Below are 115,343 nucleotides of genomic sequence, written 5' to 3'. Positions count from 1 at the left end.
TGGAGTGACAGCAGATGCTTAGATGGTAGATACTATCCTCTGTCTGTAGCCTTCTGATCTCGCTTGCCTGATAAATGCGAAAGCTCGTCTTTTCCTCGTTGATGGCCATCAGTACGAATGGATCAAGCTCGGTAAGCTTGGCACCATCGGGCGAGCAGGCAAGGATAAGCAGATGTAGCCCAAAATTATCTCCACTACCATATTCAAATCCATAAATACGTTCTACAGCTATCGCTTGGGCAATACGACCAGCAATAGCAATCTTGTTTTCCTTTTCCATAATTCCTATTTGTCTATCTTTTCGTATGTGATTTTTCTTCCCTCATTAGCTTTATTGCGCAACAGCTTGGGGTAGCTGCGCCTTGAGGTCATTTCCTCGAGTACCTTCATGACATTGCGGGGCTCGATCTCCTGATCCGTCAACAGACAACAATGTTGATAGATCTCAAGCGGTGTCTTCGGGCTAAACCAATTATCGTTTAGCTCGACATCGAGGATTTCCCGTGTCTCCTTTAATCGATGTTCGTCGCTATTTGGGAATTGGAAGTAGCTTGGGTTAAGCTCGAAAAGCTTGAAGACCAATCTTTCAGTTCCAGCGTCATCTACAATGTACAGGGTGTGTTCTATGATTTTAGTTCGCTTAGTACGAACCATGTGGCACAGAAAATCATCTGCCTTGCGGCCTGAGCCGAAAAGGATAAAGCCGCTAACTGATTTTTTGCCAAGGGCAGCAAGTATGTCCATGAGCATGCCCATGGACATTCTCTTTCGGGCAAGCTTTTCGAAGTTGCCGATCGCATCGTTCCCCATTCCCATGAGAAACGATGTCTCCTCTGGGAGATATCCCTTTGATATCCTGAGCAGCATCATACTATACAGAATATTTACGTCCGTTCGGGACATTTTGGCCTTATAGTGGTAGGTACGGAGCACTTTTCCGCCGAGCATGTTGTCATCTTGATTTTCCATTGTCTTTAGGTTTAGGTTATAATCCTAAAGTTCCGCAGGCCATTTGCCGTATCCTACCAATTATATTGGTATCTTACCACAGAACCGTAGTTCCGTACTATTTCAGAATTTATTATATTTGCTTTATGGAAACGCCTACAAAATCTAACAAAGTGCATCTCGGCAGAAAGATCAGCCGCATCAGGGAAATACGTGGTATAAAGCAGGATCATCTTGCCATTGAACTTGGCGTAAGCCAACAGACCATCTCAAAGATTGAGCAGAGTGAAGATGTGGAAGACGCAATGTTAGATAAAATTGCAGGTGTGCTTGGTGTTAGTGTAGAGGCAATTAAAAATTTCAGTGAAGAAGTGCTTATCTTCCATATTCAAAATATGCACGATAATGCTTCGGCATATCAGTATAACTATCAATGTCACTATAATCCGCTTGATAAAGTTGTTGAGTTATATGAGCGTCTGCTAGCAAGTGAACGTGAAAAGCTAGAATTACTAAAAAAAGGAAATCAATAAATTAAGAGAGAGACAGCATTATTAAATGCTGTCTCTTTTGTTTCCGGATATCTTGCCGAGTCAAATAACGTTTCTAAGTACCCGAATGCCGAGCTGCACCTAGAAGAGCGAATTGAAAAATAATGTTTGATTAACATTAAAACCGACTTAGTATGCCAGACAAATCAATGATAGATAAATAAGCTTACAACCCAACTCGCTAAGTGCAGTAGCAAAATAGGAGACCATCGGAGTAAGGTTTGCTTGGTGGAACGTCAGTAATTACTGGTTAAAAAACTATTTTTACTTCTTCTTTATAATTCTGTAAAGTTCCGTTTAAACTCGCTGTCCAACCATCAATAAATACTTTGCCGTTTTTAATTGCATTTGAATAGTCATCGCTTGTGATTTTATTACTGTTCGTTATGTAGTAATGGTTTCCTATTTTGTAAATACAATCTTTCATTATTTCTTCGGGAATTTGTGTAGGCTCATCTAAACCAACGGTGAAAATCATATTATAGATACGACTTAAAGCATCATTCTCATTTTCAGTTATTGAAATTTGTCCTTTGTCGTCAACTTTAAGTTTTGGAGCATCTATACTGTCAAATATTTTAAATCCAATATCAGGAACTTGTTTTTTATCGTACTCAAAAAGTCCTGTCTTGGTGTTCTCTATTTCTATAACGTTTTTAATCTTTTCTCCTGCTCTTTTAATGCGTTCAATCGTTATGCTTGAAATTACAGGTGGCAAATTATTTTCGAGACAAAATTTGTATGCAGACTTGTCTTTCTTGACAGCCTCGTCTACTTGGCACAAAATAAATTTTCGTGTTCCCCCATCATTTGCATTAAGCTTCATGACAGCCTCACCAGTAGTTCCTGATCCAGCAAAAAAATCTAGAAATATTTCATTGTCTTTTTTTTCCTCATTTATTGTAAATGATAACAGGTATTCCAATAGAGCTGTAGGTTTAGGAAAACTGAAAACTCCCTCACCAATCAGATTTTCCACTTCTTCTGTACCTTCTTGATTGAATGGTCCGTTCAAAACTGTAATTGGTTTACCTTTTCTTAAATTACCATTTTCATCTTTTAAATAGACTTTATTCCTGACACTATATTCTCCATTTTTCTTCTTTTTAAAGACAACTTCATTCCTTTCGATTGCTTTCAATAATCTTGTTTCCTCCCAAACCCACTGCTTCCTTGGAACAATTTTATCTCCCTCGTATACTATTGAGTATTTCAGGTTGTCTCTATCATCCATACTCTTAGTCATTAATGGTTGAGTAATATATCCTCCTCTATTTACATAGTTTTCGTCTCTTTTTTTATCGAATACTTTTATTTGCTCATCAGTTAGTTTTGCTTCTATATTAGTGATCTTACCTTTGGAATAACACAAGATGTATTCATGAACTTCAATAAACCCTTTGGTTTTTGCTCCAGCACCATATTTGTTTTTCCATACAAAAGACCCAACTAAATGTTCCTCTCCGAATACGTCATCACATAGTAATTTTAGGTTAGCATATTCATTATCATCAATGCTGATAAAGATTACGCCCTCCTTGTTTAACAAATCTTTTGCTAATAAAAGACGTGGATAAATAAATGACAACCATCCATTATGACTTTTTTTTGTTTTATAGCTGAAGTCCATTCTAGCAAAATCGCTTTCACTTAAGTTTCCTAATCCTAAAACTTCCGCTTCTTCTTTGTCGAATTTATCAGGATAAACAAATTCATCGCCCGTGGTATTGTATGGGGGGTCTATGTATATGCATTTAATTTTTCCAGTATAATAGTTTTTTAGAATTTTCAGACTGTCAAGATTGTCCCCTTTTAATACTAAATTGCCAGTTGTGTCAAAATTCTTACTAAGTATCGCGTTGACACGCAATTCCTTTTCTGTTTTCTGAGCATATTTAGCCCTGGCAAAGTTTCTTCCTACAAAGTTTAAACCGTAACCGTTTACTTTTTCATCAATGGGCAAGCCCAAAACAGCTTTCAGTTCTTCAATATTTATCTCGGTATCTCTAACTATATTAGGGTAGTTTTCTTTTAGAAAACTCAACAATTTGTTTTCGCTGGCCTCTGTACCAACTACTGTAAATCCTGCTTTTGTAAAATCTTGTTCTGCCATTGTCTTAAGCGTTGTTGATCAATGCCGCCAATTGCGTTTTATTGATGCGTTCTTTAAATGAAATTTTAATATTGTGATCCTTGTAGTGTTCGCCTAATGCCTCAAAATACTTTTTTGCAAAGTCAATTTTTCCTTTTTCATCTACGGGTATTGCTGATGATAACTTGTAACCTTTAGCTTCCACTATAAGAAATATTTTGTTGCCTTCGATGTTTTTGATAGCATAGCAAAAGTCGGGATTGTAATCTCCTAATGGCGTTTTGATTTTTAGACGGGGTAGCTTGCCGAAAATTTCAATACTGTCAATGTCGGGATCTTGCTCCACAATTTCTAATTCAAAATCGCTATCATATTCAATCACTTCTTCAAATACCCACTTGTTTTTTAAATTGAAATTGCCTGCAATGTCTTTTTGAAATTTACCAACGCTTCCTGTATCTAAATACGGTTTTCCTTTTTCGGTTTTGAAGACGTTGGGCAAACCCGTGCCGTTAATTCCGTCATACTTAATGTTCGTTTTAAGCATTGCAATTAAATTCTTGTTGATTATTTCGGAAATTTCTCTTTGTGCCTGGTCAGGATTATTGCAGAGCATTTTCGTTTTGAAATCATCACTCAAAGCATTGAAAACTTTAACCACAAACGAAATAGGCGTTTTGGTGTTGTTTGACAAAGTGCGAACCAATTCCAAATAATCAACTTTGCTTCTGTATGAAACGGTGTCAGTCAGTTTTTCTGTGATTGCTCCTTGTTCGCCAATCTTATTCACGTTTAGTTCAGCACGAATGGTTTGCAATAAAATTTCCTCAATGTTTACGGCTTCAATTTGTGATTTTATGTTTTGTATCAGTTGGCTTTCCTGTTCTGTGGTCAAAGATTCTAATACATAGAAAGCATTTTTATTGATAGCGTTCCAAAGATTTTGAAACTCTTGCAAATGCGTTGCCTTTATGAAGACTTTCTTTTTCTCTTTTTTCTTCTCGGCTTTCTGAACATATGTGTTTGTATCGGTTGCGAACAAGCTTTCAATTGCTTTATGTTGTTCTTCGGGCAAGTTTTGTTCTATTAGAATAGCGGAAAAGTCGGGCGATTTTTCGTAAATCTTTTGACCGTCAACAATTGCCTTGCGAACAATCATTTTCTTGTCTTTCAAAATATCATCTACTAAAGTAACTACGGTATCATCATCAAAGCCCGATTTTTCTTTGAGTGTCTTAATGAGTTCCTGTTCTGTAAATATTTCAGAAATAAGGAATGAGTTACTTAAAATTTCATGTTGAATTGCTTCAACAAAACCGTGTTCCTTGCTTGAAACAACTACATCAAGGTTATTGATTTTCCAAAATGCTTCTTGGTCGTCATTCAGATTTTTCAGTGTGTTACGTTGTAAGTTTTGATTAACGCAAATGCGTAAGCCTCTACCAATCTGTTGCAATTTCGATATTTCGCTTCCTTGATTGGAAAGTTTACAGATTGTAAAAACATTCGGATTGTCCCAACCTTCTTGTAACGCCCAAATGGAGAAAATGAAACGAGTGGGACTTTCAAACGAAAGCAATTTCTTTTTGTCTTTTAGAATTTCGTCAACTCCTGCTTTTACTTTTTCGTCTGCGTTTCCTTTGTCGCCTGAAAAATATCCTTTATGAACTTGCAATGCATTGTCGCTGTCAAAATCATTCTGCAAGAATTTATAATATTCGCTTGATTGGTCAAGTTTGCTTACAATTTCTGTATATTTCTTTTTGTATTCCTCTTCAAAAAAGTTCTTGATTTTTGGATTGCTTCCACGAAATAAACTGGTGTCGCTTTCCATAAAAAACAAGGTCAAAGCTTTTATACCTTGCTCAAACAACTCTTTTTCTTTTTCAAAATGAATTTTGATTGTTTCTTTAATCATTGCCCGAAATGATTCGTCCGACAAAGAATAATCAACCTTTTCAATCGTATCGTCTGCTAAAACAATAGTGTCTTTGTTAATTTTCTTAATGCTTTTACCGTTAAAAACTGCACCAACTCCTAATTCTCGTCTGGCAGTAATTCCATTGGTTAAGGTGCTTACAAAGGCTTTATTAACCGTACCAACTTTTTCAATGCCAATGAGTGTGTCTGTATTTTCAATTACGTCTTGCGTGTAAACCACAATTTTCTTTACCAAACTTTGTCGGAACGAAGAAATGCTGTCTAATACATACGCTACATTGGATAAAGGCAAGCTGTCCTTCTTTTTTGGGAATGTTGCTCCAAAACGTAGGTAGAAATTGTCAAAACCTTCGAAATAAGTTTTAAAGGCATTCCCTTCAAAACGGTGAGGTTCGTCCATTATCACGATTGGATTTAAGCGTTTCAAACATTCCAAATAGGATTTTGGCGGTTCTTGGTTATTTACAAATAATTCAGGTGAATTTATTTCACGCTCCAAAGGTCTGTTTAGAATATTGTCCTTGCTGTTAAATGAGCTTGGTGTCATTACTAAAACAGATAAATGGGATGAGCCTATATATTGTTTAACTGCGGATAAATTTCCACCTTCGTAAACAAAAGTCTCAATCTCCTTTTCTTTCTCGTTAGCGTAAAGGCTTTTAAAGTAATCTTTAGTATCTTCTAAATTTGTTTTTGTTCCCTCTCGAATTGGAACTGTCGGAATAAGAATGATAAATTTTTTGTAACCGAAATGCTTACTTAGTTCAAAAATGGTTTTAATAAACGTGAAGGTTTTACCCGTTCCCGTTTCCATCATTATATCAATGTTTTTTGTATTATGAACTGGAAAATTGTAATTGTACTTTTTGTGGTGGGCTGTCAGCACCTCACCAAAATTTAATTTTTGGCGAAGACTTTCAAAAAGACTGGTAATGTTTATAACGCAGTTCTCCTGAAAGCTTTGTATTTCATATTGAAACTGTTTTGTTTCTGTTTTTGTCGTCATTTATTTCCTCAAATTTCCAATCGTCAAAGTTAAATTTTTTAACCTTGTTTCTATTAAAAGTTGTCTCCAAATTATCAACTGGTCCGTATTTGGATGTTGGTGAGACTTCTTCATTGTTTGTCAAAATTAAATGTGGTGGTATCTTTCTGTCGTCTTATTGTCGTGTTGTCCATCGGCTATATTTTTTATAAATTTTATATGTGAGCTAATCTATAACGCCAACCTTTCGAATATATAATATATTGGCGACACTTTACAAAGTAGAGCTTCTATTTTTTCGCGGTAGTCTGAAGTTTGTCTCACGTACCTATTTTTTTTTCTGACAACAAGAAAGCTATCGTACTAATCCTTGATCTATCGAACGCTTTTTTCTTTTACGCTTTTTTGTTTTATTAGGATCTTGCAGAGCTGGTTCGAAAGTAGGTGCTAAGAGCAATTCAAAGATACTTGCATAGCTCGTTTTCGATATCATATCATTAAGGGTTGGGAATTCGCCATTTGTAATCTCATTGACCAAGTTGTTTTTCAAAAGCTTATTGCCAGTTACATTATTTAGAACGTCCAATTGCATTCTCTGTTCCAGACTTCCATTCTTTTGAATATTAGCATAGGCCATTTTATCTCTTAGCTGTCTATCAAAATTAAATGTCCTGTCAAACAGGTCTTCGCCACATTGTTTGAAGGCGACACGATTGAACTGTCCAAGCTTTCTTGAATGTTGCTCATTCCTGCCCCTAGAATTATTCATTGGACTGAGCTTGATACTGTTGGCTACATCCTTTCTACTGACTACGATCTGCACATGCAACTGGTTTCCTTCCTTCAGCTCGCCCCGTTTTTTGTTTCCATTTATGACCTCTTTATCCTTAAATCCGTAGTAGCGATGGTTTTCAACCTTTCCGAACCATAATAGGTCTTTAGCCGAGTTTACACCTTGGCGTTTAAAGTTTCGGGCATACTCATCCATCAAACGCTCGGCATAACATTTCAATTGCTCCCTGATGTCCGTTACTCCATATTTGTCCGCAAGATGCTTCAATTCCTTTTGGCTGGGACTGATATTGATCAGAAAGAATTTCGCATCGGCCTTTCCGAGTTTAGCAACATTTCCGTCTATGGCATGCCGAACCTCGTACCCCTCAAATGACCGCCCCTCATGATTGAACCAACGTTCTTGTTCCAATTTGTTTTCAATCCTGTTCTCCTTTTCCAGATAATGCACCAGTTCCCTGCTGCTACCTTTATTTTTCGCCGTTTTACTATCGGTAATATTGATGTACATATCAGAGCAGTTCTAATTCCTTACGTGCCTTATTTGCCAGTTCTTCCTTTTCCCTTGCGGAACTCATCAGGCCTAAACTTTCCCTATCCTTGATGTAGCGGTTTAGAATATTCATAGATTTTTGTTTTAGCATCGCTTTAGTGTCTGTCTTCTTTTCGATATAGCCAAGGGTTTCGTAAACTGACGAAAGCACTTTCATTTGGTTGACTTGGTTTGAAAGTACCTGTTCATTATAATTGAGCACTTGGTTGTTGAATGACAACACTATCTTCTTCAGTAATTCCACCATAGAAGTAGCATCTCTTTTGATTGGAATCAATAGATCCGCCTCCTGTGTCCTGATAAAACCGATATATTCCTTCTGTCCCTTAAGGATGGTATTTTTTAACAGCTCATCATTAAGATCTGTCGGATCTTTCTTGCTCCTGTAGAAATAATCTATCATCTGTGATAGTACCTGACGCTTAGATCGGCCTAACTTGATCGCTATCTTTCCAAACTTGATATCGTCACTGGTCGAGTACTTAACTGTTCTCAATGTCTCCTGCATATCCATATATCTCTATATCTATCAATCTTTGTTTAATGATATCCAGAACCCCGAGTGGAGTTCCTTTTTCGCACTTGAATGCTCTTTTAGAAAGGAGAAGAACCTTCGGAGGGTTCTTCAAACCCCATTTGCGCAGCAAATGGCAAGCAAACTAGGGCGCAGCCCAAGTTCCGCTTGCTCCTTTTCCGAAAGAAGGAAAAGGACTTTTCTGCAATGTGCATACCCCTCATGCTTCGCCGTTATTGTCTAACAAGGTAACCCGGCTGGCAAAGTTCGGATGGTACGACGGTTCGTATTCGATAAGGCCGTTTGCGATCAGCTCGTTCATGCATTTGTGATAGGTCGCATAAGAACGGATGGCCGAATGTTTCATCAGTTCGCGCCTTGATACCCGAAACGGGTTTTGGCGTGAAGCCCTGTCGTGGTACATGAGTATGGCCGAAAATAGGCTAAGGTGCGATTGACGGAAACGCTTGTTCCCGCTGGCAAGCTTCAGAAAGCTGGCCAGTTGTTCTGCCGTTCCCATTACGAATTTCTGATTTCGCCCAACAACTGTTCGATGTCTCCATGTGCATAGTAGAATATGCCGCCAATCTTTTCATAGGGAAGTATCCCTTTGATGCGCAGGTTCTGCAACGTTCCCGAAGAAATCTTCAATAGCTTCCTTACTTCCGAACTGCGAAGGAATTGCTTGTTAGTTACCGTTTCATTTGTTTTGATGGTCTGTTTAATCTCCTCAATAAGTTCGGACTTGAACCTGTGGAGTTCTTCTCTCGTTAACATCTCGATCTGCATAATGCCTCCGTTTTTAAGTTTACGGAAGCAAATTTGTGGCTGGAAAGGTTGGGGACAATGACCATCCGATCGGTCTGGTCATGTGCAGTAGCTAAATTACCTGCTATTTTTTGGCAAGGTATATTGGGATAACTTTGAAAAGCCGATGCTCTGGCTGGATAGCAGTACCTTTTATCGCAACGTCCCCTTTTTTGTCGACAAAGTAGTTTCGAGCGGTTTCGATGGGAATATCCTTACCGCCGTGTGAGAAATATTTGGCAATCATCTTAGCATACGGGATTTTGTGGTCGCTCTTTATAAGTTTCCTGCCCGAAGGAAGTTGCAGTTCTCGTAGTTGTTGAATAACATCAATGAAAGTTGGCAGATGGCCATCATCGATCAAGATCTTGAGTGAAACTTCGTATTCATTTAGTTCTGCCAGTTTAGCATTTAGTTTTTCAATCTCTTGTTTCTGATTCTGGATGAGTTCGTCTTTTTCGGCGATAACGATATTGGCAGGTCTCGCATTCCACTTATCTATGCTTGCAAGATATTTTTGGAACTGTTGGAGCTTTGCAAGGTTCTGCCTGTGCATGCCGTGGTTACTTGAAAAAGGATCTTGTATTTCAAAATGTTTAATCCTTATCTGGACGACCTGCCATACATGATGGAAAAAATCTTCTTCACTGGCTAAATTGTTGCCCAAAGTATATTTCAAATGGTAATCATAATAATTAGGGAACTCCTTTTCATCAATTCTATAGATTTTTAGAAGGAAATGGTTGTCATCATGGCTATGCCATAAGCCCATATATGTTCCTAGATCATACGGATGAGAGGAAAATGAAAAGGGTTTGCGCGGTTTGAAGTAACTAACTTTCATGAGCTATGAATCTTGAATAAACTAATTTAAGGTTTTTTCAAAAAATGCACATTTAACAAATTGCTGTATGTATCACTTGCTTCTTAGACTAAAGGATTATGAGTCTTCCACTCTATCCACCTGAATTTGGTCAAAAAAATTCGTTTCTGACTTACCAAAACAATTTACTGACTATTTTTAGAACCGCAAAATTTTGCTCCGTTACGTATTTGTTACGGTTTTTATTAAGAAATAAAATGGCACCCAAGATTATTTCAGATAAACCACGATAACTGTCAGTGTGTATTAAAATGTCCATAAGCAAGAAAGAATGCCATTCTCTGAAACTCTGTAACACTGCTCCCAAAGCTTCCATTGTGACTTGAACTTGATCTGAAAATCCTCGGGAAACCATTCTATTGCATCCACCTTTTCAGGCGTATCAGCTGAAGTGCCGTGATAAAAAAGATCTCCCGCTACAGAATATACGGGCACCTTGCTTCCATAAGGCAAATATTCAAATGGAAATCCAGGTGTATGCTGTTTCCATTTCACCAATCCATCTTCAATAAAAACAATCATAACGGGGAAGTCGCCAAGTAATCTGTATCGTAAAAATGTAGTTGTCAACGAAACATTAAAGTATTGTGCAAGGTCTTGAATAAGGCTGATACTTAATCGATGACCTCCTGCCTTTTGCTTGAACAGCGATGAAGGCATCAGTAGTTCAGCAGCAAAATCATTAGCCTGCTGTTCTTGGGAGCCATTCTTATACCAATCGGAAAGCGTTTTCTCGGTATCTGAAAATAATGGGGTCAATCCATTATGGAGACATAGATGACCGATCTCATGTGCTGTAACCCAATTTCGTTTCGCTTCGTAGGAAATATTAGAATCAACCGTAATAATCGCGCTCTCTTTATTCATCAGAATCCGGCCGCTGGAACCGGTTAAAGGGCTGTACTTTATTATACCATCCAATGAAAAAGCTATTTCTTCCAAACTTAAGTCCCCGGGTTGAAGCCATCCGAGATCATTTAATAGTTTTTGTGCTGTTAGAGGGGGACTAATCATCAGATGTAGTTTCGTCAGTGCGTTCTTTCAAAATTGACATAAACTGCAACATTTCCTGATCTTCAAGTATTGCTTCTTCATCTTTTTTAGATAACTCTGTAAATTTGTTAAACATGGGAATCAGGTTAGCTTGTTCATTAATACTGAACATTTTTTTAAATTCCTCAATACCCTGCTCCTTTAGCTTTTTTAGCTGATCAAGCGCATCAGCGTATCTTGCTTTCGTAGCTTCTGCTTTTAATTTAGCAGTAAGCTGCCTGATTTTTACCAAATGATTGTTTATTTGAAGGTCAGGTTTTTGCTCCAGCTCCAAAAGAATCTCTTGATCCTCACGATGATAGTTGATTTCCAACATCAATCCGTAGAGGTTATTCAGTATTTGCTTTGAGTTTGTTGACATCATTTAGGATTGCTGTGATTTTCTCACTTTGTTAATTAGTTTTTCTTTTAGTTTGTCGAATTGCTTAGGTGACTTACCCAACAACTCCGCTATGTCTGCCCTTTTCATGCCCTCACAGACTGCCTCGTAAATAATTTCAAGTTCTGTATCACCCCGTGCTGCATCTTGCAAAGCTTCAGCCTGTTCTTTGAATTTTTGCTCTTCATCTGGTTCAAAGTGGTCATCTTCGATGACGTAGAATTCATCTGTAATATCATCACGGTATGTTATTCTTAACGCCTCCGCTTTTTTGGTAGTATATTTTTCAACCTGCTTGGTGACCGCACTGTCTATCGCCCTTATCATCTGCTCCAATAAACTATATTGCTGTTTCCACTCCCAAGCACCTTCCAGTAATTTTGTATAAGCCATACCTAAATAAAATTCAACAGGATCACTACCGACTGTAGATGCCGCATGCGCTCCGGTCGAAGTCTTTTGCTTTAATCTTATACGGATATGTTTCTTGCATTTATAAAGCACTACTTTCCATTCAGCTTGAGTGACTGATGAGAATCTTTTGTAATTATTACTGTAATAAGGTCCGAGCATCATAAAGGTTATAACCGGTTAATTTAATTTTTACCCCATTGGGGGAGTTTTTAAAATTTCCGGTTATATCAAATACAGAGAGCTTCTAATAAACTGGCTTCTAAAAACATGGTAAGTTAATTATAAAAAATAAGAGAGTAAATATGAATTTAAAAGGTACAATAAGTTTTTTCATTGGAGTCGCTGGTTTTATAGCCTGCCTCTTCCTACTGCCAGGCGATGTACGCTCTACAATTTCAAAAATTGCTTTAGGTTTTGTGCTTGGAGGAGTGATTGATTTTGTAGTGTACCTGGTCGAAAACAGGAAACACTGGAATCTCTTTAAGACGAAAATCTTTAAAGCCTCAAAGCCAGTTAGGGTAACGGTAGCATATCTTTTCAGAATTGAAGTTAATGGCAAATACGTTCTCATAAAGCGGCATAAAAAGGACAAGATAGGATATCAACCAGTTGGAGGGGCATTTAAATATTTCAAAGAGGAAAACAGAGAACTGTTCGATAAACTTGGTGTTGAGCCATGCGACTATGTGCCTCGGGACGAGGATACCGACCAGGATTTACGTATCCGCTTGAAAAAGAGAAAACACCTTATATCATTCATCAAATGGTTTGAGAGCCGAAAAAACAGGGAGATGGACCCGTGGAGAGAATTCTATGAAGAGTTAATAGAACCCGGATTGTTACCCGCATCGGAATTTAAACATGTTAAGTATGTTTTTATTGGTAAGCATACAGAAGGCATTATACAATCGCCCGTATTCCCAATTGATGAATTTAGGTATGCAGAAATTTATGAGCTAAGGCCAGAAACTGATGTCCAAAAGGCTGCAATTGCCAACCTGATTAATAAACATGATGAAATTGTCTTTGTAAGCCCAGACGAAATTAGAAAAGGCTCCACAAATAATGGTTTTAGCATACTTCCTCACACATTTAAAATTTTACCTAAATGCTAAATTTAAACGATAAAAAAGCACAGATAGATGACATTCTGGATAGAATGGCCGAAGGTCTTCAACTTGGTGATGCACGATATGACCGAATGAAGCAGCACTATGAAGCAGTTAAAAACTGGATAGAAAAAGACGAGAAGTTTTTTAAGCCTTTCAACTACGAAGTATATCCACATGGCTCAGTTAGAATTTTAACTACAGTGAAGCCAATTGGAAGTGATGAGTTTGATCTGGACATCGCGCTTCATCTCAAAACAAATCATGCGGCACATACACCACAAAAGATTTATCAGGAACTTAAACGGAGATTAATGGAGCACGAAACCTATAAAGGGATGCTTGAGACAAAGAAGAGGTGTTTAAGGTTAAATTACTCTGGCGATTTCCACATGGATGTATTGCCGGGCATTCAAGAATATGAATGGGATGAAGACCGTCTATGCGTACCTGATAGAGAACTCGGCACTTGGGTAAGTAGTAATCCGAGAGGTTACGCTAAATGGTTTATTGATAGAGCGAACACTGTAAAGGTGAGTTTGCTGGAAAAAGCTATACGTGCCGAAAACCTCCCCGCCGATAATTTTAGGTTTAAAAAGCCCTTGCAGCGTGCGGTTCAACTCATAAAAAGGTACAGAGATATATACTTTCAGGACGATGATACCTATAAGACTTCCAGCATCATACTAACCACAATTGCGGGAATTTACTACACTGGTCAAGAGAGTATTTTTGATACTGTTGAGGGTATCATCAATCAGATTCAAAGTAATGTTTCAAGACTGCCGCATAGAATTAAGATATTAAATCCAGTGAATGCCCAGGAAGACTTTACAGATAAGTGGGACTCAGAGCCTGCATACTATGAAGCATTCAAGGCATTTGCTGTACATCTATACAATGAATGGCAGGAACTGAAACGTGAAAATGGTGTATTAAATGAAGGGCGAATCTTAAAAGGGCTTTTCGGAGAGGATAACTTCATCAATGCACAACGAGCTCAAACTGAACTTTTGGAGAGTTACCGCAATCGTAGGGATTTAGGTGTAAACAGGGAGACTGGAAATTTTGTCAAAGCTAGTACAGCTGCAAGTACCGCGATTAAGACCAATACATTTTATGGTGAAAAGAAAGTTTTTCGGAAATAAACTATTGATTGCCAAATCTCTAAAACAACAGGCCCAGGCCATCCAACGTAGATGGCCTGGGTTTACAGTGACTTTGAATGGTGGAATTTTAACTGCGACTGGTCAGCTACGCCCTACGGCAAGAAGCCGAGCCTATGAAGTGCAAATAAGTTATAAGCTAAAAAAAAATCCTGATATAATACTACTTAACCCGAAAATTGAGTGCAATTTTAAAGGAGAAATGCCTGAACACCTTTACTCGCAGGAAAGGCTGTGCTTATTTCGTCCAATTTATGGAGAGTTTAAGTTCAGTGATTTCCTTAGCGAAACGATCCTGCCTTGGATAGCATTATGGCTATATCATTATGAGGTATGGCACTTGACCGGAGACTGGCTGGGTGGAGGGGAACACCCTAATTAAAGTTTAACGTTTTTTTAAAAAAATATTATGGCATTAGAAGTAACGAAAGTCATTAGCGCAGTTAAAAACCACCTGAATACTTTGATGCATCTTTCCCCTTTACAGTCAAATATTCCGCAATTTTATATCACTTTATTTCATAGGTTGTTGTTTTTCTCGCCTGATAAAAAGTTATTGCAATTTTCCTTCCTAAGTAAACTGCTGAAGCCATTGAGGCGATAAACTAAAATCCAGAGATAGAAAACAGGAATTTATGTCAGTAAACTTCTTGCTGTGTAGGTTTTGATTTGAATAAAACCGTAAAAAGCAAATGAAAATTACGGGAACCCGTAAAGTACTTTGGAAATCAAACATATAAAACTTTAATTCGAAAAGTAATTACTATTATTTGTAGCTAATTAAAAATAAAACTAAATAAAATGGCAGAGTACATTGAAAAATTGAGAGCGAATCTGATAAAAACAAGACACAATGTCATATTAAGAGATAAGTTTATTAACAAAACCCTTTCACAGCATCTTTTACGGTTTATGGCACAATTATGAACGCAGGTAATCTGATTTGTTCTTTAAAACGAGAAGCCCATAAGGAGTAGTGATCCTTATAGGCTTATAGTAAGTCATTAGTTTCAGGAAGCGGCTAATCACCGTTGGCTTACCAATATGACTGTGTTCTTTTATATAAGGCGCAAAAGTATAAAAAGTTTGGTTTTTTCTTAAAAGGAATCAAAAAGTTTAAGGCTTTACATATCATATCTTGAAAAACCTGAAGCCGGAGTAGCACTTCCTGACCCGAAATAGAATGGAAGCAAAGTTGATTTTGCAAAATTAAAACTAGACTATGCAAGAACAATTACTTTCGGATGCGATGCACCGATCAGGAGCGGTTAGACCACCAAACTCCCCAACTCTTATTGCGAAAGCCTGCAATAAGTATGTCCATTATGTGAACCCTTCAGTGAGAAAAGGAGGAAGTAAAAATGGCTAACCAATCTATTAAAGTTTATCCTGTAGGCAATGGAGACACCTCCTTGATTAGCCTTTCTGGAAACCAGAACATGATGATCGATTGCAAAATCGATAACGATGCGCCGACTAACAAAGACAAGTTTGATGTTAAGGCAGATTTAGTGGCCAACCTTCCTAAAGACAGCGAAGGCAGGCACCACTTGGATGTGTTTATCTTAACCCATCCCGACAATGACCACTGTGCTGGGTTTAAAGATACCTTTTTCTGCGATGATCCTGCAAACTACGACAAGGATGCCAAAGACCGCAATGCTATCATAATTGATGAATTGTGGTTCAGCAATACTCTTTTTGACCGTTTTACCGATCCATTGTCCGAAGCAGCAAAAAACTTTAAAAAAGAAGCTAAGCGTAGGAAGGAACTGTTTAAGAATAGTCCTGAAAAAGCTAAGCTTCCTGGCAACAGAATCATCCTTATCGACTTTAAGGATGAATGCAAAGACGATGGCTTTGAGAGCATTATCGTTGAGCCTGGAACATCAACCAATATGTTCAACCAGGTTGAAAAAACTGACTTTTCACTGTTCATCCATGGCCCATTCAAAACGCCGACTGCAGATAGCCAGCCCCGTAATGAAACGAGCGTTATTATGCAGCTTAGGTTCGGATCGGCAAACGATGAAATGGCCGCCCTTGCTTTTTTTGCTGGAGATGCCGACTACAACCGTTTTCAACGTCTTTTGGACGAACGTGATGACGAAAGCATTCAATGGGACCTGTTTTTGGCCCCTCACCACTGCTCTTGGACCTACTTCAATATGACCCCATACGAGGATTTTCCAGAACCACAGGATTCGGCAATAGAATTTCTTCAACGCCAAAGGGGTGCAGGAATGATAGTAGCCTCTTCAAAAGAAATTATTGACGACGAGGATAATCCTCCGCATTACCCTGCCAAACAAGAATATATAGGGCAAATCGACGAGGATGATTTCTATAGTACCGGAGATGATCCGTTGACACCTTTAATTTTCGAAGCCGGAAACAATGGCTTTAGTAAAAAGGATTATGTCGCCAAGGCGAATCTTGTAAGTGCTATTAGTGGCGTAACTGAAAAAGCAAAAACCTATGGGTAATTTTTCCGATGGGCTCAAACTACTTAGTCCTCAGGATGAAGCCAAGCTGCCAGTCGAGATTTTAGGCAGCTTGGCTTTGCTTAGAAAAAATTATCCGGCCTCAAGGGCGAGAGCTTTTGAAGGGTTGGATGAATTTTTCATAGCTATGGACCTTGAAATCAGAAGGCCTAATCGAGCGATTTTGTACCATAAAAAAGAGCCGGTGCTGATCAAGCTCGATATAAAAAGATACCCATTTGTTGCTCCAGCTCCCTATACGGACAGGCTCGACTTTCCTGCGGAGAATACGCCACATATCAACCCGACCAGGCAGGACCGGCCGTATTCACTATGTCTATTTAGGGGGGATTCTTCGGACTGGTTTTCACAACATACTATCCTTGATTTCGTTGAAAGACTTAGGACATGGATGCAGGACGCTGCCGAAGGCAATCTTAACAAACTCGAAGACGACTTCGAGATGACTAGGGTTGATCAAGACCAGCATGTGATATTTTTTCCAGAAAAAGATGCTGTAGATATCATTAACGCAAAGTGGAAAGAAAATAGCGGTTGTCAGGGAATGGTAATCGGAAATTTTGCGATGGCCAAAGAAAATGCACCAGAGGATGCCGGACAGAAAGAAATAGTTTGGCTTGTCAGGCTTTTTCAAGAGGAAGTCGGCGATCTGACAAAGGCGAGCGTGATAACCAAGCCCAACCAAGTAGCTGGCCTAATCGTATTTTCAAATACCGATACGGTAGACAGTCGGTACGTGACTCGGTTACCGCACAACCTGGAATCTCTAATCGTTTGGGCAAACGATCGTGAAATCAACCTGCAAAATATGCTAGCAAAGTTCGCAGCTTCACACCTTGAAATGGGGAGAATGTTTCCAATAGTCTTTGCAATTAAACGCCCAAGAAAGGTAATCAACCATCTGACCGACCTTGAGTTTCTTTCATTTACAGTTATACCTGCCTATGACGAAGATACACAAGTTCTTCTTTTGTCGTCGTCTGTAGTCAGTGCTGCGCTTTATAGAAAGAACAGTATTCCGCTTGCCCAATATCTCTCGGGATATCCATTAGGAGAAAGTTATAGCGAAGTGCATTATATTGGACTTGGCGCGGTTGGTTCAAAGATTGCAATGCATTTCTCCAGAGCCGGCCTGATTCCCAAAACATTGATCGACCCGGATTATTCGCTGCCACACAACAACATACGAAACGCGCTGATCAACTATCCTGGTGGCAAAAAGATAGACAAGCTTGATTTAGATATCAGACAACTTTATTTGAACAATATAGACAACGCATTTGGCATCAAAAAAATCCCAAATACGGTTTTAAATGCACTGATAGAAGACCCAGAATTATTTTCTGATAAGTCAAGGTTGATAATTGACAGCACTGCATCCTATGGAGTCGAGAACCTTTTAACCCATAGGCTTAAAATAGACGGCTCTAGGTATGCAAGGATAGAAATGGCTGACAAGGGCAACATCGGCTTTCTTCGGGTAGAAGGGCTTCAACGAAACCCCCGTATGGATGACCTCATGATCGAGGTCTATTACCTGGCTATCACAGACGAAAAGTTGTCGGCTTGGTTAAAGGAAAATCAGTTGGCCAGGGCAAGTTATTCCTTGATCGATGAGATATATTTGGGTTTAAACTGCAGCTCAGATACCTTGATTATGCCCGACGATAAGGTTTCCCTTCATACAGCCGCAGCCAGCCTGGGACTGAGAAACTTTAATCAGTCTCCACACCACAATGGGCTTCTTCAAATTACGAAGGTCTCAGATGCCCCGCTAGCTTCCATAGGTACAGAGGCCTTGTCTGTCCAACCAGTTGTTATCGTTAAGGCCGATAACCAGCCAGAATGGCAGCTCCGATTGCGCCATTCACTCCACGAACATCTGATCAATGAACTGAACGAAAACCGGCCCAATGAAACAGGAGGTATTTTTATCGGAAGAGTAGATAAAGTCAATAAGATCATCCATGTTGCCGATATTATAAACGCGCCATCTGACAGCACGAAATCGCCGTACATGTTCACTAGGGGCATCGAAGGGCTTAGCGAAAAAGTAAAGGAAATTCGTGAGAAAACTGGCGACATGCTAGAATACGTTGGAGAATGGCATACACATCCAACAGGAAGTGCAAGCCTAAGCGGAACAGACAAACACGCAATTTCAGAAATCCGAAAAATATTGGATCCCATACATTATCCAACCTGCGTCACAGTGATTAACGGAACAAAAATTCACCCATATATCTTTACCAAATATGAGTAACGAACCAGACCTAAAATCTAAGAATACTTTTATACTGTGGGTATTTTTTAGTTTCAATATAGCTATGCTGGCATCGTTTTTCTTTGCAGAAAACATTGATGTCATCCTCTCGGATTTTAAATCCATTTTGACGATAAGAACTTCAGGAGTGCTTATTGCCCCGTTGATACTTTTCATTGTAAATGGTCTGCTCACACCAGAAATCAAAGCCACATTAGTATTTTGGAAAGTAAAAAATGCGCTTCCTGGTTGCAGGTCTTTCAGCGTCTTGGCAAAAAAAGACAATAGGATCGACATGGACCGCCTATCTGAGTTGTATAATCCGCTTCCAACGCTTCCTCAACACCAGAATAAATTATGGTACAAAATATACAAGCTAAACAGAGGTGATCAGGCAATCCAGTCAAGTCATCGTAGGTTCCTACTTGGCAGGGATTTAACTGCAATGGCCTTCCTGTTCCTTGTATGTAGTGGCCTGCCCTTTCTGGTGCTCGGCGATAGCAATATCAGTTTATTTTACATTTTATGTTTAGTCTTTTTATACATGTTGCTGGTTTTAGCGACGAGAAATTACGGAAACCGTTTTGTAACCAACGTACTTGCGATAGAATCGATAAAATAGCGGCGCTGCGAGCGTTCACACTTGCGCAATTTGAAAACTTCAACTATGATGTGTGAAAGCTTCTATATTGTCATCGACTAAAAGATACTAAGTCTTTTAGCCGTTATATAGTTCCTCTAAAATCATGATTAAATTCTTTCGAATGGTTGTTTGTTTTTTTTTCAAAAAAACGTATATTTAAACAATAGCAATTGCAACTAAAAAATACACAAAAAAAGGTGAGCGATTCGGTGAGTTAGAAATCAAAACCTTTACAGATAGTCATAAAACGCAGGAAATAGGGCAAGGTTCCTATCCCAGCGGGATCACAAGCAGCCTTACAGAAATGTGAGGCTTTTTTGTTTTATTATCTTCTGTAAATGTTTGAACAGATTTTTTAATAAATCAAGGAATTAAATAGTCCATTTTGAAACATTTCAATAAGGCATCATAGAAGAACTTGCCATTACCATTATTATTAATCGGTATTACCTATCGCAAAAGTACCGAAAAACCTAATACGGGAACCTACTGACCAATGAAATATAGGTAAATATGGTTTGTAAAAGGATAAAATAGATTAATTCAATCCCAATTATTTGATCGATTTTGGGCAAAAGTTTAAACTAGCTCACTATGAAAAATTTTATATAATCCATTTAGCAAATTATTACTTTGCGCAAATGATTATACAACAGCCAACTTTCTTTGATACATTCTTAGTAAAGAAGATATTATTATTTTAAGTTGAATAAAATTGAAAAAAATATACGCTAAATTATTGAATGAACGTCAATGAAATCTATAAAAATGCTTTTTATTCTGCTTCTTAATTCTTTCATCAGTTTACTTCATGCCCATGAAGCAAAATTTAATGTTGTTGACCTAAGAACAGAATATGCAACCAGTTCTTTAGGTATCGATGTAAGTAAACCCCGCTTTAGCTGGAGAATGGAAACTAAAGAAAAAAACTACAGACAGTCTGCTTATCTCATTGAAGTCAGTTCAGAAAAAGGAAATTCTGTTTGGAGGTCCGGAATCATTAAAAGTGGCAATTCGATCAATATCGACTATGAAGGCATTCCACTGAAAGCCCGTACCCGTTACTATTGGCGTGTAATGGTATGGGATCAAAATAAAATTAGCAGCACAGCAAAATCCTGGTTCGAAACAGGTTTAATGAACCCTAAAATTTCGGCATGGAACAACGCTAAATGGATTGGTGGCGGTAGTGATGACCTGGTACTTTATCCACAATATTTGCCTGTTTTTAAGTTAAGTTGCACCATACAGCTTGATCAGTTATCAAATACAACGCATGCCGGGTTGATTTTTGGGGCGAATGACCAGCGCTTAATGGACAGAAACAAAAATCAATTTAATCTGACTTCAGATAAAGATAGTTCATATATAAAGCTGGAACTTGATGTATCGGCACTTCAACAGGAAAATTCAGCAGTCATTCATGTATTCCGTGCAGGCTACAATCCCGGAGAAAGCACTATCCAACCTTTGCACACTTTTAAAATACCATTATCGCTAATCAATTCAACAAATGCCTACCAAACGCACAGGCTATACATCTCTTCAGTTTTAGGCGCAACAAAAATTTATTTAGATGATGAAAAGGAAGAGCACCTCATCGGTCAAATTGGATTAAATCCTTTAGGACAGGGTGGCGACTTTATCAGTTATCCCGTAGTGGCCGATATTGGATTTGCAGTACGTGAAAACGAAACGGCTCAGTTCTCCAACTTACAGATAAGTAACTATAGAAGCCCCTCAAATACACTCTATAAAGGCTACGAAAAGCCATTTGTGCTAAAAAGTAGCGGAAAACCAACTTTTCATATTATAAATCCCGCTAAAAACTCAATGCCTATGTTTAGGACTACATTTAAGCTTCAATCGGGCAAGATTGCAAAAGCTCGTTTATACATCACTTCGCGGGGTATTTATGATGCATACATCAATGGAAAACGTATCGGGGAAGATTATTTTAACCCTGGATTAACACAATATACCAAAAGTCAGATGTATCAAACCTTTGATGTAACTAAACTGATGATTTCTGGCAAGAATGCTATAGGTGTTATTCTTGGCGAAGGATGGTGGAGCGGCGGAAGTACTTATATGGGGGATTTCTGGAATTTCTTTGGAGACCGACAATCGTTTTTGTCAAAATTGGTGATTACTTATGCCAATGGCCATGAAAAAATAATAGTTAGTCAACCAAAAACCTGGAAATGCTTTACCAAAGGACCTTGGATATACGGAAGTATGTTTCAGGGCGAAGTATATGATGCTACGAAAGAAAAAGCGATTCTAAATTGGAGTAGTTCCTCCTACCTGGATACCGCCTGGAAGAATGTAGAAGAAGTACAGCTCAAAAACACGATCAGCCTGGATGCTAAAAACAGGATGAATGGCATGCCCGATGTTGATGATTATCGGGAGCTTTCTATCATAAGCCAGCTAGGGGAAACAATTCGGAAGGTAAACCGTATAAGGGCAAAATCAATGGAAGAAGTAAGACCAGGCGTATTTGTTTATGATATGGGGCAAAATTTGGCCGGTGTACCGCATATACAATTACATGGAATTACATCAGGAACAACCATTAAGCTACGTTATGCCGAAGTAAAGTATCCGAATGCAAAGCAATATGAAAAACATGCCGGCATGATTATGTTGGAAAACATACGGGCAGCAATGGCACAAGACATCTACATTACCCATGGCGGTGAGGAAACAATTGCTCCCAGATTTACCTATCACGGATTTAGATACATCGAAATCACCGGAATAAAAAAGCCTTTAGCCTTATCAGATGTATGTGCTGATGTATTAAGTTCCGTACATCAAATTAATTCCTCCTTTGAAACTTCCAATCCACTGGTAAACCGGTTGTGGCAAAATATCAAATGGTCTATGATGGCCAATTTTATGTCTATACCAACAGATTGTCCGCAACGAAATGAACGCTTGGGTTGGAGCGGAGACATCTCGGTTTTTAGCCCTACGGCAACTTATTTGTCAAATATGCCTCAGTTTTTTAGAAAACATATGCTAGCCATGAGAGATGTACAACGTGCCGACGGAAGATTTGCTGATGTTGCACCCTTGGGTGGCGGATTTGGCGACGTACTTTGGGGCAGCGCAGGTATTACGGTTGCATGGGAAAGTTATCAGCAATATGCAGATAAAAGCATGATAGAAGAACACTACCCTGCAATGAAAAATTATATTGATTTCTTGCTTCAACAGATTGATTCTAAAAGCAATGTTTTAGATGAGAAGAATAGAAACAATTGGTCTAGCCTTGGCGATTGGCTAAGTCCACAGTATGACCAGACCGAAAAAACTTTATTATGGGAAGCCTATCTAATTTATGACCTTGATAAACTAATCAGAATGGCTACCGTGCTACAGAAATACAATGATGCAGCCAGGCTCCAACAACTATATAATGATCGAAAGTCCCATTTTAATAAAACTTATGTAGAAGTTGGAACAGGCATTACCCGGTTTAGTGGAAAAAAAATAGATACCCAAAGTTCTTATGCCGTTCCATTAGCCTTAGGAATTATTGATGACGACAAAAAAGAACTTGTGGCACGAAACCTGAATAACACCGTAACCAGGAAAAACATTGGCGATGATGGTAAAATTTATCCTGAATATTCATTGATGACAGGGTTTATTGGTACAGCCTGGATTTTAAAGGCGCTTTCTGAGGGTGGAAACAACGAAAGTGCTTATCTGCAGCTGCAACAAACAGCCTACCCCTCCTGGCTTTATCCGGTTAACCAGGGGGCAACCACGATATGGGAACGCTTAAATTCGTATACACATGATCAGGGATTTGGAGGAAATAACAACATGAACTCCTTCAATCATTACTCATTTGGTGCAGTTGGTGCATGGATGTACGAAAATGTTTTGGGCATACAACATGATGAAAACAATCCAGGCTTTAAACATTTTATTATCGCCCCAAAACCAGATCCTTCCGGAAAAATGAAATCTGCGAAAGGACACTACGAATCTTTATATGGACAGATTGCAGTTAGCTGGGCAATCGCGAATAACAGATGCAACTATTCCATCCAGATACCACCTAATACTACAGCATCAGTTTTTATCATCGCCACTACAGCAGATCAATTTTCTAGTGATCCGGATGGTTCGCCAAATGAGATAATGAAATATTTTATTAAAAACACCAACAATTGTTTACAACTTGAATTGCCGTCCGGAAACTACAGTTTTACTACAATCAAGAACCATTAATAAAAATGAAAAAGCATCAGATTACGTTAAGCATGACTAATTTTAAACTAAAACAATATATCTGTTATATTTCAATTTGTTTCCTAATTTTTATTAAAGCTCAACCCTCTTTTGCTCAGGATAAATCAATGGTCGGTTATTGGATTTCTACCCCCTTAAAAGAGGCAAACAAGGCTAATTGCTGGATAGCATTTCGCCGGGACTTAACCCTTAAAGAAAAACCCGAACAGGCATTGACCACCATTGCCGCAGATACCAAATACTGGCTTTGGATAAATGGTAAACTAGTCATATTTGAAGGAGGGTTAAAACGCGGACCTAATCCGAAGGATACTTATGCAGATAAGATTAATCTTGCTCCATATTTAAAAAAGGGTAAAAATAAGATTGCCATTTTACTTTGGTATTTTGGTAAAAATGGCTTTTCGCACGTAGGCAGTGGTGTTGCTGGCCTTTATTTTAATATGAATGCAGGAAATACCATGATCAATAGCGACATGAGCTGGTCTTGCCGTATACATCCGGCTTATGGCGATACGGAAGCTCCATTTCCGAACTACCGCCTGCCAGAATCAAATATCCGTTTTGATGCCAGAAAAGATATCACCAAATGGCAAACCGCGCCAGCAACTGCGCTTGCTGGTTTTAGCAATGCATCGATCATCGGGCAGCCTGGTGATGCTCCATTGAACAAACTGCTAGAACGCCCTATCCCCCAATGGAAAAACTTTGGGATAAAGACAGCAAAATTTTATCGCCTTAGAGGCAATATTAACGATACGATCGTTGCACAGCTTCCATATAATATGCAGCTTACCCCCATTATTTCAGTAAAGGACGATATGGGTGGCCAGCTGATCAAAATCAATACCGACCATAGCAACGCTGGAGGAACCGACAACTTGCGGGCAGAATATATCACAAAAAAAGGTTTTCAGGAATATGAATCTTATGGATGGTTGAATGGCGAAAAAATAATACTTGTTGTGCCCAAGGCCATTAAAGTAAGCGCAATTAAATATCGCGAAACGGGTTACGATGCCGAACCAGAGGGTGTTTTTGCCAGTAGTGATGCGTTTTACAACCGATTTTGGAAAAAGGCCCAGCGCACTTTATATGTTAACATGCGTGATAACTATTTTGATTGCCCTGACAGGGAACGGGCGCAATGGTGGGGAGATGCCGTACTGCTCATGGGCGAAAGTTTCTACACCTACTCTACTTCCACACATGCTTTAATGCGGAAAGCAATAAGCGAGCTTGCAGCCTGGCAACGCCCCACAGGCGAATTGTTTGCGCCAATTCCTGGCAACTTTAATCAGGAACTTCCCGATCAGATGCTGACCAGCATTGGCTATTACGGTTTTTGGAATTACTATATCAATACCGGCGACCGTAAAACGATTGAAGAGGTTTATCCAGCTGTAAAAAGATACCTGGCAATATGGAAAACTGACGAAAGCGGGCTGACTACATTGCGGAAGGGCAACTGGCTTTGGGGCGACTGGGGTGATAACATTGATGTAAGGCTTATCATGGCGGGTTGGCATTATCTTGCTTTAGATGGCGCTTCGAGAATGGCTGATATGCTTGGATATCCCAAAGATGCTGCCATGTACCGCCAGATAATGAATAATGTAAAAAGTGGTTATAATAAATGCTGGGACGGACATGCGTACCGCCATCCTTCATACACAAAACAAACCGATGACCGTGTACAGGCCCTTGCTGTGATTTCCGGAATTGCTGATCCATCAAAATACAAAGCTATTTCCCAGGTACTGCATACGCAGAGGCATGCAAGCCCTTATATGGAAAAATATGTGATGGAAGCACTTTTTAAGATGGGAGAAGGAAAATATGCGATGGAGCGAACAAAGCAACGATTCGCTGAAATGGTTAACAATCCATATTACACTACATTATTCGAAGGTTGGGGTATAGGTGAAAATGGATTTGGTGGCGGCACCACCAATCATGCCTGGAGTGGTGGTGCCCAGATCGTGATCTCACAATACCTGTTTGGAATCAGACCTATTGAAGCTGGATACAAAACCTTTCTGATTGAGCCTGACCCTGCAAATCTAAGCAAAGGAACCCTTAATGTACCCACTGTAAAAGGAATGGTTAACACCTCATTCGAAAATAATACCAACGGGTTTAAGTTACAGCTTACTGTTCCACTGGGTACAACAGCTGTTATACGCCTGCCTGCAGGCTCAAAGGTTTTTGTCAATAAAAATCTACTCGAAACAAAAGAATTGGAGGTAGCAGGATTAACAAAGAAAACGAATACCATCACTTTTAAGCTTAGCCCGGGAAAATACAAGATTAAGCGGCAACAGCCTTTGTAGAACTAATCAAAACTGTTTCGAAATCTCACGAACCTGTCTGGTCAAGACTCATTGATATGAATCAGTTGAGTTAAAACATGATGTAATTTTCTTTTATAAATAATTATATTGGCACTTACACACATAATAAATGAGGATAAAGATCATCAGCGACTTGCATCAGGAATTTGGAATTTCTGATATGGACTTTGGCAATGCTGATTTGGTGATCCTGGCTGGCGATACAAACTTAGGTACAAAGGGTATTGATTGGGTAAAAGATAATGTCAGGGATAAGCCGGTAATCTATATATTGGGGAATCATGAATATTACAAGGGTGCCTATCCTAAAACCCTCGATCAAATCATAAAAGCATCTCTTCATTCAAATATTATCGTTCTTGAAGATAAAATGGTTGAATTTGAAGGCATCAGATTTCATGGTGCAACCTTATGGACTGACTTTTCTCTTTTTGGCAGCCCGGTTGAGTACGGTATAATATGTCAGGCACAAATGAACGACTATAGACAGATTCGCAAAACCCCATCCTATTCGAAGCTCAGAAGCATAGATACCTATAAAATCCACCAGGCATCAAAGCGATGGCTACAACAAAGCCTTGAAGAATCTAATGGATATAAAAATATTGTAATCACTCATCATGCTCCTAGTATAAAATCGATACCTGAAGAATATAAAAATGAGCCGATATCTTCAGCTTATGCTTCGAATCTGGAAGATGTGATCTTAAAATACCAGCCTGATTATTGGGTCCATGGCCATATCCATACACCTGTGAGGTACCACATTGGCAAAACTGAAATTATATGCAATCCACATGGCTATATAAACGAGGAGTATAATGGATATGACATCGATTTAATCATCGAGATTTAGAAGATACGCAATATGAAAGTGCTTCACCAAACTTGTATAACGTGGGGTTAGTACACGGGGCTCAATGACTAACCTGACTTAAGCTTAGTAAAAGCGATATTTATCCAGAACTACCCTTTTTTCTGGTTTGTGGTCACATTCATCCGCTAGGCCCAACTCGTAGAGGCGTTTTAATATTTCCTCATTTCGACCTCCATACCTGAGACCTGAAATACATGAAACCTGCATAGCGCTTATGGTCCTGCTAAGTTCATCGGGAGTTTGTGGTTGCTTTTTAAAATAGCAATGGCCATATTCAATTTTAGAATGATCAATGAGGTCTGGCGCTTCGGCTTGAGGCGCACCGCAGGAAGTGCATACCTGATCTTCCACATAGAAATCTCCCTGGGTATTTTCAGGATATCTTTCAGGTAGTCTTTTACCAAAAAAGGTTTCAAATATTTTCATTACAGGCCAGTATAGTGAAAATCTAGTTTGTAGAAGATAACGACATGGATAATTTACCTTCAGGCGCTTTGCCAAAGTGGTTCGTATACCATTCAATTAGTTTATCAGATTTAAACTGGCTATTTCCATTTATTCCCCTAATGAATCTTTTGGCAGATTTGGTACCATCTTCGCCATTCATGGCCTGGTAAAGCACATAGTCGACTATAATTTTGTCTTCAGGTTTTGGTCCTTTGTAAGATAAGATTGCGCCGTCTTTTCCAATAATAAATGGTGCAGGATCACTAATATTTAAAATATTTCTGAAATCAGCTGATGAAGCATTATTAACCAGCCTGTTGGTATTTGAAGTGCTATCTGAACCGATGCAAAGTTTGGTAAAAACCACATCAGGGTACTTAGCAAAACGTTCCTTTAATAACAGGTAAGCTTTTTCTTGCTGCTCAGAAAGTTTTTTATCCTTCCAAACATATAGGTAGACCGTTTTTCCATTGTATGAGCTACCAAAAGTTTGATGTTTTCCGTTCAGGTCTTCAATTTGTATGTCAGAAATATGCGTACTGGTATAGTCATTATAATTTTTAACCACAAGTTTAGCAATTCCCTTAACCATCATGGTACAAGAGCTGGCGAGAATACAAATGGAGAAAATAAGAAAGTAAAATGATTTTTTCATGTTCAGATTGGTTTGAGGCTGTAAGTATAGTTAATTAATTATTATAGCAAAGACGATCAGGATCTAATTTAGGTTGCATCCTTATTTCTTTTTTTATGGTTTTTACGGAGCATATCCCAATGGTTGTGTTTCACCGACAGTAATAAATAATTTAATGTAGAAAATGATCGACCGGTAGTTCTTGGCGGTCTGCAGTCCCGCCATTCGCTATAGCTCCGATAGAGAATCTTGGTAACACTATAAACCATTGCTTAAATCGGAGGCTGCCGCTTCTGTCTGGTTTAGGAACAAGGTTTTATGCACCCTGCAACCGTTAATATGAAATGCTGCCAAAGCCACCTAGCCCCGGCTGAAGCATTACCCTGCAGCAACGAGGTACGAGGCAGCGAAGCGTAAAAGCAAAAGACGGGAGGAGATTTCTGCTCAGCACAGGCCTTGCGCTCCAAACAAAGATTACCAATGGTATTTTACAATTACGCCACCTTCTATATGGACCTCAAACTTTTATCCTATTTGTTAGCGTCCCCAACGAACGTAATAAATTATCTATTTAAGAAAATGATCGACCGGTAGTTCTTGGCGGTCTGCAGTCCCGCCATTCGCTATAGCTCCGATAGAAAATCCTATTAACACTATAAACCATTGTTGAAATCGGAGGCTGCCGCTTCTGTCTGGTTTAGAAACAAAGGTTTCTGACCCCTGCAACCTTCAATATGAAATGCTGCCAAAGCCACCTAGCCCCGGCTGAAGCGTTACCCTGCAGCAACGAGGTAGGAGGCAGCGAAGCGTAAAAGCAAAAGACGGGAGGAGATTTCCTGCTCAGCAAAGGCCTTGCGCTCCAAACAAAGATTACCAATGGCATTTTACAATTACGCCACCTTCTATAAGGACCTCAAACTTTTATCCTATTTGTTAGCGTCCCCAACGAACGTAATAAATTATCTATGTAAGAAAATGATCGACCGGTAGTTCTTGGCGGTCTGCAGTCCCGCCATTCGCTATAGCTCCGATAGAGAATCTTGGTAACACTATAAACCATTGCTTGAATCGGAGGCTGCCGCTTCTGTCGGGTTTAGGAGCAAGGGTTTATGCCCCTCGGCAACCGTTAATATGAAATGCTGCCAAAGCTACCTGGCCCCGGCTGAAGCATTACCCTGCAGCAACGAGGTACGAGGCAGCGAAGCGTAAAAGCAAAAGACGGGAGGAGATTTCCTGCTCAGCACAGGCCTTGCGCTCCAAACAAAGGTTAATCATTAGCATTTTACAATTACTCCCCCTTTTATATGGACCTCAAACTTTTATTTAGTACCAATCTCTACCTGACCTCCTTTTTTAAACAAGTCATGAGAAATAAAATACCCCGGTATCGCTTTTCCATTAACTTTGATATTATTAATCCCTCTTCCTTGGCCTGGTTTGGAAATCGTTAACATTTTTCCTGTATTGGTTTTCCATTTTACCTCATCAAAAAGAGGAGCGGTAACGATATAAGTTGGATCAGTAGCCGAGAATGGATATAAACCCAGTGCACTAAACACATACCAGGCCGACATTTCGCCGGCATCGTCCATTCCGGAGAGCGCCAAACCATCATCGCCTATACCATATAGTTCGTTTAAAATCTTATCAATAATTTTCTGCGATTTTTCCGGCTTGCCGATAAAGGTATAAGCAAAAGGTGCTTCATGGTCAGGCTGGTTGCCCTGGCAATATTGCCCGATCATGGTTTCTACATTGCGGGCAATGTATTTCGGGTTCCAGGGTAAGGTAAATAGCGAATCCAGTTTGGATTCGAAGCCTTTTGCACCACCATACAGCTCTATTAAACCTTTCATATCATGTGGCGCATAAAACGAAACCTGCCAGGCATTCGCTTCTCTGTACATATATTCGTAGTATGGATACTGAGGGTTGAAAGGTTTGATCCAGTCACCATTTGCTAACCTGCCCCTCATAAAACGTGTAGCCGGATCGAACATGTTTTTATAATTTTTCGACCGGGCCATCAGTGCGTGGTAATTACTGCTATCGCCGAGTTTTTTAGCAATTTGAGCAAGCGAATAATCGTCATAGGCATACTCGAGAGTTTTGGAAACACCTGCCTTCGCTTTGGTTTCTACATGTGGATTTTTAACATCAGGGTCTGAAATATATCCCTTCTCGATATATTCTTTCACAAACGGACGGGCACCGCCATCCACATTGGCATTACGTAACAAAATCTGGTAGGTACCTTTGATGTCGAAACCATCAATCCCCCTCAAATAAGCCCCGGCAATGGATGAAGCACCATGATCGCCATGAAAAAAGGTAGGAATAAAACCCGTTTTATCGCCCACATCCTTCATCGATTTAATTACATCCAAAGTAACCTGAGGTGTAATCAGACCTAAAAGCACGTCTTTATTGCGGTAAGTGTCCCAAAGTGATGGTTCTGTATAATAATTGAAATTTCCTTTTACCACATTGCGTTTTGCATCTCTAAACTCACCGTTGACATCACTACGCAAAGCCGGCCATAAGAAAGATCTGTACAGGCAGGAATACAACATCTGTTTTTGCTTCTGCGTTCCGCCCTTTACCTGAATGTTTGATAATAGTGCCTCCCACTTTTCGGTTGCTTCCCGGCGGATCTGTGCAAATGTGTTATTTCCGATTTCTTTCTCCAGGTTTTCTTTGGCATTGGCTATACTCACAAAAGATAACCCGATTTTAAGTTCGACCGGGGCTTTACTCCCATCAGCCAAATTCACGATTGCATAACCAGAACGTTTGCCGGCATCAACAATCTCAAGTTTATCAATCGTTCCATTTACTACCGCATAAAAATACACATTTTCACCTCCCTGAAAACCTTGTATGGCGGATGACCCGTCCTGCGCAAGATTCCAGGTATTAACACTGCTGTTGGCTTTTCCCATGCTGAACAGGATTTGCCTGTCGTTATTTTCTTTGAAAGTATATTCGTGAAAACCGCATCTTAATGTTGATGTCAGCCTCACATCCACCTGATAATCATCTAAATATACCTGATAAAAGCCAGGTGCTGCGCTTTCTTTTTTGTGCGAAAACTTTGAACCAAATTTACCTTTTGGGTTGGATAGTGGTAAGATGGGAATATTGCATAAATTCCAGTGCCCTTTATTTGTGTGTGCAAAACCATAAATGGTATCATCTTCATACTCGTAACCTGCACCCGAACCAAATTCCGTAATGGGACTTAACTGCACCATGGCATTTGGTAAGGAGCTGCCAGGGAAAGTTAAACCTGCCCATGACCGCCAGCCTTCAGGCAACTCATATCCCAAAATTTTAGGATCAGTCAGAGGTGCTGTACCAATAAAGGTGTTCACATATGGTGTTAATTTAGCTTGCGCCTGTAATTTGTGATGAATCGCGATAATAAATATCAAGAGAATGGTGAAGGATTGGGCTGGCAATTTCATTTTAGATAAAACGTTTTAGTATTTTATCAAATATATAAAATCTATTAAACCAATGTATAGAATATCATAATAGTTACCTGCTAAAATCAGCGAAAGTGTCCAATTGGGATGCTTAAATAGTTGAATAATTTGCCAAATATCAGTATGCTTTGCCGCCGCGATTTTCATGCTCGCTGTGCTATTTTATATATCTTTGGCTTAAAGACTAATCAAATAACCAATATGCTTTTAAATTACAGGCAAAACATCCTTTGCGCATTTTTCTTGTACTTACTGCTCTTCTGCTCTGCCAACAGGCTTCTTGCACAGAACAAAGAAAATACTGCCTTTACCATGTGGGATACCAAACCTGCACAGCAATGGATGACGGAAGCCTATCCTATCGGTAACGGACGTATCGGCGGGATGATTTTCGGAGGTGTTGATCAGGAACATATTCAATTTAATGACAATACGCTATGGACCGGCGATGAGAACGACCGGGGTATGTACCAGGCTTTTGGCGATTTGTTTATTGATTTCAATCATAAAGAACAACAATTTACCAACTATACCCGTAAACTCAATCTTACTAATGCTGTACATACCATTAGTTATACCCAAAATGGCAACCAATTTAAACGTGAGTATTTTTGCAGCTTTCCGGATAAAGTGATGGTACTGCGCTTTACCGCTAACCAGAAAAAAGCTTATTCTGCAATGATTGGCTTAAAAGATGCGCATGATGGGATCATCATCGCGAAGGGCAATACCATTCAGATTACGGGTAAACTACCAAATGGCATGACTTACCAGGCTATTGCTGCTGTTAAGATCGAAAATGGAAAGCTTGAATCGATAAAAGATGGTAATACTGAAAAATTGAAAATAACAGCTGCTGACGCCATTACCCTTACGTTTACTGCGGCGACCAATTACAGCAATAAACGAGCGCAAAACTGGAAAGGTGAAGAGCCGGCACCTAAAGTTAACCGTATTTTAAATGCCGTTAAAGCCAAAAGTTATGATAAACTTTTAAATGCACATATTCAGGATTATAGCAAATTATATAATCGCCTCGCAATAAACCTTGGCAAGAGCGATGAAAATACACAGAAGCTACCCACCTACCAAAGATTGATCAACTATAAAAATAAAGCAGACCCCGCTCTTGAAGCATTAATTTTTCAGTATGGCAGATATTTGCTGATCAGTTCATCAAGAGCAGGTGGCTTACCTGCCAATTTGCAAGGACTTTGGAACGAAAGCAACACGCCGCCATGGGGCAGTGATTACCACTCAAACATCAACATCCAGATGAATTACTGGCTTGCCGAGCCGACCAACCTCTCTGAATGCATGATCCCCTACTTAGATTATATTAACAGCATGCGCGAGGTGAGTGCCATGCATACCCGCAAGCAGTATCCAAATACCAGAGGCTGGACGGTTAAAACCGAAAATAATATTTTTGGTGGCATGAGCTTTCTTTGGAATACCCCTGGAAGTGCCTGGTATGCGCAGGCTCTTTGGGAGCATTATGCCTTTACAAAGGATAAAAATTACCTGAAGAACTTTGCCTATCCGATAATAAAAGAAATCGCTGAATTTTGGGATGACCATTTAAAAAGGAGACCAGATGGAACACTGGTATCACCAATGGGCTGGTCGCCAGAACACGGACCAACGGAAGATGGGGTTACGCATGATCAACAAATTGTGTTTGACCTTTTTACCAACTACATTGAAGCGGCTGAAGTTTTGGGCGTAGATGCTGATTACAAAAAACACATTGCCGATTTAAAAGCACACTTATTAAAGCCAAAAATTGGGAAATGGGGTCAGTTGCAGGAATGGGAAACCGATCGTGATGACCCTGCCGACCAACACAGGCATATTTCACATCTCTTTGGTTTACACCCCGGCAGAGAAATCAGCACCATTAAAACACCAGAACTGGCAAAGGCAGCCAGAGTAACCTTAACTGCCCGTGGCGATGAATCGACCGGCTGGTCGATGGCCTGGAAAATGAATTTCTGGGCCAGGTTACAGGATGGTAATCACGCTTATAAAATCCTGCAAAACTTTATTACGCCCGTTGGTGGTTCTGGTACCGACTACAATAAGGGAGGGGGAATCTATACCAATTTACTCTGCGCACACCCACCCTTTCAAATTGACGGAAATTTCGGCTATACTGCAGGTATTTCTGAAATGCTGCTGCAAAGCCAGGCCGGCGAACTGCAATTTCTGCCAGCTTTGCCTGATCAATGGGTTACGGGAAGCATTCAGGGTTTAAGGGCACGTGGAGACTTCGAAATTACCGATCTGGAGTGGAAAAATGGCAAAGTGGTTTCTTTAGCTATCAAATCGTTATCGGGCGGGCCATGTATCGTAAGAACGCCGAATCAGCTAAAGGGAAACGCGAAAGATATTGTTCAGGAAAAATCGGATAAAGATTTCAGGTATCGTTTTAATACGCTGGCCGGAAAAACGTACCAGTTTAATTAATTATCGGTGTTCGATCGGTAAACTGTTCTAAAGTTTTTTTGAACGTATTTAATTCCTGTCGGTCGCGCCGGGGGATAATTTAATGGATAAAAATCATTATAAATAACAGATAAAATCTAATTAGTGATATCCCTTGAGGAATCGTCATTCCAAACTTGATTTGATAGCTATCGGATGGGAATTTTAGATCGTTTGCTTTAAGATTCCGGCATACACGAAATCCGATTGCTATCGGATGACAACCGCACTATTTGAGTCTGTCAATCGTAACGGAGTCGAACGGTTTTTGGCCCTTAATTATAGTTAATCAAAATTGTTTATCGTATCCTCATCCAGTAGCTGATAAGAGCATAGCGCTAACAAACCTGTTTAAGTTTTCTTACTTCAATTTCACCCTGTGCCAATACAAATCGAAACATTAAAAATTCATCCGTTTCGGTGATATCAATCTGTTTGATGACACCAGCTAAATGATTATTGTTAATCGCCTCCCCTGCTTTTAGTTCCAGTAGTGTTGATGTCGGCACTTTATCGTCTACAAAAATGTTGCTCATATTGATTCGTTTAAGAACGCATAATTTACCGATTTAATCTGAATCCGCTTATGTCAAACAAAACCGTGTTTATATCGATTCGCCTTTTATCCAAACGATCAATACAAACACGGCCCGTAGCTTTTATGCCTTTAACAAGGCAGGTTTCTCATGATACGTTTTCCAGAGCAATTCTCCGAATAGCGTATTCGACCAGGCAAACCAGGCTCTTGTAAAGTTGGCTGGATTATCTTTGTTGAACGACTCGTGCATAAAACCTTTGCCTGCATGTGTTTTGCGCAAAGTATCTATACAATATTTAATCTCGGCATCATCTTTAGAGGTAAGTGCACGCATGGTAATGCTCATTGGCCAGATCATGTCTTGCCCCGCGTGTGGACCACCGATACCCTCAGCCGCTGTGCCTTTAAAGAAATATGGATTATCTTTAGAAAGGGCAAATTTCCTGGTGTTCTGATAAATCGGATCTTCAATTTTCATTGCGCCCAGATAAGGCAAACTCAATAAACTGGGTACATTTGAATCGTCCATTAAATAAGAACTTCCAAAACCATCTACCTCAAAAGCATAAATTTTGCCATATTTAGGGTGATTTACAATGGCATGTTTTTGAAGCGCAGCATTTACCTCGTTGGCCAGATTTAATAAATTACTTTCTAAAGTTTTATCGCTGTTTAGCGCTTTAATCATCTCTGCAGCCTGCTTTAGGCTTGATGCCGCAAAGAAGTTTGAAGGAACCAGAAATGGAAAAATAGTGGCGTCATCACTCGGGCGGAAAGCAGAACAGATCAAACCAACAGGATTTACCGGAAAACCGTAACCCGCCATGGGTAACGAATCGGTAGGTTGTGTGGTTTCCCGCTGGAAATGATAGGGGCCTTTACCGGTTTTGCGTTGTTGCTCTTTAAAAGTTTTCAACGTAGCCTCAATTCCTTTTTTCCAATCGGCATCGAAAGGGGTTTTATCACCTGTCTTTTTCCAATAATGGTAAGCCAAACGGATCGGGTAACACAATGAATCGATTTCCCACTTGCGCTCGTGTACGCCTGGCTGCATAGCGGTTTTATCGGTCTTCCACTCTCCCACTTTATTGGCATCACCATAAAAAGCATTGGCATAAGGATCTTTTAAAATACATTTGGTTTGGTGGATAATTACACCGGCAATCAGTTTTTTAAGTGGCTCATCCTCATTAACAAATTGCAGGTAAGGCCAAACCTGGGCTGAACTATCGCGTAGCCACATGGCATCAATGTCGCCTGTAATTACATAGGTATCTGGTCTGCCATCTTTTTCTTCATGATAAACCGTCGTATCTAAAGTATTTGGGAAACAATTTTCAAACAGCCATGCTAATTCGGGATTCTTAACATTTGACCTGAAGGTGTTAATGGCTGCGTCTACCGCTTTACTTTTAAAATGTCGTTTTGCAGCAGCTACGCGTACCACCGGAAATTCGGGCGCCAGATTAGCGGCGAACGAAAATTTTGATGCAACAACGCCTGCTCCTAATAAGCCAGTGTTTTGTATAAATGTCCTTCTTTTCATTATGATTAATTATGATATTTAGGTTTAATTTTTAGCGATAGTGTTACGATACCTTATAAATTCATATCACTTGCAGCGGTAAATATTATTCGGTTAGTCCTTAACAAATATTATCATAATTTTTCGAACATCAAAATCATAATGTTCAATTTAACTATTCCTAAATCGATTTTCTTACACAATATATTCAATTGATTCAGCTTGTGTTCTTTTGCTAAGGTGATTAATTATAGATATAAAATAATATATTTAATTAACCAAACCTAATTTTATGGATGCTGATAACGTTTCACTGTCTAAACGTATTTTATCTATTGATATACTACGTGGATTTGTAATGATTGTAATGGCGCTGGATCATACCAGAGATTTTTTTCATATTGGTGCGATGACAGCTGATCCGCTAAATCCTGAGACCACCACGGGCCTTTTGTTTTTTACCCGCTGGATTACCCATTTCTGTGCGCCCGTTTTTGTTTTCCTGTCAGGATTATCAGCTTATTTATCTGCACAACATAAAACGCCAGCTCAGGCAGCTTCATTTTTATTTAAACGGGGTTTATGGTTAATTTTTATTGAAATAGCAGTGGTATCGCTCGGTCTTACCTTTAATCTGCAATACAACTTTATTATTTTACAGGTAATCTGGGCAACTGGCTGGAGCATGATCTTCCTGGCATTGGCGAGCCGGATCTCTTATCAAAGCGTAGTCGTCATCGGCTATATTCTGGTTTTTGGACACAATCTTTTCGATTTATTGCCCAAACCAGCCGATCAAACAGCCGGATTGATTTTGAAAGTATTTTTTACTGCTTCGGGAACGGTTATACCTTTATCCAGCAATCATTTAGTCGGTATTTTTTATGCCATCCTGCCCTGGACAGGCATTATGTTTTTAGGTTATGGGATTGGCGCATGGTATAAAAAAGAATATGCTAACGAACTCAGAAAGCGAAATTTACTGGTTGCCGGATTATTAACCATATTATTGTTTATTACCTTGAGGCTCATCAATATTTACGGCGATCCGGCACCGCGTAAGGAGTATCATGATTTCTTTAAGAACCTGTTGTCCTTTTTTAACGTAAGCAAATATCCTCCCTCCTTGCAATACACAGCCATGACATTGGGCCCAGCACTGCTGTTTTTAGCGCTTATCGAAAAAACAGCCAATTGGTTTACGAAGATAACCGCCGTATATGGCGCTGTACCTTTCTTTTATTATGTGATACATTTTTATTTATTGCATATACTCCTGGTGATGGCATTTTTTGCCACAGGGCATAGCGAAAAAGAAATTATGCAGGTTCCGTTTTTATTTAGGCCGGCAGCTTTTGGATTTGGTTTACCTGGTGTTTATTTGATATGGATTTGTGTGGTAGCTTCTTTGTACCTTCCCTGCAGGTGGTTTAAAAGATACAAGCAAACACACAGGCAATGGTGGTTGAGTTATATTTAATTTTTTTTAATTTGAGGGATGATTTATTTCAGGTTCAGCAGAGTATTTTTCAGTTCAGCTTCGGTAAATTCTTTTTCATAGAGTTGCCTTGATTTTTGGTTTACAAACAGGGTAGCAGGAATAGCGCCCGACCATTTTTTGTCGATCCGTTCTGTATACTGTTGCTGATCAGGCTCATTTAAAAGAAATACTTCCGCATTGATTTGATTACGCTGTACAAATGGAATAACTTCTTTTTGCAGTTTTGATTTAAAATCCAGGCTTACCAAAATTACTTTCACCGGTTTCTTTATATTAGCTAACCGTAGTTTCTCGAAATTCGGCAATTCGGCTACACATGGCGAGCACCAGGTTGCCCAGAAATTGATGACGTAGGTGGTATCTTTTCCATTGGCAATGCGTTTATCCAGTTCATTTAGGGTGAGTAATTTTACTTGTGCATTAGTAGCATAAGTTATTAAAGAAAAACCGATTATGAGGATTATGCGCATGATAACGAAATTTTAGTGGATTGTTGTTTTACATTCCGTCACCCTGAACGGTTGTTCGTCATTTCCGTGCAGGCGGGAATCTTAATGAAGCCTGTTAAGCGTCTGTGATTCCTGGATCGGTTGGTAGTTAAGAACAGATATTAAAAATTTCTACATTTCGTTGAACTTCAGTCCAAATGACGACAGCTATCAATTAACCGATCCGGATTTAACCAAAACCTTTTGATAAGCCGGTAATGTTAAATCATCTACAATTACCCCTCGTGTGGTACTGGCATGTACAAAAAAACCATTATTGAGGTAAACGCCCACATGGTCTACATCGTTTCCACCAAAAGAGAAAAACACAAGATCGCCCTCTTTCAGGCTATCAATATCTTTCCTTCTGACCACATTGGCCTGCTCGCGGGAAATACGTGGTAGTGTAACCCCAAATATTTCTTTCTCCAATAAGAATGCAAAACCGGAACAATCAATCCCATTCTTATCTAATCCGCCAAAACGGTACTTCACTCCTGTCCAATCGGTAATAAAACGATAAAGCGATTTGCTTTTTAAATTAGCCATCGCATCAGCCGCCTGTGCTGCTTTCGTATCACTTTTAACCGTGTATTTTCTTGTTCCGCAGGATGTTATAATGATGGAGAACATTAAAATTAAAGAATAACAATATTTAGCTTTTATCATATTTTTTAATTCTTTTGGTCACACAATCAGACAGATAGCTATCATACCAACCTACCAACATCTATGTTCACGTTTTTTACCTGTCGTTAATTTTTTATTAACCGCTGTATTTCGTCTAATTTTAACAGTGCCTCAACAGGAGTTAACGCATTTACATCTAAATTATTTAAAGTATCACGTATTTTCACCAAAATCGGATCATCAATGGCAAACATCTGTAACTGGTAGGCCTGGTTTTGTACTTTTTTAATGCTGTCTTTTATACTTTGTCCTTCTGTACGGTCTATTTCTAATTTTTTAAGAATCTCATTCGCACGTCCTATTAATTTTGTCGGCATACCGGCCATTTTTGCCACATGTATACCAAAGCTATGTTCACTACCACCAGGTATAAGTTTTCTTAAGAAAATTACCTTATTGCTCATTTCTTTTACCGATACATTAAAGTTTTTAATGCGGGGCATGGTATTGGCCAGTTCGTTTAGCTCATGGTAGTGCGTGGCAAATAAGGTTTTAGGTCGGGCCGCTGGATGCTGATGCAGAAATTCCGCAATTGCCCAGGCAATCGAAATACCATCATATGTACTTGTTCCGCGACCAATTTCATCAAGCAGGATCAAACTATCATCAGAGATATTGTTCAGGATACTTGCCGTCTCGTTCATTTCTACCATAAACGTACTTTCTCCTGAGGAGATGTTATCAGATGCCCCTACACGGGTAAAAATCTTATCCACTATGCCTACTTCTGCATCTTTTGCCGGCACAAAGGAACCCATCTGTGCCATTAATACAATTAATGCCGTTTGCCTTAAAATGGCTGATTTACCCGCCATGTTAGGACCGGTAATCATGATGATCTGCTGACTTTCGGTATCAAGATATACATCGTTGGTAATGTATTCTGTACCAACAGGCAATTGTTTTTCAATTACCGGGTGGCGGCCACCTTTAATATCGAGCACTTTGTTTTGGGTAACCTTTGGTTTGTTATAATGGTTTTTAGCTGCCAGTTGAGCAAAACACAGCAAACAATCAAGCTGTGCGATGAGATATGAATCAAGCTGGATGGGTTTGATGTAACTCGCCGTTTCATACATCAGTTCGTTGTACAAACGGATTTCGATGGCCTGTATCTTTTCCTCAGCACCTAAAATCTGATCTTCATACTCTTTCAGCTCGGGCGTAATGTATCGTTCCGCATTTACCAAGGTCTGCTTACGGATCCAGCCATCGGGTACCTTATCTTTATGGGTATGGGTAACTTCTAAATAATAACCAAATACATTATTGAAGGCGATTTTCAAAGATGGGATGCCTGTTGCTTCTGCTTCCCGCTTCTGAATCTGAACCAGGTAATCTTTCCCACCAAAAGCAATTTTGCGCAAACGGTCTAAATCTTCGTCAACCCCGTCGGCAATTACATTTCCTTTAATCAGCAACGCTGGTGGTTCGGCCTGCAATTCCTTTTCTATTCGTTCCCGGATGGCTAAACATGGATTTAACTGATCTGCTATTTTAATCAGGAAAGGATTTTTAGAATCTGCAGCAAGTTTTTTAACGGCTTCAATGTGGTAAAGTGCACGTTTTAAAGCCACCAATTCCCTCGGGCCAACCCGTTGTAAACCAACTTTGGAAATTAAACGTTCTAAATCTCCTATCTGTTTAATGTGCGATAGAAATTCTTCCTGTAATGTTTCGTTTGCCACAAAATATTCTACCATGCCCAAGCGTTCCTGAATGGGTTTCAGCTCTTTCAATGGCATAATAATCCACTTCTGTAACAAACGTGCGCCCATTGGGGTACAGGTGTGATCTAAAATATCAAAAAGCGTTACGGCATTGTCGTTAGGTGAATTCACCAATTCCAGGTTTCGGATGGTAAAACGGTCGAGCCACATGTAACGGTCTTCTTCAATGCGGCTAATGGAAGTAATGTGCTGCAGGTTGCGGTGTTCGGTTTCACCTAAATAATGTAAAATAACACCAGCAGCAACAATTCCGCTTTGTAAACGATCGATACCGAAACCTTTTAATGACGAAACTTCAAAATGTTTCATCAGGGTTTCGTTTCCAAAATCAGTGGTAAATGGCCATTCGTCTAAGCCAAAGGTGTAAAAACGGTCGCCAAAGTTTTCGGTAAAGGCTTGTCTCTTTGATTTTTGAAAGATAACTTCTGTAGGCTTAAAACCCTGCAGAAGTTTATCGATATAATCGCTATTGCCTTGCGCAATTAAAAATTCGCCTGTAGATATATCTAAAAATGAAACACCCAATTGTGTTTTATCGAAAAAAACGCAGGCCAGGAAATTGTTCGATTTCTGGTTTACAATATTGTCGCCGTAAGCTACGCCTGGGGTAACCAGCTCTGTTACACCTCTTTTTACAATGGTTTTTGTTGTTTTAGGATCTTCAAGCTGATCGCAAATGGCAACGCGCTGCCCCGCCCTGACCAGTTTCGATAAATAATTATCTAAAGAATGGTGCGGAAAACCGGCCAGTTCCAAAGCACCACCATTGGGTCCGGTACCTCTTCTGGTTAATACGATGCCTAAAATCTGTGCCGTTTTAATGGCATCTTCGCCAAAGGTTTCATAAAAATCGCCAACCCTAAATAGTAAAAGTGCACCCGGGTACTTCGCTTTTATCGCGTTGTACTGCTGCATTAACGGGGTTTCTTTATTCGTGTCTTTAGCCAAAACTGAAATGAATTTACAAAAGCCATAAAGATAACATGAATAAGCATTTTACCGCTGTTTTGTTGAAAAGTTGAAAGATTGTTTAAAAGCCAGGGTTAATCAGCTAACTTTAACCTCATCATTGTTTTCTTCCATCAACAGTTAACTGTCATTCGAAAATCAAGGGGTCTGTACATTTGGGATAGCGCAGTCCTGCTTTACGCTTGTAGGCCCTCTCTTCAATCGGGAGCTACCGCTTCAATCAGGTTTAGTCACAATGGTCTGTTTTAACCCAAGTGCATAATAATTTTCTTTTGTCAACAGTTAACCAATTTATACGATTAAACAGTTAATCATTATTTGGAAATGAAGGGGGGGGTGCATTTGGGATAGTGTAGTCCTGTTAATCGCTTTACTTCGTTGCACTCGTGTTCGCTCCGATCAGGTTTAGGTACAATGGTCTGGTTCCAATCTAGTCGTATGATCGTGAGCCCAATAATTAACCAGTTTATACAATTAAAACAATTAACCATTTTTGGAAATGAAAGGTTCTGTGCATTTCGGAGAATGTAGTCCTGTTATCCGCTTTACTTCGCTTCGCTCGTGTTCGCTCCTACCAGGTTTAGGTACAATGGTCTGGTTCCAATCTAGTCGTATGATCGTGAGCTCAATAATTAACCAGTTTATACAATTAAAACAATTAACCATTTTTGGAAATGAAAGGTTCTGTGCATTTCGGAGAATGTAGTCCTGTTATCCGCTTTACTTCGCTGCGCTCGTGTTCGCTCCTACCAGGTTTAGGTACAATGGTCTGTTTTAACCCGGTTATACAATAAATTCGGCACCTACACAGTTAACCAATTTATACAATTAAACAATTGCCATTATTTGGAAATGAAGGTTTCTGTGCATTTGGGATAGTGTAGTCCTGTTATCCGCTTTACTTCATTGCACTCCGTGCCCGCTCATACCAGGTTTAGGTACAATGGTCTGTTTTAACCCGGTTATACAATAAATCTGGTACTTATACAGTTAACCAATTTATACGATTAAACAGTTAACCATTATTTGGAAATGAAGGTTTCTGTGCATTTCGGAGAATGTAGTCCTGTTATCCGCTTTACTTCGCTACGCTCGTGTTCGCTACTACCAGGTTCAGGTACAATGGTCTGTTTTAACCCAATTAATACAATTAATCAGTTAACCCATAGAAACAATTACCCTAGTCATGTGTTAACGTTATATAAATTTTAACCTAATTTTTTAATTATGACGATCCAACTGAACACCGACAAGAATTTAACCATCCATCAGGAATACGAAGAAAAAATCAACACTCAGTTAAATGAAGGCCTGAGCAGGTTTAGCGATCTGATTACGCGTTTAGAAGTTCATCTTTCTGATGAGAACGGTAGTAAAGATGGTCTGGATGATAAAAGATGTTTGTTAGAGGCCAGAATAACCGGAAAAGATCCTATAGCAGTGACCAACCTGGGTAACACGTACGATTTAGCGATCACAGGCGCCTTAACAAAACTAAAAAGTGCTTTAGAAAAAGTGGCAGGAAAAATGAAAGCACATTAATAGATATAAAATGTCATCCTGACCCTGTCGAAGGACCTCTGAACGTATTTTATGAAGCGTTTCGACAGGCTCAACTTGACAATCATTATTGTAGTTTTTTATAATTTAACTTTTTCTAATTCTTCTATATATCCCAAAAACAGATACAAAGCTTTCTTTCTGTCTTCTGTAACATCAAATTGAAGTTTATGATAAAGGTAATCTTCCAGATCGAAATTTGGCGATTCAGATAATTCCGCCAAAACTTCTTTCCGATGATCTAAACCAAACTTTAAAGCTGCATTAAATTCAGCTTTAAAATCTTCTGAAATCTCTTTATTGGCTACCCAAGCTGCATACATAAAAGGTAGGCCAGTAAGTTTTTTCCATTCCTCGCCCATATCATAAGCGTAGGCAAAATCATCTTTTTTACCAAAAGTCCTGTCGCCAATCAAAACAAAAGCATCTGTTTTTGCGTCTGGATCGGTAGTAAATTCTACCTCCTTTTTCCAATGAAATTTTAGCAATACTTTGGCTAAGTTGTTTGAGGTACGGGAGTGGGCATCCAGCCTTAGCGTTTTAATTTCATTTGCCGGAACTTCACTAAAAATAAATACAGAATTTACGCCGCCATCACTGCCTATACAGTAATCGGCCACAATATTGGCATTTGGAACCAAAGGAATAGCTGCGACAGGCATCAAGCCGATATCTGCCTGACCATTAATCACTTTTGCTGCGCAATCTGAAGGGATATATAAACTTAAATCAATCTTATTAATGATGTCTGAATGTGTTAATCCGTATATAAAAGCTTTTGTATTGGTGTAGGCAACCGCCGATATTTTAATCTTATTCAAGGTGTTATGTTTTGCGCTTCGCGTTTCGCGTTAAGCAAATTATTTAATTACTAAACAATCTTATGTGGTTTGTGTCCTCAGGAGCGATTAACGCACTTCGTTTCATGAAGACACGAACCGGGGCTGTTTATTCTCCGATTACTAAACCGTCTAAATGTACTGCGCTGTTAAATTCGAGCACGGTAAATTTTCCATCCTCAAAACCCATTTTGTACAACACGGTATTCTGATGTGGGAATTCAGTCATTTCGCTCAATGGTTTTCCTAAGAGTAAGCATAAAAAAACACGCATCGCCCGGCCATGCATACAAAGCAATACTGTTTTTTCCTCTGGTCGGGTCATTAAAACCTCCATGGGTTGTTTTAAACGTTCGTAAACATCCTGAACGCTTTCGCCACCTTCAAAATGCGCGGAATAATCTCCATTCTCCCAGCTTTGTAACATCTCACGAAAAGCCTCGCGTGCCTCTTCGGTATTGGGTTTTCCTTCCCAGATACCCCATGCCAGCTCATCTAATCCCGAAAGTTTTTCCCAGGGTAATTTAGCATCGATAAACTTCTGCACCGTTTGCCAGGTTCGTTTGAGATCGGATGTGTAAATTTTATCAAAAGGAACATCCTTGTATTTTTGATAAAAAGCTTCAGCTTGCGCCCTCCCCAAATCATTTAGATCAGAATTTATACCCCTGCCCTGTACTATGCCCTGTCTGTTAAGTTCTGTTTCGCCGTGGCGTATGATGTATATTTCTTTAACCATTAAATGGGATTTTTTGGATTATAAGATTGCAGGATTAACATTTATTATTTTTTGACTTTGCGAAAAGATCTTAAAATCCTATCATCATAACAATCTTAATTTACTACCGGTAATTTATAATATTGCGGTTTCTTTTCTTCCTCAAAAACAACATTTTCGAAATCGGTAACTACATTGTATAGTGTATCGCGTTCAATTGCTTTCCGGCCCACTTGTTTAATCAGATTAACCAGCTCTTTAGTGCTCATCGCCGGATTCTGCTCTTCGGCTCCAGCCATTGAGTAAATTTTAGTCGTATCATCCAAAGTACCGTCAATATCATCAACGCCATAATTTAGGGATAACTGTGCCGTTTCGCGACTGATCATGGCCCAGTAAGCTTTAATATGATCAAAATTGTCTAGATAGATTCGGGCAATTGCATAATTTCTCAAATCTTCGATTACCGAAGATTCAGGCACATTGCTCATCTGGTTATGCTGATTTCTGAATTTTAAAGGAATAAAAGTTTGGAAACCGCCCGTACGATCCTGCAGTTGGCGTAGTTTTTCCATATGGTCAACCCGGTGCCAGTATTTTTCAATATGTCCATAAAGCATGGTTGCGTTACTCCGCATACCTAATTTGTGCCATTCTTCATGGATATCCAGCCATTGCTGACCGGTACATTTGTCTTTGGCAATCTGTTCCCTGATTTCGGGATGAAAAATTTCTGCCCCTCCGCCCGGTATAGATTCCAAGCCGGCTTCTTTCATCAAACGCATACCCGTTGCATAATCAATTTTAGCCTTTTTGAAGATATAATGGTACTCTACAGGGGTTAATGCTTTAACATGTAAATCCGGACGGTGTTGTTTAATAGCGGTGAACAAAGCCGAATAAAAGGCTACATCATATTGAGGAAGTACCCCTCCTACAATGTGTACCTCTGTTACCGGTTCGCCATCATATTTTTTAACAATATCGAGCATTTGCTCCATCGTTAAGGCCCAGCCTTCCTCTTTTTGCTTGATTAAACGGGAATAAGAACAAAATTTGCAGTCGTAAACGCAAAGGTTGGTAGGTTCCAGATGGAAGTTCCGGTTAAAATAGGTTTTATCGCCATGTCTCTGTTCGCGGATAAAGTTGGCCAATACGCCAAGATAACCCAATTCTGCATGTTCGTATAAGTACACACCTTCGTCGAAGGTAATCCGCTCTTTATGAAGAACTTTATGCGCGATGTTTTGTAGTTCAGTTGATAAATTGGTATCAGCTAATATTTTTTCAACTTGCTCAGTTGTATTCATTCCTGATTTATTTTGAACAAAAATACGATAATGAGCCGATTTGAAAATCATTTTCTTGTAACAAACCGTGATTTTTGGATATTGTACCTGATTATTAAACACAGTTGAACACTGATCAACACAGATATTGATTACTTTTTATTGTAAACTTAGCTATAGGCGTTAATATCAGTCACGGAAACACAGAAGTCACGGAGAAATAACTATCAAGCTCGGGGATAAATCCATGTTTCAACACTTGACGGTAGTTTATGTAAGATAAAACCTGGATCTAAGTTCAATGCTAACAAGCTGCTACAAGTGATTCTAAGAAACTTCGGGTAAATCCGTGTCTCCGTGGCAACCCTAAAAGACAGTAAACAAAAAAAGCACCTCTTTTCAGAAGTGCTTTAAGGGTATGTTTTTCGATGTTAAATATTATCTGGCTGCAGGTACAAAAGTTAGAATAATATTTGCAGTTCTGCCACCAAATTCAATTGGTGATTTTAATACCATTTGTGTGCTTGAAAGTTCAGTTAATACCAAACGATAACCTTCAGTTACATTTTTTGCTTTGTCACCCTCGTATATTTTTTTAAACTGGAAGGTTTGATCTTTAGGGGCAGCCGACCAGAAAATAGTCTGCATTACAGCACCACAGGTACTTGATGCAGGTAAGGTATAAGATCCATTACCACTATTGGTTAAATTCCATGTACTTCCCTCAAAACATTTATAAGATTTCTCTCCAAATAAGCCCTGAACAGCACCATCAGGCAAACCTTCCAAAGCTACATTACTCACTACCCATTCGCGAACAACTGTACCTCTGCTACCTGTTACGCCTGCAGTTACTCTTTTTGCAGTATTACAACTTTGTAACATTACTAAGGTAGAACATGCAATTGCGATAGCTATAAATAATCTTTTCATTTTATATGTAATTTAAATTTTGTCAAACTTGTTACATAAATCTTGCCAAAACCGTTACTAACCTTAAATTAGCGCTAAATTATTAAATCCCATACCCATATTACATCGTCCAAAATCAATCATCATGAAACCAGAAACCCTTGCTATTCACGCCGCTAATCTTGTAAAAATCAATACAGGTGATGTTACGCCGCCTATCAATTTATCTACCACATTTTTTCGTGACGAAGATGGTGGCTATCCTGGCGGACACATGTATAGCAGGGTAAGCAATCCAAACCGGTCTGCTTTAGAAAACACTGTAGCTAAACTGGAATATGGCGAAGATGCAGCAGCATTTTCCTCGGGTAATACCTGCGGGTTGGCATTGTTTCAGGCTTTGAAACCCGGTAGTCACATTATTGCACCAGACGATATGTATTGGGGCATTAAAAAACAATTGCTTACGATTTTTAATAATAGCCTGGAATTTGAGTTTATTGACCAGACCAATTTGTCGCTAATAGAATCAAACATCAAGCCCAATACAAAACTAATTTGGATCGAAACACCATCCAATCCACTGTTGAAGGTTACCGATATAGAAGAGATTGCTAAAATAGCTAAGGCTAAAAACATCACCATGGTCTGCGATAGTACATTTGCTTCCCCTATTTTACAAAATCCAATTTTATTAGGAGCAGATATTGTAATGCACAGCAGCACGAAATACCTTGGTGGCCATAGCGATGTGCTTGGAGGAATTTTGGTGACAGCAAAGAAAGATGAGCTGTGGGAGAAAATCAAAAACATACAGCAAACCGGCGGTGCCGTTCCATCACCCTTCGATTGCTTTTTATTAAGCAGAAGCATAAAAACCCTGGCCTACCGCATAAAAGGTCATTGTGAAAACGGAAAGATTATCGCTCATTATTTAAATAAACATCCAAATGTAGAGGCCGTTTTTTATCCCGGACTGGAAGACCATCCGCAACATGGTATTGCAAAAAAACAGATGAAAGATTTTGGTGGCATGATGTCGTTCCTGGTTAAAGGTGGTGTTGAAGCCGCTCATAAAGTAGCGAATAAGGTCCGGTTATTTGCACAGGCGACCAGTTTAGGTGGTGTGGAGAGTTTAATCGAACATCGCTACTCAGTAGAGGGGCCGGATAGCAAAACGCCTAAAAATCTGCTCCGTATTTCCGTTGGACTGGAACATGCAGATGATCTTATTGCCGATTTGGAGCAGGCGTTAAGCTAAAGTTTTCCACAGTCCTATAAGGTTTCTGAAACCTTGTAGGACTAAAAATCTATTTCGGATTACAAACCGTGGTCAGTTTCAAAGAATAGTTTGCCTCCAGTGGCTCATTTGTTTGTGCCAAACGTTGTGATCCCGTATTCGCAGGGCAAGCAATATCTCCTGCGGCATCATAAACCAATTTGTTCCCATTTGCCATCAATTCCTTTGGCACATATACCTGTACTTTGGTAACTGAATAACCTGAAGGAAAATAACGTATGTAATAACCATCAGGATGTTTGGTCCAGATGCCGCTTGGTACATCGCTTCTTGGTGGGGCCATACCCGCCACAATCGCATATTTTTCCATATCAGCATAAGTGTAATTTCCGGAAGCTACCAGCTGTCTGATATTGTTTTCTGCCTCAAAAACTGCTTTTACACCCGCTGGCAACTGGTCTTTAGCCTTTTCCATTACATCAAAAGGCAACACACCCAGGGCGCCTCCCTCCAATTGTGTAATCTGACTCGGGGTTAATAATTTTACAGCGGTTAATTTTACCTGTCCGTTAAAATCAGCAAATTTTGTTCTGGCAATAATGGTCCACAGCAGCGCCTGGATGTCATGTTGATCCACCTCAGGATGTTTTTCTGCGCTTTTCAATATCGCAACCACTATTTATTCCTTAGAACCTAGTACAGGAGCAAACATATAACCATCGCCTTTTGACGGCGCAAATGTTCCGGCCTTCAAACAATAACTTTTGTTGGTCATCTCATAAAGCCCCTCACAAAGTACAAAACCGCCCTCTGGATTTTTAGGTAGTAAATACAATGGTTGTGCCTTTAAATTTAACGAAGTAATAAAGTCGGGCATTTTTTCTCCTTCCCTGTTTACATCTTCGAAACTGGTGGTTATGGCAGCGGGCTGTTTCAGAAACCTGTCTACCCCTAAGGCTTTGGCACCCTGGGCAGTTCCGATTTTTAATAATTTATCTTTTAAACCTCCAAATTGGGCATTGGTGGTGCTGACAAACATCACCGTGAATAGCAGGCTTAAACCTAAAACACTTTTGTTTTTCATGATAATCATATTTAGATAGGTAGCGCAAACTTAGCATATTAAGTGCTAATTTCACATCGAAAGTTCGATTTTAGCAGCGCAACATAAAATTAAACAACTAGTTATCAGTTATTTATTTAAAAATCAAAATTTTATTTTGTGTATTAAAAATTTATCCTGACATTTGAAATATTATTTGGCGGAAAGTTAAATAAAAGTCAATCTTCACAGGTTGATTTATAAAGAAGTGGCGAGAGACTGGCTCGATGACCCACTGGCAACCCTCAGAAAGAGAAGGTGCCAATTCCTGACCAGATAACATGGTGTTATTTGGTGATATAAATTATAACTGATGAAAACATTAAATCTTCGATCGCTAAGCGAATCCAATGCAGACCTTAAAAAGGTAAGACAAGTTCCTATTTCTGTTACTTGCAGTTATATGCCTGCTATGGCTTGTATGTGCTGTTGCATACAGTAATTTAAAAATCTTCCTTTTTTGTTTCCCTCAAACTGGAAGGTCCCGGATAACGGGATACGCCCTTTTAAGCTTTAGGACTACCCTAAGCCATTTATCTCATCAATTCATAAATTAAAACAGAAATTATGTCAACATCATATAAATTTGAAACTTTACAATTACACGCTGGTCAGGAAATAGATCCAACAACAGGTTCAAGAGCCGTCCCCATTTACCAAACAACGTCTTACGGGTTCAATAGTGCTGAACATGGTGCCAATTTATTTGCTCTAAAGGAGTTTGGTAATATCTACACCAGGATCATGAATCCAACCAACGATGTTTTTGAAAAACGTATTGCCGCTTTGGAAGGTGGCGTTGCTGCTCTGGCCGTGGCCTCAGGGCAAGCTGCACAATTCATCGCTTTGAATAATATACTGGAGGCTGGTGATAGTATTGTTTCTTCTTCTCACATTTATGGCGGAACATATAACCAGTTTAAAGTGGCTTTTAAACGTTTAGGTATCCATGTAGATTTTGCCAATTTGGATGTGCCTGAGGAATTTGAAGCTAAAATTACCGACAAAACGAAAGCCATTTACCTGGAAACCATCGGCAATCCAGCCTTTAGTGTACCTGATTTTGGGAAGATTGCCGCTATTGCCAAAAAATATGATCTTCCTTTGGTGGTTGATAATACTTTTGGTGCAGGAGGTTATTTGTTTAAGCCATTAGAACATGGAGCAAACATCGTGGTCGAATCTGCAACTAAATGGATCGGTGGTCATGGAACAAGCATCGGCGGCGTAATTGTCGACGGCGGAAACTACAACTGGGGTAACGGGAAATTCCCGCAGTTCTCCGAGCCTTCAGCAGGTTACCATGGTTTGGTTTTTAGTGATGTTTTTGGCATTGGCGGGCCGTTCGGTAATATTCAGTTTATCATCCGTGCCCGTGTAGAAGGATTAAGAGATCTTGGGCCTGCCCTATCGCCTTTTAATTCTTTTCTTTTGTTGCAAGGACTGGAAACGCTATCGCTCCGCGTACAACGCCATGTTGATAATGCCCTTGAACTGGCCACCTGGTTAGAAAACCATCCGCTGGTTAAAGAAGTACAATATCCCGGATTAGCAAGTAGCAAATACAACAATCTTGCGAAAAAATATTTAAGCAATGGTTTTGGAGCCGTACTGTCTTTTGAACTAAACGGAAGCAAGGAAAATGCCACGCAGGTTATTGATCATTTGAAATTGGTTTCGCACCTAGCCAACGTGGGCGATGCCAAAACGCTGATCATCCAGCCATCGGCCACCACACACCAGCAATTGAGTGAAGAAGAACAACTGGCCGCGGGCGTAAAACCAAACGCCTTAAGGGTCTCAGTTGGTATTGAGCATATCGATGATATTAAAGCTGATTTCGAACAGGCATTTGCAGCCATTAACGCACAAGTTTCTACCGAGAGTTTATTAGCTTAAGCACATTTACCTTCCGATACAACAAAACAATGAGTACAGCATCAATATATAATCATCATAAACAGTTTAAATTAGAAAACGGAAAAAAAATCCGTAACCTGCAGGTTGCTTATCAAACTTATGGGAAACTAAATGCGGCTAAAGATAACGTAATCTGGGTTTGCCATGCACTTACTGCCAATGCAGATGTTTTTGAATGGTGGGAAGGTTTGTTCGGGCAAAATGCTTTGTTCAATCCTGCGGAACACTATATTGTCTGCGCCAATGTTTTAGGCTCTCATTATGGCAGCACTAGCCCCTTGAGTACAAATCCGGTAACAGGCCTGCCATATTACCTGTCTTTTCCACAGTTTACCATTCGCGATTTGGTATCAGCACACCAGTTATTGGCTTCGCATTTAGGCGTAGACTATATCAAGTTGTTAATAGGTGGTTCTTTGGGCGGACAACAAGCAGTTGAATGGAGTATTTCAGACCCGAATAAAATTGAAAACCTGATTTTAATTGCCACTAATGCAGCACATTCTCCCTGGGGTATCGCTTTTAACGAAAGCCAGCGTTTGGCCATTACTACCGATAGAACTTTTTACGCTAACCAACCAAACGGTGGTAGCAAAGGTTTAAAAACTGCCCGTAGCATTGCGCTTTTAAGCTATAGAACCTACGATGCTTATGGCAGTACACAGGTAGAAAGTGTTAACGATAAAACTGACAACTTCAGGTCGTCTTCTTATCAGAATTATCAGGGCGAAAAACTGATCAACCGCTTTAATGCTTACAGTTATTATTATTTAACTAAAGCAATGGACAGCCATAATGTTGGCCGTAACCGCAAAAGTATTGGCGATGCCTTAAAATTAATTAAGGCGAACACCCTGGTCATCGGAATAGAAAATGATGTGTTGTTCCCGCTTTCGGAGCAAAAATACCTGGCCGACCATATTTCCGGGGCAGAATTTATTGCTTTACACTCAGATTACGGACATGATGGTTTTTTAATCGAAACCAATGCATTGACCAATGTAATCGGAAACTTTATGAAAGAAAGCCGTAACAAGAAAATAATCAAACTACAGCATACGGGTTAGAAAGGTAGAGGGTTGAGGGTATAAAGGTAGAAGGTAAGAAAACTGGATACCGGAATAAAATTTAAAAAAAATTACAAAAATAAGAACAGTTATATCGGTGTAACCGACCTATCTGTGTAATCATAAAAACAATAATGAGTAAGAATTTAAAAATCGGTTTATTTGGTTTCGGTGTAGTAGGACAAGGTTTATTGGATATTATCCAAAGCCAGAACTTAAACCTGGAGATCATTAAAATTGCGATAAAAGATCCGAGGAAGAAGCGTACCCTTAATCAAGATCTGTTTACTACTGATCGTAACGAGATATTGAATAATACGGAAATCAATACCATTGTAGAATTGATCAATGATGCCGACGCAGCCTATGAGATTGTAACGGCCGCATTAAAGAACGGTAAAAATGTAGTTTCTGCCAATAAAAAAATGATTGCCATACACTTAAAAGAGCTGGTTGATTTACAACAAAAGCACGGCACTTCGCTATTGTATGAAGGTGCAGTTTGTGGCAGTATTCCGATTATCAGGAATTTAGAAGAGTACTACGATAATGAATTGTTTCATGCTTTGAGCGGAATTTTTAATGGCTCATCTAATTATATCCTTTCCAAGATATTTAATGAGAACCAAAGTTACGATTCGGCGTTAAAAGAAGCACAGGATTTAGGTTTTGCGGAAACTGATCCGATCTTAGACGTGGGCGGCTACGATCCAAAATACAAACTCGCGATTGCTACAGCGCATGCTTACGGTTTATTTGTTAATCCCAATGCTATTTTAAATATTGGTATACAGAACCTATCCAACAATGACATTAAATATGCCCGCGAAAAAAACTTTAAGATTAAATTAGTTCCTACAGCGCGTAAAGTAAACACAAAAGATATTGTGACTTATGTACTACCTAAACTCGTAGCTAAAGATGATTTTCTGTACAATGTAGAAAATGAATACAATGCAGTTGCCGTTCAGGCGGCTTTTGCAGATAAACAATTTTTCTACGGTAAAGGTGCGGGCGGCCACCCTACTGGTGCTGCCGTGCTTTCTGATATTGCTGCCTTAAGGTACGATTACCGTTATGAATACAAAAAATATCATTCAGAAAATGGCGTAAAACATACAGAAGAGATTCTTTTGGAAATTTATTTACGTTATGCAGATGAAGACCTGATTACGCTGTTGGAGTTTGATAACATTAGCGAGCGCTATGCGGCCAGCAGTTACAAATATGTGGTAGGTACGCTTAAGCTGGAAAGTTTGATTAGAAACCGTGATTTGCTTTTAGATCAATCTGTTTTTGTGGCCTATACGGGCAGACAGATTTATAAACAGGAGCAATTGAGCGAAAATGTTTTTGCTGCCGAACTGGCCAGCCTCTAACTTATTTTTTTAAGGTTAATTTTTTTATTTGTTTTGTTGTTAAGTACAAAGGTCGGAGCGAGTCCGGCCTTTTGCATTAGTTAAAATTATCCAAAATACGCTGCCGGTCTTCATTTTCCTTATCATTTTTATGGTAAAGTTCAATAAAAACGATCTTTTTTTCTTCTAGGAAATAAGCATAAATTAATCTTAAACCTGAGTTTACTCCACGGCCTTTTAAACTATCGCAGGTAATTTTTTTAACTTTAATGACACATGTCGTTATGCCTAAATTATCAATACGGAAACTAAAAGGATTACGTTCATCTGGCTTAACCCTTAAAATCACTTTCACATCTTCCAAATCAGATTGCAAACTGCGGTATCGCTTCAAAAGTTTTTTGAAATCCTTATTAAATTCGTCTATTGATTCAAAAAGCATCATTAATCATTTTCTTCTTCATCGTAAACGCGAACGGAATAAGGCAGTTCTCTATAGAAAGCTAAATTATAGCTTATATCCTTACCTTCTTCGGTAACCTCCCAGGGCAAATCTTTATGTGAGTAATCGCTTATGGCTGTGGCAGACCAATCGCTCATCTGTTCAATTACTTTATCTATAACATCCTTCTCACTAGCCTTAAGTACAGTTAAATCGGCTTTTTCAAGTGGCAGGTAGCGCTTTTGCGGATAACCTTTAAATTCTGTCTTAATCCTTTGAAGCTGATTGGCATCTATCATCTGATTAATAATGGCATCTAACTTTTGGGGAACAGGGCCATACGGCAATTTTTTGTACTTCGCTCCTGTTAAGTGCTCTTCATACAACTCGTAATAATTAAAATCAGAAAAATACAGGAGTTTATACAGTACAGTTTCACCAACATTAGGTTTACCGGCGCAACGCTCTAGAATATAAAGCAAAACATTTTTAAACTTGTTTACATTTAAGGTTGGTACAGAAATGCGCTCTTCTGTAATCTCAGCTGCTGAGTGATCCGATGGCTGCAGACTTTGATTAGCCAGAAAATCTTTAGTCATAAAATCATCAAGGGAAAAACCTAGCGTTATGGAAAGTTTTTGCATTTCACTTAGGCTTACACTTCGATTTCCCAACTCGATCTGTGTTAAAGACGGCCTTGAAATGGCAATACTTTTTGCCAAATCTTCTTGGGAGAGACCTTTTTTCGAACGAAGGGTAGCTATTCTTTCCCCTATTTCTTTTTTTGATATTTCATATGCCATAATTCAAAGATACAACATGTTTCATAATAAAACAATAAGGCGATTGATTTTAAAACAAAACGACAATATTTCTCTTTAATTTTGGAACTGCTAATTGCAAATATCTATTGTTTTATTCTCACGTATTTTTCGATTATCACCCGATCTACCCCTGCTGCTTCGACCTTTTCAACTCCTTTTTGGATCAGGGTATCTTGATGGATGTCTAGTTTGAAATTAAACTTTTTGCCTTCCCAGTTTTTATTTTTGTAGTACTCCAGATGTTCAGTATAATCACTGCCCTTCAAAACGAAAGTCCCTCCTCCTGCATCAAAGCTAGCAGTATCTTTCGGATCAAGGCTATGCCTTAGAAAAGCAAAATGGCTTTTATTAAATAACTTGATCATTTTTAGTTTTCCGGAATAATCAGTCGTTTCGCTTTTTCCTTTATCAATAGTTGTGGCTGAAACCAGTTGCCAGGTGCCTTGAATATCAAGAACTGAATCTTTTTTGTTTCCATCTTTGCGCTTACAAGCAAATAAGGAGAAAAGGAAAAGTAATATTAAGGTATATTTCATTAATCAAATGGTTTAGGTAATTAAAAAATTTATCCTCTCCCGGCCATCTTAATCAGTTTTTGAGCTAGATCTTTCCCTAAATAACGATCGATAACCGTGTGTACAATATACAATATAGGCGTCATCAAGATAGCAACAACAAATTTATAGGTATAGTTAACCAAGCCAATTGCAGCAACCATTTTCCAGCTATAATGGTATTGTGGATTTAAATAAAATGCAATAAAAATCACCACAAAACTATCGATCAGTTGAGAAACCAATGTGGAGCCGGTTGCACGCAGCCATAAAGCACGTTCACCTGTAATTTTTTTAATTCGGTGGAAAATGAGCACGTCTGCCATCTGTCCGATAATAAAAGCCGTAATGGAACCTGCAATAATCCACATGCCTTGCCCAAAAATCCCTGCAAAGGCATTATTCATATTAAGGTCTTCTCCATTGATGTTCTGATGTACCCAAAAATCTGCGGCACTTAAGTGCATTGATCCCCAAACCACCAGAAAAGCAAACGCAATTAAAATGGAAGTAAGGATAGATAAGAAACGAACCTGTTTTACACCAAAATATTCGTTGATGATATCTGTCATAATGAAAATAATGGGCCAGGTTAAAACCCCTGCCGACATCACGAAAGACAGGTTTGGAACGCCCAGCAAATTAATATTGAACTTTTTAAAGCCCAATGTTTCCTCAACGCTGAATAGTTTAACCCCAATAAATTCTGATAATATAGCATTTGCTACAAAAAAACTACCCAGAACGAGTAGCAAACGGCTTTCTTTCGTCTTAAAAGTCATAGGCAATAAATCTAAAAATAATCTGGCGAATTATCGAAGAGATTGGTTCATTTTAACAATTGGCACGTAATAATCATCCTGCCTTTTGATTGCGGCCCACAATTTTACAATCGTTCAACCTGTAGATTAGGTTAACAAAATTAATCTCCCAATCTTTGCGCCTCGGAAAATAATCAGATCAATGGCTAAAAAACAACACTTTTTATTAATCCTTATTTTAGGCTCGCTGGCTGCCCTCGGTCCTTTTTCTATTGATATGTATCTGCCTGGCTTTGTTGATATTGCAAAGGATTTAAAAAGTACAGAATCCACCGTAGCACTTTCTTTATCCAGTTTTTTTATTGGGATTTCAGCTGGTCAGTTATTGTATGGCCCGCTTTTAGATAAATTCGGCAGGAAAAAACCGCTATACTTTGGTTTGGCGCTTTATATTTTTGCTTCTTTTTTATGTTTAGCCGTAACTGATGTAAACCAATTGATTGTGCTGCGTTTTGTGCAGGCCATCGGAAGCTGTGCTACCGCTGTAGCCTCGGTTGCAATGGTTAGGGATCTGTTTTCGGTAGATGAAAGCCCAAAAGTATTTGCTTCACTGATGTTAGTAATTGCCGTTTCGCCTATGCTGGCTCCAACCGCAGGCGGATACCTGATCTCTGCGTTAGGCTGGAAATATGTGTTTGTATTTTTAGGGTTAATGGCCATCTTCATGCTACTGGCCTCCGTTTTTAAACTGCCGGAGAGTTATACACCAGATCCTGACTATTCTTTAAAACCTAAACCCATTTTAACCAATTTCCTTACGGTTTTAAAAGAACCACAGTTTTATACCTATGCGTTAATTAGTTCAATCACCTTTTCAGGTTTATTTGCTTATGTATCTTCATCCCCTACCGTATTTATGAAAATATATGAAGTAAGTAAAACCGGTTACGGCTGGATTTTCGCCTTGCTGTCGGTAGCGTTTATCGGTTCGAGTCAGGTAAATAGTCTGATATTAAAATGGTTTACCAGCAAAAAAATAGTCACTTATGCACTTATTGCTCAATGTATCGTCAGTTTAGTATTTTTGATCTTTGCCTTAAATAACTGGCTGGACTTATACACTACCATTGGTTTTATCGCCTTATTTTTAGCCTGCCTGGGATTAATTAATCCTAATGCAGCTGCTTTATCGCTCGCTCCGTTTTCTAAAAATGCAGGCAGTGCATCGGCCTTAATGGGCGCTTTGCAGATGGGACTGGGTGCCCTGGCTTCAGTAATGGTAAGTTTGTTTAGCGAACACTCGGTGGTGCCGATGCCATTGGTTATGACAGCCGCTGCCTTTATAGCTTTAGGCTGTCTGCTAATCGGCAGAAGGTTTATTACTTCCGAAGTGGAAGCCTCTTCAGATGCTGCCACAGTAGCGCACTAATCTTTTCCTGTAAATTTCATAGCTATAATGATTCCATGGCTTGGAGTAAAACTTACCAAAACAAGTATTTAGTTTCTAAATAGTTATACAAGCGCGTGATGATTTTCAGCGAAATCCGTATGCAATAATTGCAACAACCTATCATGGGCTTTTGCCATAGGCTCTCAAGTGTTAAACTTTTTTTTTCTATTTTCGCTTATAAGATGCTTCATATACAATCTAAACTTCCCGGGGTAAACACCACCATTTTTTCGGTGATGAGTAAACTTGCTGCTGAATATAATGCCATTAATCTTTCTCAGGGCTTCCCTGATTATGCATGTGATCCAAAACTAATTGAATTGGTCAATAAAGCCATGAAAGATGGTTTCAATCAATATGCACCCATGCCTGGTTCTATTTTTTTAAAAGAAACCATTGCAGAGAAAGTTGAAAAGCTATATAACATCAGGTATAATCCTGATACGGAAATTACCGTCACCGCAGGTGGAACACAGGCTATTTTTACTGCACTGGCATCCATTATTAATGCTGGTGATGAAGTGATTATTTTTGAGCCGGCTTACGATAGTTATGCACCTACTGTGAAACTGCTTGGAGGACTGGTAAAAACTTATGAACTGGCTCCGCCTGATTATGGCATTGACTGGGATATGGTTAAGAAGTTATTTACGGTAAAAACCAGGATGATCATCTTAAATACCCCACAGAATCCTACGGGCAGCATTCTATCCTCAGACGATATGAAATCGCTTATAAAACTCGTGAGCGGTACTGACATTGTGATTTTAAGCGATGAAGTTTACGAGCACCTCATTTATGACGGGCAAACGCATCAGAGTGTAATGTCTTATCCCGAATTGAGGCAAAGAAGCTTTGTTGTGGCCTCTTTCGGTAAGCTCTTACATGCTACAGGGTGGAAACTGGGTTATTGCCTTGCGCCAGAGGATTTGACCAAAGAATTCAGGAAGGTACACCAATTTAATGTTTTCAGCGTTAATAGTCCCATGCAGCAGGCCATCGCCGAATACATTAAAGAACCCAAAAATTACACCGAAATTGGCAGTTTCTTTCAATTGAAACGGGATTATTTCAGAAATCTCCTGGCCGAAAGCCGCTTTAAACTTCTGCCTTGTAATGGTTCGTATTTTCAATGTGCAAGTTATAGCAGTATCAGTGATGAAAAAGATACCGATTTTAGCATCAGGTTGGTGAAAGAGTTTGGAGTGGCCACCATTCCGGTTTCTGCATTCTACCAAAAGGCAACTGACCATAAAATTATCAGGTTCTGCTTTGCCAAAGAAAATGATACCCTCGCAAAGGCAGCCGAGAAATTAAAAAACGTTTAACCAGACCAACCGATATACCATGGAAGCACCTGTTTATACCCAAGTAGAAAATCTGAAAGTAACTGTTTTTCAGGCTTATCTTTTCTGGGAGAACATTGATAAAAATCTTCTCAATCTGGCACTTCGACTGTCAATGGGTGTGAGGGAGAAAACCGATATTATTATTTTACCTGAAATGTTCAATACCGGTTTTAGTATGAATTCTGAAGCGTTAGCCGAAGAAATGGGTGGAAAAACGATGCAATGGATGCAGAAAATGGCACATCAGTACAATTGTGTGGTTACAGGTAGCCTGATTATAAAAGAAAACAACCAATATTACAACCGCCTGATCTGGATGGAGCCAGGTGGCAGACACCAGCATTACGATAAACGCCATCTGTTTGGCATGGGCAATGAAGACCAGCACTTTAGTCCTGGTAAGGACAAACTCATTGTTGAGCTCAAAGGCTGGAGGATCAGACTGGCGATATGTTATGATTTACGCTTTCCGGTTTGGCTACGTAATGTAGACGAAGAATATGATATTTTGCTCCTGGTAGCCAGCTGGCCTGATAAACGATCGGCACACTGGAAAGCCCTGATCCCCGCCAGAGCTATCGAAAACCAAAGTTATGTAATTGCCGTAAACCGTGTTGGGCATGATGGAAACCAAATTTACCATAGCGGATTATCAATGTGTCTGGATCCATACGGCAACACCGTTTATTATAAACCCGAAGATGAAGATTTATATACTTTCAGTATCAATTACGAAGAGCTGGTTAAAATCAGGAGGCAGTTTCCGTTTTTAAAAGATGCCGATCGATTTACCATTGAATAGCAATAATCAATGATCGAACCGCTATCTTTACACCATAGTAAAACGATTAATCATTATTTCGCAATTTTCAAACAACCCCAACCAATATTTCAATTAAACCGTTAACCAAACCACACCAATGTTTAACCGCCGTAAATTTATAAAGGCATCTGCCCTGTCAGCCGGACTGATGGCTATTGATCAAAGTAGTATTGTCCAGGCTTTTCCAAAGAAATCATCAAAAGCAGGAAATATTCCGATCGTAATTTCCACCTGGGATTTTGGTATTGCAGCAAATGCTGATGCCTGGAAAGTTTTATCGTCTGGCGGTCGCGCTTTAGATGCTGTAGAACAGGGCGTTTGGGTGCCGGAAGCCGATGAAAAAAATCAATCTGTAGGTTATGGCGGTTTGCCCGACCGTGATGGTCATGTTACGCTTGATGCCTGTATTATGGACGAATTGGGTAACTGTGGTGCTGTTTTGGCACTTGAGCATATTAAACATCCTATCTCGGTAGCACGTAAAGTGATGGAGAAAACACCACATGTGATGTTGGCTGGCGATGGTGCATTACAGTTTGCATTGGAACAGGGTTTCAAAAAAGAGAACCTGTTTACGCCTGCCAGCGAAAAAGCATGGAAAGAATGGCTGAAAACGGCGAAATATGCGCCGGTAATGAATATCGAAAATAAACTTTACGAAAAAGCAGCGCCGCAAAAATTGCCAGGGAATCAATACAATCACGATACCATTGGGATGTTGGCTATTGATGCGAAAGGTAATATTTCTGGTGCCTGTACCACCAGTGGCATGGCTTATAAATTACATGGTAGGATTGGCGATAGTCCGATTATTGGCGCTGGCCTTTATGTAGACAATGAGGTTGGCGGTGCAACCTCAACGGGTGTGGGCGAAGAAGTGGTACGGAATGTAGGTTCCTTCCTGGTGGTAGAGCTGATGCGCCAGGGTTATAGTCCGGAGGCCGCCTGCAAGGAGGCAGTGATGCGCATTATCAAAAAGAAGCCCGAAACAGCCAAGAATATTCAGGTTGGGTTTTTAGCCATCAACAAAAAAGGCGAATATGGCGCTTATGCCATCCAACAAGGTTTTAGTTATGCGGTCTGCAATGCGGAAAAACAGGATCTTTTAATCAAAGGCAAAAGTTATTATTAAGCTGAGTTCAAATATTTATCTGATTTTAATTTTTAATGGAGACTTGATTTGCAGTATCCTTACTTTTAAATAGACCCTTAAATAAACTTCCGGGTGACGATAAGAACCTTTCCCGAATCCAAATACCATGAATAAAGAAGTAATTCCATGCTTAGAGGTATGTGCCAATTCTTACCGATCGGCATTGGCTGCCCAAAATGGTGGTGCAAAAAGAGTTGAATTTTGTGATAACCTGGCGGAAGGTGGAACTACCCCAAGTTATGGTCAGCTGGCACTAGCCAAGAAAAACCTGTCTATCGAAATCTGGCCGATTATCCGTCCCCGCGGAGGAGATTTTTTATATTCCGAAATGGAATTCGAAATCATGAAAGAAGATATAGAAATCTGTAAATCATTAAATTGTGAAGGTGTGGTTATCGGGATACTTAAAGCTGATGGAACAATTGATAAGGAAAGGTGTGCTGAACTTATTGAGTTGGCTAAACCTATGGGTGTAGCTTTCCACCGGGCATTTGATATGAGTAACGATATGGATCAGGCGCTGGAGGATCTGATCTCACTCCAGATCAAAAGGGTGCTTACCTCCGGAGGTGCTTCTTCAGCAATACTGGGCGCGGAAAAAATAGCGCAGCTGGTAAAAAGGGCAAACGGGCAGATTACCATTATGCCTGGTGCGGGAATCAATGAAAACAATATCAAAACCCTTATTGACCAAACCGGAGCCACACAATTCCACGCCACTGCCAAGGCATTTGTTTCCAGTAAAATGGAATTCAGAAACACAGAAACCAAAATGGGCAGTATTGAAGACGAATATCGCTATGAACTCACTTCAGAAAACAAAGTGAAAGCGTTAGTTGACGTTATTAACAACGCGTTTAATTTAAAAGAAAACATACCTGGCAAATAGAATATCTTAATCATAGTGATCTCTACATCAGACATCGCTTCATCGTTCATCATACTATAACGGGAAATGTTATTGCATGGAAATTCGAAACGATCCCGCTTTAATCACCACTTCCAGGAACATAGTGTAACCCAGGTGTAAGGTAGTGAAGCAAAATCACCCTCGAATAGCGGTAGTTAATTGGCGACAGCAATAACACACCTGATAATATCAGCCCAACATAGTACCATAGGTTATCATATACCAAATCCAATCCTAAGATATACGATGCCACGCCGATAGTAATAATTTCAGCAACATTCATGGCATAACTCACAAACATGGCTACATAGAAAAATCCTGGTTCGCGCTCAAATTTCAGATTACAATGCGGACAGTGAACATTTGTTTTTTGCAACGTGAACGAATAAGCATTTCCTGTAAAAATATCTCCTTTGCGGCACCTCGGACACTTACATTGCAAAAAAGCCTGGAATTTCGATAACTCAGCCATAATCTCCTGATTTGATAGTACAAAGATAAGCCTTAGATTATTCAGTAATTTATGATCTAAGTCATGTTTTAAGCATTAGCTTAATGTTTCAACGGGTTATTGTTTATTTTGTTGACTATATACCTATTGATCAGGAAGGTAGAGCAAGCCAAATGTTGCTAAACTTTAACAATTTTTCCTTTTACCGTTTTGATCAGGCCCTTTTCGGCCAATAGTTTCGTTCCCCTGATCACCGTTTCTACCCGTAAACCAGTCATGTCAGCTAATTCCTGTCTTGTTACTTTTAAACTTTCGCCTACGTTCATGTCATTGAGGAGGTAATTGATGATGGTTAACAGGCGATGATCAGCCTTTTCGCTTGCCAGCTCTTCCAGCATCATCGATTTATAAAATAACCGTTTACTTAGCGTACGGATCAGCTCCATGCTAAAATCAGGCTCGTTTTTAATTAATTCGAAAAAATCTCCCTTATTTACCGCAATAAGCTGTGAGTCTTTATTGGCAATGGTAAAAGCTAAGTAAGGCCGATCGATTAACAAGGCTGGCTCACCAAAATATTGCCCGGCTTTAAAAACGCCCTGAATAAATTCCTTTCCTTCATCACTCACCGTAACCATGCGCACCTCACCCGATTTAATAAAATACACAAAGCGGGGCTGCATGCCGGGTTCGTAAATCACCGAATCTTTGGGATAATTTTTGAGTTTCAGACCTTTATCAATCAGTTTTTGAATGTTCATTGGTTCGCGGGCTTTGACGAAATAGTATGTATCTATATCATTTTAAAATACCGACTTAGGAATACGTCGTAAAAACCACATATACATAAACACAACGGTACTATTTAAAGATTCTTCATTGCATCCGGCATGACAAAGCTAAAGAAAACTATCCCAGCGTTTCTTTCATTAAACGGGTATAAAACTCTTTCAGGGTAATGCCCATTGCAGCTACCTGCTGTGGTATAAAACTCGTTGCTGTTTGTCCGGGAATGGTATTGATTTCGATAAAATAAAATTTACCGGATCCTTCTTCTAGAAAGTAATCAATGCGCACCACGCCCCTACAGTTCAACCTCCGATACACATCTTTTACCACCTGCTGCACACGGCTCAACTCTTCAGCATTCATTCTGCCTGGCGTAATTTCTTCCGTTGCACCTGGGGTATATTTGGCTTCAAAATCGAAAAACTCATTCTGCGGAATCACTTCCGTTGCAGGTAAAACAATCACTTTGCGTTCTGAACCAAAAATGCCGACCGAGAACTCCCTGCCGCTCACAAATTCCTCAATTAAAATTTGGTTATCCTCTTTAAAGGCTTTTTCAATGGCCTCTTCCAGATCATCAGCATGTTTTACCTTACTCATTCCAATGCTGCTGCCCCCGCTATTGGGTTTAACGAAATAAGGCAAGCGTAAATCCCGCTTAATCTGAACTAAATTATGGTTTCCACCTTTAAATATCTGAACAGATTTTGCAGTGAACAGGTTTTCAATGCCATTTACAATAGCTTTGGTATAACCTTTATTCATAGTAATGGACGAAGTTAATGCATCACAGGTGGTATACGGAATGCCCAGCATATCAAAATAGCCCTGTAATTTTCCATCCTCACCGGGAGAACCATGTATGGCAATAAAAACGCCGTCAAATTTAATTTTTCTTCCGTCCAGCGTTAAGGAGAAATCATTTTTATCAATTTCAATTTTAACAGAATCGGCAGGCTCATAAAACCAGCCTTTCTCGTTTAGCATAATCTTATACACATCGTATAAATTTGGATCGATATGCTGAGCAATGGTGGCTGCGCTTTTTACTGAAACAACCCATTCGCCTGTGGTACCGCCTGTTAACAATGCTATCGTTTTCTTCATGTTAAAAATCCTTTTATAAATAGAAATTGAATATAAATATATCCTCAAAAATATAAATATCTTTGTGCTTTAGTATGCCTGGATGAGAATTATTGAAAGCGTGCGTGATTGAATGATTGAGTGAAGAAATAGATTCGATCATCCCATCCATCATTTAAAATAGTTACATTTGAGCTTGTACGCATAACCCAAATTAAGATTCATGTCTAAATTTATAGAGTATTTAAAAACCAAATCGTTTAGAAACAACATTTTAGCCGCTATAGTAACCGTTATAGTTCTTTTATTGATTGCTTTTTTTAGTTTAAGATATTATACCAAACACGGCCAGGGCCTTAATGTACCGATGGTAAAAGGTTTGTCTTTCGAACAGGCTGTGAAGAAACTGGAAGATGCCGGGCTAAAATATGAAGTAGATTCTGTTTTTATCATGGATCAGCCTCCTGGCATAGTGATTGATCAGGATCCTGACCCCAATACTTTCGTTAAAGATAACCGAACCATTTATTTAACCATTAACGCGGGCAAAACACCGAATACAAAATTCCCTGATATTGCGTTTAAAACACTAAGAGAAGCACAGGCGATTATAGAGAGTTCGAGATTAAAACTTGGCGATACTACCTATAAACCAGATGTAAGCCGTGATGTCGTATTGGAAGCTTCTTTTGGCGGCCAACCAATCACAGCGGGACAAATGGTGCCTGTTGGCTCAAGGATTAACCTGGTATTGGGTGATGGACGTGGAAACGAAGAAGTAGATATTCCGCAACTGATGGGCCTAACCATTGATGAAGCTAAATTTAGCCTGAGGGGATCGAACCTAAGTTTAGGCAATATCCTGTACGATGGGCCGATTACCGATAGTGCTGCAGCTATTATTGTTAAACAAGACCCGATGCTGCTTGATTCGGTAACCAAAGTGCCTATAGGCACCAGAATTAATATTACGCTATCTAACAAACAACCATAAACACGTATCTTAATTACAGATGACTGAAGTAGAAAAAAAAAATATGAGTACAGGCAAAAAAGCAGCGATCGTGATTGCGCTTATAGTTGTCTTAATTGCCGGTTACTTTACATTGAATATTTACAGGCTTTACTTTGCCCCTAACGTTACCGAAAATCAAAAATATTTATACATCAAAACCGGAAGCAATTACGATGATCTGGTTTCGGAAATCAAAAAGAAAGATCTCTTAAATAGCGTTTCTTCTTTTACAGCTGCCGCGCGGAAAATGAATTTAGCCACAAGCGTTAAACCAGGCCGTTACCGACTGAAAAAAGGTATGACCAACCGGACTTTAATTAACATGATCAAAGCTGGAAACCAGGATCCTGTTAAATTGAAATTCCAAAACATCCGTAAAAAAGAAAACTTTGCTGCCTACCTGGCCAACAATCTGGAAGCTGATTCGCTAAGTTTTATCAAAGTACTGGATTCTGCAGCGCTGATCAGCAAGTATGGCTTTAACCAGGATAATGTGTATGCCATGTTCATTCCGAACACTTATGAAATGTACTGGAATGTTTCGCCGGTCGATTTTTTTGAGCGCATGCACAAGGAATATGAAAAATTCTGGACAGCAGACCGCAAACAAAAAGCTGCAAGCTTAAACCTTACACCTGCGCAGGTGTATACGTTGGCTTCAATCGTTGATGCAGAGGCACTTTACGATAAGGAAATGCCGATTATAGCGGGTTTGTATTTAAACCGCTTAAATAAAGGCATATTGCTTCAGGCAGATCCGACAGTGATTTTTGCCAATAACGATTTTACAGTGAAAAGAGTAACCGGAAAATTATTGCAGGTACAATCGCTTTATAACACATATAAATATGCGGGTTTACCTCCAGGACCGATTATGATGCCGAGCATAAACGCCATTGATGCTGTACTGAACCGCGACAACAACAATTACATTTACATGTGTGCCAAGGAAGATTTCTCGGGTTACCATAACTTTGCCGAAACCAAAGCAGAACATGAGGTTAATGCAAGGAAATACCGCGAGGCCTTAAACAAAAGAAATATATTTAAATAATGTTCAGTCACAGTACAAAAATCAGGGTTCGTTATGGCGAAACCGACCAGATGGGTTATATGTATTATGGCAATTATGCCCAGTACTACGAAGTAGGCCGGGTAGAAATGTTGCGCAGTTTAGGCATGAGCTATAGCTCAATGGAAGCTGCCGGCATTATGATGCCTGTGTTGGAACTAAAGTGCAAATACATTAAACCTGCCCTTTACGATCAGGAAATTACTGTAAAAACCATCATCAAAACCTTGCCAAGCGTCAGGATCTTTTTTGAGTACGAACTCTATAATGAAAAAGAGGAACTGATTAACATTGGTTCAACCACGCTGGTATTTGTTGACATGAAGAAAAATAAACCGACAAATCCACCCGAAAATTTTATGGAGAAATTATCGGTGTTTTTTAATTAATCAAAATAATGGAATGGTTACACCGGCAGCTATTACACCTTAAGCTCTATTCTAGATTTATCGAATGGACCAAAGGATGTATTTTGCCTGGTTTTAGCCCTCTTCCGTTATATACTGTAGCTACATTTTTCTTTCGTGAAATCGGAAAAGATGCATTGGTAAACAAGTCATCATCTTTGGCGTACAGTTTTATGCTGGCCATTTTCCCGGGGATTATCTTCTTGTTCACCTTAATTCCTTTTATTCCCATTAAAGGTTTCCAGGATCAGCTTTTAAATTTAATCCAGCTGGTATTGCCGCACAATGCATTTGACGCCTTTGAAGCGACATTGAAAGACATCATTAAAAATCAAAACCGGGGTTTATTATCTTTTGGTTTTTTATCGGCGCTTTTTTTTGCTACCAACGGGGTTAAAAACCTGATGAAGGCTTTTAATAAATCATCCTTAATCATCGAAACCAGAAGCTGGATCAAACAACGTTTAATTGCGCTTATACTCACTTTGATTATCTGTTTTTCTATCATCATTTGCATCAGTGCGATGGCCTTAGGTGAGATCCTGCTCAACAAAATCAATGATGAACTGCACCTGAAAGACAGTTTTTTGAGTTATACCATCAAATTTACCCGTTGGGCCTTATTGGCCATCCTTTATTTCATTACCATCTCTATTTTATACCGCTACGGACCCTCACATACCAAAAAATGGCGCCTATTTAGTGCGGGTTCCTGGCTGGCTACCATCCTGGCCTTTCTTACCATCTGGGGATTTTCTTTTTACATTAACCATTTTGCGTCCTATAATAAGGTGTATGGCTCTATCGGCACATTAATCGTGGTGATGATCTGGCTTTACCTCAATTCGCTCATTTTATTGATTGGTTTCGAACTGAATGCCAGTGTTGATGTAAGTAAACGGAGTGTGAAGATTATCCGCCCTACCTTTAATTTGTTCAAAAAATCGGAGCCGATTGAAGAAAATATACAGAAGAAATAATTTTTTTCTCCCTCTGTGTTAAGTAATTATCAAGTTTACATAAAAAAAAAGCTTTCCGAGTTTGCAGAGTTAAGCTGAGTTTGTACTTTTGCAGCGGAGAGCTGGCAGAGTGGTCGAATGCGGCAGTCTTGAAAACTGTTGACTGTAACAGGTCCGGGGGTTCGAATCCCTCGCTCTCCGCATCAAAAAAAGGAAGAATTAGATTAATTCTTCCTTTTTTTGTATATACAAGAGTCCGAATCTTTAGGAAAATGGAAGCAATTATATTTTGTGGCATCCAGGCGACTGGAAAAACCACTTTTTTAAAAAGCAGTTTTTTGGAACGCATGTACATATTTCCCTGGACTTATTAAACACGAGGAATAAAGAACTCAGATTTATTGAAACCTGCATCCTTACTTCTCAGCCTTTCATAAAACTCACTGAGCAACGCACAAGAGTGTTATATTTGGATAAGCAAAAAATGCTCTTTTATGTCAAGTGAAGATCTTTAAAAATAACTTATAGAGGTACCGATTATTCTCTTAAGGAACTCACTGAGGATAACAATAATTTCATGAAGTCTCTTGCAATACCTGGGGAGCTAAACATGGCACCGGCTGGGCTGGAGTTTATCAGTTTGGGAGACTTTGGTTATCTAATTGCCCGAGATAAGTTTAGGCAATTATATAGTTTGCTAGCTACTGTGAGATTTGCGGTATGTGAAGCACATAAGAAATTGCACAAAAGTCCAATTTTATGGAGCAATGGATATATTGGTCAAATGTGGATCAGGAGCCAGTATCTCAAGAATGCTGTGCTTTGGTACAATAGCTGCGATGATTACTTACTCCAAATTATCTGGTTTGCATTCGATTTTTGCGATCCAAATACGTTAGATAAACCTAACAAGTACAAACAAACACTCCGTCACTGCCGGTGGGAAAGCCTGGTTCCTATAATGGAAGCTAGAAAAGCCGAGCCAAACATTGGTTTTCTTTTGGCTAAGATAAAAGAATTTAGGTCCCTCGCTGTTGTTTCCATGGTACGGTCAATTGCAAATTCACTGAAACATCATGCCGATATTTACATAAGGGACCTTGATATACAGCCTGATTAAATTGTGGAATCCTACAAGGGATTTAATAGTGAAGCAGTTGCAGATAAGCCGCTGGACATTGACGAAGCGGTGATTGTTTTACAAGGACTGCACAAAGTGGTAGTAGAGTTTGCTATGATGCTACTTGATTTCATTGATTTTAGAGCTCCATTTGCTCACGATGAAAAAGGTTTCATTCACCTAGACCAGATCAGAGACAAAATAATTTATAAGAAATTTTTTATCAAACCGTAGATATGTTTTGTGTTAACCCCATCCTAGCACAAGTCTTAGTGCCGAAGGTCTTAGCCGTCGCCTGACTTGTTCTTTCACTAAATCAATCTTGATCAACCCTTGCAGGAAATATTTAAAAATGTTTGCCAGAAAAGAATTTCACGTATACAAATAGACTGATATAAAAAAGCAAAGAAATTGCTAACAGAATTCCCATTACAATTCCCATCAGTTTCCAAAAACCAATCTTTACTGTTTTAGTTTTCGTATTGTTCTGCAGTTTTGTTGATGCTAAAAATCCAGCTACTATCACCAACAGCATTATTCCAAGTACAATCCGTACACGGTAGATTTGGTCTTTGAAATGCATCCACCTCGCATCAAGCTTTTCACCACTTTCTATACCAATGGTATAGGCATATTCGTTGCCTAGAAATGATCTTCCATACCTGATTGATACAACTTTTCTATTTTTGAGGTAAAAGTAAACAAATGGCCTACCCTGAAGGGTATCAACTTTTTCAGCAATTTTTAGTGTTACCGAAGTATTGTTGAAACTGCTTTTGTAAAATACCTTACGAACCTCTATCACCTCCGCCCTGTTAAGACTTGGAGTTTTGATCGCTGAACTGATCAGAATATCAACATTAACAACAATGTAATTAACTGTAAACAGACCTAAAAGAGTATACATCACAAAATGCCCGATTGCTGAATACCATTTGTACTCTTTCGAAAAAACTGTTCTCACCGTTGCGTAAAGGCTAATAGGTACGATGAGTATAAACAACCATTTCCACATTGATGAGGGTAAGTCGTCTGTATATATTTCCAGAAAAAACCTTGACAAAAGATACACTAACAACCAAATGGAAGCATACGCGATGAGGAAAATTTTCTCTATTAAGCGCAGATTTTTTTTCAAAAGTTTAACTGTTTTTAAAACGGGTTTATATCTCCTAGGAGATATAAATTACCGCTCAAGTAATATGCCATTTTAATTACCGCCGCCGCGAGGCAGCCATCGACTTTATTTTCATTCTCTGTGCCGTTGTGGGTTGTTGAATCCCATCCTGGCAAACAGACATTATACCGGTAATCCTCAAGGTCAATCCCTGTTTTACCCTCACATACGTTTTGATAACATCACTATACATTTTTAAGGGAAGATCTGCTTAATACGTTAGCATTTTTCATATTGATTATTTAGTTCTATACGCAAGAAAATTAGCGATATCAGAACCACTGATACTCGTGATTTTGGAACTATACCTGCAAGAATTCAGGTATAGCAACAGGAGTCAATTTAAATAAAAAAAACTTATCACCATCTGGTGACAAATTATTTTAGAAATAACTAAAATTTTAATATTGGATAAACTAATGATTTATCAAAGCGTTATGCTGTTATCCCTGTTGCAAGTACAAGGATCGCCAGATCTTCTAATTGAAATTCAAAAACTATATAAAAGTAATTATATAAATACATTAAAATACTTAAAGTTAAGTATTTTAATGTATGTTTTATATGTCTATTTTTAATAAACCAAACGAAAAAGTGTAAAATCTTATCCTGAATTCCTGTTTCACTTTTTCCTGCGGCCTTGCAACTGCACCCCCCTTTTAAAACCTATGGTTGTTGAGGGTTTTAGGATAATTAACAGAACCTCACATCTTTCCAATAATAATTTAACAAACAATGAACTTAAAAGAAAAACTCAATAAAATTGGCCAAAGACCTGACCTGATTCTTATTATTACTGATGAGCAACGTGCCACGCAACATTTTCCGCCTGGATGGGAAGAGAAAAATCTCCCGACTCTAACGTTTCTAAAACAGAATGGATTTAGTTTTGACAGAGCTTTTTGCAATACCTGTATGTGTTCCCCAAGCCGGGCAACCTTATTTACAGGAATATATCCTGCCAAACATGGTGTAAGCCAAACGCTAACAGAAGGTGGTCTTTTATCTCCGCAAGAACCAACACTAAGTAATTCTCTTCCCAATATTATGAATGTACTTTGGGCAGATGGGTATGATGTACAATACAGGGGCAAATGGCACATGAGTAAAGGTGTAGCGCCTAACGGAACCAAAACAAATTATGAAGATTTAACTGCTGCTGATATTTCATTATACGGAGCAATGGGATGGGTTGCTCCGGACGCCGGCGAGGATGTTAATCCCCTTAATTTTGGTGGCGGATATGCCAATCATGATGCAAAATATACAGCAGAAGCCATACAGTATCTGAAAGAAGTAAAAGCTCATAGAGCCACTGGAAATCATAAACCGTATTGTCTTATTCTTTCACTGGTTAACCCTCATGACGTATTAGCGTACCCAAAATCGGCAGGAACTTCAGGATATCATCCCGATAGCTGGTCGGGGAGAGAAATTGGGCTTCCTGCTACCGTGGATGAAAATTTACTTGAAAATAAAAAGCCAATGGCACAGGAGCAAATTTTAATTAATATGGCTTTAAGTCTCGGCGAAATAGCCAGTGAAGAGGATAAATTAAACTATATTAATTTTTATGGTTATTTATTAAGTCATGTTGATCAAGAAATTGGATATCTAATTGAAGAATTATACAAAGAAGATGAGCATGGAAATAAATTGGCAGATACTGCAATTGTTACTTTAACATCTGACCACGAGGAAATGGGGCTGGCTCACGGAGGATTGCGTCAGAAAACTTTTGTTGCTTATGAAGAAGCATTAAGAGTACCTCTTGTCATTTCAAATCCAATTTTATTTAAGGATCACCAAATAAAACAATCAATGGCATTGGCCACATTGGTAGATATTATGCCCACCTTTATTGATATTGCAAATGTATCAAATCCACCTGCAGGACTTGCCGGCACAAGTTTACTTCCTGTAATGGAGAACAATACTCCTGTTCAGCATAGTATCTTATTTACTTATGATGATATTAAGGCAGGCTCCAATAGCAACTGGACAATTATAAAAGCAGCTAATCGTATTCGTTGTATCAGAACAGAAAAGTGGAAATTCGATTACTACTTTGATGCTTCAACAGCTTATTTCAAACAATATGAACTGTATGATTTAGTCAATGATCCGTTAGAAATTACCAACCTTGCCTATGATCCGGCATATAGCGAAATCAGAAATGATTTAGAAAAGCAATTGCACCAGCTTGAGATAGAAAAGCTCTGGGTAAATATGCCGGAAGATGTTTATCCTAACACTACATTCGGCTAAAAACACCTTTAAAATCTAAAGAAAAACATTCAAATCGCAATCAAAAGAAAATTATGGCACCAAATATAAAACCAGAGGTAAATACAGTAAGTTATGCAGATTTTAATAACCCTGCCGGGCAAAAAACCATACAAGGAATCAGAGGAGTTTCGGAATCTGAAAATGTATATATCGCAGGCAGTTTGGTAGGTCCGGATAATCTTGTTCAGGGATTAATTTATGAGGGACCAATTGAAGGAAGCGGAAACGAAGGAAAGTGGTATAATGTTAATTTTCCGAGTTCACCGGAAGCTACCGTTATAAATACTTCTTGCTACGGTCCTAATAACGGACCTTATGGTACGATACAGTTAGTTGGATCTTATAAAATAACAGCCTCCACCGGTAAATTTCCCAGTGGAAATCTGGGATTCTTTTATGAAGGTCCTGTTGATGGTTCAGGAACGTGGGTTCAGGTGTCACCGAATGGCGGGAATACAAATAACGTATTTGTTCATAGTGTAATGGGTGGTATCGCGGTGGGAAATTATGATGTTGATAATGACGAAAACGGGTACGCATTTCTCTATGATATAGTCAATAAACAATACGCAGACTTTAAAGTACCCGATTCTTTAACGACTACTTTGTATGGTATCTGGCATAATGGTGGAGATCGTTATACTATGGCAGGAGGATATACAAGCCCAAAATTCGGAAAAATAAGTCAGGCCTTTTTGGTTGATTATAATTCTAAAACGAAACAAACCAGTAATCTGAAATCATTTAGCTATAAAAACGAAACAGTTTTGTCTATAATAACTCATTTTGAAGGCATTACTATTTCTAAAAATGGCGGTTATAATATGCCATCGGATTGGCTTACCGCAAATGGAGAAAAAAACGGAGCATCATTTGTTTCTGTTAGCAGAAATGCTGACGGATCATTTGGAGAAGCAAAATGGATAGATATCGATTTTCCAGACTCAAGTGTTACGAGTGCCAATACAGTATATCAAAATAATATTTTAGGTATTTACGTAGCTGTAGATAGTACTGATACGAAAACAGTATCTTCTTTTGTTGCAAAAGTAAATATCTAACAATAGATGGTAATGAATCAAAAAATATATACTCAAACAGATAAATAAAAAACATCTTAATCAATTTCGCTCCATGAAAAACAATGAATTAAACATGCTCGTGAGCATGTTGCATCAGGCTTCCAAGCTTGAACATTGCCTGCTGGATACTTATCTGTATACGGCATCAACCATTAAAAGCCTGCCAGAAGAATTTGCCTTACTGAGTAATGGTAAACCCAACCTGAGGAAAGCTATCCAATTTGAAAAGGCCCGCCAGTGGAAACAGAGTATCCTCGGCGTTTCGCACGAAGAGATGATGCACCTCCACTATGTACAATGCTTACTGCGCGCGCTTGATAAGTCTCCAAGCTTTGCCCTGCCAGACCGGAAAAAAGACACCGGAAACTGGTTTATCTCCAACTGGGACATTTACCAGCCCGGCGATACCCAGGATGAGGGTACCGAGATCCCACTAGAGGGATTAACCAGTAAGCAGATCAAACAGTTCATTCTTTTTGAATCGACAGATTCTCTACAGGATTCCAACCCATTCGGTGATCAAAACAAAGCACTATTCCAGAAACTCTATGAATTTGAACTGGATTTTCATCTTGAAGGGATCCTGTACAACATTGCCGACCAGCAAAAGAGAGATGACATGAAAAAGGCATTGAGTGATATCTACCTCAACCTGGCACCGAGTGATGAGGCGATGTTGAAGGCTGCTCTTTTAGAAGCCTTGCCCGATGCCGAGGAAGACCTGAAATATGTTCGTTTTCAGTCAATCGGCGATTTTTATACCAAAGGGATTCTTCCCCTCTACCAGCAGGCCTTCGACACCGGAAAGGTTAAAAATTCAAACCTGGGTTTCAATAACGAAATGCAGGGTTTTGCAGCCGGTGAGGGATTTCTACCCGTTGGCCCTGTGTACAGGAGCAAAAACTACACAGAATTTTCAACGGCCAATGCCCAACATGCATTGCGTTACTTTAAAAATGTAGAAAGCATCGTAAAAGAAATTGTGGAGGAAGGAGAAGGATTTGAAGGATTCGAAGCCACAGCAGAACGTTTTCTGGCCAAAGTAGCCGAAATTGGCGGAACAAGGCAATACCTTGATGCCTGGAAAAAAGACAAAAAAAATGCCCGGATCAAAGGATACAGCACGCCCCCATGGCTTGCCGATGCAGAACTCTGTCGCCAATCACACCTGTACAGATTTGCGATGATCTATATGGACATGGGATTTGAACAAGAGCTCTGCAAAAATGTGGGCACTACTTTCAATGCAAACCGGGATCCGCTGCCAATAGATATGGGCAACAATTCCCTAAAAAAATTGGTTACCGAAATGCCCAAACAATTCAATGCCTGTTACCTGGTGATGCTGTCATGGCTTTCCCGGATTTATGAAGTCAAACTCTGGGAGACCGACAAAGACAGGAGACTGGCAATCGAGATGATCGCCACCTGGCCGATGATGTCTCTTTCTATCCGACCGTTCTTAGAACTCATATCTTTTTTTCCGGTTGACCTGAAAGCAATGTTCAGGCTCGACAAAGATGCCCTACCCGGTTTACCAACAGACGCGACGCAGCTGGCCGACTATTTCTCAGATACGGAGCGCAGCGAGACCATCAATAAACAAATTGATTATCTGGCGCTTCGCGTACTGGCTAATGTAGCCGATTGGGCCAGAGAGCAGATTGAGGTGGTAAAAGCCAATTTCAGCGGTTACCAGGCAGATATGATCATCACCAGGCTTTCCGGACTGTCGAGATTAAATGAATTTGAAAAACAGTTCCCTTTCCGCGAGCATGGTGGTTATTCAAACACTATGCCCGACCTGAGCTATCAGCAGGAATTCCCAGATGCGGGAATGTTTAGTGAAAACCCTTCCATGCTGGGCAATGAACCCAAAAATCCGAATGAACAGGATAGGATATTCGAAGACACCCTGGTACTCAGGCTACGCTTCGGTGGTTTTGGCCTGGTCCAGCTTTCAACAGACCCTGATCCACCGACTGATGAGTCAGGCTGTACTGGAACGCATATGCTACATGCCGCAGACGGGGAACGGACGCTTGACCGCGCATTGGTATGGCAAGACCTTCCCGGGCAAAAAAATATCCTGAGGGAACCAAGGGAAAAATTACCCCCTATAGGTGTGAACATCATTGATCTTACGTTACAGGTAACAGCTGACAGCGGGGCGACGGCCGGATACGTGCCCTTACAGATCATGCAATCAACAGGTGCAGTGCAGACATCCGGTGTACAACAGTACCTGGAGGTTAACGGCCTAAACGACCTGGTGAATTATGATGCTTCAAAGGTGCTTAGTGAAGGTACTCCCCTACGCCTCAACCTGCTTGAAAAGAACGGCATAAGGCCTTTCTTAAACGGGGATAACCATCTGGTATCAAAAGACGGGGAGCCGATTGATCCCTTTATCATTTCGATTACTGATGATCAGCACCAGAATATCTTCCAGCGTGAAATTTATAATGAGGGCAAAACTTTGCTCGAAATGGATCCATTACAGCGGGTGGAGACTTCGCGGTGGCCAACAGGATTTGATTCCGACCTGGATGATATTCCGACTTGGCTGATCGCCCATCTTCCTGCAGAGTACACCAAAGCGATGATGCAGGGGCCACCTACCTACCTGGTCAATAGGGCAAATGTTTTATATGAAGAACTGAACCTGCTTCTGAACAACGGAGAAGTCTTGGATCAGAATAAGGTTGATCAGTTAATTTCCTACGCCGAACGCCTGTTCCTGATTACAGTACCAAGAGGAACGACTGTGGGCTGGCTTTCGATCTTGCTCAACTATGGCCACTCGGTAAGCGGTGTTCTGAAATCATCGGAAAGCGATAATCCGGTTTATGATCTGATTGAACGGGAACTGAATATCAAAGTGAGCTGTCAACCAGAAGAAAAAGACCGCACAAAAGCAAATTCAAGATGGGTAGTCAAATATACCAAAGGAATTATGGACACTGATGCGATCACCGACCTGGTTTACGGTGAGCTTTATATCCCTTTACAGGTGATCCCCGATGGAAGAACGTTCAATATCAAAAAGAGATGGATTTTCGCCGCAGGAATGAAAGACCTCGTGGCCGCCTATACCTGTGATTTCTCAAAACCTTTTTGGGACACTTTCATTATAGACGGCAAGGTGAGATCGATTACATTACCCAATAGTATCAAAATAACAGAAACCCTGGTTGAACATGATCCTTATGGCTACAGTTACACGGCTACCGGGGTACCCGGGATCAGCGACTATACCGGTTCATTTAAAGTGAGCGTGATGGACGACAACCGGGTGGAACTGCTTTTGCAAATCGGCTTCGGATTTGAAGATACAACTGCATTTAAAACAATGAGTACCATCGTAGGGGGCTTCTTTAGCGCTGCCTCAACTGCACTAAGCGCCCATTTCTCTCCAGAGCAATGATATCCTAACTATCACAGGGCTGCCACTCCGGTAGCCCTGCAATTAAAGACCCCCTAAGAGATCAGAGATACGTCAGGAGGTCAGTGCATACATAAATTTAGCTCTTCCGACCCAAACAACGTGAAAACTTTCATGATTCATCTGATCTTTTCTTTAACGAAATATAATTCCGGATATCATATCTGGATTAAATTATGCTATTGACCTAAAAACCAATTCATTCGGTAAATTAGCCATTAAAAAACGGAATCAATAAAATCACTAGATAATAAACCAGATGAAGAGATGACCACCTATTTCCCTATTTTCTTATCATACTCCACCTGCAATTCATCCAGATAATCATAAAAGTTTTTCACATCCATAAAAGCAGCCGGATTATAGGAATCACCAGGTTTGTGTTTTTTGAGGAGGTCAAATTGGATACCATGTGAGGCTACCCAGAGATCGAATTTTAAGTTTTTCATGCTACGCAACGTATAAGCGTAATCTTCTGCAATATGCGGATAAGCCGGAATATCTGTAAACTTTCTATCTGTTACAATAGTCGGTAAATTGGCAATCAGCACCCTGTATTTTCTGTTTTGGTCATTTACTGTGAACAAAAAACTACAGGAGCCTTTGGTATGTCCGGGGTGGTGAAGCATGATTAATTCCATTCCTCCAAGACTGATGATATCCTTATTGTGCAAGATTCGATCTATTTTGACTGGTTTAAAAACTGAAACCTTACCATCCAGGTCATAATCAGAGCGGCCACCATCAGCTGCTACCTGCGCATCTGCATAATCAACCATAAACTTGGCTCCTGTCGATTTCTTGATAGCAGCCATGGCGCCCAAATGATCAAAATGAGCTTGTGTAGTCAGTAGGATTTTAGTGTCTGAAAGTTTAAAACCCAGCGTTTTGATGCTTTCCCTAATCATCTTATCAGACGATGCCAGTCCGGTATTGATGAGGATATTTCCTTTTGGCGTAACGATGAGATAACAAGCCAGGTCGGCTGTGCCTACATAATACAGATTACCCACAATGCGAAATGGCGGGAAAGGTTTTGACCACTCAGGATGATTTTTTGAGGATGGCTCAAGTACTTCCTGCGCTTTTATTGCGCAGTGCAAAAGAGAAATGAAGATCAGCAACAGGATTTTTTTCATATATGGTTAAGACAATTTAATCTCTTATTTTTTAATTTCGAGACCATAGCGATAAAGATCTTCATATACTTCGAAGAATTTATTTTCTTCCTGTTCGCTCAAAGAAGTATTGCTAAATAAGATAACTGCGACTTTTTTATTAAGATCAGAAAGCATAAAAACCCTTACTCCAGGGTCAGATCCATTATGGCCAATCCTCTTTGCTCCCATTTTTGTTGCCCAGAAAATACCTGAGTTTAATGTTTTAGGTTTCACATTTTCAGGGGTATAGGTTTCATCAAACTGAAACCTGAGCATTTCTCTAACCGTTTCCACCTTAAGTACTTGCCTGTTTTTGTACTTTCCATCATTTAACAGACAAATGAAGAAATGGCTCAAGTCAGCTACCGAACTGCGCACGCCACCATCAGGATAGGTGGTACAACCATACAAAGGGATTTCCTGAATTTTATGATCCTTTTTCTCGTAAAGTTTGGTATGTTTTTTCAGGTCTATTTCTGACAAAAACCATCCGGTATCGTTCATTTTCAAAGGATTGAACAGGTATTTTTTACTGTATTCGTTCAATTTTTGACCAGTTCTGATTTCTACAATATAACCTGCCAGCGCTGCCCCGATATTGGAATACTCACGGAATGTTCCGGGTTTATGGTTCAGAAAGTTTTCTTTCGAATAATACTGCCCGCCCGGCATAAAATATTGCTGAAGAAAATCACCCAGTTCCTGTGGCGAATCTTTTCCGTTAAAGTAAAGGCTATCGGTATAAAAGGGATATCGATCAGTCAGTCCTGAAGTGTGGGTAGCTAAATTTCGCAGCGTTACTTTAGCGTCGGGAAAATATGGATTTCGGATTTGGAATGGAAGATAACGGTTGATATCCTCGTCTAGTGACAGTTTACCCTGCTCTACTGCTTTCATGAGGCAGGCACCAGTTACTGTTTTGGAAACCGAAGCGATATTCATTAAAGTCGAGGTAGTAAAAGCGGTTCCCGTTTCCCAATCAGAAAATCCGTATCCTTTTTCCCAGGCTACCTTTTTATCAATAATAATGGCTGCGCCAAGTCCTAAAATACCACTTTCAGCCATTCGTTTTGTAATTAGGCTATCAATGTTCGTGCTTCCTGAGGTATCACCTTGTGCATAAACATTTGCAACAAGCAATAATGTAACCGAGCAAAAAAGAAGGATGTGCCTGTAATACTTCATATAATTGATGTCTAAATTTAAATTAAAAATTTCATGATTGGTTCATTTAATTTTATCTGATTTAGCATTCCCATCATTTTAACTACATTTCAATAACCCGGTTCAAAGATCTCTGCAATCCGCTACACTATCCGTCGAGAATACGGTTTTTTGGGGATTCCGTAATGACTATTTGGTAAAGCCAGCAACCTGAAAATTACTGACCAGTACTTTCGCATCATTATCATATTGCCATGGTGCTGAGATATAAAAGTTTTTAGCCGCTGTAGGACTGAAAAGCACAGTATCAGCAAGTTTAACATTATCAAGATATACCGCAATTCGATCACCATTTACCGATAGCACAACATGCAGTGGACGGTTTAGCCATGGCTCAAGGTCAAAGGTGGTACTCACGAATGTTTTAGGCTTATCGCTGCCGATATTTACCTGGTCGGTATCGTAATAATGCAGTTGTACATAGGTCCCGATATTGCTGTCGTGCTGGCTGACACTGTTATCGCCTGCAAAGCCGAACGACATTGGAGCAATGTCTTTGATCTGATCTGCTTTTGCAATGATATCAAAAGATAAGGTAAATTGTTTAGGGTAACTGAACTGTCGGGAAAATTTATAAATTGCCTTATCTTTTACATCCATCCATTTACCTTTTTGACCATTCATAGTTACAATATTAGCTACACCATTTGTTTTGAAACTATTGGCTGTCGCACCGGTTTCAAATGAAGAAAAATCTTCTGCAAACAGAACCGAATCCCCAATAGCAACATTGCCGCTTCCTGAGTTAATTGCTGTTTTAGATTTCTTAGATGCGGCATTTTTGTCAATCTTTTTTTCAAGAGCTTTTTCCGCTTTCTCTTTGGCCTTTTCAAACAATCCGCCGAGTTGGGCATGTACCTCAATACTTGAAATCAATAATATTAAAATTGTTATTGTTATATTTATTTTTGCTGTTTTCATAGGACTGGAGATTATGAGTTATCAATTAGTGTAATTTCACCTTAACTATTTCGCCGTTTTCCATTACCTCCACAAATGTTTCAATGCGGTCCTGGATGTTTTTGAAATATTCTTTTTTCTGATAGTAATCTGTTCTTCCGCCATAATCGTTATAACCTGAACCTGTATAGGCATTATAAGTACCCCTTAAAGTATAATCTAACATGCCTTGTAAAAAATACTTACCTGGCTTCATATCCGGGAACGTAAATTCGCCGTCGCTATTGGTGATGGCTTCTAATCTATAACGGTAAGCTTGGTCAGAGAGGTAAACAAAGCGTTTTCTTTTGATATTCTCTTTATCTTTTCTTAGTCGGTACCATTCCTCAAAATAAGGTGTTACGGGGAGTAGAACCACGGTAATTTTATTGGCAAGTATGCGCGGAGAAAAAGGAACGCTATAGCCTAACGGATGTTTCTGCTTGGTATAGGCAACCCCCTTGATAACGGCCGTGCCTTTAGCCAGCATCTTTTTTGCCAGCAAAGAGTCGAAAGGCATTTCCGGCCGGAAGATCTCTGCTTTATCTTTTTTCTCTGGTTCTTTGTACTGGGCATTAACCACTGTTACTGCTGATAACATACAAAAAAGTGCAAGGGCATATTTTTTAAGCTTCATGATATTGATATTAAGGATTAATAATTGTTTCGTAAGGAAGATTAAATGTACCATCGGTAATGCTGATGGCCTCTCCGGCCAGGTTTCTTACCGTACCGGAAAAAGTTCCTTTGATACCGGTTTTGCTGATAGCCTCAATTTTCACGGTAAATACATCGTCGCCATAAGAAGTATTGTAAAGCAGCGTGCCATCGCTTTTCTGGATAGCATAACGTGCGATCATATTTTCTGCAGGTGTAGCGTAAGTACCCGGGGTAATATTGCCGCCAATTTTCCAGATCTCAAAGTCCAAGGAAGGCGACACGGGTCCAGATGCGGGATAAGAAGTTTCATGACCACCAATAACGATATGCTCGAACCGGTTATCATTGCCACCGCCCTGAAAATTAACTTTATAGAAATTGATCGCTTTACCGCCCACTTTTGCGCGGAGATAATAATCGCCGGTAGTTTCACCAACGCCGTCATCTTTTTTTGAACATGCCGAAAGGCATGTGATAATCATGATCAAACAAAGGATTGTCCAAAAACTGCCTGATGGATTTCGAATCGGCTTAGCTTTAGTGAAAAAAGCTCTCGAGGATAATATTTTCATAGTTTTATGCTATTTATGGTATAAGGGCAAAGCTATTGCAAGTATTGGCCAAAAGAAATACCGGTTTTTACCGTTTTTCTTCTACTGGTTTTCAGGTATTTTTCATTACTACCGGATGAAATGATGGCGGGTAAAGAATTATGTATGATATTTAACGATAAATTTGCGTACTGGCGAGATTAGCTCCTCTTCAGCCTGGCAAATGGTGTAAATTTTAAAGCATGACCAGATTTTTTTTATTCCTGATAGCGATTTTGATCTCATTTCAATCTGTTGGCCAACAACAGGTTCCGCTTAATGAGCAGCATTATCTCGACAGCCTGAAGTATATTCTACAGAAAAAAATTCCAGACAGTTCAAGAGCAAATACGAATTTTCTCTTAGTAGAATATTGGAAATTCAAAGATACCTTGAAAAGTAAAGCCTATCTGGAAGCAGGTACAGCTGCCGCAAAAAACGATAAATATTTAAATGCACTGGCACTTTTCTATAAAGGACAATATTATTTCAACTGGAATAAACCGAAAGCATCCGATGCTTTTAAAAGGGCAGCAGAAGCACTTTCCCCATTTAACACGAAAATTGCCTACGCCAAACAGGCTGCATCCTGGTATAACTACGCTATCATGAACGTAGATAAAATGGGTTATGATTTTATCACAAAAATAACTTTGGAAAAATCTATTCCCATTATAGAGAAAACCGGCGACCCAAAACGTATTGCCTATTATTATACACAGCTTGCCACTATTTTGATGAATAACTACCAATTTTCGAAAGCGGCAGCTTATAATGAAAAAGCCATAACTTTACTGGAAAAAAAAGGCGCTGTTGATACCGATCTGTTATTTTCTTATCTTACCGGGGTAAGTATCTACTGTTACGATAACAAGGCCGACAAGGCTCATGTACTTTTGGAAAAAGCACAACAGTTACTAAAGCCCTATCCTTCCTCTTTAAATTATCCGCTATACTATTATAATGAATCGCTTTACTATTTCACAAAATCATCATTTGACAAATCACTTGCGAGTATAGACAAAGGCATTACGCTTGCTAAGAAATACAACCAGAAACAACTCTATCAACAGTTTTTCTTCCGCCGATATGAGATTTATCAGCAGCAAAAAAACTATGGAAAAGCGAGACAAATTTTACTGGATATCATTAAGGAAGGTACTTTAACTGCCAAAATTAATGACCGGGCCATGCTTTATTCGGAACTGGCCAAAGTAAATGAAAAGCTGGGGGATTATAAAGAGGCATACCGCTGGCTAAGTAAATACCGGCAGAGCAATGACAGCATAACCAACGACCAGACCAAGGTAAAAATCAATGAACTGGAAACGAAATATAGAACCGCGAAAAATCAGCAAAAAATACAGACCCTTCAATCGGAAAATAAGCAGGTACAGCTTAATGCCCGCAACGAACGTTTGTATAAGTTTATACTTGGGTTAGGATGCCTTTTTCTGCTTCTTTTATTGGTATTCGTTCTGCTCACCGCACGGAACAGACGCAAACTGGCAAAACAAAAGGAGATTAATTACAAACAACAGCTGAATGAAATGGAGAGAAAACAACAGCTGAAGATTACCAAAGCAATGCTTGAAGGTGAAGAGTTGGAAAGAGAGCGGGTGGCCCGGGACCTTCATGATGGCTTAGGCGGAATGCTATCGGGTGTGAAAATTGGTCTTTCAGGCTGGACAGATACCCAACCGGCGATCTCGAACGATAAGGACCTGCATCGCATTATCGGACAACTAGATACTTCAGTTACGGAGTTGCGTCGCATTGCCCGCAATATGGTGCCGGATACGCTACTTAAATTTGGGCTTGAAACTGCATTGAAAGATCTTTGTGAGTTCTATATGCGTGATGGATTACGTATAACCTCTGAAATGTTTGGCATTCAAAAAAATATCGCAATGAATGTGCAGCTCAATATCTACCGGATTGTGCAGGAACTTATCTCCAATGCAATCAAGCATGCGCAGGCAGATAACATCCTTTTGCAGTGCAGCCAAAACGAAAATACTATTTTCATCACTTTTGAGGATAATGGCCGGGGTTTTGATATGGCCACGCTTTCGGAGAAGAAGGGAATGGGACTGGATAACCTAAAGAACCGTATCGCATTTTTGCAAGGGAAATTTGAAGTGCATTCTGCTCCTGGCGATGGAACAAGTATAGATATAGAACTTAAAACCAATATCAATGAATAAACTGCGTACGGTTATTGTAGATGACCACCCTATTGTTATTGAAGGACTGAAAACCTTGCTTAAAAATGAAGCTAATTTGGAAATTGTGGGCGGTTTTTCAGACGGCACGGGGCTGCTTTCTTATTTAAACACCAAGCCGGTAGATCTGATACTGCTGGATGTTACCCTGCCGGATATCAATGGAATGGACCTTTGCCAGATGATCAAAGAAAGATTTTCCACCATCACCATACTCATTCTGAGCAACCATACCGAGCGGAGTATTATTATGCAAACCATACAGAACGGTGCCAGTGGCTACCTGCTCAAGAACAGCTCACTTGATGAACTTCGGCAGTGCATTGCATCAGCAGTAACAGGAAATATCTGTTACAGTAAGGAAGTAGTTGAAATTATCAGCCGTCCGACTAAAAACCAGTTGCGCAATACGCCACAGCTCACCAGAAGGGAAAAACAGATCCTATCACTTTTAGCAGAAGGAAAAACGAGTCAGAATATTGCCCAGGAACTATTTTTAAGTCCGCTGACAGTAGATACGCACCGGAGAAACCTGATACAGAAATTCGAAGTGAAGAATGTGGCCGAACTAATAGCAGCCGCTCACCAGCAGCAATTGTTGTAAAACTACACTAATATTTATTCTCCTACCCTATGAAAACGATCGCGTATAAATTAACATTGTTCTTTCAACTTTTGTCATTATTTTCATTTGCACAGCAAAATGCCGGACTTAAAACCCTTTTAAATAAAAATCAGGAGTTTATTTTCCCTCAAACGCCAGAGAAAATCTCTGCAGCATTAGGTGTGAAAGCTGTTTTCTATGAGGATGCCAACGACGATGCCTATGCCAAATGGCTAACCAAATCAGGGCTGGAACTATACTGTAACCTAAAGGAAGACAAAACCATTACTGAAATGTTTTTTATCGTAGCTGATGATCAACCTATTGAGGTAGCGGGCCTGCCATTTAATCTGGTAATGAATAAGACAAGTCCTCAAGAAAGCATGTTAAAGTTCAGTAAGTATAAAATCAGGAAAGAAAAGCTGGGAGAAGGCAGTCTATATCCCAGAGGTTTAAAATTGTATTTTAAGAAGAGTGATCGTTTTATCACCCTTCTTTTTGACAGTAAAAACTTACTCAAATGTTTATCGATTACAAAAGAACTTATCGATTCCTCTGTTAATTAATTTAATCATTTTAGAAGCTATTCATATACCACTTTTAAAAAATAAAAATGATTATTGGATATTTATTTGCCCAATTTTTTTTATAAAAAAGTCGAAAGCAAGTGTTCCGACCTTAAAATAATTTCTTATTTAATTTTAAATGTTTACCATGGAACAACGACAGTTAAAGATATTGACGACCACGTACTTGCTGCTTCGAACAATCCTCTTCTGTAATCCGGGCTTCCCATCAAAGGATTTTCAGATCTGTCATAGTAAACCTGGATCATTTCTAACAAATCATCATAGGCGGGGCCGGAAATCTGAAAAGATTTCTTAGCTACCGTTTGCGTTTTCCCATTAACAGTTTCCTGTACCCATACTGTCCCTACATCAGCCAAAGTCATGGTAAAGGCATCAATATCATTAAATGCTGCTTTGAAACCAGCATTGTAATCAACACTTTCAAGTGGCCACCAAACAGTTGAGACCTTATTAAATCCTAATCCAAAAATAGAATTTCCAGATCCTCCACCTGGACCAACCTGAGCAGAAACGTTGTTTGTATGCAAGATTCCAATACAAATAACGAAAGCGATAATAAATAATTTTTTCATATTAAATTTTGATTTTGGGTAAACATATCCAAATCTAATAAATAAAACAAAAATGTAAATATAAAATTCATAATATGAGTAAAAGTAATACAGTTGGCATATTAATTCGGTATCAAAACAGTAGTCTATTATGATCGGTGCTTGTCAATTAATGTTGGGCATATAAAGCAGAACATCCTAATCACTTTAGCTATGAGCCTTTAACTAAACAAAAGTTAAAAACATTTTTTTATTCAATAACAATCAACAGATCAGCTTATAACCCACTCCCCTTAAACTCATGATCTGAACTTCAGGTTCGGTTTTTAACAGCTTGCGAAGGTGCGCCATAAAAACATCCATGCTACGGCCATTGTAAAAACTATCTTCACCCCAAATTTTGCTCAATGCATCCTCACGTTCCAAAATGTTGTTGCGGTTCTTTAGTAGCAATTCGAGCAGAACGGTCTCTTTATAAGACAGCGAATATTCGCCAACTGAAGTTTTAAGCTTTTGGCCAACAGGATCTAGTTCACAGTTTCTGAACCGGTATTTTTTATCCAGCTCATTTTTATCTTTATTCACTGCACCAAACCTGTTTAAAAGCGATTCCATGCGCACCAGCAATTCGTCAATACTAAATGGCTTTTTCAGGTAATCATTTCCCCCGCTTTTAAACCCTTTCACTACATCTTCGGTAAGTGCTTTTGCGCTTAAAAATATAATCGGAATATCAGGGTCCGATTTCCTGATTTCGGCAGCCAGCATATAACCATCTTTATGCGGCATCATGATATCAAGGATACAGATATCGGGTTTATTTTCCTGAAATTGCATCCAGGCCAGTTGTCCATCCAAAGCCAGGTTTACCTCATAACCGCTACTGCTTAAACCATCAAAAACAATACGTGCCAAAAATGGCTCATCTTCTGCATACAAAACCTTAATTTTCTTCATACAAAGGCAAAATAACCATAAAATTACATCCTTTTCCTGCTTTGCTGTACAACTCAACACGGCCACCATGCAACGCTACCACCTGTTTTACATAGTGAAGACCTAAACCAGATCCTTTTACGTTATGTATGTTATCCTGGTTAAAAATCCTGAAAAAACGCTCAAAAACCTGCTGCTGATAAATTTCATTTATCCCGGGGCCATTATCCTTGAAACTGATTGTTAACTGATGACCAGCAATACTACAGGAAACATCAATTCTAGCATGAGGGGGAGAATACTTTACCGCATTATCAATCAGGTTGTAAAAAACATTCGAAATATGCATGGCATCGCCTTTAATAAATAACGGTTCAGCTATCGGCAAAAAAATAATCGAAGCATTTTTCTCTTGTACCTGTACCTCCATCGCATGAATGACCTGTTGCAGTATCGGCTGTATATCAATCAGGCTAAACTGCAATTTTGTTTCTCCCAGATCCATCTGCTCCTGTTTGAGTACCTTTTCGATCATGGCCTGCAAACGCTGTAATTCGTGGACACTGATATTAATGTAATTCTCCAGTTTTTCCGGCTGGTCTATTAAATGATATTTTTTTATGGACTCCAGGGCTACCGAAATTGTTGAAATCGGGGTCTGTAGCTCATGTGTCATATTACTGGTAAAAGCTAACTTCGCCTGTGCATAAAGCTGCTGGTTTTTCATCAGCCTGATAAGCAGGTAAAAGGCTGCGGCGGTAAGGAAGAGCATTAGAAAAGATGATATAAGGTAATACCGCATTTGAAAAACAATCAGCCAGGTAATCGTAGGAACAATAAGTTGATACCTATTCTGAAACTTAAGGTTATAGGTATATTTACCACTTACGAAAGAAGAAACGGTTTGAGCAGGTAGCTGCCCCTTTATCAACCTCCCGTCCGAATAGTCATAAAGTGCATAATTTCTATTGATATGCCAACCCAAATGATCCACCCGATGGTTTACCAAACTATCCATTATCTTTAGGTCACGCTGATCTTGCAATAAAACTTCCCGTTGCGATTTTCCATTAGTGACAGCTGAAGATTTATGATCGAATTTTAATTTAGCATCATTAAGAAACGACATTTTCATTTCTACGACCGAGCTATCATTGGTAATCCCATAATGGAACTGGCTTCGCAAATTGTCAACCTTTAGTTCGTCAAAGGCCTGCCTTAATGCCAACCACTCCTGAGAAAGGAAAAACTGTTGGAAACGGCCACTTTTTTCGTGTCCTTTAGCGATACTTCGATAGGTTATCTGCTTGGAGGCATCACTAACTATGGATTCCAATTCTGTAGAAACCGATTTTTTTTGTGCCACGTACAACTGTCTAATCCATGCACACTGCAAACAGAGGCTGATGGCCAGTGTAGTTACTGCCAATGGAAAAACATATCTGGATGTGAGCCATTTCATTCCCCTAAAATGAACAAATCATTTAAATGGTGGAAGCACAGATTGAAGATTTAACCTTATTTAACCGAGCTTAACTTTGCTTTACATGGTGAGCCATTAGTTTTGGAACATGAAAAAGTTAGTCTTCCTCCTATTCTTCTGCCTCCCGTTCATGGCTTTTGCTCAATTACGTAAAGGTTTGGTAACCGATAAAAATGGTGTACCCATAGATGGGGTAACCATTAGCCTTCGGCATGCAGACTCTACTTTAGCCGTGCAGCTTTCTAAAACAGGCCTATTCAGTTTCCCACAGTCATTAAAAGGCACTTACAACTTAGCGTTAAAGGCAGTCGGCTATAAGAATCTGATGAAAAGGCTTGATTTGCCGATCGATTCCGTTATCATTATAATGGCCAGTGATGAGAAAACACTGGAGCAAGTAACGGTATCGGCTTCAAAACCCGTTATTGTTAGAAAAATTGACAGGGTTATATTCAACGTCGAAAATAGTATTATAGCCAGCGGTACCACCGTATGGGATGCATTGGGTAAGGCTCCAGGTGTACAAACAAAGTTTGATGGCGGAATAACAGCCAACAATAAAGGAGTAGTCATTTATATGGACGATAAACCGATTAGGTTATCCGGCGAAGATTTGGCTGCTTATCTGCGCAGTTTACCATCCGATAATATTTCGAAAATAGAAATTATTGCCAATCCCACAGCCAGATATGATGCACAGGGTGGTGCAGTAATTAACATCATTTCTAAAAAGCCAAAGGGTGATGGATATAATGCGGTACTGTCCGGCGGTTATACCCAATCAAGTTACAGCAGCTACAATCCAAGTATGGTATTTAATTACAGGAAAGACAAGATAAATGTGTATGGCAGCTATGGTTACAGCCACCGTAAAAAAGACCATAGTGAAAGCGAATATGTTATTTTCGATTCACCAGTAAATTATGCAGACTGGAGGAATGAAAAATCAGGCATACGCATGGGCAATGCCAATAGTTATAAAATCGGTGCAGATTACAATCTTACAAAACAACAGGTAATCGGTATTTTGGTAAATGGCTACAACGGCGCAAACAACAGACCAAACCGTACACTAACGAATATCATTAACAACCACGCTGCACTACCAGATTCGATTCTGCAAACTGAAAATGTTTCTAATGGGAAAGCAAGTCAATATAGTTTTAATTTCAATTACAAAATCAAATTAGATACCAACGGACGGAATATTAATGTGGATCTGGATTATGTGCCGTACCAAAATAAGAATAGCCAGCAGGTGGATACATATGGGATTTCGGGGAATGGTATTCCACTGCCAAATCAGTATCATATTTTTACGCCGTCTAATCAAAATATTGATATTTACTCTGGAAAAGTTGATTATACGGATAAATTTTGGAAAAAATGGACATTTGAGTCTGGCTTAAAATATAGCAGCATCCGGACGCGAAACAGCTTTGATTTTTATAACAATCCGGCTACTGGTCTGCAATTGGTAAGTAGCCGCAGCGACCGTTTTGAGTATGCCGAAAATATATCAGCCGTTTATGCCAGTATAACTGGTGATGCAGGTAAATGGAGTTTTGAAAGCGGCTTAAGAGGTGAATATACTCATACAAATGGCAAGTCGATTGCATTAAATACCAATAATCAGAATCACTATTTTAAGCTATTCCCAACAGTTTTTGTAGCATATAAGCTGAATAAAGATAATGAAATCAATCTTCATTATAATTCGAGGATCAGCCGCCCGGAATACTGGAGACTTAATCCTTTTAAATCTTACACCAGTCCTTACACCTACCTGGAAGGAAACCCTGCCCTGCAACCTGCGTTTATATACAACGGCGAGCTGGGTTATACCTACAAACAACAATATAACATTTCATTTTACCTCAGGCGTGTGGTTGATTATTTTAGTAATATTACCGTACAGGATAACACCTCAAAACTTTTTTATGATACCCAGAGAAATCTGGATTTAAGCCAGGAAATTGGCTTCTCAGCATCTTTCCCAATTAAAGCGGCCGATTGGTGGGAAATCAACAATTATGCTCAGGGCTCTTATCGCAAGGAAAAGTCGGGATATTTGCAAGCAAGATATGACTACCATGTTTGGGGCATTTATCTGAGTTCTAACCACGCCATTACCTTAAATAAGGCCCATGGTTTAAAGGCAGAAGTCAGCGCATGGTACTCTTCGCCTACCATACAAGGCATTTACAAACTGGAAAAACTTTATGATGTAAGCGCAGGTATGAGCAAAAGTATCCTTAAAAGCAAAGGAACTTTAAGGCTGGCAGTAAACGATATTTTCTATAGTAATGTTTATCGTATTGATGTAAATTATGACAACCAACGAAACGGCTTTGTTGAGAAAAGCGACACGCGAAGTGCTACTTTGAGTTTCTCTTACCGGCTGGGCGGAAACCCGACAGCGGCCAGAAAACGGACTTCGGCAAGTGAAGAGGAAAAGAAACGCGCACAGTAGAACCTGTTCATTGGTCATCAGTTTATTTGCAACCCAATTTATTGCGTGGTGTCTGATGTTTCCATCTGACACGACGAAAAACGCTAACATAAATTATTTATATGTTAGAAAAGCAGTGCCTGTAGTGTTTCGGTTTTACCAGTCCCGCCCTTTGCTTAATCCCGATTAGCTCATCGGTAAATATTGCGTGGTGTCTGATGTTTCCATCTGACACGGCGAAAACACTAACATAAATTATTTATATTTTAGAAAAGCAGTGCCTGTAGTGCTTCGGTTTTACCAGTCCCGCCCTTTGCTTAATCCCGATTAAATAATCGGTAAATATTGCGTGGTGTCTGATGTTTCCATCTGACACGGCGAAAACGCTAACATAAATTATTTATATGTTAGAAAAGCAGTGCGTGTAGTGCTTCGGTTTTACCAGTCCCGCCCTTTGCTTAATCCCGATTAGCTCATCGGTAAATAAGATGACTACTCAAATCGGGATAACGCTGCCGGTCGGTTTTATCTCACTCGGGCACACCGTTCTAACCTCCAGCGATGGCCATAGTGCTACTGCCAAGATACTGTTTGTGCTTAAGGGGTACTCATGTTTGAATATAAAAGCTTAGTTTCAAAAGTACAAGTCAGCCCAACCGCCGTTGTCCGTAGCACTAAGACTTGCGCTGGCATAGGCTTCTCTACTCCAAACTCCTAACACCAAACTTATCTATCTACACTCTATCGAATGACCGTAAGTACCTGTATTTTTTGGTGAAAGAAATGGAATGCCCAAATCAGCGGAGCGTAAAATAAGTAAAGCGCCCATAAAAAGCATAAACCAGGGAATAAGCCTGTTGGTATTAAAACGGATGTACTTTTTCAAAAAAATTCCCCCAAGCGAGATCATCAGCATGAGTGGCGTAGTCCCAAGGCCGAAAAGAAACATGAATGTAGCCCCCGATTGCACATTACCTGTATTTAAGGCCGTTGCCAGGGCCAGGTAAACCATACCGCAGGGAATAACGCCATTAAGCATACCTGCGAATAATGCCCATAATTTTAAATTAAAAACCTTGCCCATTAGTTTACTGAGTGGACCCATCGCCTTCAACTGGAGGGAAGAGAACCGGTTTCTATAACGTTTATTAAATTGCAAAGCTGTGAATAGAATCAATATCAAGCCTATAAAAATACTCAGGGTTTTTTGATCGCTGAACAGGTTTATAGTGCTCCCTACCAGGCCAACCAGCAAACCTAAAACGGTATAAACCGTAACCCTACCTAACTGATATAAAAGCAGTTGAAATGCGCTATAAAAAAAATCCTGTTTTCTGAAAGGCATGCCCAGCATAATGGGGCCGCACATTACTGCGCAATGCAGGCTTCCGAATAGTCCCATCAAAAATGCCAATGGCAAATAGCCCATCATAGGGTAATGTTATTTTTAAACAGATATTTCTTACCGGCGTTGTTACGCCAGGAAAGGTTAAGGAACCACATCCCCTTTGTCATTTTGGCCCGATCTACCAGGATAAGATTTGATGTTCCGGTTGTATTTCCTTTTAGTTTAACATCGTCATTACTGTCGGCTGGACGCATGAGTAAAAGGTCATATTGTGCGCCATCTTTTAACTGTATAACTATCTGAGTACTGGTGATGGTAATTTTAGGTTTAGCATCATCTTGCAACACATTCTGTTTGGCATCGAATTCTGCATTGTAGTTGATTCCCTTTTCGTAATAATTCTCTTCAATCAGGGCGTCTTTACCGTGGATATGGAACATATAAATGACCATTGCCACAATAAAGATCATAAATGCAGACATCCCCATTACTATTTTCGTTCCCCAGTTCATATTCTTTATTTTAAGTTTGAATGAGTGAATTTAATGAGAGAATGTTTAAAGCCAAATCGCTAAATTCAATATGCAATCATTTTATAATTCAATCATTCTCTAATTTTACCACTCTATCATTTCCCGCTCAATCATTCCCTTCCGGCTGCGCGAAAAAACTCGTTGTTGCGGTACTCACCACTTCGCCATTGGCAATCACTTCGAAAACTGCATCAGTTTTATATTTTTTAACCGAATTATTTTTTCTGATCAGAAAAAAGGTCAGGTGTGCAGTACCCTCTTTTGGCAGTACTGTTGCCTTTTGGATAAAGTCGATCTTATCAGTGCTATCCTGCGGCCTGAAAGTAAATTTAACCTCTTTATTGGTTTTGTTAACCAGTTCTGCATTGTAAAGGTTGCTGGTTTGATCTGTTCCCCTGTTTTGATACAAAGTACCACTGGCTCTTAAAACGGTAGTCTGAATATTTTCCCTTTTATAAATGAGTGAAGAGAAAACCATTAACACCACCAATAAAACAGCAGCATAACCATAGGATTTTAACGCAACTTTATAAGGTTTACGTTCTGCGATAAAATCCTGGTTAAAGAAACCGATCAGGTTTTTACGCTTGCCTACTTTTAGCATCACCTCATTGCATGAATCGATACAGGCCGTGCAATTCACACATTCGAGCTGGGTTCCCTTGCGGATATCAATCCCGGTTGGGCAAACCTGCACACATAGTCCACAATCAATACAATCACCTTGTTTGTTTTCATGTACATTTCGCTGCATATGTCCACGGGGTTCACCCCTGGTAAAATCATAAGCTACCACCAGGCTCTGGTTGTCAAGCAAAACACCCTGAAGCCTACCATAAGGACAGATTACCGTACACACCACCTCACGCACATAGGCAAATACGCCATAAAAAATAAAGGTAAACAGCCAGATGGATATAAAACCTGAAACATGTTTGGCGATCGGTTCTGTAATGATTTTAATCAGTACATCAGAGCCAATCATATAAGCCAGAAAAGTATTGGCAATGGCAAAAGAAATGATCAGGAAAATGAAATGTTTGCTTCCTTTTTTCCATACCTTTTCTGCGGTCCAGGGACCTTCGTCCAGTTTCTTTTGCCTGTTTGCATCACCTTCTATCCAGTATTCTATCCTGCGGAAAACCATCTCCATGAAAATAGTCTGCGGACAGGCCCATCCACACCATAGCCTGCCCAACACTACCGTAAAACAGACAATGAAGATAATAAAGATGAGCATGGCTAGTGCAAACAGGTAAAAATCCTGTGGAGTAAAAATTAACCCAAAGAAAACAAATTTCCTTTCGATAAAATTTAACAGTACCAATTGCTCGCCATTGAGCTTTAAAAAAGGGCAGGAAAACAGGAACAGCAAGAGTATATAACTTACCCATTTGCGGTAAGTATATAGTTTACCCGACGGTTTTTTAGGGTAAATTGGTCTTTTGTCCCTGCTTTTATTTCCAGGTTTATTTTTTGGTAACATCGGCTTGATTTACACTGTCTTTTGCCGCCTTCATCTCATTGTCTTTCACATCTTTCGCTTCGTACTTTTCGCCTTGCGGGGCTTTCGCACCAGCAGGATTACTTCCGTGTAAAGAAAGGATAAAATTGGCCACTGCACTGATCTGTTTAGGGTTAAGGTTTTTCTCCCAGCTGATCATTCCTTTCTCCGGAACACCATATTTAATCGTCTTAAATACGTTGTTGATTCCGCCGCCATGCAACCAGTAATCGTCCGTTAAATTAGGACCGATCACGCCCTGTCCCTTATCGCCATGGCAAACTACACAGTTGGCATTAAAGATGGTCTTTCCTTCTTCCAGTACTGTAGGCGTATGATCAGCCTTTACCGAATTTTCGTCAATGGTATTGGCTGATTTTTCCAGGTAAGCTGCCTTTTCTACCTTAGCCTTAGCCATTTCATTTTCATATTCCTTATCCTGCAATTCGCCATACCCACCGATGTGGTAATAAAAGAGATAACATGCAGCAAAAATCATGGTGCCATAAAACAGGAAGTTAAACCATGCCGGTACCGGGTTATTCAACTCTTTAATACCATCGTAAGCATGATCAATAACCAGGTTCTTTTCTTCTTCAATAGGCTTTAAACCTAACAATTTTGACCAGATGGATGGTTTTACCGTTTTCTGTTTCAACCAGCTGTCATAATCAAGTGGCGATTCTTTAACTGCGCCTGTGTATTTGGTTGGATTTAACTGCTCCTGGTACATTACTTTAAATGCATTAAGCAGCGTTATCGAAACAAAAAGCAGCACAAGTGCGAATAACAATAGCAATACAATGAGTAACTCTGATTGGTTAAGTCCTAATCCTGGCTGAGAAGGTGCTATTGCTTCTGCTGTTTTTTGATCTGCCGCGTAAGTGGCCGCCGATAAAAACATTGAAAATAATAATAGTTTAATCTTCTTCATATGGTTTGGTTTTGTGGTCTTGAAAAGGGATTTCGCTCATGGTTTTAATATGATTCTTGCTTAATTTGAAGAGGTAAACCCCAACAATTACAAAAAACAACATGAACATAAGCAGAGAGGTAACGAGGTATATTTCGCCGCCAGCTAAATCTTTTATCTGATTGAACATCTTTTTATTGGTTTGATGGAATGGTTTCTTTATTGGCTTTAATGTCAGTACCTAATCTTTGCAGGTAAGCGATAATGGCTACAATTTCACGGTCACTTTTAACTTTGATATTATTCTGCTTCAGGTCTGCAGCAATTTTTTCTGCCTGTATTTTTAAATCTTCATTGGCCTGTTTATCATATCCTTCAGGATACGGAACGCCCAGTGTTTGCATGGCCCTGATTTTACTTGCAGTGGTATTGATATCCAGTTTCTGCTCAATTAGCCAAGGATATGGAGGCATAATACTTCCAGGCGACATCGAGGTAGGATCAACCAGGTGATTGTAGTGCCAGGCATCAGAATATTTTCCACCTACGCGATGAAGATCAGGTCCGGTACGTTTACTGCCCCATAAAAACGGGTGATCATAAACAAATTCCCCTGCCTTGCTGTATTCGCCATAACGTTCGGTTTCTGAACGGAAAGGCCGTACCGTTTGCGAATGGCAGTTTACACAACCTTCTCTGATATAAAGATCCCTGCCCTGCAGTTCCAATGCGGTATAAGGTTTAACGCTTGCGATGGTAGGTACATTAGACTGAATGGTGAAGGTTGGCATCATCTCTACCATTCCTCCGATCAGGATAATGATTAATGATAACACCATGAATTTCATCGGTTTACGCTCAAGCACCCTGTGCCAGGCTTTATCTGCCGGACTGCTATCCACCACTATTTTTGGTAATGGCATGGCTTCTGCAGCTTCGTTGGCAACCAGTTTAGCACCCAGCATGGTTTTAGCCAGGTTATAGGTCATCACAATTACGCCAGCTAAATAGAGTGTACCGCCAATCGAACGCAAAACGTGCATCGGGATAATCTGTAAGGTTGTGGCAAGAAAATTCGGGTATTTCAATAAACCTTCAGCAGTAAACTCTTTCCACATCAATCCTTGCGTAAAACCTGCCCAATACATTGGGATGGCATAAAAGAGTATTCCTAAAGTACCGATCCAAAAGTGGAAACCTGCTAGTTTTTTAGAGTAAAGTTCGGTTTTATAAATGCGCGGGATTAACCAGTATAAAATACCAAATGTTAAAAAGCCATTCCATCCTAAAGCGCCAACATGAACGTGGGCAACAATCCAATCGGTAAAATGCGCTACCCCGTTTATCTGTTTTAACGATAACATTGGGCCTTCGAAAGTAGCCATACCATAGGCAGTAAGGGCAACTACCATAAATTTAAGGGTAACATCTTCCCTTACTTTATCCCAGGCGCCACGCAGGGTCAACAAACCATTAATCATACCGCCCCAGCTTGGTGCAATCAGCATAATGGAAAAGGCAACGCCTAACGATTGAGCCCAGCCCGGTAATGAAGTGTACAACAAGTGATGCGGTCCTGCCCAGATATAGATAAAAATAAGCGACCAAAAGTGCAGGATACTCAGTTTATAAGAGTAAACAGGCCTGCCCGCCATTTTTGGAAGGAAGTAATACATCATCCCCAGGTATGGCGTAGTTAGGAAAAACGCAACAGCATTATGCCCATACCACCATTGTACCAATGCATCCTGAACGCCGGCATACAAATAGTAGCTTTTCATAAAAGAAACGGGCAACTCAAAAGAGTTTACAATGTGTAATACCGCAATGGTTACAAAAGTGGCAATGTAAAACCAGATGGCCACGTAGAGATGGCGCTCGCGCCTTTTAATAATGGTACCGAACATGTTGATCCCGAAAACCACCCAGATGAGGGTAATGGCAATATCAATTGGCCATTCGAGTTCGGCATATTCGTGCGAAGTCGTAAAACCCAGTGGAAGGGTAATTACGGCCGATAAGATAATGAGCTGCCAGCCCCAGAAATGGATTTTGCTAAGCGTATCGCTAAACATTCTGGCTTTAAGTAAACGCTGAAGGGAATAATAAACGCCCATAAAAATGGCATTCCCGACAAAGGCAAAAATTACAGCATTGGTATGCAATGGCCTGATCCTGCCAAATGTGGTATACTGGCTACCCATGTTCATGGCCGGCTTAAAGAGCTGCATGGCCACAAGCAGCCCAACAGTCATTCCTATAATTCCCCAAACAAGGGTGGCAATGCCAAAGTTTCTGACAATCCTGTTATCGTAAGTAAATTTTTCTAGCTGCATAATAGAAGCGGAATTTTGTATGTTTTGTACACCAAAGGTATCCTGCAGCAGAGAGATAAAGCATGACGTGTGTTAGCTGGAAAAGTGATCTTCTTCACTTTTTTCGCCGGTTACTTCATCGTCAAACAAGATGCGCATGCCAGGAGTGTGCACATCATCGTTCTGACCGGTTTTATAAGCCCAAAAGAAAGCACCCAAAAAAATGAGTGCCATTAAAACGCTGCAGCCAACTAAGAAGTAAAGGATATTCATATCAATTTGTTTTTACGGGCAAACCAGCGGGTAGCCAGGGTAGTAAATAAAATAATGGTGACCGTACTGACCGGCATCAGCACCGCTGCAACCAGTGGATATAGCGTTCCCTGTACGGCATAGTAAATACCGACGCAGTTATAGGCTGTAGCAATAGCAAAACTAATTTTAATAACTTTAAGCCCATCTTTACTGAGCTGAATAAAGTTTGGTAGAAAGTTCAATGCACTTCCCTGTAAAATGGCATCGCAGCCTGGTGTAAAATTATTGATGTTATCGGTTAAGGCTATCCCAAAATTACTCTGCTTCAAAGCGCCGGCATCATTTAGCCCATCACCCAGCATCATTACTTTATTCCCATTTTCCTGAAGACTTAAAACGGCGGCCAATTTCTGGTGCGGACGCTGATGAAACCTGATAGACGTGTTTTCTGGAAAAATAGTCTTCAGCATGGAATGGTCCTTATCCGTATCGCCTGATAAAACCTGCAGTTTAAATTTAGAAAGTTTCGAAACCAACTGTCCCAATCCGGGCCGCCATTGTTGTTTAATATCAAAACATCCCTTGTAAACATGGTCAATCAAAATATGTACGCCGGTTTCACTAACCGATTTTATGGTTATAGGAAGCATAGATAAATGTCCTGCATAAATAACATGATTATTGATCTTCGCTGATAAACCCTTCCCTACCACCTCCTTATAATCCTGAAGTGAATAAAATCTTTCAACGTTTAAGGCTTTTAAGATATGCCGGCTTAAGGGGTGGGCAGAATTGCGCAACAGTGAAGCCACAATTAGTTTCTCTTCGTGTGTTAGAGATCCGCTAAAAGAAATTTCGGCATTTTCATTACTGGTCAGGGTACCTGTTTTATCAAAAATCAGCGTATCACATTTGGCCAGTTCTTCAACCGCATCAGTATTTTTAACATAAAATCCTTTTTTATCAAAAACAGATAAGATGGCCGATAACGTAAAAGGTGTACTTAAAGCCAGTACGCATGGGCAAGCTACAATAATGACCGCGGTAAATGCCGACCAGGCTTTATGGCTATCGTGCTGAAACAACCAGTAGGCTGTAGCGGCAAAGGCAATCAGAAAAACGCCAATGCTGAAGTATTTCGCAACAGAATCGTTAAAATTTTGCTTTTCAACATTGCTTTTATAATTTTCATTGTTCCAGAGCCCCGTGAGGTAACTCTGCGAAACCGGTTTAATCACTTCAAGTTCTATTGCCCCGGTAGTTTGCCGTCCTCCCGCATAAATGATTTCACCCAGTACTTTATGTATCGGTTCCGATTCACCGGTAACGAAGCTCATATCTACCCAGGCATCACCTTTCATTAAAATGGCATCTGCGGGTACCAGTTCTCCGTTTCTGATCCACAACCTGTCACCTATTTTTATATCGTTAATGGCTACAGGCTTTTCTTTACCATTCTGGATGGTAGTGACGGCAATGGGAAAATAAGACCGATAGTCACGATCGAAAGAAATATGGTGGTAAGTACGCTGTTTAAGCCACTTACCCATTAAAAGCAAGAATACAAGACCTGTTAAAGTATCAGCAAAACCAGGTCCGGTGGCAAAAATGACTTCAAATGCGGTACGTAAAAACAATACTGCAATAATTAGTGCTAATGGCGTATCTAAATTGATATGTTTGTGTTTGATGCTGGTAATGGCCGAGGTAAAATAATCGCGTCCACAGTAGAAAGCAGCAGGAATAGAAAATGCCAGATTTAACCAGCCGAATAAGTATTGAAACTGTTTTTCAAAACCCGATAAACCAAAGTATTCTGGAAAGCTGAAAAGCATCACATTCCCCATTAAAAACCCGGCGACAGCAATTTTCAGCACTAAAGCTTTGTCTACCGAACTGCTATGGGCTTTAACCACATCCTGAAGACTGATTAAGGGTTCGTAACCAATCTGGTTTAAGGTTTCAACCAAATGTTTTAGTGAAATCTCTTCATGGTTAAATTGAATAGTGACCTGCTTTTTAAGAAAATCAATCCGTGAGCTGAAAATAGCTGCGTTGATTTTATAAAGGTGTTCCAGTAGCCAAATGCAGGAGCTACAATGAATTGCGGGAATGTAAAACGTGATGATACTCGAATTTCCATGTTTATAATCAATTAATTGATCAATGATTTTAGGATCGTCGAGGTATTCTAAATGACTTTCATTTTTTAACTGCCTGCCTGGATTATTGTTATATACATAATAATTACAAAGGTTATTTTCTGAAAGAATCTTGAAAACAGCCATACAGCCCGCACAGCAAAAATCTTTATCGTCTGTTTGATATTTTACCTTGGGCAGATCTTCTCCACAGTGGTAGCAAATGGCTTTGGTTGCGGTTTTATGTTGATCTTCCATTGTAATCGTTTTTTATATTGATGAACTGAAAAGTTGTGTTTTAGGCTGCTTAAGCCATAATTTCTCGTCGAATGCCATACAGACGTTTCTGAGAAAGGATTTTCCCCTGTTGGTGATGCTGATTTCGTTTTCCGTTACCGATATCAGCTGATCATGTAATAAAGGCAAAAGCCGTTCCTGTACCCTTTCAGGGATTTTGTCGCGGTATGCAGTATTATTCTTACACATGATATTTAGGATATGTTTTCTTATGTCGAGGTCCTCATCAGTGAGAAAATGCCCTTTTTCTACAGGTAGTGACTGCTGCGCAATTTTATCCAGATAAGCCTCTACTGTTTTGGGGTTCTGTGCAAAAGCGGTCCAGCTATCGCTGATCGATGAAACCCCAAGACCGATGAGTAAATGGGTATGCTGACTGGTATAGCCCATAAAATTACGATGGAGTTTATCCGTTGCCATTGACTGAAACAAAAGATCGCTTTTCAGGGCAAAATGGTCCATGCCTACATCTTCATAACCAGCATCAATCAGTAACTTTCTGCCAAATTGGTAAAGTGCAAATTTTTCATCGCCCATGGGAATATCCTTTTCGGTATAATGCCTTTGCCCGGGCTTTAACCATGGCACGTGTGCATAACTGTAAAAGGCAATGCGATCCGGCTGCATACCAATCACATCATTTACGGTACGCTCCAATCCGTCAATACACTGACCAGGCAGTCCATAAATCAGATCGAAGTTGATGGAGGTATAACCAATTTGCCTCGCCTCGCTGGTTACCTGAGCAACCTGTGCAGGTGTTTGAAAGCGGTTGATCAAAAACTGCACTTTAGGATCGAAGTCCTGAATGCCCAAACTTAATCTTCTAAAACCAAGCTGATGAAGTGTTGTTAAATGTGCTTTGGTGGTATTGGCTGGATGAGCCTCGAAAGAAAGTTCAGCATCAGGAGCCAGACTTGCATCTTGCATAATGCCATTAATCAGCAGACCGAGATTTTCTGCACTAAAAAAAGTAGGCGTTCCACCACCAAGGTGTAACTCTTTTAGTTTCGGTTTCTCCCGCAAGGCATCTACATACATGCGCCATTCAGCAAGTACAGCTAAAATATAAGGAACCTCTACCGAATGATTTTTGGTAATACGGGTATTGCAGCCGCAGTAGGTACACAGGCTTTCGCAGAATGGGAGGTGGATATATAAGCTGATCCCTTCATCTTTGTGGCTTGCATAGGTTTTGGATACCCTGTTTAGCCATTCATGAGTATTAAAGCTTTCAATATCCCAGTATGGCACAGTTGGATAACTGGTATAGCGTGGAGCAGCAACGTTATATTTTTTAAGCAATTCTGCATCTTCCATTTTACAGTTTTTTAGTGGTTGCGCATTCACTCTGGCAGCAACAGGCTTTACCTACGCATTTACCAGCTGCCCACTGATCGAGGTTTTTGATTACCTGTTCCATCCTCGCCTTGGTGTCGGCCTGATCAGCCTCCAGCGGAACATTGGCAACCTTCATGCCTGCAAGCCCTGCGGCATTAAGATCAAGATGATCTGTTTGTGAAGATGATGTCGCAATATATTTGATACCTAATGATCTAAGACCCAATATCATGTCACTACTTAATTCATCGTTGTTAAAAACCAAAAGCGCCTCTTTACCAGTTGCAAATGAAAGCGTATCAGCTGTTAAGCTATTGGCAATTATAGTAATATCGTGTTTTTTGTAATTGGCCAGTACCAACCATTCCTTTTCATCAGGCTTAATGTTATAAGCTATAGCTTTCATATATGATAATTATATATACAAAACTATGAAGGAAGCTTAAGGCGACAGGTGAGAATGCTTAGAGAAAAAAATGATATTGGTTACTTTTTTTTAATCCTGAGTCTACAGTCTTGAGTCCCGCTTCTAGCGCAAGTCGTAGCGCTTCGGGTACTGTGGGTTGGCTTGACTTGCGCTTTAAAAATATCTTAGTGTCAGATGGAAACATCCGACACCACAGATGTAATCAGTTTTCAGTTGACAATTTGGAGTTAACAACTAAGCCGAATACCAATGAACCTTTTCCAGCGCAAGTCGTAGCGCTTCGGGTACTGTGGGTTGGCTTGACTTGCGCTTTAAAAATATCTTAGTGTCAGATGGAAACATCCGACACCACAGATAATTTCTTAGTGTCAGATGGAAACATCTGACACCACATACAACAGATTTCTCTGGGCACCAACCCCAATTAACCGATTCACCAATTACACCTTTAACCCAACGGACAATGGGCCAAACGTTATTGCTTAATATTCCTGAGTTTCTCAATGGATAAAATATTAATGGCATTACCGGTTTTATCGATCAGTTTTTCATCTTTAAAATCAGCGAGCATTCTGCTTACCGTTTCACTGGCAGTACCTACCAATGCAGCAAGATCATCGCGCGAGATCCGGATTGTGCAGGTATTAGCCTCGCCGTCGCCAAATTTTGTAGCCACCTGTAATAAAGCTTCAGCTACCCTTTTCCGTACTGATGAATAGGCCAATTGCAGCATTTGTTTTCCTTTATCGCGTACATTGCCGGATAACAGACCAATAAATGTTTTGGATACAACCTGGTGACTGAGCAGGTATTCCATAAAATCGGCTTTTGGAATATGGATAATTTCTGATTCAGTGAGCGTAGCAGCATTTTCTGCGTAAAGTTCCCCGTTACATAAACTTTCATAACCGAAAAAATCGCCATCATGATAAAGGCCCGAAGAAAGTTCCCTGCCATCTTTAAAACGTTTGTAGGTTTTTACCTGCCCTTTTACCACGTAATAAAGGTGTGCGGGTTCGTCACCTTCAATATAGATCACCTGTTTGCTGTTTACCGCCCGTGGTTTACCTTTCTTTCGCAGTTCATCCATTACCGTTTCACCATTGCCTTCTGCCAAACTAAAACTACTGGCCTGCTGCTTTTTCTTAAACCTGCTTTCTATTGCCCTGAAAAGTTCAGTATCATCAAAGGGTTTGGTGAGGTAATCATCGGCGCCCATTTCCATGCCTTTTCTCATATCTGCACGCTCGGTTTTTGCCGTGATGAAAATAAAAGGAATATTGGCTGTTTTAGGATTTTTGTTCAGCAGGTACAAAACACCGTATCCATCCAGCTCAGGCATCATAATATCACACAGAATTACATCTGGAAGATGATTAACCGCCATTTCGACACCGATTTTTCCGTGTTTAGCCGTAAAAGTTTTATAACCGGCCAGATCCAGTACTTCAGCAGTACTTTCCCTGATATCGTCATTATCTTCAATAATTAAAACTTTCCTGTTCATGCGATAAATCTAAATGATAAAATTATTTTTAAAGGGAAAAGTAAGCGTAAATACAGTACCCGAATGCTGCTCGCTATTGCAGGCTACCGTGCCGTTCATCAGGCCAACATATCTTTTAACAATATTAAGACCCAAGCCTGTCCCTGGAATATCGCCGGTATTGTGCGCCCTAAAAAATGGCTCAAAAAGATTGCCCTGATCAGCAGCTGGAATACCGATACCATTATCTTTTACTTCTAAAATCAGTTCATCATCTTTCAAAATAGAATTGAACTGGATGAGTGTGTCCTCGCCCGAGTATTTGATCGAATTCGAAATCAGATTGATGATGCAATTTTTCAACAGATTAGGGTCCAGGTAAACCTCAGCTGTCGTTCCGGTATGTTCGTAAATAATATGCTGGTTCTGTTTGGTCATCATCTGCATCTCTTCTGCTATCTCTTCTGCAAAACTGATGATGTTAAAAGCTTGTGCCGATACCTCTACTTTACCTGCTTCCAATTTTTCAAGTGAGAGAAAATCGTTCAATATTGTAGTGAGGTTATTAATGGAATTTTTGATTTTTAAGGTATGCTTCTCTACACTGGCTACGTCATGTTTGGTCGTATATTTATCAATTAGCGATGCGGATAGCTGAATCGCACTAAGGGGCGTCCTAAACTCATGCGAAGCCATAGAAACAAACCTGGTTTTAAGCTGGTTGAGTTCTTTTTCCTTTTGAAAAAGTGCACGCATATTTTCTTTCGCCATTTCCAGTTCTGAAACAAGCTTAACCAGGTCCTGTGTACGTTCCTTTATCTTAACTTCAAGTTTTTCAGTATAACTTTTAATCTGTTCTTCGTTGGCCTTTTCTTTGCTGAGATCGTGAATAAAACCTGTATAAATTTTACGGTCTGGAAATTTGATCTCACTCACCCCTAGTCTGAACGGGAATATAGAGCCATCTTTACGCTTTCCGGAAACCTCACGTCCAATACCGATAATATGTTTCTGTCCCGTATTTTCATATCTGGCAAGGTACTCATCGTGGTGCGAATGGTCCGGTTCAGGCATCAGAACGGAAATGTTTCTGCCCACCAACTCCTGCCTGCTATAACCAAAAAGCTCAAGCGCCGCAGGATTTAGATGTCCTATCATCCCCTTTTCATCAATGGTGATAATCCCATCTATCGCGTTTTCAATAATCGCATCCAAAAATTTCGACCTATCCATTATTATGCTTCAAATATGTTGTAAATATAGAATAAAGTATCAACGATCTCTTTTCCTATCCAACAATCAGTGTATCAAGTTTATTTTTCGAACTTGCCAACTGTTCATATAATTGCTTAAAGTCATCTGAAGCCTGATCTGTCATTTCGCTGAAAAGTTTCTTATAATAATTGATCCCCTCAGCCAGTTGCAGCTTAAAGCCATTCAGTTGTTTTATCTTTTTGTCACTAAACTGTTGTATATGTTGCTTAATATCCTCCTGCAGGTAATCGATATAAAGATTAAGCTCTTTGATAAAAACGTGCGGACGTTCAACCTGCTCCAACAGGTTAATTTTACCATAAATATGGCCAACCATTTCGTCAAACGAGTATACATCAGAAAAATAAGCCAGGTTGGGTCCCGGGCAAATGGCAACAGCCTTATTTTCTTTTGGTTTCAGCATATCGTATTTTAGGTAGTTTGAAGAACAAAGTCCTTCGCAAAGGCATATTTTTCCAGTAACCTCAGTAAATTGTTTTTCGTATTCGTCAGCGGTTAGGCCGGCCGTTTGAAGGCTTTTGATCTTTAAGTGCTGATATTCCCGCGATGCAGTACAAATAGCCTGTTCGGTAAATTCGGTGTTGTTGCACAGGTATTTCTTGGTACAGGGGCTTCCTGGCCTACCCTTTTCAATCCGCTCCGTCCGCTGTTGCTCTATGCTGCTGTTTCTGAAATTATTAAAACGGATTCCCAATGGTGAAGCATTGCTTAAATAAAAATCCTGTTCGGTTGCAGCAGTAAGTTGTGTTAAGGTATTCGAATCCACATTGGTTACTTCTGGCACCAATAAAAAAGGACTTCCCCAGCCTGCGGCATCAAGGTGGTAGTGCTGCAATAAAAAATTATGTTCTGCAGCGGTTCCGATTCCGCCCTGCACCGTGATCTTTTGTTTGGGCTCCTCTTCAACCAGAATTCCCTTTTTCACCAAAGCCAGCTGATACATTTCAAAAAGCTCCAGATACATTTCACTTCTTTTGGTTTTGAATTCCTCCAGGATCGGGCCGAGCAGATATCCATCGGTAGCAAACGCATGTCCACCACAGTTCAAACCCGATTCAATTCTGAACTCTGATACCCATAAACCTTTTTTGGCCAGGAATTTAGCCTGGATTAAAGCGGACCTGAAATCACTTACTTTTAAGATAATTTGTTTTTTTAACGATTCATTCTCATCTGGAAAGAAGTCTGCGAAATCCGCGATATAGCTATACAATTTGGGGTTCATCCCTGCAGAAAGTATAACCGATGCATTGAGCTTACTTTCAGCAAAACCCCGTAAAGCGGCCAGCGCATCCGTATGATCGTCGCCAGTGTATTCCCCGTCAACATAGTTCATTTTATCTACCTTTGCCATAATATTAACATCGATACTACCCATCCGCATTGTATTTCTGAGTACAGATTTGAAGATCTCCTTGGCTTCTCCATCAGGGTAATCCATCATCAGTTCATACCCATGTTTTAATTTTGAAGTGTCGGGCAAAAGTTCAAAGTAACGGCAGATATCAGTTCCCTTACCAAAATCCTGCTGTTTTAAAGCTTTAAAATCCTGGTTTATGCAATCGGATAAAAAGTTGAGGTAGGAGGTAATCCGTTTGCTACGACTATCAGGTTCATCTTTTCCGATTGCCTCGTAATATACTGATCTATTCTGCGAATGATAAGCGCGCATACGCTCTACCAATTCATCGTCAACAATAGAGAGTACAGAAGAAACGCCATATCTGGCAACTTTTAACGGGGTATCAATAGAATAACCCAGGCCCAAAACGGGAATATGAAATGAATGTAACATGGTATTTTGGTATAAAATAGCCTTTAACCTAACTGAAAGACTAAATAATTCTCCAACAAAACTACCCTGCTTTAACGGATGTAGTGATGATAAGGCTCAAACCAAAAAATGAGCGAAATCACTTTTTCGCGACAGAAAAGTTAAGCTCATCAGCTAAAATTCAAGCCATAAATGCACAGGAACACACCTGATGGCATATCCGGACTTTTATCTCTTTAAAATCACGCTAAATTTTATTTTTTACCTGTGCCAAGGGCTTGAATCGTTACGTGCCTCATCCTGATGAAATTGGCTGGAATTAGGTTCAAACAGGAACACAGTGAGCAGGAGGTAAAACCAAAAGCGGTATCTGGATATGATCAGACATATCAACAGTATAACTTCCTTTAAAAAGATGATGAAGGAAACCATGTTTTCGGTGCACCATAGTCAGTATATCAATCTGTCCGTTTTCTACAATCCAGTCCAAACCATCTTTCACCTGCTCGCTTTTTACCTGACGGAAGTAAATATTGCGATAATTCACCTTGTCGGCAACCAGCTGCAGGAAGTCTGCAATTTGTTGATGGGAAATTTCCGCACCGTTAGCATCATCTGAATGCATAATCAAAATTTCGGCATTAAATGGCTTTGCCAATTCAGCAAGCGTGCATAAAACCGATATATCGCTCGAAGTAAGGTCGGTGGCAAAAGCGATCTTTTTGGGAGTATTAAACCGACAGCATGATGGAATAAACAGCACGGGCATTTTAAGTTCAATTGTTTTCCTGGTCATGTTCCCCATTAACGCTTTCATCAACCGGTCTGCCCGGTTTAAACCGGCCACAATCAGATTCATTTTACATTCGGCGAAGTATTTACCCACCTCCTGATCAATTTCTCCATGGAGTAATCTACCGAATACTTCTGCTTTAAAATCCAGTTCGTGGTGAGCTTTTTTAAATTTTTCCTCCACTTTTCCGACCAGTTTGTTCAAGGCTTTTTTAGCATCTTCTTCAAGCAATTTATAGTCCTCGTGAGGCCAAACCAGTGATGCGGCTACAGGCGAAAACTCCGGCATCTGAAAAACATTGACCAATTCTACCCTCGCACCTATACCATGGGCGAGTTCAGTTGCATAATCAGCCGCATTTTCTGCTGTTGCAGAGAAATCGACAGGTACAAGAATCTTTTTCATATTGGTTTTATTTTAGTATAAAGTTTGAAAAGCGCCGGGTGGAAATATGAGTATCCTCAATTTTCAGATGATTAACATATAGAAAACTGATTATTTAAAGCAGATTACTTCTTTACCAGTTTATTATTAACAGGAAACATTAAACTTTCCAAAACCTGATCGCGGTGATATACATCCGGATACACACGGAGCTGCCCGTCATTAACCTCGCAGGTGATATAAGTGATTTTTACCGGAACAGTATTTTTAAGATGAAAATCTTTTTTACGCATGTTAACCATTGATGATTTCAAAGCAGGTACCTTATCGGCTGCTCCATCGTTCCTTAATAACAGTTCGGCAAGTAAACCAGCATTTTCTACCCGGATACAGCCATGACTGAATGCTCTTTCTGGTTTTTTAAATAATTTCTGTTCTGGAGTATCGTGCAGGTAAATATCAAAAGCATTGGGAAACCGGAATACTACCTTGCCCAGTGCATTATCACAACCGGACGACTGCCTGGCATCATACAGATTAGGATTAGCTTTGATCGCTGCTATAGTACTTTTGGTTAAGGACACTATGTTTTGTTTTCTATCGTAAATACTGTAATGGTTATTGATCAGATAGGTCGAATCTTTCCATATTTTGGGTAACAGCTCAGTCGTAAATATTTTATGAGGCACTTTCCAGTCTGGCGATGTAGTGATGTACTTCACCTTACTTTCCAACTCTGGTGTCGGGCTGGAGGGCTTACCAACAATGGTTTTAAAGATCACTACGCGATCATTGTTAACCAGTTTAAGTGTGTAGGAAGGAATGTTGATCTGTATCAAATAAAGATCTCCTTTATTTATCCACCGCAGGCGCTCCATATTAATGGCCATTTTTCTGGCATCACCTTCCGGAAATTCATAACAGTCATCAATATATTGCCCCTTAACCAGATGGAGATAATCCTGAAGCATTTTATACATATCTGCCTGCGGCTGGGCCGAGGTAACATTGGCCATAAAATCAGGGTGCCCCATCGCTTTCTTGAGATGCGATACCGGATCAAAATCAAGTGGTATTTTCGACTCCAATCGTTCGGTGGTGAATACAGGGTTAAATTTACCGTAGTGAAGATGGTTGATGAGCGTGATCAGGGCATCTGTTAAATAGAGATCAAAAATTTCCTGTTCCTGTAGTTTGGCATTTGGACTGGTAAGTGGGCGAAGCGCATCATAAGTGAGCTGATCGGGATGAAAATCGTTTCTGTTCAAACCAAACTGTAATACGCAATCCATCAGTAACATCGACGCCCAGATATCTGAATGAACAGTATCCTGCATTACCCAGGCACGCTTGTACAGCCTGTCCTGATAAAAGCGGTCAACCAGATTAGGATAGTTCAGCTTTTGCTGCAGGCTAACAATTTCTTTTTTAAGGGACAACGAATCGGTATATATAACAGATCCATCTTTTTTAAGGCAAACTCCAAAAGCATTATAGACCAATAAGAAAGCCCACAAAAGCGTTAAGGAAATAAAAATCAGCTTCACCGTACCGAAGCTTCTCTGAATATTTTTATTTTTCATAACAGATTGATTTACAACGATAAATATCAAAATACAATCATCATATTTTAATGATTCCGATCACTTTTTGCAATGATATCTTACAGGTTATCGAGTCGCTGATGAAAGCCTATGAATGCTCAAACAACCATTTAAAAGGCTTTATTTTTCGTTTTGGCCTCAGGTTGAATTTTTTGATGCTATGCATTTTAACAAAGGTCTCGGCTTCAGAAATATCGTCAGTTACCAAAAACAGACTGAGGTCATTTTCAGCGATTGTTCCCTCTTCTTTCATCTTTGCAATATGCTCTAAAAGGGATTGGTGATATTTTCGATCAAACACAATTACAGGGAAATCCTTGATCTTTTGAGTCTGGATGAGCGTCAGTGCCTCAAAACATTCATCAAGTGTACCATATCCTCCTGGCAGCACCACAAAAGCAAAAGAATATTTTACCAGTAAAATTTGCGGGTAAAAAAATGATTCATGTTCACCCATTTGTCCAGATATGGGTTTGGTTTTTGTTCTCTTGCCAATGAAATATTGCAGCCTACCGAGCGGCCGCCAACTGCCTGCGCACCTTTGTTGGCTGCTTCCATTAATCCAGGGCCACCACCGGTCATAATCGTAAATCCCAGTTGTGCAAAAGCTCCTGCAGCTTTTTCTGTAAATTTATAATAGGGATGATAGGGAGCAAAACGTGCAGAACCAAAAAAGGTAATGCAGGGACCTACAAAATGTAATCCTCTAAATCCCCTGATCAGATCTAGTACCGTTTTTAGCGTAAAAATGAACTCCTTAGCTCTGGACCGTGGCCCTTCCAGGAATTCTATTTCTGATTTACTGGCCATTTTTTTTAACCAAATTTAACTCCCAGGCCAGGCAGCAGATATGATGGGTATCACTTTCCGAACTGCGCTGTATCATTACAGCCAAAACTTTAAATAATTAAAATTGTATATGAAAAAAATTAGCATTAAACACCTTAATAACGTACACGGCGACAGCATCCGTGGACTCGATTTTTACGCGGAGACATTGGAAATCCTAAGAGAAAGGCTTAACGAAATTGCAAAAGCAAATACAGGTAAAGAAACCATGATTGGGATAGAACACTTTCAAAACCTCTTTATCATCCATCAGGACAAGATTGAAGTACTCAAACATCACCTGCTGAAAAATATAGAGGTGCTGGCCGGCGAGATAAAAGATACAAACGGATTTATAGAACAAAGTGTGTTCGAAAAGAACGAGGAGTTACAGGCCGAATACCTGCGTGAGGTTGATTTATTTGAAGAGATGAGACATGAATTTTATCGTTTTGCAGCAGAATGGATGTAAACTAAAAACATAGCCCCGTTGGTTTATGAAAGCAACATTGATAGCCCGCCTTAAACAGCAAAAAATACGTCTTAAAAACTGGGCAAAGCTTTTAGGGCCGGGCCTAACCACAGGGGCAGCTGATGATGATCCGTCGGGCATAGCCACCTATACCCAGACAGGAGCAAAATTTGGCTATAGTCAGCTTTGGACTGCGGTTTATATGTTGCCTTTAATGATTGTGGTACAGGAAACCTGCGCCCGCATTGGATTAGTACAGGGAAAAGGAATTGCAGCCGTTATAAAAGAATATTACAGCAAAAGAGTACTCTATTTTATTGTGGGTACCGTGCTTGTTGCCAATACCATAAACATCGGAGCAGATATTGGCGCTATGGCTTCAGCAGCAGCGTTAATCATACCCTTGCCATTTGCAGTACTTGCCCTTGCTTTTACTTCTGTCACTTTATTACTCGAAATATTTACGACCTACAAAACCTATTCAAGGATATTAAAATGGCTTGCCCTGAGTCTGCTGGCCTACCCTTTAACCCTGATCATTGTTAAACAACCATGGCTTACCTTATTGAAAGCCTCTTTCATTCCCAGTTTCAGCTTTAATTTTGAATACATTTTTATTATCATAGGCGTTTTAGGAACCACCATCTCGCCCTATATGTTTTTCTGGCAGGCCTCTCAGGAAGTTGAGGAAGAAAAATCAAAACGCCTGTTAAAAAATGGCAAACCTTTGGTTACCAAGAGGCTGTTGCATAACATGCGGATAGACAATGCAACCGGAATGATTATGTCAGAGCTTACTACGTGGTGCATCATTGTTGTAGCCGCTACTGTTCTCCACCGTTCGGGCAATACAGATATTAAAGATGCCGCTGATGCAGCCAGGGCGCTTGAACCGTTGGTCAGATCTTTTCCTAATTCAGGCTACATTGCAAAATTGATTTTTTCCACTGGTATTATCGGATTGGGCCTTTTGGCAATACCTATACTTTCAGGCTCGGCAGCTTATGCCATTTCAGAAACTCTCGATTGGAAAACCGGTTTAAATCTAAAGTTTAAAAAAGCAAATGGTTTTTATGGCGTAATCACGATTGCAACGCTAATTGGCCTGATGATTAATTTTATTGGAATCGATCCGATAAAAGCTTTAATATATGCGGCTGTTTTAAATGGAATTGCTGCGGTTCCGCTGCTTTTTATTATCGCCAGAATTTCTTCCAGTGAACTTATTATGGGAAAATACAAAAGCTCAAAAACCGCTAATATAATAGTCTGGATCACTTTCGGGGCTATGGCACTGGCAATTATTGGTATGATTGTTTCTTTCATAAATAACTGACATTGGCGTAGCGACTGTACAAATTTAGCATACGCTACAGGGCAAAGAGCTATAGCATTTTAAACCGGTTCTGGTTTAAAAACAACGAAAAACATCCATTCGCAAAGGAGCTTATCAGGATTTTCCCTTGTGCTAAATCGACAATCCACTTCCCGGCTTTTCATTTCTCCAGATTAAAAATTTTTGCCTGAATGTGATCTAAAGGTATCAGCTTTTTGTTCCGAATCCTCTATCATATTGCAGATATATGGCAACATTAAGGTTCATCAGTTTATATTTGCCATGCAAAAAACAATATCTTTAACTAAAATAATTCACCAGTAATGAAAGCGATAGGATTTAAAACTTCACTCCCTATAGACGAAAGCGAAAGTTTCATCATGTTTGAAACACCGGTTCCAGAACCAAAAGGGAGAGACTTACTTGTAAAGATAAAAGCCATCAGCGTAAACCCGGTTGATTTTAAAATCCGGCAGAACAGCGCAAAAGACACCGCATTGGAAACACCCAAGATAATTGGCTGGGATGCTGTTGGCACGGTTGAAGCCGTTGGAGAAGATGTTACTTTTTTTAAAGCCGGAGATGAAGTCTACTATGCCGGAGATTTAACCCGAAGCGGCTCGAATGCCGAATATCAATTGATTGATGAACGCATAACAGGTTTAAAACCCTCAACACTAACCTACGCTGAGACAGCCGCCATGCCATTAACCGCTCTTACGGCCTGGGAATCACTTTATGATCGCATCCGTATCGCCGAACCTAAAGATAAAGGAAAAAGCATCCTGATTATTGGTGGTGCAGGGGGCGTTGGCTCTATTGCCATACAATTGGCCAGGAAAATAAGTGGCTTAAAAGTGATTGCCACAGCCTCGAGACCAGAGACAAAAGATTGGTGTAAGGCCATGGGTGCCGATGTGGTCGTAGATCATAAAAACCTGGTTGAAGAAGTACACGCAGCAGGTTTAAAGGAAGTAGATTTTATTCTTGACCTGGTAGACCTGAATAACTATTGGGATACTTTGGTAGAACTGATTAAACCACAAGGCCATATTGTATCAATAACGGGCTCTGCCACACCTGTCGCGCTAAATAAGTTAAAAAACAAAAGTGTTACTTTCTCTTGGGAGCTGATGTACACCCGTTCGATGTACCAGACTGACGATATGGAACAACAGCACCATATTTTAAACGCGTTAGCAAAATTATTAGATGATGGCACCCTTAAAACTACATTAAACCAAACGCTTAAGGGATTTTCAGTAGAGAACTTAAAAGAGGCTCACCGCCTGTTGGAGAGTGGAAAAACCATTGGCAAAGTGGTTATTGAATATTAAAAAATGCCTGTAAAAAAAAGGAGAGAAACCTAACCAGCTTCTCTCCTTTTTTATATCCTATTCTCAACTAAACTTTAGCCCTGTTCTCTGAACTTCTTTTTAGCTGCGCGTTAATGCGTTCCAACACGTTATAAATATCGAAAGGCTTGCTGATGTAATCATCAGCAAATGCATCAATTGCTTTTTGCTCGCTATTGTTCTGTGCAGACATTACAATAATCGGGATATGTTTGGTAAAAATATCAGTTTTTAAATCTTCACATATCTCTGCTCCGTTTCCATCTGGTAACATTACATCTAATAAGAAAAGATCAGGCATTGCATCCTGGATATTTTTTTTCAGTTCCGCAAAGGACGAAGAAAGCTGTAATTCAAAACCCTCTTCTTTTAACAGGATTTCAATCACGTTTCTGATTTCCTGATCGTCTTCTAAAATGTGTATTCGTTTTTTTTCCATGTTCAAATTATATGTTTGGGATGTCCGTTCGCGTGGAATGCGCTACACGATAGTAACAGTAACACCCAAACCCTCTAAATGTTTTACAATTTGTTCAGAAATTCCTTTATCGGTTATGATATGATCAATTTCTTCCAATCCGCATATCTTTCCGAAACCTCTTTTTCCAAATTTAGTAGAATCAGCGAGTACGATCGTTTTTTGTGATGCACCGATCATTTTGCGATTCAAATGCGCCTCCATCGCATTGGTAGTGGTTACACCAAAATCTAAATCAATGCCATCTACCCCTAAAAAAAGTTTATTAAAATAAAAATCCTGCAAAACCTGCTCCGCATAAGCGCCCATAACCGAGGAAGAACTTTTTCTGAGTAAGCCACCCAATTGTATCACTTCAATGCCAGGTTCGCGCATTAATTCGAGCGCCACATTTAATGCGGAAGTAACAACTGTTAAATTGGTTGCAGGGGCAATGTTCTTCGCAAAATAAAGTACTGTAGTACCCGAAGCAATCACAATAGAATCGTTATCATTCAGCAATGCGGCTGCAGCCATTCCAATTTTATTCTTCTCCGCCGATTGTATTTTTTCTTTCTCATTAACCGGACGGTCTACCGTGTAGGGATTGTTTATCGTGGCACCACCGTGTGTTCTAAACAGCAGACTCTTGTCTTCCAGTAGTTTTAAGTCCTTTCTTATTGTTACCGAAGACACTTTCAATTCCTTACACAAATCCACAACATTAATGTATTGATCACGTTGCAGGCGACTTAAAATAAACTGATGCCTCTCAGCCAAATTCATCATAGTAAATTAAATTAGCGTGCTGCAAATTAGCAATAAAAACATTCTTTAACATATTTTAGATAAATATTTAATAAATTTTTAACCTGTTTAACATATTATTTCGATCAGGATTTATTATAATTGCGAATAGTTTCGTTTTGTTATCGATTGTTATCAAACCAATGAAAAGATTGCACGCACATCAACCGGCTGATGATATAAATTGGGATTTTATTATTATTGGTGGGGGTGCAACAGGTTTAGGTACGGCACTAGACGCTGCAAGTCGTGGTTTTAAAACGCTATTGGTAGAACAGGCTGATTTTGCCAAAGGAACATCCAGCAGGAGTACCAAGCTGGTTCACGGAGGTGTCCGCTACCTTGCGCAAGGTGACATTTCTTTGGTTAAACATGCACTGAAAGAACGTGGTCTGTTACAACAAAACGCTCCACACCTTGTAGATAAAGAACAATTTCTGATTCCCTGCTATGATTGGTTTTCTGTTGTAAAATATTTAACGGGGCTTACCCTTTATGATTGGCTGGCGGGCAAATACAGCTTTGGCAAATCTAAATTTTTATCCAGCAGAGAAACCCTAAGTTTGATGCCTGGCATTAAAGCACGGGGATTAAAAGGAAGCATCAGGTACTATGACGGCAAGTTTGATGATGCCCGTTTGGCCATTAACATTGCACAAACGGCTATCGAAAAGGGTGCATCATTACTCAGCTACACCAAAGTAACAGCCATTTTAAAAAGCGGTGATGCGGTTACCGGTATTGCAACAGAAGACACTATAACGGGTTCAACAGCTCAATACAAGGGTAAAGTTGTCATTAATGCAACGGGAGTATTTGTCGATGATATCCTGCAAATGAACAATCCTGCTACAAAGAAGATGGTAAGGCCCAGTCAGGGTGTACATGTGGTCCTCAGCAAAACCTTTTTAAATAGTGAATCAGCACTAATGATCCCAAAAACCACTGATGGGCGGGTTTTATTTGCTGTTCCCTGGCATGAGCATTTACTGGTAGGCACTACCGATACGCCGTTAAACGAACATAGTTTAGAACCGAGGGCATTAAAAGAAGAAGTAGATTTTATTATCAGTACGGCAGCAGGCTATTTCAACCGCAAACCCATAGCAAAAGATATCTTAAGCGTATTCTCAGGTTTACGCCCCCTGGCTGCCCCTACCTCTGGTGATCCGAACAGCACAAAGGAAATCAGCAGAGACCATAAACTGATTGTATCCGCAAAGGGATTGATTACGATTACCGGCGGCAAATGGACTACCTACCGCCTAATGGCGGAAGAAACAGTGAATTTAGCTATTGCACATGCGGGTTTAAAACATAAAGCATGTGTAACTCAGAATTTAAATATACACGGGAGTACAGCCAGTTCGGGAAGTGGTCATCTGGCCATATATGGATCAGATCGTAGTAAAATTGAAGCCTTGATTAAACAAAACCCCGGCCTTGAAAAACCACTACATCCGTCTTTTCCGTTCATTGAAGCCGAAGTGGTTTGGTCTGCAAGGAACGAATTGGCAGAAACTG

General features: G+C 39.7%; 100 protein-coding genes, 1 tRNA gene and 1 riboswitch (2 of these 102 running past the window's edge). Of the genes, 40 read left to right on the top strand and 61 right to left on the bottom strand.

Annotated elements, in window-relative coordinates; genetic code table 11:
* A protein-coding gene (locus ACFE6N_RS06390; protein WP_378934884.1) for a HEPN domain-containing protein crosses the window boundary here: on the bottom strand, window positions 1-280 show its start. It extends 1,388 nt beyond the left edge of the window; only the first 280 of its 1,668 coding nucleotides appear in the window; it begins with the start codon at window positions 278-280; the stop codon falls past the left edge of the window.
* 5 nt (window positions 281-285) lie between these two features.
* Window positions 286-969, bottom strand: coding sequence for a hypothetical protein (locus tag ACFE6N_RS06385; RefSeq protein WP_378934882.1), 684 nt, complete (start codon window positions 967-969; stop codon window positions 286-288).
* Between the two features lie 125 nt (window positions 970-1,094).
* On the opposite strand from ACFE6N_RS06385, the gene ACFE6N_RS06380 reads away from it, so the two are divergent.
* Window positions 1,095-1,481 carry a helix-turn-helix domain-containing protein gene (locus ACFE6N_RS06380; RefSeq protein WP_378934880.1) on the top strand — a complete coding sequence of 129 codons (387 nt, stop codon included), beginning with the start codon at window positions 1,095-1,097 and terminating at the stop codon, window positions 1,479-1,481.
* Window positions 1,482-1,749: 268 nt separating this feature from the next.
* On the opposite strand, the gene ACFE6N_RS06375 is transcribed toward ACFE6N_RS06380, so the two are convergent.
* The 10 genes from ACFE6N_RS06375 to ACFE6N_RS06330 all read right to left on the bottom strand — a co-directional run bounded on the left by ACFE6N_RS06375 (window position 1,750) and on the right by ACFE6N_RS06330 (window position 12,074).
* Entirely contained in the window at window positions 1,750-3,612 is a 1,863-nt protein-coding gene (locus tag ACFE6N_RS06375; protein WP_378934878.1) for a site-specific DNA-methyltransferase, read from the bottom strand.
* Between the two features lie 4 nt (window positions 3,613-3,616).
* Window positions 3,617-6,538 (bottom strand): DEAD/DEAH box helicase family protein, encoded by a 2,922-nt coding sequence (locus ACFE6N_RS06370; RefSeq protein ID WP_378934876.1) that lies wholly within the window; start codon window positions 6,536-6,538, stop codon window positions 3,617-3,619.
* A gap of 334 nt (window positions 6,539-6,872) precedes the next feature.
* Window positions 6,873-7,820: a DUF5712 family protein gene (locus ACFE6N_RS06365; protein ID WP_378934874.1), complete on the bottom strand. Its 948-nt coding sequence runs from the start codon at window positions 7,818-7,820 to the stop codon at window positions 6,873-6,875.
* A 1-nt stretch (window position 7,821) separates the two neighbouring features.
* Window positions 7,822-8,376 carry a BfmA/BtgA family mobilization protein gene (locus ACFE6N_RS06360; protein ID WP_378934873.1) on the bottom strand — a complete coding sequence of 185 codons (555 nt, stop codon included), beginning with the start codon at window positions 8,374-8,376 and terminating at the stop codon, window positions 7,822-7,824.
* 220 nt (window positions 8,377-8,596) lie between these two features.
* Window positions 8,597-8,800 (bottom strand): hypothetical protein, encoded by a 204-nt coding sequence (locus tag ACFE6N_RS06355; protein WP_378934871.1) that lies wholly within the window; start codon window positions 8,798-8,800, stop codon window positions 8,597-8,599.
* A 95-nt stretch (window positions 8,801-8,895) separates the two neighbouring features.
* Window positions 8,896-9,165 (bottom strand): helix-turn-helix domain-containing protein, encoded by a 270-nt coding sequence (locus ACFE6N_RS06350; protein WP_378934869.1) that lies wholly within the window; start codon window positions 9,163-9,165, stop codon window positions 8,896-8,898.
* 103 nt (window positions 9,166-9,268) lie between these two features.
* Window positions 9,269-10,027 carry a hypothetical protein gene (locus ACFE6N_RS06345; protein WP_378934867.1) on the bottom strand — a complete coding sequence of 253 codons (759 nt, stop codon included), beginning with the start codon at window positions 10,025-10,027 and terminating at the stop codon, window positions 9,269-9,271.
* A 285-nt stretch (window positions 10,028-10,312) separates the two neighbouring features.
* On the bottom strand, window positions 10,313-11,080 hold the full coding sequence (locus tag ACFE6N_RS06340; RefSeq protein ID WP_378934865.1) for an ImmA/IrrE family metallo-endopeptidase: 768 nt from the start codon (window positions 11,078-11,080) through the stop codon (window positions 10,313-10,315).
* The gene (locus ACFE6N_RS06335) at window positions 11,073-11,480 is read right to left on the bottom strand and encodes a hypothetical protein (RefSeq protein WP_378934863.1); all 408 of its coding nucleotides are present in this window, start codon (window positions 11,478-11,480) and stop codon (window positions 11,073-11,075) included. The genes ACFE6N_RS06340 and ACFE6N_RS06335 overlap by 8 nt, the downstream gene beginning before the upstream one ends.
* Before the next feature lie 3 nt (window positions 11,481-11,483).
* Entirely contained in the window at window positions 11,484-12,074 is a 591-nt protein-coding gene (locus tag ACFE6N_RS06330; RefSeq protein WP_378934862.1) for a hypothetical protein, read from the bottom strand.
* A gap of 140 nt (window positions 12,075-12,214) precedes the next feature.
* Between ACFE6N_RS06330 and ACFE6N_RS06325 the strand changes: the two genes are divergently transcribed.
* From ACFE6N_RS06325 to ACFE6N_RS06285, 9 genes are all read left to right on the top strand, one after another.
* Entirely contained in the window at window positions 12,215-13,027 is an 813-nt protein-coding gene (locus ACFE6N_RS06325) for a hypothetical protein (RefSeq protein ID WP_378934860.1), read from the top strand.
* Window positions 13,021-14,169, top strand: a complete 1,149-nt coding sequence (locus tag ACFE6N_RS06320) for a nucleotidyltransferase (RefSeq protein ID WP_378934858.1) — start codon at window positions 13,021-13,023, stop codon at window positions 14,167-14,169. The genes ACFE6N_RS06325 and ACFE6N_RS06320 overlap by 7 nt, the downstream gene beginning before the upstream one ends.
* On the top strand, window positions 14,141-14,569 hold the full coding sequence (locus tag ACFE6N_RS06315) for a hypothetical protein (protein WP_378934856.1): 429 nt from the start codon (window positions 14,141-14,143) through the stop codon (window positions 14,567-14,569). Before ACFE6N_RS06320 ends, ACFE6N_RS06315 begins: the two co-directional genes overlap by 29 nt.
* 979 nt (window positions 14,570-15,548) lie before the next feature.
* Window positions 15,549-16,673, top strand: a complete 1,125-nt coding sequence (locus tag ACFE6N_RS06310) for a hypothetical protein (RefSeq protein ID WP_378934854.1) — start codon at window positions 15,549-15,551, stop codon at window positions 16,671-16,673.
* Entirely contained in the window at window positions 16,666-18,954 is a 2,289-nt protein-coding gene (locus ACFE6N_RS06305; RefSeq protein ID WP_378934852.1) for a Mov34/MPN/PAD-1 family protein, read from the top strand. Before ACFE6N_RS06310 ends, ACFE6N_RS06305 begins: the two co-directional genes overlap by 8 nt.
* On the top strand, window positions 18,947-19,576 hold the full coding sequence (locus tag ACFE6N_RS06300; RefSeq protein ID WP_378934850.1) for a hypothetical protein: 630 nt from the start codon (window positions 18,947-18,949) through the stop codon (window positions 19,574-19,576). The genes ACFE6N_RS06305 and ACFE6N_RS06300 overlap by 8 nt, the downstream gene beginning before the upstream one ends.
* Before the next feature lie 774 nt (window positions 19,577-20,350).
* On the top strand, window positions 20,351-23,848 hold the full coding sequence (locus ACFE6N_RS06295; RefSeq protein WP_378934848.1) for a family 78 glycoside hydrolase catalytic domain: 3,498 nt from the start codon (window positions 20,351-20,353) through the stop codon (window positions 23,846-23,848).
* Between the two features lie 5 nt (window positions 23,849-23,853).
* Window positions 23,854-26,202, top strand: a complete 2,349-nt coding sequence (locus ACFE6N_RS06290) for an alpha-L-rhamnosidase C-terminal domain-containing protein (RefSeq protein WP_378934846.1) — start codon at window positions 23,854-23,856, stop codon at window positions 26,200-26,202.
* A 130-nt stretch (window positions 26,203-26,332) separates the two neighbouring features.
* Window positions 26,333-27,079 (top strand): metallophosphoesterase, encoded by a 747-nt coding sequence (locus ACFE6N_RS06285; RefSeq protein WP_378934844.1) that lies wholly within the window; start codon window positions 26,333-26,335, stop codon window positions 27,077-27,079.
* A gap of 84 nt (window positions 27,080-27,163) precedes the next feature.
* Here the strand turns inward: ACFE6N_RS06285 and ACFE6N_RS06280 are convergent, their stop codons facing one another.
* The 3 genes from ACFE6N_RS06280 to ACFE6N_RS06270 all read right to left on the bottom strand — a co-directional run bounded on the left by ACFE6N_RS06280 (window position 27,164) and on the right by ACFE6N_RS06270 (window position 31,648).
* Window positions 27,164-27,526, bottom strand: coding sequence for a hypothetical protein (locus ACFE6N_RS06280; RefSeq protein WP_378934842.1), 363 nt, complete (start codon window positions 27,524-27,526; stop codon window positions 27,164-27,166).
* Window positions 27,527-27,548: 22 nt separating this feature from the next.
* A complete protein-coding gene (locus ACFE6N_RS06275; RefSeq protein ID WP_378934840.1) occupies window positions 27,549-28,202 on the bottom strand; it encodes a hypothetical protein in 654 nt (217 codons plus the stop codon).
* A 1,298-nt stretch (window positions 28,203-29,500) separates the two neighbouring features.
* Window positions 29,501-31,648 (bottom strand): GH92 family glycosyl hydrolase, encoded by a 2,148-nt coding sequence (locus tag ACFE6N_RS06270; protein ID WP_378934838.1) that lies wholly within the window; start codon window positions 31,646-31,648, stop codon window positions 29,501-29,503.
* Between the two features lie 222 nt (window positions 31,649-31,870).
* Here ACFE6N_RS06270 and ACFE6N_RS06265 point away from each other — a divergent pair, with 222 nt between their 5' ends.
* A complete protein-coding gene (locus ACFE6N_RS06265) occupies window positions 31,871-34,138 on the top strand; it encodes a glycosyl hydrolase family 95 catalytic domain-containing protein (protein WP_378934836.1) in 2,268 nt (755 codons plus the stop codon).
* A 356-nt stretch (window positions 34,139-34,494) separates the two neighbouring features.
* Here the strand turns inward: ACFE6N_RS06265 and ACFE6N_RS06260 are convergent, their stop codons facing one another.
* Both ACFE6N_RS06260 and ACFE6N_RS06255 read right to left on the bottom strand, forming a co-directional pair.
* Entirely contained in the window at window positions 34,495-34,692 is a 198-nt protein-coding gene (locus tag ACFE6N_RS06260) for a hypothetical protein (protein ID WP_378934834.1), read from the bottom strand.
* A 123-nt stretch (window positions 34,693-34,815) separates the two neighbouring features.
* Window positions 34,816-36,240, bottom strand: a complete 1,425-nt coding sequence (locus ACFE6N_RS06255; RefSeq protein ID WP_378934833.1) for a glycoside hydrolase family 125 protein — start codon at window positions 36,238-36,240, stop codon at window positions 34,816-34,818.
* A gap of 271 nt (window positions 36,241-36,511) precedes the next feature.
* Here ACFE6N_RS06255 and ACFE6N_RS06250 point away from each other — a divergent pair, with 271 nt between their 5' ends.
* Window positions 36,512-37,699, top strand: a complete 1,188-nt coding sequence (locus ACFE6N_RS06250; protein ID WP_378934831.1) for a DUF1624 domain-containing protein — start codon at window positions 36,512-36,514, stop codon at window positions 37,697-37,699.
* 23 nt (window positions 37,700-37,722) lie between these two features.
* On the opposite strand, the gene ACFE6N_RS06245 is transcribed toward ACFE6N_RS06250, so the two are convergent.
* From ACFE6N_RS06245 to mutS, 3 genes are all read right to left on the bottom strand, one after another.
* A complete protein-coding gene (locus tag ACFE6N_RS06245) occupies window positions 37,723-38,190 on the bottom strand; it encodes a TlpA disulfide reductase family protein (protein WP_378934829.1) in 468 nt (155 codons plus the stop codon).
* Window positions 38,191-38,379: 189 nt separating this feature from the next.
* On the bottom strand, window positions 38,380-38,877 hold the full coding sequence (locus ACFE6N_RS06240; protein ID WP_378934827.1) for a C40 family peptidase: 498 nt from the start codon (window positions 38,875-38,877) through the stop codon (window positions 38,380-38,382).
* 86 nt (window positions 38,878-38,963) lie between these two features.
* Complete coding sequence (gene mutS, locus ACFE6N_RS06235) at window positions 38,964-41,576, bottom strand: DNA mismatch repair protein MutS (RefSeq protein ID WP_378934825.1); 2,613 nt, start codon at window positions 41,574-41,576, stop codon at window positions 38,964-38,966.
* A gap of 1,248 nt (window positions 41,577-42,824) precedes the next feature.
* Between mutS and ACFE6N_RS06230 the strand changes: the two genes are divergently transcribed.
* Entirely contained in the window at window positions 42,825-43,139 is a 315-nt protein-coding gene (locus tag ACFE6N_RS06230) for an HPF/RaiA family ribosome-associated protein (RefSeq protein WP_090979404.1), read from the top strand.
* 98 nt (window positions 43,140-43,237) lie between these two features.
* On the opposite strand, the gene ACFE6N_RS06225 is transcribed toward ACFE6N_RS06230, so the two are convergent.
* From ACFE6N_RS06225 to ACFE6N_RS06210, 4 genes are all read right to left on the bottom strand, one after another.
* Window positions 43,238-43,978: a menaquinone biosynthetic enzyme MqnA/MqnD family protein gene (locus tag ACFE6N_RS06225; RefSeq protein ID WP_378934823.1), complete on the bottom strand. Its 741-nt coding sequence runs from the start codon at window positions 43,976-43,978 to the stop codon at window positions 43,238-43,240.
* 127 nt (window positions 43,979-44,105) lie between these two features.
* Entirely contained in the window at window positions 44,106-44,735 is a 630-nt protein-coding gene (locus ACFE6N_RS06220) for a histidine phosphatase family protein (protein WP_090979409.1), read from the bottom strand.
* 95 nt (window positions 44,736-44,830) lie between these two features.
* On the bottom strand, window positions 44,831-46,024 hold the full coding sequence (gene mqnE / locus ACFE6N_RS06215; RefSeq protein ID WP_378934821.1) for an aminofutalosine synthase MqnE: 1,194 nt from the start codon (window positions 46,022-46,024) through the stop codon (window positions 44,831-44,833).
* A gap of 417 nt (window positions 46,025-46,441) precedes the next feature.
* The gene (locus ACFE6N_RS06210) at window positions 46,442-46,936 is read right to left on the bottom strand and encodes a hypothetical protein (RefSeq protein ID WP_293742027.1); all 495 of its coding nucleotides are present in this window, start codon (window positions 46,934-46,936) and stop codon (window positions 46,442-46,444) included.
* A gap of 124 nt (window positions 46,937-47,060) precedes the next feature.
* On the opposite strand from ACFE6N_RS06210, the gene ACFE6N_RS06205 reads away from it, so the two are divergent.
* On the top strand, window positions 47,061-48,176 hold the full coding sequence (locus ACFE6N_RS06205) for a trans-sulfuration enzyme family protein (protein WP_378934819.1): 1,116 nt from the start codon (window positions 47,061-47,063) through the stop codon (window positions 48,174-48,176).
* 49 nt (window positions 48,177-48,225) lie between these two features.
* Here ACFE6N_RS06205 and ACFE6N_RS06200 read toward each other — a convergent pair whose 3' ends face one another.
* Both ACFE6N_RS06200 and ACFE6N_RS06195 read right to left on the bottom strand, forming a co-directional pair.
* Window positions 48,226-48,819, bottom strand: coding sequence for a hypothetical protein (locus ACFE6N_RS06200; RefSeq protein ID WP_378934818.1), 594 nt, complete (start codon window positions 48,817-48,819; stop codon window positions 48,226-48,228).
* A 15-nt stretch (window positions 48,820-48,834) separates the two neighbouring features.
* On the bottom strand, window positions 48,835-49,239 hold the full coding sequence (locus ACFE6N_RS06195; protein WP_378934816.1) for a hypothetical protein: 405 nt from the start codon (window positions 49,237-49,239) through the stop codon (window positions 48,835-48,837).
* A gap of 213 nt (window positions 49,240-49,452) precedes the next feature.
* A riboswitch (SAM riboswitch) is annotated at window positions 49,453-49,563 on the top strand.
* A 261-nt stretch (window positions 49,564-49,824) separates the two neighbouring features.
* Between ACFE6N_RS06195 and ACFE6N_RS06190 the strand changes: the two genes are divergently transcribed.
* The 3 genes from ACFE6N_RS06190 to ACFE6N_RS06180 all read left to right on the top strand — a co-directional run bounded on the left by ACFE6N_RS06190 (window position 49,825) and on the right by ACFE6N_RS06180 (window position 53,623).
* Window positions 49,825-51,156, top strand: coding sequence for an O-acetylhomoserine aminocarboxypropyltransferase/cysteine synthase family protein (locus ACFE6N_RS06190; RefSeq protein WP_378934814.1), 1,332 nt, complete (start codon window positions 49,825-49,827; stop codon window positions 51,154-51,156).
* Window positions 51,157-51,185: 29 nt separating this feature from the next.
* Window positions 51,186-52,244, top strand: coding sequence for a homoserine O-acetyltransferase (gene metX / locus ACFE6N_RS06185; protein WP_378934812.1), 1,059 nt, complete (start codon window positions 51,186-51,188; stop codon window positions 52,242-52,244).
* 134 nt (window positions 52,245-52,378) lie between these two features.
* Window positions 52,379-53,623 carry a homoserine dehydrogenase gene (locus ACFE6N_RS06180; RefSeq protein ID WP_378934810.1) on the top strand — a complete coding sequence of 415 codons (1,245 nt, stop codon included), beginning with the start codon at window positions 52,379-52,381 and terminating at the stop codon, window positions 53,621-53,623.
* A 76-nt stretch (window positions 53,624-53,699) separates the two neighbouring features.
* Here the strand turns inward: ACFE6N_RS06180 and ACFE6N_RS06175 are convergent, their stop codons facing one another.
* The 4 genes from ACFE6N_RS06175 to ACFE6N_RS06160 all read right to left on the bottom strand — a co-directional run bounded on the left by ACFE6N_RS06175 (window position 53,700) and on the right by ACFE6N_RS06160 (window position 56,204).
* Window positions 53,700-54,047 (bottom strand): hypothetical protein, encoded by a 348-nt coding sequence (locus ACFE6N_RS06175; protein ID WP_378934808.1) that lies wholly within the window; start codon window positions 54,045-54,047, stop codon window positions 53,700-53,702.
* Window positions 54,047-54,847, bottom strand: coding sequence for a type II toxin-antitoxin system antitoxin SocA domain-containing protein (locus ACFE6N_RS06170; RefSeq protein ID WP_378934806.1), 801 nt, complete (start codon window positions 54,845-54,847; stop codon window positions 54,047-54,049). The genes ACFE6N_RS06175 and ACFE6N_RS06170 overlap by 1 nt, the downstream gene beginning before the upstream one ends.
* A gap of 104 nt (window positions 54,848-54,951) precedes the next feature.
* Window positions 54,952-55,404, bottom strand: coding sequence for a hypothetical protein (locus ACFE6N_RS06165; RefSeq protein ID WP_378934804.1), 453 nt, complete (start codon window positions 55,402-55,404; stop codon window positions 54,952-54,954).
* Between the two features lie 29 nt (window positions 55,405-55,433).
* Window positions 55,434-56,204 carry a queuosine precursor transporter gene (locus tag ACFE6N_RS06160; RefSeq protein ID WP_293742017.1) on the bottom strand — a complete coding sequence of 257 codons (771 nt, stop codon included), beginning with the start codon at window positions 56,202-56,204 and terminating at the stop codon, window positions 55,434-55,436.
* A 181-nt stretch (window positions 56,205-56,385) separates the two neighbouring features.
* Here ACFE6N_RS06160 and ACFE6N_RS06155 point away from each other — a divergent pair, with 181 nt between their 5' ends.
* The 5 genes from ACFE6N_RS06155 (at window position 56,386) to ACFE6N_RS06135 (ending at window position 61,847) form a co-directional block, all read left to right on the top strand.
* On the top strand, window positions 56,386-57,612 hold the full coding sequence (locus ACFE6N_RS06155; protein WP_378934802.1) for a multidrug effflux MFS transporter: 1,227 nt from the start codon (window positions 56,386-56,388) through the stop codon (window positions 57,610-57,612).
* A 203-nt stretch (window positions 57,613-57,815) separates the two neighbouring features.
* Window positions 57,816-58,961: a methionine aminotransferase gene (locus ACFE6N_RS06150; RefSeq protein WP_378934800.1), complete on the top strand. Its 1,146-nt coding sequence runs from the start codon at window positions 57,816-57,818 to the stop codon at window positions 58,959-58,961.
* A gap of 19 nt (window positions 58,962-58,980) precedes the next feature.
* Window positions 58,981-59,784, top strand: a complete 804-nt coding sequence (locus tag ACFE6N_RS06145) for a nitrilase family protein (protein ID WP_378934799.1) — start codon at window positions 58,981-58,983, stop codon at window positions 59,782-59,784.
* 118 nt (window positions 59,785-59,902) lie between these two features.
* Complete coding sequence (locus tag ACFE6N_RS06140) at window positions 59,903-60,937, top strand: N(4)-(beta-N-acetylglucosaminyl)-L-asparaginase (RefSeq protein WP_378934797.1); 1,035 nt, start codon at window positions 59,903-59,905, stop codon at window positions 60,935-60,937.
* Window positions 60,938-61,064: 127 nt separating this feature from the next.
* Entirely contained in the window at window positions 61,065-61,847 is a 783-nt protein-coding gene (locus tag ACFE6N_RS06135) for a copper homeostasis protein CutC (protein ID WP_378934795.1), read from the top strand.
* 100 nt (window positions 61,848-61,947) lie between these two features.
* Here the strand turns inward: ACFE6N_RS06135 and ACFE6N_RS06130 are convergent, their stop codons facing one another.
* The 3 genes from ACFE6N_RS06130 to ACFE6N_RS06120 all read right to left on the bottom strand — a co-directional run bounded on the left by ACFE6N_RS06130 (window position 61,948) and on the right by ACFE6N_RS06120 (window position 64,215).
* On the bottom strand, window positions 61,948-62,340 hold the full coding sequence (locus tag ACFE6N_RS06130) for a DUF983 domain-containing protein (RefSeq protein ID WP_090979436.1): 393 nt from the start codon (window positions 62,338-62,340) through the stop codon (window positions 61,948-61,950).
* Between the two features lie 158 nt (window positions 62,341-62,498).
* On the bottom strand, window positions 62,499-63,080 hold the full coding sequence (locus ACFE6N_RS06125) for a Crp/Fnr family transcriptional regulator (RefSeq protein ID WP_378934793.1): 582 nt from the start codon (window positions 63,078-63,080) through the stop codon (window positions 62,499-62,501).
* A gap of 148 nt (window positions 63,081-63,228) precedes the next feature.
* Entirely contained in the window at window positions 63,229-64,215 is a 987-nt protein-coding gene (locus ACFE6N_RS06120; RefSeq protein ID WP_378934791.1) for a D-alanine--D-alanine ligase, read from the bottom strand.
* Window positions 64,216-64,417: 202 nt separating this feature from the next.
* Here ACFE6N_RS06120 and ACFE6N_RS06115 point away from each other — a divergent pair, with 202 nt between their 5' ends.
* From ACFE6N_RS06115 to ACFE6N_RS06085, 7 genes are all read left to right on the top strand, one after another.
* Window positions 64,418-65,188 carry a PASTA domain-containing protein gene (locus tag ACFE6N_RS06115; RefSeq protein ID WP_378934789.1) on the top strand — a complete coding sequence of 257 codons (771 nt, stop codon included), beginning with the start codon at window positions 64,418-64,420 and terminating at the stop codon, window positions 65,186-65,188.
* 43 nt (window positions 65,189-65,231) lie between these two features.
* Entirely contained in the window at window positions 65,232-66,263 is a 1,032-nt protein-coding gene (mltG, locus tag ACFE6N_RS06110) for an endolytic transglycosylase MltG (protein ID WP_378934787.1), read from the top strand.
* A complete protein-coding gene (locus tag ACFE6N_RS06105; protein ID WP_378934785.1) occupies window positions 66,263-66,670 on the top strand; it encodes an acyl-CoA thioesterase in 408 nt (135 codons plus the stop codon). The genes mltG and ACFE6N_RS06105 overlap by 1 nt, the downstream gene beginning before the upstream one ends.
* A gap of 8 nt (window positions 66,671-66,678) precedes the next feature.
* A complete protein-coding gene (locus tag ACFE6N_RS06100; RefSeq protein WP_145854620.1) occupies window positions 66,679-67,668 on the top strand; it encodes a YihY/virulence factor BrkB family protein in 990 nt (329 codons plus the stop codon).
* 95 nt (window positions 67,669-67,763) lie between these two features.
* A tRNA-Ser gene (locus ACFE6N_RS06095) sits at window positions 67,764-67,848 on the top strand.
* A 376-nt stretch (window positions 67,849-68,224) separates the two neighbouring features.
* Entirely contained in the window at window positions 68,225-68,767 is a 543-nt protein-coding gene (locus tag ACFE6N_RS06090; RefSeq protein ID WP_378934783.1) for a hypothetical protein, read from the top strand.
* A gap of 3 nt (window positions 68,768-68,770) precedes the next feature.
* Window positions 68,771-69,001 carry a hypothetical protein gene (locus tag ACFE6N_RS06085; RefSeq protein WP_378934782.1) on the top strand — a complete coding sequence of 77 codons (231 nt, stop codon included), beginning with the start codon at window positions 68,771-68,773 and terminating at the stop codon, window positions 68,999-69,001.
* Window positions 69,002-69,113: 112 nt separating this feature from the next.
* Here the strand turns inward: ACFE6N_RS06085 and ACFE6N_RS06080 are convergent, their stop codons facing one another.
* On the bottom strand, window positions 69,114-69,905 hold the full coding sequence (locus ACFE6N_RS06080; protein ID WP_378934780.1) for a hypothetical protein: 792 nt from the start codon (window positions 69,903-69,905) through the stop codon (window positions 69,114-69,116).
* A gap of 774 nt (window positions 69,906-70,679) precedes the next feature.
* Between ACFE6N_RS06080 and ACFE6N_RS06075 the strand changes: the two genes are divergently transcribed.
* From ACFE6N_RS06075 to ACFE6N_RS06065, 3 genes are all read left to right on the top strand, one after another.
* The gene (locus ACFE6N_RS06075) at window positions 70,680-72,212 is read left to right on the top strand and encodes a sulfatase-like hydrolase/transferase (protein ID WP_378934778.1); all 1,533 of its coding nucleotides are present in this window, start codon (window positions 70,680-70,682) and stop codon (window positions 72,210-72,212) included.
* Window positions 72,213-72,265: 53 nt separating this feature from the next.
* Window positions 72,266-73,294, top strand: coding sequence for a hypothetical protein (locus tag ACFE6N_RS06070; protein WP_378934776.1), 1,029 nt, complete (start codon window positions 72,266-72,268; stop codon window positions 73,292-73,294).
* A gap of 73 nt (window positions 73,295-73,367) precedes the next feature.
* The gene (locus ACFE6N_RS06065) at window positions 73,368-76,742 is read left to right on the top strand and encodes a ferritin-like domain-containing protein (RefSeq protein WP_378934774.1); all 3,375 of its coding nucleotides are present in this window, start codon (window positions 73,368-73,370) and stop codon (window positions 76,740-76,742) included.
* A 293-nt stretch (window positions 76,743-77,035) separates the two neighbouring features.
* Here the strand turns inward: ACFE6N_RS06065 and bla are convergent, their stop codons facing one another.
* The 5 genes from bla to ACFE6N_RS06040 all read right to left on the bottom strand — a co-directional run bounded on the left by bla (window position 77,036) and on the right by ACFE6N_RS06040 (window position 81,315).
* Complete coding sequence (gene bla, locus ACFE6N_RS06060; protein WP_378934772.1) at window positions 77,036-77,899, bottom strand: subclass B3 metallo-beta-lactamase; 864 nt, start codon at window positions 77,897-77,899, stop codon at window positions 77,036-77,038.
* Between the two features lie 24 nt (window positions 77,900-77,923).
* Entirely contained in the window at window positions 77,924-79,105 is a 1,182-nt protein-coding gene (locus tag ACFE6N_RS06055; protein WP_378934770.1) for a serine hydrolase domain-containing protein, read from the bottom strand.
* Between the two features lie 168 nt (window positions 79,106-79,273).
* The gene (locus ACFE6N_RS06050; protein WP_378934768.1) at window positions 79,274-80,065 is read right to left on the bottom strand and encodes a hypothetical protein; all 792 of its coding nucleotides are present in this window, start codon (window positions 80,063-80,065) and stop codon (window positions 79,274-79,276) included.
* Window positions 80,066-80,090: 25 nt separating this feature from the next.
* Window positions 80,091-80,720, bottom strand: coding sequence for a carboxypeptidase-like regulatory domain-containing protein (locus ACFE6N_RS06045; protein ID WP_378934767.1), 630 nt, complete (start codon window positions 80,718-80,720; stop codon window positions 80,091-80,093).
* A 10-nt stretch (window positions 80,721-80,730) separates the two neighbouring features.
* Window positions 80,731-81,315 carry a hypothetical protein gene (locus ACFE6N_RS06040; RefSeq protein WP_378934765.1) on the bottom strand — a complete coding sequence of 195 codons (585 nt, stop codon included), beginning with the start codon at window positions 81,313-81,315 and terminating at the stop codon, window positions 80,731-80,733.
* Between the two features lie 221 nt (window positions 81,316-81,536).
* Here ACFE6N_RS06040 and ACFE6N_RS06035 point away from each other — a divergent pair, with 221 nt between their 5' ends.
* Genes ACFE6N_RS06035 through ACFE6N_RS06025 form a run of 3 tightly spaced genes read left to right on the top strand, consistent with a single transcriptional unit; the run spans window position 81,537 to window position 84,728 of the window.
* Window positions 81,537-83,540 (top strand): ATP-binding protein, encoded by a 2,004-nt coding sequence (locus tag ACFE6N_RS06035; RefSeq protein WP_378934763.1) that lies wholly within the window; start codon window positions 81,537-81,539, stop codon window positions 83,538-83,540.
* Entirely contained in the window at window positions 83,533-84,162 is a 630-nt protein-coding gene (locus ACFE6N_RS06030; protein ID WP_378934761.1) for a response regulator, read from the top strand. The genes ACFE6N_RS06035 and ACFE6N_RS06030 overlap by 8 nt, the downstream gene beginning before the upstream one ends.
* A gap of 29 nt (window positions 84,163-84,191) precedes the next feature.
* Window positions 84,192-84,728, top strand: coding sequence for a hypothetical protein (locus ACFE6N_RS06025; protein ID WP_378934759.1), 537 nt, complete (start codon window positions 84,192-84,194; stop codon window positions 84,726-84,728).
* A gap of 143 nt (window positions 84,729-84,871) precedes the next feature.
* Here the strand turns inward: ACFE6N_RS06025 and ACFE6N_RS06020 are convergent, their stop codons facing one another.
* From ACFE6N_RS06020 to ACFE6N_RS06010, 3 genes are all read right to left on the bottom strand, one after another.
* Window positions 84,872-85,324: a hypothetical protein gene (locus tag ACFE6N_RS06020; RefSeq protein WP_378934757.1), complete on the bottom strand. Its 453-nt coding sequence runs from the start codon at window positions 85,322-85,324 to the stop codon at window positions 84,872-84,874.
* A gap of 243 nt (window positions 85,325-85,567) precedes the next feature.
* Window positions 85,568-86,260, bottom strand: coding sequence for a response regulator transcription factor (locus ACFE6N_RS06015; protein ID WP_378934755.1), 693 nt, complete (start codon window positions 86,258-86,260; stop codon window positions 85,568-85,570).
* Window positions 86,247-87,701: a sensor histidine kinase gene (locus ACFE6N_RS06010; protein WP_378934753.1), complete on the bottom strand. Its 1,455-nt coding sequence runs from the start codon at window positions 87,699-87,701 to the stop codon at window positions 86,247-86,249. Before ACFE6N_RS06010 ends, ACFE6N_RS06015 begins: the two co-directional genes overlap by 14 nt.
* 109 nt (window positions 87,702-87,810) lie before the next feature.
* Between ACFE6N_RS06010 and ACFE6N_RS06005 the strand changes: the two genes are divergently transcribed.
* Complete coding sequence (locus tag ACFE6N_RS06005; protein WP_378934751.1) at window positions 87,811-90,195, top strand: outer membrane beta-barrel protein; 2,385 nt, start codon at window positions 87,811-87,813, stop codon at window positions 90,193-90,195.
* Window positions 90,196-90,904: 709 nt separating this feature from the next.
* Here ACFE6N_RS06005 and ACFE6N_RS06000 read toward each other — a convergent pair.
* From ACFE6N_RS06000 to ACFE6N_RS05920, 17 genes are all read right to left on the bottom strand, one after another.
* Window positions 90,905-91,606: a sulfite exporter TauE/SafE family protein gene (locus tag ACFE6N_RS06000; RefSeq protein ID WP_378934750.1), complete on the bottom strand. Its 702-nt coding sequence runs from the start codon at window positions 91,604-91,606 to the stop codon at window positions 90,905-90,907.
* On the bottom strand, window positions 91,603-92,034 hold the full coding sequence (locus ACFE6N_RS05995) for a FixH family protein (RefSeq protein ID WP_378934748.1): 432 nt from the start codon (window positions 92,032-92,034) through the stop codon (window positions 91,603-91,605). Before ACFE6N_RS05995 ends, ACFE6N_RS06000 begins: the two co-directional genes overlap by 4 nt.
* 127 nt (window positions 92,035-92,161) lie before the next feature.
* On the bottom strand, window positions 92,162-93,541 hold the full coding sequence (gene ccoG, locus ACFE6N_RS05990) for a cytochrome c oxidase accessory protein CcoG (RefSeq protein WP_378934746.1): 1,380 nt from the start codon (window positions 93,539-93,541) through the stop codon (window positions 92,162-92,164).
* Window positions 93,525-94,493, bottom strand: a complete 969-nt coding sequence (locus ACFE6N_RS05985; protein ID WP_378934744.1) for a cbb3-type cytochrome c oxidase N-terminal domain-containing protein — start codon at window positions 94,491-94,493, stop codon at window positions 93,525-93,527. Before ACFE6N_RS05985 ends, ccoG begins: the two co-directional genes overlap by 17 nt.
* A complete protein-coding gene (locus ACFE6N_RS05980) occupies window positions 94,480-94,662 on the bottom strand; it encodes a hypothetical protein (RefSeq protein WP_090979490.1) in 183 nt (60 codons plus the stop codon). The genes ACFE6N_RS05985 and ACFE6N_RS05980 overlap by 14 nt, the downstream gene beginning before the upstream one ends.
* 4 nt (window positions 94,663-94,666) lie before the next feature.
* Window positions 94,667-96,808, bottom strand: coding sequence for a cytochrome-c oxidase, cbb3-type subunit I (gene ccoN / locus ACFE6N_RS05975; protein ID WP_378934742.1), 2,142 nt, complete (start codon window positions 96,806-96,808; stop codon window positions 94,667-94,669).
* 72 nt (window positions 96,809-96,880) lie between these two features.
* Window positions 96,881-97,060, bottom strand: coding sequence for a cbb3-type cytochrome oxidase assembly protein CcoS (gene ccoS / locus ACFE6N_RS05970; protein ID WP_090979494.1), 180 nt, complete (start codon window positions 97,058-97,060; stop codon window positions 96,881-96,883).
* Window positions 97,057-99,441: a heavy metal translocating P-type ATPase gene (locus ACFE6N_RS05965; RefSeq protein WP_378934740.1), complete on the bottom strand. Its 2,385-nt coding sequence runs from the start codon at window positions 99,439-99,441 to the stop codon at window positions 97,057-97,059. Before ACFE6N_RS05965 ends, ccoS begins: the two co-directional genes overlap by 4 nt.
* A 12-nt stretch (window positions 99,442-99,453) precedes the next feature.
* Entirely contained in the window at window positions 99,454-100,800 is a 1,347-nt protein-coding gene (hemN, locus tag ACFE6N_RS05960) for an oxygen-independent coproporphyrinogen III oxidase (RefSeq protein WP_378934738.1), read from the bottom strand.
* Window position 100,801: 1 nt separating this feature from the next.
* The gene (locus ACFE6N_RS05955) at window positions 100,802-101,227 is read right to left on the bottom strand and encodes a hypothetical protein (RefSeq protein ID WP_090979501.1); all 426 of its coding nucleotides are present in this window, start codon (window positions 101,225-101,227) and stop codon (window positions 100,802-100,804) included.
* Between the two features lie 496 nt (window positions 101,228-101,723).
* Window positions 101,724-102,755, bottom strand: coding sequence for a response regulator (locus tag ACFE6N_RS05950; RefSeq protein ID WP_378934736.1), 1,032 nt, complete (start codon window positions 102,753-102,755; stop codon window positions 101,724-101,726).
* Between the two features lie 9 nt (window positions 102,756-102,764).
* On the bottom strand, window positions 102,765-103,967 hold the full coding sequence (locus ACFE6N_RS05945) for a PAS domain S-box protein (RefSeq protein ID WP_378934734.1): 1,203 nt from the start codon (window positions 103,965-103,967) through the stop codon (window positions 102,765-102,767).
* Between the two features lie 55 nt (window positions 103,968-104,022).
* Window positions 104,023-105,804, bottom strand: a complete 1,782-nt coding sequence (locus tag ACFE6N_RS05940) for a hypothetical protein (protein WP_378934732.1) — start codon at window positions 105,802-105,804, stop codon at window positions 104,023-104,025.
* A 304-nt stretch (window positions 105,805-106,108) separates the two neighbouring features.
* On the bottom strand, window positions 106,109-106,981 hold the full coding sequence (locus ACFE6N_RS05935; protein WP_378934730.1) for a universal stress protein: 873 nt from the start codon (window positions 106,979-106,981) through the stop codon (window positions 106,109-106,111).
* A gap of 104 nt (window positions 106,982-107,085) precedes the next feature.
* Window positions 107,086-108,543 (bottom strand): L,D-transpeptidase family protein, encoded by a 1,458-nt coding sequence (locus tag ACFE6N_RS05930; protein WP_378934728.1) that lies wholly within the window; start codon window positions 108,541-108,543, stop codon window positions 107,086-107,088.
* A gap of 109 nt (window positions 108,544-108,652) precedes the next feature.
* Window positions 108,653-109,021, bottom strand: coding sequence for an LOG family protein (locus tag ACFE6N_RS05925; protein ID WP_378934726.1), 369 nt, complete (start codon window positions 109,019-109,021; stop codon window positions 108,653-108,655).
* Window positions 108,976-109,374: an LOG family protein gene (locus ACFE6N_RS05920; RefSeq protein ID WP_378934724.1), complete on the bottom strand. Its 399-nt coding sequence runs from the start codon at window positions 109,372-109,374 to the stop codon at window positions 108,976-108,978. Before ACFE6N_RS05920 ends, ACFE6N_RS05925 begins: the two co-directional genes overlap by 46 nt.
* 109 nt (window positions 109,375-109,483) lie before the next feature.
* Here ACFE6N_RS05920 and ACFE6N_RS05915 point away from each other — a divergent pair, with 109 nt between their 5' ends.
* From ACFE6N_RS05915 to ACFE6N_RS05905, 3 genes are all read left to right on the top strand, one after another.
* Entirely contained in the window at window positions 109,484-109,864 is a 381-nt protein-coding gene (locus ACFE6N_RS05915; RefSeq protein WP_378934722.1) for a hypothetical protein, read from the top strand.
* A 25-nt stretch (window positions 109,865-109,889) separates the two neighbouring features.
* On the top strand, window positions 109,890-111,200 hold the full coding sequence (locus ACFE6N_RS05910) for an NRAMP family divalent metal transporter (RefSeq protein ID WP_378934720.1): 1,311 nt from the start codon (window positions 109,890-109,892) through the stop codon (window positions 111,198-111,200).
* Between the two features lie 323 nt (window positions 111,201-111,523).
* Window positions 111,524-112,537, top strand: a complete 1,014-nt coding sequence (locus tag ACFE6N_RS05905) for a zinc-binding alcohol dehydrogenase family protein (RefSeq protein WP_378934718.1) — start codon at window positions 111,524-111,526, stop codon at window positions 112,535-112,537.
* 67 nt (window positions 112,538-112,604) lie between these two features.
* Here the strand turns inward: ACFE6N_RS05905 and ACFE6N_RS05900 are convergent, their stop codons facing one another.
* Both ACFE6N_RS05900 and ACFE6N_RS05895 read right to left on the bottom strand, forming a co-directional pair.
* Window positions 112,605-112,994: a response regulator transcription factor gene (locus tag ACFE6N_RS05900; RefSeq protein WP_145854687.1), complete on the bottom strand. Its 390-nt coding sequence runs from the start codon at window positions 112,992-112,994 to the stop codon at window positions 112,605-112,607.
* Window positions 112,995-113,036: 42 nt separating this feature from the next.
* A complete protein-coding gene (locus ACFE6N_RS05895; protein WP_090979524.1) occupies window positions 113,037-113,801 on the bottom strand; it encodes a DeoR/GlpR family DNA-binding transcription regulator in 765 nt (254 codons plus the stop codon).
* Between the two features lie 161 nt (window positions 113,802-113,962).
* Between ACFE6N_RS05895 and ACFE6N_RS05890 the strand changes: the two genes are divergently transcribed.
* On the top strand, window positions 113,963-115,343 hold the 5' portion of the coding sequence (locus tag ACFE6N_RS05890) for a glycerol-3-phosphate dehydrogenase/oxidase (RefSeq protein ID WP_378934716.1). It continues 188 nt past the right edge of the window; only the first 1,381 of its 1,569 coding nucleotides appear in the window; the start codon lies at window positions 113,963-113,965; the stop codon falls past the right edge of the window.

Source organism: Pedobacter sp. BG31 (assembly GCF_042464845.1).
GTDB lineage: Bacteria > Bacteroidota > Bacteroidia > Sphingobacteriales > Sphingobacteriaceae > Pedobacter > Pedobacter suwonensis.
The sequence above is the reverse complement of the archived record's forward strand: the minus strand, read 5'-3'. Positions and strand labels throughout refer to the sequence as shown.

What these genes read in the sequence shown, in the direction of transcription:
- ACFE6N_RS06025 (WP_378934759.1), top strand. Translation starts at nt 84,192, where the DNA reads ATGAAAACGATCGCGTATAAATTAACATTGTTCTTTCAACTTTTGTCA.
- ACFE6N_RS06180 (WP_378934810.1), top strand. Translation starts at nt 52,379, where the DNA reads ATGAGTAAGAATTTAAAAATCGGTTTATTTGGTTTCGGTGTAGTAGGA.
- ACFE6N_RS06165 (WP_378934804.1), bottom strand. Translation starts at nt 55,404, where the DNA reads ATGAAATATACCTTAATATTACTTTTCCTTTTCTCCTTATTTGCTTGT.
- ACFE6N_RS05955 (WP_090979501.1), bottom strand. Translation starts at nt 101,227, where the DNA reads ATGAAAGCTATAGCTTATAACATTAAGCCTGATGAAAAGGAATGGTTG.
- ACFE6N_RS06205 (WP_378934819.1), top strand. Translation starts at nt 47,061, where the DNA reads ATGAAACCAGAAACCCTTGCTATTCACGCCGCTAATCTTGTAAAAATC.
- ACFE6N_RS06270 (WP_378934838.1), bottom strand. Translation starts at nt 31,648, where the DNA reads ATGAAATTGCCAGCCCAATCCTTCACCATTCTCTTGATATTTATTATC.
- ccoG (WP_378934746.1), bottom strand. Translation starts at nt 93,541, where the DNA reads ATGTTACCAAAAAATAAACCTGGAAATAAAAGCAGGGACAAAAGACCA.
- ACFE6N_RS06000 (WP_378934750.1), bottom strand. Translation starts at nt 91,606, where the DNA reads ATGATGGGCTATTTGCCATTGGCATTTTTGATGGGACTATTCGGAAGC.
- ACFE6N_RS06140 (WP_378934797.1), top strand. Translation starts at nt 59,903, where the DNA reads ATGTTTAACCGCCGTAAATTTATAAAGGCATCTGCCCTGTCAGCCGGA.
- ACFE6N_RS06315 (WP_378934856.1), top strand. Translation starts at nt 14,141, where the DNA reads ATGGTGAAAAGAAAGTTTTTCGGAAATAAACTATTGATTGCCAAATCT.
- ACFE6N_RS06250 (WP_378934831.1), top strand. Translation starts at nt 36,512, where the DNA reads ATGGATGCTGATAACGTTTCACTGTCTAAACGTATTTTATCTATTGAT.
- ACFE6N_RS06355 (WP_378934871.1), bottom strand. Translation starts at nt 8,800, where the DNA reads ATGTACCACGACAGGGCTTCACGCCAAAACCCGTTTCGGGTATCAAGG.
- ACFE6N_RS06045 (WP_378934767.1), bottom strand. Translation starts at nt 80,720, where the DNA reads ATGAAGCTTAAAAAATATGCCCTTGCACTTTTTTGTATGTTATCAGCA.
- ACFE6N_RS06335 (WP_378934863.1), bottom strand. Translation starts at nt 11,480, where the DNA reads ATGTCAACAAACTCAAAGCAAATACTGAATAACCTCTACGGATTGATG.
- ACFE6N_RS06090 (WP_378934783.1), top strand. Translation starts at nt 68,225, where the DNA reads ATGAAGTCTCTTGCAATACCTGGGGAGCTAAACATGGCACCGGCTGGG.
- ACFE6N_RS06135 (WP_378934795.1), top strand. Translation starts at nt 61,065, where the DNA reads ATGAATAAAGAAGTAATTCCATGCTTAGAGGTATGTGCCAATTCTTAC.
- ACFE6N_RS06005 (WP_378934751.1), top strand. Translation starts at nt 87,811, where the DNA reads ATGAAAAAGTTAGTCTTCCTCCTATTCTTCTGCCTCCCGTTCATGGCT.
- ACFE6N_RS06070 (WP_378934776.1), top strand. Translation starts at nt 72,266, where the DNA reads ATGGCACCAAATATAAAACCAGAGGTAAATACAGTAAGTTATGCAGAT.
- ACFE6N_RS06015 (WP_378934755.1), bottom strand. Translation starts at nt 86,260, where the DNA reads ATGAAGAAAATTAAGGTTTTGTATGCAGAAGATGAGCCATTTTTGGCA.
- ACFE6N_RS06305 (WP_378934852.1), top strand. Translation starts at nt 16,666, where the DNA reads ATGGGTAATTTTTCCGATGGGCTCAAACTACTTAGTCCTCAGGATGAA.
- ACFE6N_RS06260 (WP_378934834.1), bottom strand. Translation starts at nt 34,692, where the DNA reads ATGAGCAACATTTTTGTAGACGATAAAGTGCCGACATCAACACTACTG.
- ACFE6N_RS06075 (WP_378934778.1), top strand. Translation starts at nt 70,680, where the DNA reads ATGAACTTAAAAGAAAAACTCAATAAAATTGGCCAAAGACCTGACCTG.
- ACFE6N_RS06210 (WP_293742027.1), bottom strand. Translation starts at nt 46,936, where the DNA reads ATGAAAAGATTATTTATAGCTATCGCAATTGCATGTTCTACCTTAGTA.
- ACFE6N_RS05980 (WP_090979490.1), bottom strand. Translation starts at nt 94,662, where the DNA reads ATGTTCAATCAGATAAAAGATTTAGCTGGCGGCGAAATATACCTCGTT.
- ACFE6N_RS06145 (WP_378934799.1), top strand. Translation starts at nt 58,981, where the DNA reads ATGGAAGCACCTGTTTATACCCAAGTAGAAAATCTGAAAGTAACTGTT.
- ACFE6N_RS06115 (WP_378934789.1), top strand. Translation starts at nt 64,418, where the DNA reads ATGTCTAAATTTATAGAGTATTTAAAAACCAAATCGTTTAGAAACAAC.
- ACFE6N_RS06370 (WP_378934876.1), bottom strand. Translation starts at nt 6,538, where the DNA reads ATGACGACAAAAACAGAAACAAAACAGTTTCAATATGAAATACAAAGC.
- ACFE6N_RS06290 (WP_378934846.1), top strand. Translation starts at nt 23,854, where the DNA reads ATGAAAAAGCATCAGATTACGTTAAGCATGACTAATTTTAAACTAAAA.
- ACFE6N_RS06030 (WP_378934761.1), top strand. Translation starts at nt 83,533, where the DNA reads ATGAATAAACTGCGTACGGTTATTGTAGATGACCACCCTATTGTTATT.
- ACFE6N_RS05925 (WP_378934726.1), bottom strand. Translation starts at nt 109,021, where the DNA reads ATGGGTGAACATGAATCATTTTTTTACCCGCAAATTTTACTGGTAAAA.
- ACFE6N_RS06160 (WP_293742017.1), bottom strand. Translation starts at nt 56,204, where the DNA reads ATGACTTTTAAGACGAAAGAAAGCCGTTTGCTACTCGTTCTGGGTAGT.
- ACFE6N_RS06050 (WP_378934768.1), bottom strand. Translation starts at nt 80,065, where the DNA reads ATGAAAACAGCAAAAATAAATATAACAATAACAATTTTAATATTATTG.
- ccoN (WP_378934742.1), bottom strand. Translation starts at nt 96,808, where the DNA reads ATGCAGCTAGAAAAATTTACTTACGATAACAGGATTGTCAGAAACTTT.
- ACFE6N_RS06195 (WP_378934816.1), bottom strand. Translation starts at nt 49,239, where the DNA reads ATGAAAAACAAAAGTGTTTTAGGTTTAAGCCTGCTATTCACGGTGATG.
- ACFE6N_RS06275 (WP_378934840.1), bottom strand. Translation starts at nt 28,202, where the DNA reads ATGAAAAAATCATTTTACTTTCTTATTTTCTCCATTTGTATTCTCGCC.
- ACFE6N_RS06010 (WP_378934753.1), bottom strand. Translation starts at nt 87,701, where the DNA reads ATGAAATGGCTCACATCCAGATATGTTTTTCCATTGGCAGTAACTACA.
- ACFE6N_RS05930 (WP_378934728.1), bottom strand. Translation starts at nt 108,543, where the DNA reads ATGAAAAATAAAAATATTCAGAGAAGCTTCGGTACGGTGAAGCTGATT.
- ACFE6N_RS06325 (WP_378934860.1), top strand. Translation starts at nt 12,215, where the DNA reads ATGAATTTAAAAGGTACAATAAGTTTTTTCATTGGAGTCGCTGGTTTT.
- ACFE6N_RS06340 (WP_378934865.1), bottom strand. Translation starts at nt 11,080, where the DNA reads ATGATTAGTCCCCCTCTAACAGCACAAAAACTATTAAATGATCTCGGA.
- ACFE6N_RS06040 (WP_378934765.1), bottom strand. Translation starts at nt 81,315, where the DNA reads ATGAAAATATTATCCTCGAGAGCTTTTTTCACTAAAGCTAAGCCGATT.
- ACFE6N_RS06130 (WP_090979436.1), bottom strand. Translation starts at nt 62,340, where the DNA reads ATGGCTGAGTTATCGAAATTCCAGGCTTTTTTGCAATGTAAGTGTCCG.
- ACFE6N_RS06375 (WP_378934878.1), bottom strand. Translation starts at nt 3,612, where the DNA reads ATGGCAGAACAAGATTTTACAAAAGCAGGATTTACAGTAGTTGGTACA.
- ACFE6N_RS06300 (WP_378934850.1), top strand. Translation starts at nt 18,947, where the DNA reads ATGAGTAACGAACCAGACCTAAAATCTAAGAATACTTTTATACTGTGG.
- ACFE6N_RS05950 (WP_378934736.1), bottom strand. Translation starts at nt 102,755, where the DNA reads ATGAACAGGAAAGTTTTAATTATTGAAGATAATGACGATATCAGGGAA.
- ACFE6N_RS06345 (WP_378934867.1), bottom strand. Translation starts at nt 10,027, where the DNA reads ATGAAAGTTAGTTACTTCAAACCGCGCAAACCCTTTTCATTTTCCTCT.
- ACFE6N_RS06175 (WP_378934808.1), bottom strand. Translation starts at nt 54,047, where the DNA reads ATGATGCTTTTTGAATCAATAGACGAATTTAATAAGGATTTCAAAAAA.
- ACFE6N_RS06240 (WP_378934827.1), bottom strand. Translation starts at nt 38,877, where the DNA reads ATGATAAAAGCTAAATATTGTTATTCTTTAATTTTAATGTTCTCCATC.
- ACFE6N_RS05905 (WP_378934718.1), top strand. Translation starts at nt 111,524, where the DNA reads ATGAAAGCGATAGGATTTAAAACTTCACTCCCTATAGACGAAAGCGAA.
- mqnE (WP_378934821.1), bottom strand. Translation starts at nt 46,024, where the DNA reads ATGAATACAACTGAGCAAGTTGAAAAAATATTAGCTGATACCAATTTA.
- hemN (WP_378934738.1), bottom strand. Translation starts at nt 100,800, where the DNA reads ATGGAAGATGCAGAATTGCTTAAAAAATATAACGTTGCTGCTCCACGC.
- ACFE6N_RS05900 (WP_145854687.1), bottom strand. Translation starts at nt 112,994, where the DNA reads ATGGAAAAAAAACGAATACACATTTTAGAAGACGATCAGGAAATCAGA.
- ACFE6N_RS06190 (WP_378934814.1), top strand. Translation starts at nt 49,825, where the DNA reads ATGTCAACATCATATAAATTTGAAACTTTACAATTACACGCTGGTCAG.
- ACFE6N_RS06100 (WP_145854620.1), top strand. Translation starts at nt 66,679, where the DNA reads ATGGAATGGTTACACCGGCAGCTATTACACCTTAAGCTCTATTCTAGA.
- ACFE6N_RS05985 (WP_378934744.1), bottom strand. Translation starts at nt 94,493, where the DNA reads ATGAAGAAGATTAAACTATTATTATTTTCAATGTTTTTATCGGCGGCC.
- ACFE6N_RS05910 (WP_378934720.1), top strand. Translation starts at nt 109,890, where the DNA reads ATGAAAGCAACATTGATAGCCCGCCTTAAACAGCAAAAAATACGTCTT.
- ACFE6N_RS06230 (WP_090979404.1), top strand. Translation starts at nt 42,825, where the DNA reads ATGACGATCCAACTGAACACCGACAAGAATTTAACCATCCATCAGGAA.
- ACFE6N_RS06380 (WP_378934880.1), top strand. Translation starts at nt 1,095, where the DNA reads ATGGAAACGCCTACAAAATCTAACAAAGTGCATCTCGGCAGAAAGATC.
- ACFE6N_RS06170 (WP_378934806.1), bottom strand. Translation starts at nt 54,847, where the DNA reads ATGGCATATGAAATATCAAAAAAAGAAATAGGGGAAAGAATAGCTACC.
- ACFE6N_RS06385 (WP_378934882.1), bottom strand. Translation starts at nt 969, where the DNA reads ATGGAAAATCAAGATGACAACATGCTCGGCGGAAAAGTGCTCCGTACC.
- ACFE6N_RS05915 (WP_378934722.1), top strand. Translation starts at nt 109,484, where the DNA reads ATGAAAAAAATTAGCATTAAACACCTTAATAACGTACACGGCGACAGC.
- ACFE6N_RS06350 (WP_378934869.1), bottom strand. Translation starts at nt 9,165, where the DNA reads ATGCAGATCGAGATGTTAACGAGAGAAGAACTCCACAGGTTCAAGTCC.
- ACFE6N_RS06280 (WP_378934842.1), bottom strand. Translation starts at nt 27,526, where the DNA reads ATGAAAATATTTGAAACCTTTTTTGGTAAAAGACTACCTGAAAGATAT.
- ACFE6N_RS05895 (WP_090979524.1), bottom strand. Translation starts at nt 113,801, where the DNA reads ATGATGAATTTGGCTGAGAGGCATCAGTTTATTTTAAGTCGCCTGCAA.
- ACFE6N_RS05995 (WP_378934748.1), bottom strand. Translation starts at nt 92,034, where the DNA reads ATGAACTGGGGAACGAAAATAGTAATGGGGATGTCTGCATTTATGATC.
- ACFE6N_RS06150 (WP_378934800.1), top strand. Translation starts at nt 57,816, where the DNA reads ATGCTTCATATACAATCTAAACTTCCCGGGGTAAACACCACCATTTTT.
- ACFE6N_RS06055 (WP_378934770.1), bottom strand. Translation starts at nt 79,105, where the DNA reads ATGAAGTATTACAGGCACATCCTTCTTTTTTGCTCGGTTACATTATTG.
- ccoS (WP_090979494.1), bottom strand. Translation starts at nt 97,060, where the DNA reads ATGAATATCCTTTACTTCTTAGTTGGCTGCAGCGTTTTAATGGCACTC.
- ACFE6N_RS06220 (WP_090979409.1), bottom strand. Translation starts at nt 44,735, where the DNA reads ATGGTTAAAGAAATATACATCATACGCCACGGCGAAACAGAACTTAAC.
- ACFE6N_RS06330 (WP_378934862.1), bottom strand. Translation starts at nt 12,074, where the DNA reads ATGATGCTCGGACCTTATTACAGTAATAATTACAAAAGATTCTCATCA.
- ACFE6N_RS05940 (WP_378934732.1), bottom strand. Translation starts at nt 105,804, where the DNA reads ATGTTACATTCATTTCATATTCCCGTTTTGGGCCTGGGTTATTCTATT.
- ACFE6N_RS06245 (WP_378934829.1), bottom strand. Translation starts at nt 38,190, where the DNA reads ATGCGCATAATCCTCATAATCGGTTTTTCTTTAATAACTTATGCTACT.
- ACFE6N_RS06125 (WP_378934793.1), bottom strand. Translation starts at nt 63,080, where the DNA reads ATGAACATTCAAAAACTGATTGATAAAGGTCTGAAACTCAAAAATTAT.
- ACFE6N_RS06310 (WP_378934854.1), top strand. Translation starts at nt 15,549, where the DNA reads ATGGCTAACCAATCTATTAAAGTTTATCCTGTAGGCAATGGAGACACC.
- ACFE6N_RS05935 (WP_378934730.1), bottom strand. Translation starts at nt 106,981, where the DNA reads ATGAAAAAGATTCTTGTACCTGTCGATTTCTCTGCAACAGCAGAAAAT.
- ACFE6N_RS06320 (WP_378934858.1), top strand. Translation starts at nt 13,021, where the DNA reads ATGCTAAATTTAAACGATAAAAAAGCACAGATAGATGACATTCTGGAT.
- ACFE6N_RS06295 (WP_378934848.1), top strand. Translation starts at nt 20,351, where the DNA reads ATGAAATCTATAAAAATGCTTTTTATTCTGCTTCTTAATTCTTTCATC.
- metX (WP_378934812.1), top strand. Translation starts at nt 51,186, where the DNA reads ATGAGTACAGCATCAATATATAATCATCATAAACAGTTTAAATTAGAA.
- ACFE6N_RS06065 (WP_378934774.1), top strand. Translation starts at nt 73,368, where the DNA reads ATGAAAAACAATGAATTAAACATGCTCGTGAGCATGTTGCATCAGGCT.
- ACFE6N_RS06020 (WP_378934757.1), bottom strand. Translation starts at nt 85,324, where the DNA reads ATGAAAAAATTATTTATTATCGCTTTCGTTATTTGTATTGGAATCTTG.
- mltG (WP_378934787.1), top strand. Translation starts at nt 65,232, where the DNA reads ATGAGTACAGGCAAAAAAGCAGCGATCGTGATTGCGCTTATAGTTGTC.
- ACFE6N_RS06155 (WP_378934802.1), top strand. Translation starts at nt 56,386, where the DNA reads ATGGCTAAAAAACAACACTTTTTATTAATCCTTATTTTAGGCTCGCTG.
- ACFE6N_RS06035 (WP_378934763.1), top strand. Translation starts at nt 81,537, where the DNA reads ATGACCAGATTTTTTTTATTCCTGATAGCGATTTTGATCTCATTTCAA.
- ACFE6N_RS05965 (WP_378934740.1), bottom strand. Translation starts at nt 99,441, where the DNA reads ATGGAAGATCAACATAAAACCGCAACCAAAGCCATTTGCTACCACTGT.
- ACFE6N_RS06105 (WP_378934785.1), top strand. Translation starts at nt 66,263, where the DNA reads ATGTTCAGTCACAGTACAAAAATCAGGGTTCGTTATGGCGAAACCGAC.
- ACFE6N_RS06255 (WP_378934833.1), bottom strand. Translation starts at nt 36,240, where the DNA reads ATGAAAAGAAGGACATTTATACAAAACACTGGCTTATTAGGAGCAGGC.
- ACFE6N_RS05945 (WP_378934734.1), bottom strand. Translation starts at nt 103,967, where the DNA reads ATGGATAGGTCGAAATTTTTGGATGCGATTATTGAAAACGCGATAGAT.
- ACFE6N_RS06365 (WP_378934874.1), bottom strand. Translation starts at nt 7,820, where the DNA reads ATGTACATCAATATTACCGATAGTAAAACGGCGAAAAATAAAGGTAGC.
- ACFE6N_RS06360 (WP_378934873.1), bottom strand. Translation starts at nt 8,376, where the DNA reads ATGGATATGCAGGAGACATTGAGAACAGTTAAGTACTCGACCAGTGAC.
- ACFE6N_RS06265 (WP_378934836.1), top strand. Translation starts at nt 31,871, where the DNA reads ATGCTTTTAAATTACAGGCAAAACATCCTTTGCGCATTTTTCTTGTAC.
- ACFE6N_RS05920 (WP_378934724.1), bottom strand. Translation starts at nt 109,374, where the DNA reads ATGGCCAGTAAATCAGAAATAGAATTCCTGGAAGGGCCACGGTCCAGA.
- bla (WP_378934772.1), bottom strand. Translation starts at nt 77,899, where the DNA reads ATGAAAAAAATCCTGTTGCTGATCTTCATTTCTCTTTTGCACTGCGCA.
- ACFE6N_RS06120 (WP_378934791.1), bottom strand. Translation starts at nt 64,215, where the DNA reads ATGAAGAAAACGATAGCATTGTTAACAGGCGGTACCACAGGCGAATGG.
- ACFE6N_RS06285 (WP_378934844.1), top strand. Translation starts at nt 26,333, where the DNA reads ATGAGGATAAAGATCATCAGCGACTTGCATCAGGAATTTGGAATTTCT.